Here is a 106,414-nt window from a genome sequence, read left to right on the forward strand (position 1 = left end):
ACTTCGCGATCTGTCCAAGCCCGATGTTCCGGTACTCGGGCCTTGGTTTTTTTACGGCTTCAGCCATGCTAGACCCCTTCTTTCTTCTGAATCCCGATGAACGCAGACGCTGCCGGCACGCGATTTGTGCGATCCGTCGCGCGTGCCTCTGGACGGGCGGGCTGACGGTGATCGTGGGGCGCGTGACGGGCGCGTAACAGACGCGCGAATTGCGCGACAGCGGTATTTTGTCGCGCGATTGTTATACTGTCCAATATCTATCTCCTCTATCTGAAATACGTTTGACGTATATCGCATGGAACTGCGCCACATCCGGTATTTCCTGGCCGTCGCGGAAGAGCGGAACGTCACGCGCGCCGCCGAACGCCTCGGCATCGGCCAGCCGCCGCTGAGCCAGCAGATTCACGCGCTCGAAGACGAAATCGGCGTGCGGCTTTTCCGCCGGACGGGGCACGGCGTCGTGCTCACCGAGGCTGGCGAAGCGTTCGCCACCGACGCGCGGCGCATTCTGGAAGACGCCCGCGCCGCCGTCGAGAACGCGCAAAGCGCGGGGCGCGGCGAGATGGGGCAACTGAACATCGGCTTCACGGGATCGGCTGCGTTCAATCCGGTCGTGTCGAAGCTGATCCGCGCGTACCGCCAGTCGTATCCGAACGTCGTGCTGACGCTGGCCGAAGGCAACACGGCGCAGTTGCTCGCGTGGCTCGATGCAGGCACCGTCGACGTCGCGTTCGTGCGGCTCGGCAGTCAGTCGCCCGCGGGCGTCGAGTTCAATCACATCGCCATCGAGCCGATGCGCGCCGTGCTGCCCAGCACGCACCCGCTTGCCCAGAAGAAAAAGATCGCGCTGTCCGCGCTCGCGGATGACCCGTTCGTGATGCTTCCGCGCGTCGCGAGTCCAACGCTGCATGACGTGATCGTAGGCGCATGCAGGGAGGCCGGGTTCGAGCCGATTGCGGGCCAGCAGGCGCCGCAGCTTTCGTCGGTGGTCAACTTGGTGGCGGCCGGCTTCGGCGTGTCGCTCGTGCCCGCGTCCGTCTGCCAGATTCAGGTGGAAGGCGTCGCGTACCGCGAGGTGTCGGGCAAGGTCATTTCGATCCGGCTCGCGCTGGCTTCGCGGATCGAAGCGACGCGCGCGAAGACCGCGAACTTCATCGAGACGGCGCGCGCATTCGCTTCATCCGTCGACGCGCTCTAACGCACTGCTGCGCTGCAATGGCATGCGCATTGCGGGCAACGAAGGCAGTCAAGGGCCGTCAAAGGGAGAACGCACATGACGAACGTATCCAGGACACTGGTCGCAGCCGCGATCGTGTCGCTTTCCAGCGCGGCCTTCGCCGCAGGCAGCGCCGGCCTCGGCGGCATGGGCGACGCGAAACATACCGGCGGCGTCAGCGCGGGTGAATCGACGGGCGGCAACGGCGGGACCAGCGCCGCGGCCACTGGCGCGACAGGCGGCCCCGGCGGGACCACAGGCGGCGTCGGCGGAACGGGCAATAGCGGCGGAACGGGCGGCGGCAGAACCGCCGCGACGCCGGGCAGCGGAAACGGCAACGGCAGCGGCGGCACGCCGACAGGCCGCGAGTCATCGACAGGGTCGACGAGAAACGGCGGCACGGGGCAGTAGCAAAGCAGCGCATCGCATGAAGCCGCGCGATGCGCCGCTATGCCACGATCAGTCGTAAAGCACAGCCGCGATCTTCGGATCGGTCATGTTGCTCTTGTCGTACCAGTAGAAGCCGGTATCGACCTTCTTCGGCAGCTTCTCGCCCTTGAGCGCCTTCACCGCCGAATCGACCACGCATCTGCCGATGCCGATCGGGTTCTGCGTGATCGCGCCGTACATCAGCCCCGAAGTGATGTCCTCCTTCTGCTCCTTGCCCGAGTCGTAGCCGATCAGCACGAGCTTCTTTCCCGACTCCTTGATGCCGATGGCCGCGCCTGCCGCCGAGCCCTCGTTCGCGCCGAAAATGCCCTTGATGTTCGGGTTAGCCTGAAGCATCGCCTTCGCGATTTCAGCCGATTTCAGGTGATCGCCGCCTCCGTACTGCACCGACACGATCTTGATGTTCGGGTGCTTCGACTTCATCCCGTTCAGAAAGCCGTCGCGGCGGTCGATGCCCGTGCGGCTCGTCTGGTCGTGCACGATCACGCCGACTTCGCCTGAATTGCCGATGGCGTCGGCCATCTTGTCGGCGGCGAGCGCGGCGGCGGCGAGGTTATCGGTCGTGCAGGTCGTGAGCGGAATGTCGCTATCGACGCCCGAGTCGAATGCGATCACCGGGATCTTGTTGTTCTGCGCGCGCCGGAGCAGCGGAACGGACGCCTTGCTGTCCAGTGCCGCGATGCCGATAGCCTGCGGTTTCTTCGAAAGCGCGGCCGACAGCATGTCGATCTGCTTGTCGACCATGGCTTCGGTTTCGGGGCCTTCGAACGTCACCCTGACGTTATGCTCCTTCGCCGACTGCTCCGCGCCCGACTTCACCGCTTGCCAGAACTGGTGCTGAAACCCCTTGGAAATGAGCGGGATATACGCTTCGTCCGCGTAGGCCGTGCTGGCCGCCGTGGCGATCGCGCCGAAACCGATCAGGACACCGATGATTCTTCTTTTGAACATGAAGGTTCTCCTCCTGGATAGACTGTCTCTTTGATTTGCTGTTACGTCTTCTTTGCGCGCCTGATGCTCAACGCTTCCTGCGACGCAGAATATCCCCATACACCGCGAGAATGATGATGAGTCCGGTCACGACGATCTGCCATTCCTGCGCGACCGACATGATGCGCAGACCGTTGGTCAGCACGCTCATGATGAACGCGCCGATGATGGTGCCGAGGATCGTGCCCGAGCCGCCGCTCAACGACGTGCCGCCGATCACGACGGCAGCGATGGCATCGAGTTCATAGCCTTGCCCGAGCGCAGGCTGCGCCGAGTTCAGACGCGAAGCGATCAACAGGCCCGCGATGCCGCAGATCGCGCCGCCCAGCCCGTAAATGGCGATCTTCCAGCGGTCCACATTCACGCCCGAAAGACGCACCGCTTCCTCGTTGCTGCCGAGCGCGAACGTATAGCGGCCGAGCGCCGTGCGGTTCAACGCAATGGAACTGACGATCGCCACCACGAAGAGGATCAGCACCGCATTCGGAATCGGCACGCTCGGCAGAAAGTAGCCGATGAGCGAGTCCTGCGAGATCATGTAGAAGTTCTCGGTGTCGGTGAAGTAGATCGGCTTGTCGGAGGACACCACGAGCGAAAGACCCTTCAGCAGCATCATCATGCCGAGCGTCGCGATGAAGGGCGGAATCTTCATCTTGGCCGTGAGCGTGCCGGAAATGGTGCCGCACACCGCGCCCGTCACAAGGGCCGCGATGATGCCCACCCACATCGGCATGTGCCAGTAGGTGAGGAACACGCCGCAGATCACGGCGGTAAATGTCATGAGCGTGCCCACGGACAAGTCGATGCCGCCCGTCACGATGACGAATGTCGATGCAATGGCGAGCACGCCGTTCACGGCCGTCGCCTGCAAGATGCCGAGGATGTTATCCATCTGCATGAAGGCGGGCGACGCGAAGCTGAAGAACACGAGCAGCACGATCAGGCTTGCGAATGCAAGGAGCTTTTGCAGCGCGGTCGGCGAGAACACGCGCGAGCGCAGGCCGTTGGCGGGTTTGTCGCTGGCGAGCGCGGCGGTATCGGTAGGCTGTGTCATCTTAAGTCCTTGGCGGCTCATGCCGCTTGTAGAGTCGGGCGTTGCGTCGCAAGCTGCATGATGCGTTCTTGCGTCGCTTCACTTGCGGAAAGTTCTCCCGTGATGCGCCCTTCGCACATCACGACGATGCGATCACTCATGCGCAGGACCTCGGGCAGTTCGGACGAGATCATGACGATGGCCTTGCCCTGTTCGGCGAGCGAGCGCAGCAAGCGATAGATCTCGCTCTTCGCGCCGACGTCGATGCCGCGCGTGGGCTCGTCGAAAAAGAGCACGTCGCAGTCGCGTTCGAGCCACTTCGCAATGACGATCTTCTGCTGGTTGCCGCCGGATAAGAGCCGGACCGGTTGCGTGGCGGAAGGCGTGCGAATGCCGAGCAGCTTGATGAAATGCGTGGCCGTCTTGCGGATCTTCGAGCGCCGCAGAAACACGCGAGCCGAAAGGAACTTGCCGAGATTGGACATGACGATGTTCGATTCCACGTCCATGCCCGTCGCGAGCCCGAACCGCTTGCGGTCTTCGGACAGATAGCCGATGCCGCGCGCCACCGCGTCGCTCGGCTTCTTGATGGTCGCCTTCGCGCCCTTCACGATGATCTCGCCGGAATCCACCGGGTCCGCGCCGAACACCGCGCGCGCGACTTCCGTGCGGCCCGCGCCCATGAGTCCCGCGAAGCCGAGTATTTCGCCCTTGCGCAGCGTGAAGCTCACGTCTCGCACGAGCGGCCCGGCGTTCAGATGCTTCACTTCGAGCGCGACTTCGCCTTGATGTGCGCCGCCGAGGAACGACGTCAGGTCGGTCAGCGTTCTGCCGACCATCATGCCGATGATGCTTTCGACGCTCGTATCGCGCGCGCTGACGGTGGCGACGTATTCGCCGTCGCGCAACACCGTGACGCGATCGGCGATCTGCTTGAGCTCGTCCATCTTGTGCGAGATGTAGACGATGCCGACGCCGCGCTCCTTCAACTGACGAATGATGCGGAACAGCTCGGCGATCTCGGCATCGTTGAGCGCGGACGTGGGCTCGTCCATGATGAGCACGCGCGATTCGAACGACAACGCCTTCGCGATCTCCACCATCTGCTGGCTCGCGACGGTCAGCGTGTCGACCACCGCGCGCGGATCGAGCTTCACATGCATGCGTTCGAGTATCTCGCGGGCTTGCGCATTGAGCTTGTCTTCGTCGAGCAGCAGGCCCATCAGCTTGCGCGGCTCGCGTCCGATGAAGATGTTCTGCGCCACCGTCAAATGGTTCATCAGATGCAGTTCCTGATGAATGATGCCGATGCCGAGCGCCTGCGCCTCGCGCGGACTCGTGAATTCGACGGGCTTTCCATCGACGAGCATCTCGCCCGAATCGCGGTTATAGACGCCCGCGAGAATCTTCATGAGCGTGGACTTGCCTGCGCCGTTTTCGCCCATGAGCGCGTGGACCTCGCCCGGCATGAGTTCGAACTGCACTTCATGCAGCGCGCGTACACCGGGAAAACGCTTGCTGAGATTGCTGACGGAAATGAGCGGAGTCATGGAGTCGTCGTGAATGAGCGTTCATAGTGCGACCGCGGAGCCGGCAGGCGGGTCATGGCTCGAAGAGGTCAGGTCTGTCCTTCGCCGAGCGGTGCAATTCGGCGACGACCTGATCCAGATGGTCGTGCATCGCTTTGGCGGCGGCATCGGCCTTGCCTTTCTTGAGCGCATCGAAGATGCGTTCGTGTTCGTCGAGCGTATGCACGAGGCGCTCGGGGCTCGCGAGCAACTGCCGCGCGCGGTCGAGCGCATTGCGCGACACCGCGACGATCTCTTTCACGCGCGGCAGCGCAATGGCATCGAGCAGAATCTCGTGGAACGCCAGATCGAGTGCATGAAACGCGAGGCGCGCGCCGTTCGCCATGGCTTCGCGTTGTTGCGTGAGGTTGGTTTCAAGAGCTTCGAGTATTGCGGGGTCATGCATTGCAGCGACGCCGCGCACGGTTTCCACTTCGAGCGCGCTGCGAATGAACAGATGCTGACGGATATCGCGCAGCGCGATGGGCTTCACGCGCGTGCCGCGCTGCGGCAGGACTTCGACGAGACCGGCGTGCTCTAGCCTGGCGAGCGCCGCGGATACGGGAAAACGCGAGACGCCCATGCGCTCGCAAACCGCTATCTTGTCGATCATCATTCCCGGTTCGAGCGCCAGCGTGACGATGGCTTCCCGCAATGCCTCTTCCACCGCGCCGGTCAGACTGCCGCGCTGGCCGGCGGCAATCTTGTGCAGCGCATCATACGGACTACTCACGATGACCGCATCGGATGAAGGGCTCACGGCGCGCTTGATTTCCGTTGAAGATGCTAGCATGCTAGAAAGCAGATTCGACGTTGTCAACGCGTGCAAACGCCTAAGAACGCGCAAAGCTGCCTGCATCGCCTTGCTGCGTCGAAGCTCATCAGTGTTTTCCCGCAGACCGTAGTCGATCGCACATTGCCCCGGAGGCATACCCATGACAACGATCACCAAGCTGTCCGTTCGGGACATCCGCTTTCCCACTTCGCGTTCGCTCGACGGTTCAGATGCGATGAACGCCGCGCCCGACTATTCCGCCACATACGTGACGCTCGAAACGGATTCATCGGCCGGAATCAGCGGACACGGACTCACGTTCACCATCGGACGCGGCAACGAAATCTGCGTGGCCGCCGTCGAAGCGCTGAGTCATCTCGTCGTCGGCAAGAAGCTCGAAGACATCGCGGCGAACATGGGCGCGTTCTGGCGCGAGATCACCTCCGACAGTCAGTTGCGCTGGATCGGTCCGGACAAGGGCGCGATTCACCTCGCGACGGCGGCCGTCGTGAATGCGGTATGGGACCTGTGGGCGAAGGCCGAAGGCAAGCCGGTGTGGAAGCTGCTCGTCGACATGACGCCCGAAGAACTCGTGCGTTGTCTCGACTTCCGTTATGTGACGGATGCGATCACGCCTCACGAAGCCATTGCGCTGCTGCGCCGCCACGCGAGCACGCGCGGCGAGCGCGAGAAGGAGATGCTCGCGCACGGCTACCCAGCCTACACGACATCGGCGGGATGGCTTGGCTATGACGACGAGAAGATCCGCCGCCTGGCCCGCGAAGGCGTCGCGCAAGGATGGACGCACTTCAAGCAAAAAGTGGGCGGCAATCTCGAAGAAGACGTGCGCCGCGCCCGCATTCTGCGCGAAGAAATCGGCGCTGACGCGAAGCTGATGATGGACGCGAATCAGGTATGGGAAGTCGATGAAGCCGTCGCGAACATGCGGCGTCTCGCCGAGTTCGACCCGTGGTGGATCGAGGAACCGACGAGCCCCGACGACATACTCGGGCACGCGGCCATCCGGCGCAGGCTCGGTTCCATCGGCGTGGCGACCGGCGAGCATTGCCAGAATCGCGTCATGTTCAAGCAGTTGCTGCAAGCAGAGGCGATCGACTTCTGTCAGATCGACAGTTGCCGTCTCGGTGGTCTCAACGAAGTGATCGTCGTGCTGTTGATGGCGGCGAAGTTCGGCGTGCCGGTGTGTCCGCATGCAGGCGGCGTCGGATTGTGCGAGTACGTGCAGCATATTTCGCTGTTCGACTACATCTGCGTGTCCGCATCGCTCGAAAATCGCGTGCTCGAATATGTGGACCACCTGCACGAGCATTTCATCGATCCGGTGCTGATCCGCAATGGCCGTTATATGCCGCCGCAGCGGCCGGGCTACAGCATCGAAATGCACGCGGCATCGCTCGACAAACATCACTTTCCTAACGGAGAAGCGTGGCGCGTGAAGTGACTGACGCTGGAATGAAATCTGCGCGTTCGGGTGATTCGTTTAACGAGGAACCATCACCATGAACGCTTCCACGCAGTCCTCCCGCTTCGCTTCGAAAGTCGTCATCGTGACAGGCGCGGGCTCCGGCATCGGCGAAGGCGCCGCGCGCCGCTTCGCGGCCGAGGGCGCATCTGTTGTGCTCGCCGGCCGCACGCAGGAGAAGCTCGAACGTGTTGCGCGCGATCTCGATGCCTCGCGCGCGCTCGTCCACGCGTGCGATGTATCGCGCTTCGAAGACGCGCAGCAGCTGATCGACGCCACCATCGCGCGCTTCGGGCACATCGACGTGCTCGTGAACAATGCGGGCGTCGCGCCGACGGGCCGCATCGACGAGGCATCGCTCGATGACTGGCGCGCGATCATGTCGACCGATCTCGACGGCGTCTTCTATTGCAGCCGCGCCGCCATTCGCCATCTGATTCAGGCGAAAGGCTCGATCGTGAACGTATCGTCGGTGTCGGGCCTCGGCGGCGACTGGGGCATGAGCTTCTACAACGCGGCGAAAGGCGCGGTGACGAACTTCACGCGCGCGCTCGCGATGGATCATGGCCGCGACGGCGTGCGCGTGAACGCGGTATGCCCGAGCCTGACCGCCTCGGAACTGACCGAAGACATGCTCGGCGACGAACAACTCATGGCCAAGTTCCGCGAGCGCATTCCGCTCGGCCGCGCCGCGCAACCGGACGACATCGCCGCCGTGATCGCGTTTCTCGCGAGCGACGATGCGCGCTTCGTGACGGGCGTGAATCTTCCCGTGGACGGCGGCCTGAGCGCATCCAACGGACAGCCGCCGCAGGCGTGATCCCTTCTCCTCCAACTAGAATCGCTCACTCTTTTACGCGCGGAATGTCGATTGCGCTACTGTCACGCGCACGCATTTTCGCGCCTGCATGCTCCGAAGGATTTCCCCGTTGATGGACGCTCGCTTTTTTCGTCTTGCGCGCCTGCATTCGTTCATGCCGCTTGCCGGCGTCACGCTGATGCTCGGCGTCGCCATGTCATTCACCGCGCCGTTTCTGTCGCTCTTCGGCGTGCAGGAAGCGGACATGACGCCGCTGCAACTCGGGCTCTTCATGACGCTCATTGCGGCAAGCGGCGTGCTCGCGAGCGCCTTCGCGGGCAAGTGGTCGGATAAGCACGGTCATCATCGCGTGTTGCTGATGGGCGCGCTGGCCGCGTCGGCGCTCGGCTTCGTGCTGTTGTGCGTGCTGCGCAGCTATGCGTCGCTCGTGACGGTGGGCATCGTGTTTCTCGGCGTCGGCAGCGCGGCCATGACGCTCGTGTTCTCGTTCGGGCGCGCGGCGTTGCCCGTCACCGACGACGCCGAGCGTTCCTTCGCGCTCGCCACGCTGCGCACCGTGCTCTCGATGGCGTGGGTCTTCGGTCCGTCCGTCGGCGCGCTCGTGCTGGCCGCAGCAGGCTTCCACGGCCTCTTTCTGTTCGCGGCGGCATCGTTCGCGGCGTGTGGCGCGATTGCATGGCGCATCAAGGACAAGGAGAAGCCGGTTGCGCCGCACGCGCACTATGCGGGCGATCCTGCCTCATTGCTCGAAGTCACGACGATGACCGAGCTCGACGAACCGCATGATGCGGCGAAGCAACTGCCCGCAAGCCGCGCGCAGATCTGGCGGGCGACGATTGCCTTGACGCTCATCGGTCTCGCGGCCAACGCGACGATGATCGTGCTGCCGCTCTATGTCGTGCAGGGACTGCGCGGCACGCAGATCGAGGTGTCGATCATGCTGGGGCTCGGCGCGTTCCTCGAAATTCCGATGATGCTCGCGCTCGGCGCGCGCGGCTCGAATCTCGACAAGCAACGCTGGCTCGCGGCATGTGCGGCCGTGCATATCGTGTACTTCGTGGCTGTCGCGTCCTCGCGGTCCATTCAGTTTCTCATTCCGATGCAGGCGTTCAACGCGTTCGTCGTCGCGGTGACCTCGTGCCTCGGCATGACCTACGTACAAGACCTGATGCCGCGCAATCCCGGCGCGGCAACTGCGCTCTTCTTCAACGCATCGCGCGTCGGCTCCATTCTTTCGGGCGTGCTATCGGGCGCGCTCGTCGCAGTCATCGGCTATCGCGGCACGTTTCTCGTCTGCGGGTGCCTCGCGCTCGGCGCGCTCGTGCTGTTCGCCAATCCGCCGTTCAGGCTGATTGCGCGATACGTATGGGTCCGCGTGAACCAATGGCGCATGCCGGTACGCTGAAGGCCCTGCCTTCGGTATGACGAGCCGTTCATTGCATGAGTCATACAAACGTCACTTCAATCCCGCAATAATGCGAGTCCCATCACTTCGCATGCCGGATGAAGGAGACATCGATGCTTCGAGGCCCTGCTGTTGCGCGTCATGTGACGTTGACCCTCGCGCTGTGCGCGGCATGTTCATCGGCGTGGGCGAGCGTCGATCTCATCGCCATCGGCCAATTGAGCGGCAACAGCGTGGACGGCTCGCAGCAGACCGCCGCGCCGCTGGAAAACGACGCGGCGGGCAATCTGCTCGGCGGACTCGGCTCGGGGCTCGCGTATGCGGGCTGCGATACGTTTCTCGCCGTGCCCGATCGCGGCCCGAACGCGATCTCGTATAACAAGGCGCTCGACGACACCACTTCGTACATCAATCGCTTCCAGACCTTGAGTCTGAAGCTCGAACCGTCCGGCAAGAACGGCACGCTGCCCTACACGCTCACGCCGCGTCTGCTCGATACGACCTTGCTTCATACGCGCGATGCGCTCGTCTACGGCGATGGCGCAGCCGCTGGCGTCGGCAACGGCGCGCCCGCGCTAAACGCGACGAAGCACACGCATTACTTCACCGGCCGCTCGGACAACTTCACGCCGACGCAGCCCTCCACCTATCCGCTCGATGCGCGTTTCGATCCCGAAAGCATCCGCGTATCGCGCGATGGCGCGAGCGTCTTCATCTCCGACGAGTACGGCCCATACATCTATCGCTTCAGTCGCCGCACCGGCGAGCGCACCGCGGTCGTGAGCGTGCCCGCATCGTTCGCGGTCACGACGCTTTCGCCCGTCGGCAGCGACGAGATCAGCAAGAACACGTCGGGGCGCGTCGCGAACAAGGGCATGGAGGGCCTCGCCATTTCGCCCGACGGCGAGACGCTTTTCGGCGCAATGCAAAGCCCGCTGCTGCAGGACGGCGGCACGAGCGCCGGCTATACGCGCATCGTGCGCATCGACTTGCGCACGGGCAAGACGACGCAGTTCGCCTATCCGCTCAGCAACATCGGCACGACCGCGAAGCCGAACTATCCGACGATCAGCGATATCGTCGCCATTAACGATCACGAGTTGCTGCTCGATGAACGCGACGGCAAAGGTCTGGGCGACGACTCGGCCGCGGTGTTCAAGCGCGTGTACAAGGTCGATCTCACGGGCGCGCAGGATGTGAGCCAGGCGAGCGGTGCCGCAGGACTCGCGCCGTTCGCGCTGAACAAGACGCTCTTTTTGGATGTGGTCGCGGCGCTATCCGCGCAGGGCTTCGCGGCCACCGACATTCCCGCGAAGCTGGAAAGCCTCGCGTTCGGCCCGGACGTGCGCATAAACGGCGCGCTGAAGCACACGCTTTTCATTGCGAACGACAACGACTTCATCGGCACGGTGACGGATACGCACCATCCGAACGGCATCGACAATCCGAACCGCTTCTTCGTCTTCGCGGTGGATGCATCCGATCTTCCGGCTTACGAAGCGCAGCGCCTGCCGCATCACGGCGAGGCGTTCTGCCGGATCGACCGCGAAGATCACGACGACCACCATCACGGCCACTGACGCGCCCACGACACCGAGCCTCCCATGACGACACACGATTCGCACGATAGCGGGCGCGTTGCATCGCGCCGCGGTTTCCTCAAGCTCGCCGGCGCCTCGGGCCTCGCGACAGCCGCGAACGCCCTCAGCGGCGCGGCAAACGCAGCGGCGGCCTCGCCCGACGGCACGCCCGAGCAAATCCACCTGACATGGGGCGAAGACCCCGCGCATGAAGTGGTCGTGAGCTGGGCGTCGCTCGCGCCGGCCGTCAAGCCGCGCGTTCGCCTCACCACGCACGAGGGTCATGCGAGGCTCATGCACGCAGTGCAGCGCACCTATACCGACGGTCTCAATGGCGAAATCGTCTGCACATATCACGCGCGGTTGGACGGTCTGCATCCGGACACGACGTACCGCTACGAAGTCACGGCCGACAACGACAGCAACGCGGCCCAGCCATTCTGCGCGAGCTTTCGCACAGCGCCGCGCGGGCGTTGCAAGTTCCGCTTCACGAGTTACGGCGATCTCGCGACGCCCAACACGGGATGGGTGCTGTCATCGCCGCAAAGCCGCTTCGCCGTGCAGGCCGTCGAACGCTTTGAGCCGCTCTTTCATCTGCTGAACGGCGACCTCTGTTACGCGAATCTGAACCCGACGCATCAGCCCGACGTGTGGCGCGACTTCGGCAACAACGCGCAAGTCTCGGCCGCGAATCGTCCGTGGATGCCGTGTCCCGGTAACCATGAGATCGAGTTCAATAACGGCCCGCAGGGCTTCGATTCGTACCTCACGCGCTACACCCTGCCCGACAATGGCACGCGCTTTGGCGGCCGCTGGTACAGCTTTCGGGTGAGTTCGGTGCTCTTCATCTCGCTCGATGCCGACGATGTCGTGTATCAGGACGCCGCCGCGTTCGTCGCGGGACCGTCGCCGCTGGTGCCGGCGGCGAGCACCGGCCATCCCGCGATCGAGGCGGGCACGTCGTTCTACGTGCGCGGCTATAGCGGCGGCGAACAAACGCGCTGGCTGGAGAAGACCTTGCGCGAGGCGAAGCACGATGACGACATCGACTGGATCGTCGTGCAGATGCATCAGGACGCGCTCAGTTCGTCGAAGACGGGCAACGGCTCCGACAAGGGCATTCGCGAAGCATGGCTGCCGCTGTTCGACCGATACGGCGTCGATCTCGTCCTGTGCGGCCACGATCACGACTACGAGCGCAGCCATCCCGTGCGCGGCTGCAACCATCACGCGGGCCGCGATGCCGTGACGGGCGAACGCGTCGACACGTTGCAGCCGCGCCCGGTCTCAACGACGCAGCGCGCCAACGATCCGATCGACACGACGCACGGCACCGTGCATCTGATACTCGGCGGCGGCGGCACGAGCGCGCCGCTCGACGTGTACGGCACCGATGCGGGCACGGGCAATCCGCAAGCTCAGGTCTTCACGAAGCCGAATCGCCCGGTGCCCGGCAAGACGGCGGGCACCTTCGTGCGCCCTGTCGCCGACGCGGTGGAGGACGCCATCTGGTCCGCGCAGCGCGATACCGGCACGGGCTACGGCATCGCCGTGTTCGATCACGATCCGGGCGAACGCGGCGGAAAGACGTCGATCACGATGAACTACTACCACGCGCCCGGTGCGGACAAGACGCCCACCGCCGAGTACGAACTGTTCGAAACCATCGTGCTGGAGAAGCAACGCCGCCGTTGAATATGAACCTCTCGTGACAATTTCCCAAGCGACGGGCGAGGCTCTTATCGCATTGTCCATGCGGTACGAATCTTGCCTCGTAGATGCCGTTGCATTACACCGGGAAACGATCATGAAAAAGGACGACGAGAACGCCGACAATCGCCCGGCGACCGCTGAGACGAACTTTTCGACGTTTGCGGAGCCGCTCGTCGGAGAAGCCATCGCTCAGGCGTCTGCGCTGGAAAACGAAGGCGAGGCGGAACAACTGCACAAGCTGCGCGTGGCGTTGCGACGCCTGCGCACGCTGCTGTGGGCGTACCGGCCCATTCTTCACGAAGACTTCGATACGCAGCAGCGCGCCATCTATAAGTTCCTCGCGAACGCCGCAGGCAACACGCGCGACTGGGACATCCTCATCGGTCTCGTGGAAGCCACCGGCGATCGCGAACTGCTCGACGCATTCCGCCAGAGCCGCTCCGAAGCCTCGAGAAGGAGCCTCGAAACGCTTGCTCATGCGAGTGTCAAGCAGACGCTGCGTGAAGCGATGAGCGAAGCGAATCGCGAGTTGAACACGGCCGCGCAACGCACGCCGCTGACCAAATTCGCTCGGCAGCGCGTCGTTGCAGCGCAAAAGCAACTCAAGAAGCGGATGCGCGTGGCATCGCGCAAAGGCCGCTCGGACTATGAGTCGTTTCATGAAGTCCGCAAGGCCGGAAAGAAGGTGCGCTATCTGCTGGAATTCTTCGAGCCGCTTCTGGGCAAGAAGCAGCGCAAGGGCCTGAAAAACCTGAAGCGCGTGCAAAAGCGTTTCGGTGAACTGAACGATGTCGTCGCCAGCCGCGATCTGCTGCTCGAGCACCGCGCGGCATTGCCGGACGGCGCGGCGGATCGCGCGTTGCGCGTCCTCGAAAAAGAACAGAAGCGCAGGTTCAAGGCCGCCGCCAAGCTGCTTTAGCGGACGGCTGCCCTGTGATGTGGACGAGCGGCGACCAGGTCGCCGCTGCGCTCAGTTCAACGCGACGGCAGCCGCCGCGCCGACAGGCGAGCCTTCTATAGCAACAGACCGCTTGCCGTCCGGTCCGACGGGCACGTCGCCGACGAGCGTCGTGCGATACAGCTGACGGTCGAAGTCGAGATCGAAGATATCTGTCGGCGCGAGGTGGGCCGTCGTGCGGTTGTCCCAGAACGCGATGCTGCCTGGTTCCCACTTGAAGCGGATCGTGAACTCGGGACGCGTCACATGTTCCCAAAGCAATTCGAGCAGCGCCTGACTCTCGCGCGGCGTCAGGCCGACGATGGACTTCAGAAAGCCGGGGCTCACATACAACGCCCGCTCTCCGGTTTCGGGATGCACGCGCACGAGCGGATGTTCGCTGACGAGCGTGTGTTCGTTGACCGCCTTCGCGAAGGCGTCCGTGCCGCTCGCGCCTTGCGGCGGCGCGAAGCGATGTATGCCGCGCAAACCGTCGACGAATGCGCGCAGCGTCGCGGACAACTTCTCGTAAGCGATGACGAGGTTGGTCCACTGCGTATCGCCGCCATACGGCGGAATGGTCACGCCGCGAAGAATCGATGCAAACGGCGGATTGACCGCTGCGGTCACATCCGTATGCCATCCGGTCCACGGCCGCAGCAGCGCCTGACCTTCGAAGCGCGTTGCCTTGCGAAACTTCGAGATGGAGTACAGCTCGGGATGCCCTTCCACATGACCGAATACGGGATGCCCGACCGTCAATTCGCCGAACTGCGCCGAAAACGCGACATGCTGTTCATGCGTGAGAAACTGCTCGCGGAAAAACACCACGCGCCACTTCAGCAAAGCCGCACGAATCGCCGCAACCTCTGCCGGCTGCAACGCACGCGTCAGATCGACGCCGCTAATCTCCGCGCCGATATGCGCCGACAAAGGACGCACTTCGATGTCGTGTTCGTTTGTCTGCTGTGCGATGACGGCTGCGTTCATGAGCAAAATCTCCGCTTTGAATGTTGGTCTGTTTCTGCGAGCTACCTGACGACGTTAGCTGCCTTGCGCGTCGGGATCGTCGGTGAAGAAGTAGTCGCGCCACGACTTCGGCTCGTGGCGAATGACGCCGACCTTGAACAGGAAAGCGCCGAGTGCGAGCGTGTTTTCAGGGGTCGTGGAGAAACTCACGTCCTTGTCGTTCAGGATGCGTTCGACGAATGTCGCCGACAGTTTCGATGCGTCCTGTCGGACATAGATGGCCGCAGCCTCCGGCTTGTTCGATCGAACGAGCCGCGCCGCATCGACGAGCGCCGCGCGCACGGCCGCATAGGTCCGCGGGTTATCCTTGCGCCATTTGTCGGATGTGACGGCAACGCTGCTCGTCGCCGGGCCACCCAGTATGTCCGTCGAACTGATGACCTTGTGAATCTTCGGGTCGTCGAGTTCCTGATACTGATAAGGCGCGTTCGAGAAGTGAAGGTTGATGACCGAGCTGCCTGCGAGCATGGCCGTCGTTGCATCCGCGTGCGGCATGTTCACTTCGAACCTGTCGAGACGCGCGTACTCGGCATCGCCGAACGCCTTCGCCGAAGCCATCTGCAACAATCGCCCCTGCTGGGAGACGGCGACCGACACCACCGCGATGCGGTCGTTCTCGCCGATATCCGCGATGCTGCGAATGCGCGCATCGTTCGATACGAGATACACCGGCACCGCGCTTTGCGCCGACATCGCGCGGAAATCCTGATGACCGCGCGTGCGGTCCCATATCGTCATCAGCGGACCGATGCCCAGCGTGGCGATATCGGCGGCACCCGAGAGCAAGGCTTCGTTGACCGCCGCGCCGCCGGACAGCGTGGTCCATTGCACGTCGATATGCAGTCCCGCGCGCGCGCCTTCCTTCTCGATCAGCTTCTGGTCCTTCGCCACTTTCAGGAGCAAGGAGCCGATGCCATATTGATCGACGATGCGTACCGTTCCTTCCGCGTGCGCCGCACTTACTGCAACAAACGATGCAACGAGCATAACCAGCACAAGCAGTCGATTGAATGCGGCAGATGCCCTCATACGCTGAACGTCCGAGCGAAGTGTCAGGAGCGTTCACTGTACAAGCGCGGCGCTTGCGCACAAACGAAGGAAGAATGCTACGAATATGCTTGCGCGCGATATGCCAAACGCGCGGCTCTTGTGGAAATCAATGTGGCGGCAAATCGGCGGGCGCGCTGAACGCGTCTACCGTATAGCCCATGTTGAAATAGCCCGCGCGCGCGTAAAGGGCGATCTGTTCGAGCCGCTCCGGGCCGCTTGCCTGCTCGTCGCGTTGCTTCGGTTTGCTTGCGTCCGAGCATCCGCACGCTCGCATCGCCCGCTCGTATGCGCGTTGCCGCCAGCGTTGCCGAGCCCGTCCTACGGGCACCAATAACGCTTGCCAGTATTGCGTCAGGATCTGCGACATGGCCGGCTCCGACAGTGCGTGAATGATTCCAATCTATCTCGCCGATAAGGAATCGGCAAACAAGACTTAGTGAAATGCATTGCAGGCGCTGCCTGTGGCCCTTAATGACCGAAGCCCGGACGTTGGAACACCAGTTGAAGTCGCCGCGCCTGATCCAGGTGAAGCGTGAATGCCGGCCGGACTCGCACGAGCAGTACCTTCACATCCGCGCTATGCGTGGATCGGATGAAGTCATCGACCGTATTGACGAGCCGCCCGAGAAAATCGACCTCCCGTTCGAGATAGGCTTGCGCGAATGCATATTCGTCTTCCTCGCCGAGCATGTCGGTATCGTCTCGGCTTTGACGTGCGAGCGCGTCGCTCATGCTGCTCGGCTGCGCGTTGGCGCCGAGCCTTCGCAACATGTCGTTCGTCTCCTGTGCGATCTGCGCGTTTTCATCGACGATGCGCCTGGCAAAACTGCGCAGACTGGTCGACCGTGTCCTGCGCAACGCAATCTGCGCTGCTGCGATCTCCGCATGATTCGCGGTCAGTAGAACACCGACCATCTGCGCGTCCGACAGCGACCGGCTCTGCGCACGAGCGCCGACGATGTGCGCCATGAGAAGCAGGCAGCCGCACGCGATCCTCCGTCTTCGTTCATTCACGCTCGCGCCTATCTACTGGATCGGTGTCGCGGGTCCACCTCGAAGAGCCGGCCCCATTCGTAATCGACGTGATCGGGACGCATCGGGAAAACGCCCGCGCCGGGCGTGAACGTTAGTTCCCCGAAGTAGATGTTCCCGTTGGCTTCGTAAAGATCGACTCTCACGTATTCAAACTCTTTCGCCAGCACGCCCGCTATTTCAAGCAGCGAATCGAGCGATTCCGGCGGCGGCGCAGGCGTGTCGCTACGGTGGTAGTGACCCAACCAGATGTCCTGCAACCGCCACTCGGCGTCATACGTATCGCCGCGAGGATGATCGGTGAAGCGGCCCGATATTACCGTGATGAAAATCGTCTGCTGGCCGGATGGCGAGTTGAAGACGTGAAACTTCAGGTCGGCAGGAACCTGGCCATCTTCGGCGAGCAGCAGCGCTTCGAAAAAGATGCGCGGCTCGATCATGCGGTAATGGCGTTCCCGCGCCACTCTGTAGAAGGGCGTGGACAGCCATTTTTCTGCTAACGCCGAGAGTTGCTCGAACGACACGCGGCTTTTGTCCTTCACCACCTCCACGAAGCCGCTGCCGTGATTCGCCTTCATGACGAAGGACGAAGGCAAGGCATCGAAGACTTCTTTCGTGAAAGCACCGGGTTCTGCCAGCAGAGGAATGAGATGTCGCGTGCCGATCTTGTCCGCCACATAATCGCGGACCTTCAATTTGTCGGTCAGATCGATGTAACGCGGGTCCGGATAGAGACAGCGATGCAGGATCTTTTCATTGAACGTCCTGGGATTCCACATGTTCGGGAATCGTCCGACGTTATGACGGTGCAAAAGGCTTAAGAACACCGAGTCCGGCAGCCACGCCTTGGCGCCGTCGATGAGTGTCTTGGCAAACATCCGGGAGCCCTCATGCCTCGGGGGAGGACGGTGGCACGATCTTCTGCTCGTTATGGCTCGTTCCACCGGCGACGATTTCAGCGAACGATTCTTGCAAATGACCGCCGTGACCGAATGTGCGGATTGCCACATTGCAACGCGTGAGTCGCGCGGCGAACGCATCGTCAGTGCGCCTCTCCGCGCCCCTTATTGACCGCAGCGGCGCCGGCCGGAAACAAGCTGCCGATGCGCGAATGGATGTTGTCGTTCGGCTCGGCAACGCTGCTCGGCCTCCAGCTTGCGGACGACGTCATCGCAGGATCGCCGGCCGGTGCGATGGCGCCTCCGCCTGGCGCATCCAATGCGTCGGCCTTTTCGCGTGCCGGTGTCGATACGCGCTGCACGCTTCGCACGCGCGGATGCGTCTTGTCGTTCTTCTTCGCCTGACGAGCGGAGCGCAAAGCAGGCTGCGCGTGGGTCGTCCTCTCGTTGGCATGCGCATGGGAGCGCGTCGATGCTCTTCGCGTGCTTGCCGACGTTTGCTCGGCGCGACCATGACTGCTCGTCGCCGCCTTCGTGACTGCCGGTGAGGCTCTCGTCTCCGACGTCGACGCAATTGAATGGGGCGCTTCAGGAATGACCGTGCTCTTTGTATCGCCAACATCGAGCGAAGAGGGTGACGCTTGCGTTGCAGCCAGCGTGTAGCACGCAGGCGCCGATGCAATCACGCCGCATGGTGCGGTGTCTGCCGGCGCCGGCGATTCGAACGTGGCCCGGCCGGGTACACCCGTCATCGCGACGAAGCGTTCCTGAGCGCGCGCAACTGCGTCTTCTGACGTCGAGCTTCCGGCCGCATCTCGCGTCTGAGTGCCAGCGGCCGGTGCAACCGGCGGGAGCTTGTGAACCGTCCCCACCGCACTGACGCGGCTTTCATGTCCGTCGCTGGCCCCGGGACTATGCGACGTTCGCACCCACGCGGAGATACCGATGACGATGCACATGCCGACGGCCAGCACTGCAATCGAACTCCGCTTGACAGCGAACGAGCTTGGCATCGAAAGCAACGTTGCCGATCTATCCGCGCTGCCTGACGCGGTTGCATCGTCCGTTTCATCACGGCGCATGCCGCCGACTTGCGATGAAGCGGCGCGCACCATCGAGCGTGCCGACTCGTCCATCCCGAAGAGCGAGGCCTGGGTTCGCGTCAGCACCGCTCCATGCCGGTCCGCGCCGCAATAAGGACACGATAAGTTATCCGCCGGCGATACGCTCTCGCAACGAGGACAAACGACGCAGTAAAGCGAGCGCAACTCTTCCCGCTGATTCATGGTCACATATCGGTTAGAGCGCCGTCTGCGACGCGTTGGTGCATCGGACTCGAAAACGATGTTGCAGACGACGAAACCACCGCACATCGAAATGGACCCGACCTTAGCACACCTATGCACAGTTAGGTAGAAGAGATTGCTTGGGCGATACAGCTGCCTTCGATCCTTCTTTCAGGCATTTTTTTCGGCAGACACCGGCTGCCGTTTTCCTTACACTGAGCGTCGTAGACGACAGTGCAACGACATGGCCTGAACGATGCTACAAGCCTTTCTACAGACAAACGGTGTTGTGACGCGTCGACGACCGCACATGACTTCAACGGTCCACGCGGTCTGCGCTGCTGCTAATAATTCATCCCTTTTTTGCCTAAGCTTCATGGGTGGCGTTCGTGACTCCTTAAGGGCGGCCCATTGCATTCAAGACGAATAGACATGCTCGGCGTTGTCGGCGGCAAGGCCATTAAGAAAGCGCGAGGACGCGCACAAAAAGGGAGAATGCCGTGAAGGTTGGGATCTATTGCGATTCGGGCATCAACGGCGGGCACGAGGAGATGCTCAAGCGCTTCATGGTTGCGCTCGTCGGAAACGCGCAGATCGACACCTTGTATATCCTCGCGCCGAAGCAGAACACCGCGCTGTATGGCTTCGTCGAAGACCTCGCGCGCGCTCATCCGAAAGTCCAGACAATTGGCTTGTCATATACAGCCGAATCGATACGCGGCAATCCGTTCGCGCTGCTTCGTGTGACACGCTCGACAAGCTCCGTTCTGCGCAGACTGAAACTCACGCGCCTGCTTATCGCACAGGGCACCATCGTTTCGGGCCTGGCCGGACTCTTCGCTGCACGGCTGACGCGTACGCGTTCGGTGAGCTATCTGCCGCTCGTCGGCGACGGTCCCGGCAGCGGCCGCCTGATCGACCGAATGAAATGGCTCGTGAAGCGCGGCGTTTATCGCATGCCGGACGAATTCATCACGCTCAACGAACATCTACGCGGCAAGCTGCGCGCGCTCGCGCCGAACGCCCGCACGACGATACTCGCGAACTGCGTGGACGACCGCTTCGCACGATCCACGCTCACGCAGTCGGCGGCCCGCGCCATGCTGGGCCTGCCGGACGACGGGACGACCATCATTGCGCATATCGGGCGAATCGACTTCACGCATAAGCGGCAAGACTTTCTGCTCGAAACGATAGAGCGGCACCCCGACGCCTTCGCGCGTACGATCGTGCTCATCGTCGGTGAAGGACCGGACGCGCAGCGCACGGCCGACCGGGTGCAGGCAAGCCCCATCTTGTCCGCGCACGTGCGCATGGTGGGCGCGCAGTCAGACGTGCTGCCCTATATCGCGGCGAGCGACACGCTGGTGTTGCCGTCTGCTTTCGAGGGCGTGCCGCTCGTCATGATCGAAGCCGTGCTCGCTGAGCGTCCCATCGTCGTATCGCGGGTGTCCGGACTCGATGCTTACCTTCCAGAGACGTTGCTGTTTCCTCCCGGCGATCACACGGCGTTCGTCAAACGCATCTTCGCGGCGCCCGAGGTGCCCATGGCTCCGCTCGCGGCCGAGTTCCGTCGCCGCTTCTCGCGTGAGACCTTCGAGGCACAGGCTCAACGGGCGATGACGCTACCGCTTCCATCGCGGGATACGTTCGACGCTGCGTCGCCCCCGCGCTCGGACGTGCTGGAAAAATAGCGTCCGGCCTGTTCTTTGAATCGGTCAGGTGTTTCCGGAACTCAGCGGCCATCGTATGGGCTGAGTCGTTATTCTCAGCCTTGCGTCGCTGATTCGCGCTGCGGCTGAAGAGAGTGAGTTTGGCTGGTTGGCGTCGGTGCTTCGTTTGTCGTCGTCGCTTTCCCAACGCGCGACGCGCGACGGACCGATCATCACGCACCGCATTCATGCGGGGCCGCCGCGGACGTCGGTCTCGCAGGCACTGCGCGCGCCGTTGCGGCGCGCGGCGAGGTTACGCTCCGGCGTGCAGCGGCCGGCGCGTCATTTGCAGAAGCCGGCCCCATTCATAGTCGACGCTTTCAGGAAGCATCCGCAAAACTCCCGCGCCCGGCGTGAACGTTAGTTCACCGAAGAAAATGTCATCGTTGCGCGAATACAGATCGACACGCACGTATTCGAAGTCTTTCGCGAGCGCGTTGGCCACTTCGAGCAACGCGTCGAGATTCTTGGGGCGAGGAACAGGCGTCTCGCTGCGGGCGTACGCGCCGAACGTGATGTCCTGCACGTTCCAGTCGACGTCGAAGATGTCGCCGCGCGGGGTCTCTCCGAAGCGGTCGGAGATCACCATGATGTAGATGGTCTGCTTGCCCGATTTCTCGTTGAACACGTGAAACTTCAGGTCGGCGGGCACGACGCCGTCGTCGTCCAGAAGCAGCGTTTCGAAATACACACGCGGCTTGATCGCGCGATAGTGCCGCTCCCGCGCAATCTTGTAGAAGTCCGTCTCGAGCCACTCTTGCGCAAGCGCCGCGAGTTCTTCGAACGTCGTATCCTTCTTGTTCCGCACGACCTTCACGAAGCCGCTGCCGTGGTTGGCCTTCATCACGAACTCGTTGGGCAACTGGTCGAAGACGGTCTTGGTGAATACGGCGGGTTCGGCGATCAACGGGATCAGATACTGCGGGCCGATCTTTTGAGCGATGAAGTCGCGCACAGCGAGCTTGTCGCTGAGATCCACGTAGCGCGGATCCGGGTGCAGGCAGCGGCTGAGGATCTGTTCGTTGAAGGTGAGCGGACGCTTGAGATTGGGAAATCGCCCGATTCTGCGGCGATGCACGAAGCTCAAGAAGACGTCGTCGGGCAGAAAGACTTTAGCGCTGTCAATGAGCCTTTTCGAAAGCGACATCCGGTTACCCCCTGTAAATGTCATGTAATGTTTAGGCGCGATTCGCGGCCCACGGTGGCGGGCGCCTCGGGCTTTTTCACCGGTTAGGTGTATCCCGAAATCGTCCCAAAGGCAGTGGTCCGGCCACCGTGCGGAACCGTACACAGCACCCCAGAAACGGTTGCCTGCGGATTTTGCTTGTATTAGCCGCATCATTTCGCCGCAGCATGGAGCAAGACCGATTCCTGCTGAATGTATTGAGTCGATCGGCGTCCGGGAAGGGGGGTATCCGGTGCGTCTGCCCGAAAGACGTACAGCGACTCACGCCTTACGGCGAAAGACGCGCGCTGCGTGACTGCGTCCGACGTCTTCGTCGAACCGCAGCGTTTGAATCATCGACTGGCAAATATCGGGCGGCTGCGCACATAGGAAAATAGCGCGCCACCCATTACCTTTTTTCGAAAGCGACTTAAGCGAGTTCTAGCGTATCGGTTTCGGGCGACCTGCTTGAAACGCAAATCATTCTCGACGGTCGCTTTCATTTCGGGAAAGCAAATCAGCGAGGAAACGGCGCGACACGGTGCGTCTAGCCCGCTTTCTCTTCAGACAGATCGCCGAACAAGTCAGGCGTCGCTCCGGGCACGGGTTGCCGCGCCTGCAGATTGCCGCCCCGTACTTCTTCGAGCACAGCGGGAGGAAGCCAGAGGTCTTCCATTGCGCCAATGCCGCGTTCGATCATCTGCTGCAAAAAGAATGATTGCTTGCGTCCCGTTACTTCCGCCAGTAGCCGCAACCGCTGCTCGATTGCTGGCTCGACTCGTACCGCGACCACCTTCAACTTGTTTTCGGCGGTCCTTCTCAACTTCTGCTCCTTCGTGGCAACGAACCCGTTCCTTACACGCGCCGCACAGCTGCGAACGCAGCGGTGCTTCTACCATGGCTCGCGAGGGCGTTGCAATCCTTTTTCGATGCAACTGGTTCATTGCTCGACGAAAAACCGCGCAATGCTACTAGGTGACGGCGCGCGGCAAGCGCCCGCCTGGACTGCGGTGTTAAGAAGTTCCCTGTGTACAGCGGAGCGCCTTGCGTATGGTCCGCGCCATCATGCCAGCCGCGCTGCCGGTGTACTTGCGACCGCAATGGACCGCAGGTACGGCGTCAGCAGGAAAAGCGCGCCCGCGCGAGATCCTCGTGACCGCCATGGTGATCGCCAATGCTAAAATGATTCGTGGTACGTAGTTTTGTTCTGGAATCGACCGCGGCCTTAGAACCGGTGGACGTCGAAGGGAGAAACTCGTTCGCGACGGCTCGCGTGGCGTCGTCGCGACAATGCGGAGAAGAGCGTGCTGGCTAGCGTTCGTCCGGGCGCTGTGACGACCAGACGACGATGTTATGGCCGTAGCTGCACCGCGAAGCTAATCGCTAGCCGCTGTGGAAACTTGGTCGATACCGGAGCGGCGGCGGCGGATGCCACCGCCCAGCGATTATTTAAACTGCGGGCGGTTCAACGTCCGCTTAACGCGAAGTCGCGCGCAGGAGATCTCGCGCCGTGCCCAGCATGCCGTCGGCGATGGCGGACGAGTCGATCTTATAGCTACCGTCTTTCAATGCGGCCTTGATGGATTCCACCTTGGCAGTATCGATGTCCGACGCGTGGGAAGAGAACGCCGCACTCGAAGACAGGCTGATAGCCGAGCCGTCGCTCGCGGCGGGCGCGACCTGTTGCGCGCTGCTGGCGCTCGGCTTCGTGCCGGTGCCCGCCGCGCGCTTAACGGTGATCTGGGTCGAGGAATCTGCGCTTTTGATGGTCTGAATGTTCATGGTTTCGGTTCTCGCTGGCTTTATTGCTTAACGGTGCCTGCGTTGAAACCTTTACCATCCGACGCTTCATGCGGTCGGCCGATCGCCCCGGGAATCGCCCGAAAGCCTTATCCGACAAGGCTTCCGGCAAATTGCAACAGTTTGCAACAAAGTGTAAAAGACGCCGTTCACGCGTTCATGAAGACGGCGCCGAAGACGGACGCGCTGCGGTCGGTCGGCGCGCTTGCCTGCTGGAGCGGCGCAATCTGAGCCAGCTTGTCGGCGAGCGCAGCTTCGGAGAACGGCTTCACCACATAGCCGCTCGCACCCGCGCGGATCGCCGCGATCACGTTTTCGCGCCGGGTCTCGGCGGTCACCATCAGAACCGGAACGTCGGCGTGCTCCTCGGACTTGCGAATCTCCTGGAGTAGAGTCAGCCCGTCCATGTTCGGCATGTTCCAGTCCGTGATGACGAGATCGAACCGCTGCGTCTTGAGTTTCTCGAGGGCCGACACGCCATCGACTGCTTCGTCGATCAGCGTATAGCCGATCGCCTTCAGCATCTTTCGAATCAAACTGCGCATGGTGGTCAAGTCATCGACTACCAGCAAACGCATTTCCGTTTTAACCATCTGTCAATCCTTTCTCTCTTTTCTTTCCTGCGCATCGCCCACTGCACGCAGCCATGCGCAGCGCTAGCTCACTACGCGCTCGGGCAACGCGAGGTATCGCCCGGCGGACCGCCACTCGACCGAAGGAATTCGTCCAGCTCGAAACAAGCCTTGACGACCGCCTCGATCGCCTCTTGTGCGATATCGTTTTCCATCGCCGCCAGCCGACGGCGAAGTTCATGCAGTTGCTTGACCATGTCACCCACCTCATTCCGGACAAGAAACTCGCCCTGCGATTCTCCGTGGCAAGGCGAATCTCCGTGATTCGGCGCCTCTTGACTCGCGCGCCGGTTTGTCAGCCGCATGGCGACACCTTCCGACTCAGAACGTCGACCAGTCGCCGTCAGCGGCTGCCGCGACCGCTACCGGCGGCGCGACCACGGGCTTCGTCGCATGCGTCGCCGAGGGCGTTCTCTTAGTGACGGACGCTTGCGTCGGCTTCTGTTCGTAGCCGCCGGCCGCCGGCGCGTTTAAGGACTGCGCCGTGCGGAACACAGCGACCGCTGCGGTCAGATGCTTCGCCTGATCCTCCATGGAGCCGGCCGCTGCCGCCGCTTCTTCGACGAGCGCCGCGTTTTGCTGCGTGACCTCGTCCATCTGCGAGATGGCCTGATTCACCTGTTCGATGCCGCGGCTCTGTTCGTTCGAGGCCGATGCGATCTCGCCCATGATGTCGGTGACGCGCTTGATCGCGGTGCCGACGCGCTGCATCGTGTCGCCCGCCCTCGCCACCAGCTCGGTTCCGGCCTGAACACGGCTGCCCGAGGTCTCGATCAATTCCTTGATTTCCTTCGCCGCAGCCGACGACCGCTGCGCGAGGCTGCGCACTTCGCTTGCCACGACGGCGAAGCCCCGGCCTTGCTCACCGGCTCGTGCGGCTTCGACCGCCGCGTTGAGCGCGAGGATGTTCGTCTGGAACGCGATGCCTTCGATCATGCCGATGATCTCGGCGATCCTCGCGGAGCTGTCTTCGATGCCGGTCATCGTCTCGACGACCTGGCTGACGATGGCGCTGCCTTCGTTGGCGACGGTACTCGCGTTGTCGGCGAGACCACTGGCCTGTCGCGCGTTCTCGGCGTTCTGCTTGACGGTCGCGGTCAGCTCTTCCATGCTCGCTGCGGTTTCCTCGAGAGAGGCGGCCTGCTGTTCCGTGCGCGACGACAAGTCCGTGCTGCCCGCGGCAATCTCGCCCGACGCCGTTCGAATGACATCGACGGACTCCTTGATGCCATTCGCAAGCGACGAGAGCTTCGCGAACGCGGCTCGCACCGCCACCATCAACGTCGCGAGTTCATCGCGGCCGACGACCTCGACGCGGTGCGTCAGATCGCCCTGCTCCAGTGCCTTCATTGCCGCCAGCGCGTCAGCCAGGGGCTTGGTCACGGATCGCGTGATGACCAGCATCGCGGCGATCGCCACCAGCACCGCCGCTATCGTCGATGCGAAGGACAGCGCGACCGCTCGGTCATAGGCGGCGTGCGCGTGCTTCGCCGACTCGTCGGCCAGCTCGAACTGATGCGCGACGAGCGCGTCCAGCGCCGTGAAATATTTGGCCTGCGCGGTCGCAACCGGTCCCGCGAGTTGCGCGCGGGCGTCTTCGATCTGCCCCGCCGTCAGTAGCTTGACCGCTTCCTGGCGGGCTGCGGTGTTCGCGGCGCGCGCCTCGACGAGCGCATTGAAAAGCTCGCGCCCGCGCGCCGACGTAATCATGCGGTCCACTTTTTCGAGCCGCTGCGAGGTTGCTTTGGTTGCTTCGAGCACGCCGGCTTGCATGGCGGCGACGTCCTCCGGCTTTCCGGTGATCGCGGCGCGCTGCAGCCGAAGCACGGTCTGGCTCGCGGCATCCTTCGCTCTGCTAACTTCTGCGGCCTTGACCATCCGGTCATCGGTAATGAGCGTGATCTCGCTATCGAGACCGCGCATATTGAGGAAGTTGATCGTCGCGATGAGCACGAGCAGCGCGACGACGACGCCGAAGCCGATGGTCAGCCGTGCGCCGACCTTGAAGTTGTGCAGGTTCATTTTGGATTCCGGGGACCGGTTATTCAGGACGTGTTTTCGGAAGGCGCTTGCTAACTGCTGCGTAGCGCGGCCGGTCGCCGGTTGCTGGGTTCCTGCAGGGATCGCCTGTCGGAATTGAATCGCTGGTTACTGTCGCCTTCCTTTCTCAGTATCGGCAGAAAGGATGAAAGCTTTACGTCAAGTTTGCTGCGCCCGGGCGCGCATATCGGCATGGATGACCGAACGGCTCGCTTGTCGCGACTTTGCTGGTCTTGGTGATGGGTGATCGCGGCACTTGCCTGCTTGGCTGCGTCGCTCAAGGGCTCAGTGGAAGAAGCGTTAGTCGTGCGCGTTGAAAAGGGAGATCGCGGCTGCCTTCGACAGAACCGCCTCAGCGATGCAAGCGCACAGCGGTCCGCCAACAAGCGATCAGCGGCCGAAGTGCGTCATGCGTCAAGCTGCCTGCAACGCCGCGCTTTGCGCGCGCGCGGCCTTCGCCTTCGTCTTGCCTGCGCGCGACGGCGGCTGACAGATGCCGCAGATCATGCCGTGCGTCGGTTCGTGCGCGTGCGCGACGAACTTGCCTCGGCAGCGCGTGCAGCCCGCGAGGCGCAAGATCCCGGCTTCCTTGAAGCGCACGAACGTCCAGGCGCGCGTCAGGTCCATCTGCAGTGCTTCGCCGTTGAGCGTGAAGTGCTCGGCGTACAGCGCGTACGCGCGGCTCAACAGATCGACGCGGTCGAGGTTCGTGCTGTTTTGCTCGAGAAACGCATAGACGTTGGCGAACATCGATGCGTGAATGTTCGGCCCCCACGTCAGGTACCAGTCTTCCGAGAACGGCAGCATGCCCTTGGGCGGCGAAGCGCCCTTCACTTCCCGATAAAGACGAATCAGACGATCGCGCGAGAGCTTCGGAAATTCCGATTCCAGCACCTGCATGCGCGCGCCCAGCTTGATGAGCGTGATGGCGCGCAGAACCTGTGCGGCTTCATCGGCGAGGCTCTTCGAAGTCGTGGTCGTGCTCATGGTCAGGCGGCGATGAGAGCGGCGGTGGACAGGGCCGAGACCGGCGCATCGATACTGCGGCTCGCGAGGCCACCGAGCATTTCGTCCGCGCTCATGCGGAAGAAACACAGCAGTTGCGACGACGAAGCGAGCTTGTCCGTTTGCGCCGGCGAGAGGTTCAGAAGCGTATCGGCGATTTCCGCCGACAGGCCGAGATGCGCCTGCGCAGCTTCCCGGTCGGAGGCCAACACGCGCCGCGCGAGCGTCAAGTAAGACAGGTTCAACTCGCGGATGGACGAAAGGTCTGGGCTGGCGTGTGTCATGGCTGGCGTACCGAGGTAACTGTGACCGGGTTATGCGTCTTGGGGCGCCGTGACTCACAGCGCGAAGCAATTGTCTGGCTAATCGCAGCGATCTGCAACAAAAAGTTACAGTGGCAAACGTTCGCGAAGGGCCGTTTCGCGGTTGCAAACGTTATCTGCTGAGGAATTGTCTCGCGGCCGACGCTTCGCTAATCGTATGAAATTCGATTTCTTACGAAATTTAGCCCCGAAACTTCGGTTCCTTTGCGCCGATATAGTGTTTTATTCTAATAATTGCGACTACGCAGTCATCGGCAATATTTGCGTCGTTACGGTTTTACCGCGGCTATTACACGACAGTGTTACCACCGCTTACGCTTTTCGTAACAATGTGCTTGCCGGAATGCAGCTTGTTCGGCGACCTCGCCTCGACAGCGCCCGACCGAAAACTGAGGCAAGTCGACGAGCGCACGAGACCGAAGTCGTCATCCGACCGAACGTGCCGCTCGTCGTGTGACTCGATGCTCGTACCAGTTGCTAGCAACGACGCTAGTCGCAGCGCGACCGCACTTGGCCAAAGCGCGGCTTACCGGCCGGAACGCTGCTTGCTCGGTGGTCGTGAGACCATAAGGAGACGACCATGCCGGACCAGCGGAAGCCGGGCGGGAACGATAAAGCACGCAGCGCCACGCCCCGCCGAGCGCCTTCCGCGCCACGCTACAAAGAAGACAAACGGGCTTACGCGGCCACGCATTCCCCAGAGAACTCCCAACCGGAGCGCGGCAACTAGCCGGCCGAATGAGCATCATGCGCGAGATTCGGATGAAGGCTTCGTCAGCATCGGCGGCGCTTGTCCTGCTTGCCGGGTGCGTCGCGGGCAGCATGCCTCCTCCGGGCCGGCATCTCACGGACACGGAGTGCCGCGATCTGGCCGCGCTCAGGAAGAACGCGGGTCCGACGACGATGGCACAGCACCAAGTGGAACTCGGGGCGTTGCGCAAGGCCGGCTACGACCCGTCTCCCTTCTACGACGATCCCTACTACCCCTACGATTTGCAGCAGGCTCAGCGCCTCGTCGACTATTGGTTCCAGACGGAATGCCCGCCCGTTCTGGCGCAGTGACGACGGCCGCCCGACGCGGCGTCGCAATTCCATAAGAGCACATGCCCGCGGGGATGCCAAAGCGCCGCGGCAACTGGAGAACGTATGGCGCAACAAGACAACGGCGCGGACAAGCGCCCACGCATCGCGCTCGCGCTGCAAGGCGGCGGCGCGATCGGCGCATTTCAGGCGGGCGTTCTGGAGGCATTGCACGACGCGAACATCGAGATCGACGCGTGCTGCGGATCGTCGATCGGCGCCATCAACGCCGCGATCTTCTTCGGCAACGCGCCGGAGAATCGCATCGATCGGCTGAGGCGGTTCTACCGTCGCGTGTCGGTTCCGGGCACGACGCTGCGCGACCGGATGGCGTCGTTGATCGGAGGACTGGCATTCGCGAACGACGACTTTCGCCGCATGCTGGCCGAAGCCGACCAGAGTTACGCGATCAGCGCGGGCCTGCCGGGTTTCTTCACCCGACGTCTTGCGGTCCCCTGGACGACCGGCAGCGAAGCGCCCGAACTCGCGAGCATCATGGATATGCGCCCGCTCTACCAGACGCTCGCCAGCCTCTGCGATTTCGACGCACTCAACCGCAGCGCGACGCACGTCAGTGTCATCGCAGCGAACGTCGCGACCGGCGAGCCGCATTACTTCGATAATCGCAGTGACGGTCTAGAAGCACCGATGATCGTCGCGTCGGGCTCGCTGCCCCCGTGGTTCGCAGCCGTGCAGATCGGCGACGCGTGGTACTGGGACGGCTCGCTCGTATCTGCCGCGCCGCTGCAACGTATCGTCGACACGGCGCCTGCGGATGTCGAGACGGTCATCTTCCGTGCGGACTTATGGACTCCGGAGGGCCCGGTGCCGGACAATCTGACCGACGCCGAGATCCGGCAGAAGAACATCGAGCATGGCAGTCGCGCGGCTGCCTTCCATCTGGCGTTCGACGAATCGCAGCGCCTGAGGGCCCTTCTCGCCCATGCGCTCGAATGTATTCCGGCGGCGCAACGTCAATCCGATCCGGAACTGATGAATGCAGCGGCGCTTGCGGGCGCGCGGCCGGTCCGCATCGTCCCGGTCGACTACGCGTTTTCCCAGCGCGAGTGGCACTACAAGGACGGACAGTTCACCGCAGCGGCGATCGAAACGCACTGGGCCCACGGGCGAGAGGCAGCGCAAGCGGCGCTCGCCGGTATCGATAAGCGGGATTGAAGCCGCGTCGCTACATCGACGATTCGACAAGCGCGATTTGCCGAAAGGCCAAGGCGTTCGCCCCCTCGCCGGCTGCTATGACGCCTTACGCGTGCACCCGAAACGGCGGCAGCGGCATCTCGTCGCCCTCTAGGAAAGCGGTCGCGCACCGAACGGCGAAGTTGATGGCGCCCTCTTCGTTGGCGAACATCCCTAGCTTTCCCAGCGATGTGGCGTGGCCGTCTTCTTCGAGCACTGCGACAGAGGCCACGAAGCCATTGCCGGCCTGGGTGATACGCGGCTCGAAGGCCGCGCCGCGGTGATAGATGATCATGTTCGTCTCTCTCAGGTTCGGTCCAGTCAGTCCACGGCTTGTCCTCGAAGAAGCCGTGCCGTTCACTGTCTGAACGTCTTTGTAATAAGGGCCAGCGGAAGACCGCCTTGCGGCCGCCGTCTAACCTTTGTCAAACCGTGAGAAGAATAATAAACCGTCGCCTCGATCGCACCGGTTTTAACAAACAGTAACGTATCTGCAATGAGCTCTTAAGATAGACGATTGGAAGCGGGTTCCGAATGCTGCGCGAAAAGACAAAGCCCCGACCAACGTTCGATGGCCGGGGCTTGCGCTTACGACGGTATTGCGATGGAAACAACGACTGCCTTAACAGCTTGCGCCTCGAGACTGCTCTCTCGGTACTGCGCGACTCTGAACCGCTACTGCGACATCCGCTGCATCCGGTAAGTTTGAGGTAGGCCGGTTCGCTCGGTACGTTCGTTTCGCGATTCATGGCGCTTGATTGCTCGCCATGGAAAGCAGTGTATGCGTCATCGGACAGTGAGCATCCGATGAAAAAGCGGTGAAAACGCTGTCTTCCCGGCCGAATGCTTTTTCTCTCGCTGCCGATAAAGACGGCGGTCGGCACCCGGACGTGAGCACCCTCAGTTTGCGAGAAACATAGCGGCAAGTGCGTGACCGGACGCGCCCGCGCAGTCGTCGCATTTTCGCGGCGCCGTCATAAATCTTCGTTCTAATACGGCTCGTCGCGGTCTCGCCCATCGGTGGGACCGTCGATTGCGAGGCTCTACCGCCGCGACGAAATCGGACACCGCGTGATGCCGTCCGCTTAGGGCCGGTCAACCAAGGACAATAGAAGCGATGAACATTGCAACGAAGTGCATAGTGACGACTGCCCTCGCATGGGGCCTCTCCACCGCCGCGCTCGCTCAGGGCAATGCCGGCGGCATACCCGGCGGTAACGGCGCCGGCCGCGGCGGTGTCGGCGTCGGCACGCCCAACGGCAACGGCGAAACCGGCACGCCTGCCGGTCCCACGGGAAAACACTCGACGCTTCATCTGAAGCACCGCCATCACAAGCACAAGCCGACGAATTGATCCGCTGACGCCAGCTTGCCGCTTCGCTTCCGCGGCGCTCGCGTGAACCGTTGAGGTATCGGCAACGGGCGATGGTCTCGCCCGCCGCCCACGGTTCATCGATCAGCGCGGCTGGCCGCACGCGCGCAGTTCCGCGCCGACGCGTGCCGCGCTCGACAGACCGCTATCGTTCGACATCACCACTTCCCCGCGCAGCGAACGTCGCCCAACTCGCGATGGCGACCCGCCTCCGCTCGCGCAGTTCGTGCGACCGTGCCCGCCCGCCGGGCCGACGCGTCGCTCCCTGCCGCGCGACAGTCGCCTTCCATGGCCGCGAGCCACACGTCTGCCGACCACGCACGTTCTCTGCTCCTCCGAAAGCGGAGGTGTCTCATGCGCGACATTGTGCTATTCGACCTGGACGGGACCATCGGGCTAATTCAACACCGGGTCCACCACATCAGCGGAAAACGGCGCAACTGGCCGGCTTTCTTCGCCGCATGTGGCGACGATCTGCCGAACGTGCCGGTGATCGAAACCCTGCATACGCACGCAGCCCGGCATCGCATCTGGATCGCGTCGGGCCGCAGCGACGAGGTGCGCGCCGAGACGGAAGCGTGGCTCGATCTATATGTGGGGATGCAGCACATCGACACGCTGCTGATGCGCCGCGCTGGAGACCGGCAGGCCGACGACCGGCTCAAGCGCGGATGGCTGCACAACGGCTCCATCCCGCGCGAAAGGGTCCTGTGCGTCTACGATGACCGGCAGCGAGTGGTCGATATGTGGCGATCCGAAGGCCTTGCATGCTTTCAGGTTGCGCCGGGAGACTTCTGATCACGAACAAGCGGCTGCCGACGTCCGGAAAGTTCTGCTGTGCGAAAACTTTCACTAAAGATATGCCGACAATTGCCGTATTCCGATTGTCGCTCGGCGTCGATGCCGGCCACACCGAGGATTCGCAGTGCAAACATCGCTCATTCATCTGCCATCGACGTCGAAGGACCGCCTCGCAGCGGCCGTCACCGCCGCCATCGCACTGATCGGCGCTTTCATGGTATGGCCGTACGCCAGGCAGCCCGGCCCGGTCGTCGTTCCCTTTCTGCCGATCTTCGCGACCTGGGTCACCTTGACGGAAGGTCTCACCGCCTTTTTGCTGTGGACCCAGTACCGCATCTCCGGGCGTCTTCTGTTCGCGACGCTCAGCGGTGCGTACGCGTTCGTCAGCCTGATTGCGGCCGTCCAGTTGCTCGTCTTTCCCGGCGTTTTTTCGCCGGGCGGCCTGCTGGGCGCCGGTGCGCAAACCGCCGTCTGGATCTGGGTCTTCTGGCATGGCGGCTTTCCCGCCCTCGTCACCGTGTCGCTGGCTGCGCGCTCCTGCGCGCCGAGCGTGCGCAATCGCGCGCCGGGACACGTGGCCCTCTTCGGCGCGCTCGCGCTCGCCTTCGGTTGCGCGGCGCTGGCCATCATGGGCAAAGACATCCTGCCGGTCATGGTGGCGTCGGGCGGCTCGTATTCGGGCCTGTCGAGCAGTCCCGCTGCCTTGATCGTCGAGGCCACGTGTCTCGCGGCGCTCGGCCTGCATGTTTCGACCACGCGGCTGCGCTCGTTGATGGACCTATGGCTCGCCGTCGCGTTGCTGGCGGCGCTCATCGACGTGACGCTCACGCTGTCTGCCGGCGCGCGCTACAGCGTCGGCTGGTACGCGGCCCGGGTCGCCTCGATGTTGTCGTCCAGCGCGGTTCTCGGGATGCTGATCTACGAGACGAGCGGGCTCTACCGCAAGCTGACCGATGCGCATGTGAAGCTGATCGAGAGTTCCGCGCGCGACGGGCTGACGGGCGTTTTCAACCGCGCCTATTTCGACGAGCGGTACAGCCACGAGCATGCGCTCGCCGCCTCGTCCGGCTATTCGCTTTGCGTGCTGCTGATCGACGTCGACAACTTCAAGGCGTACAACGACACCTTCGGGCACCTGGCCGGCGATGATTGCCTGAGGAACGTCGCTCACGCGCTGACCGGGACGCTGACGCGCACGGGCGGCTTCGTTGCCCGATACGGCGGCGAGGAATTCGTCGTGGTGCTCCCGGCTTGCGACGCGGCGGCGGGTCTCGCGGTCGCCGAGACGCTCCGCGCAGCCGTCGAGCAGGCAGCGTTGCCCGCGCCGAGGGCCGGCGCGGTGGTCACCATCTCGGTCGGTCACGCGTGCCGGGACGCCGCGTCGCGGCAGACGGCGAAGGCGCTGCTCGAAGCTGCCGACGCGGCGCTGTATGCGGCGAAGGCAGGCGGCAGGAACCGCGTTGCCAGCGCACGTCCCGATAAGCCGAGTGGCGGTCTCGTTCGACAGACTTCGGCGTCCTGAGCGGGACGCGCGTTCTGACGATCTATGAGGAACCGTCGCGATCCGTCGATTCATCGAACGACACGCCGGAGCCCACTCGCGCATAACCGCTCCCTGGGACTCATGCGCCGGGCATCACGCGTCGCAAGCCGCTCCCGCGCTGCGAGATCTTCCAGCGCGACGAATGCGCTTTCTGAACAGCCTGCTGCCGAATCTCGGCGCGGCATCTTCGTCGATGCTTCCCGCCCTTCGACACTGACAGTCCCTCTCCGGCGCGAAGACACGTCCTACTAACCCGCGGTGACGGCGCTCCCGATCGCGAGATTGAGTTGCGCCACATCCACCGGCTTCGTGAAGTGATAGTCGAAGCCGGCGTCGGCGGTGCGCGCGCGGTCCTGAGGCTGCCCCCATCCGGTGATCGCGATGAGCGTGACGTTCGTCGTCGACGGTCTGGACCTGATGCATTGTGCAACCTCGATCCCGCTCATGCCCGGCAAGCCGAGGTCGAGCAGGATCACTTCGGGCGTGTAGTGGCTCAGTATGTCGACCGCCTCCTCGCCGGAGTAGACGGTCCGCACTTCGTGTCCTTCGAGTTCGAGGAGCGCGGTGAGCGCGTCGGCCGCATCGACGTTGTCATCCACGACGAGAATGCGATGCTTCTCGATCTCGGCGGGAACGGCGGGCATGTCGCGCGCCGGAGCGGGCGGCGGCACCACGCGGCACTGCGCCGGAAGATGAACGGAGAAGCAGCTCCCCTGATCCTTGCCGGCGCTCGTTGCGGTGAGCCTGCCTCCGTGCAGTTCGATCAGCGATTTCGACAGCGCGAGTCCGATGCCGAGGCCGCCCTGCCGATGATGATCGCGATGCACTTGCGAGAACATCGAGAAGATGGCCGACAGCTTGTCGGGATCGATACCGATGCCGTTGTCCGCCACCGACAGCACGATCTCGGCGTCGTCTGCCTTCGCCGTCAGTTCGATGCGCCCGCCGGATGGCGTGTATTTCGCGGCGTTCGTCAACAAGTTGGCCAATACCTGCGCGATTCGCAGGCGGTCCGCCTCGATGTGCAACGGCCGCGAGGGCAGCTTGACGACAAGGTCGTGACCTTTGCCCTCCAGCATCGGCCTTGCGGTCTCCACGGCGTCCTCGACGACATCCCTCAGCGCCACGGGTTCCTTGCGAAGCGTCAGCGCGCCGCGCGTGATGCGTGACACATCGAGCAGGTCGTCCAGCAAGAGCGCCATGGCGGCCGACTGTCGGCGCAGCACCGTGATGCACCACTTGCGGCGCTCGTCGGTCAGGTGAGGCTGTTCCAGAATCTCGGCGACCTGCCGGATGGGAGCCAGCGGGTTGCGCAACTCGTGAGCAAGCGTGGCAAGAAATTCGTCCTTGCGCCGGTCCGCTTCGGAAAGGGCCTGCTCGGCGCGCACGCGCGGCGTCACGTCGCCGAACCAGGCGACCACCGAGCCGTTGAGCGAAGCCGCCACGACGTGGAACCACTGCTCGCCGTGCTCTCCGTGAACGCGTATGTCGAAGGCATCGCGGCCCTCGCCTTCCGCCAACGGCGCGAGCCGCTTCAGGAGCACGTCGGCGTCCCAACCGTGCGGACGCACGTACGTCGTGGAAGTGCCGATGACCACCGCCGTCGCCCGATTGAACAAGTGCGCGGCCGCATCGTTGAGGTAGTCCCACCGAAGTTCGGTCACGCGGCCGTTATGCACGACCGGCGTGAGGATGAAGAACGGCACGCCCGCGCTATTGAGCGCCACGTCGAACCGGTGCCGCGCATCGCGTTCGAGCTGCAACAGGCGCTCGGCCGTCTCCTGCGAAGCGGCTTCCGCCCTGCCGGCCCGTCGCGCGACCTTCGCTAACTGCTGGCCCGAGGCGACGAGAAGTGCGCCGACCACGACGAAAGCCAGCAGCACGATCTGGTCGCCGTGCGCCTCGACACCCAGTCTGCCGACAGGCTTCATCCACAATGCGCCGTACACCGTGCCGACGGCCAGAAGGATCACACCCGACCAGCCGCCGAACAGCACCGTGAGCAAAGGAAGCGACGCGCTGATGAGAAGAAACGTCAGCCGCCCGTGAGCCACCAAGGTGAGAACCTGCTGCGCCACCAGAATAACGGCGGTGGACGCGATCCCGAACAGCAGGCGCTTGCCCGGCGGATACTGCGCGATTCGAACAATCATGGTCGGCAACTCGTCTGTCTGGTTGAACCTTTCGCCTGCATTATGCATTCCTCCTATCTTTGCGTAATGCGAATCTTTTCGCTGTCGGCGAAGCCCATGCATGCGCTGAGATTCCGCAGCACAAGCAACGCTCCCGCGCGCGCGTACGCGGTTTGCTGGCGTCCGTTCATCGTGCAATCCGCTCGCAAGAGGTACACATGAAACTGCAAGGGAAAACCGCGCTTGTCACCGGAAGCGACTCGGGCATCGGTCAGGCCATCGCGACGCTCTTCGCCGAGCAAGGCGCGGACGTCGCGGTCGTCTATCACACCGACCGCGCGGGCGCCGACCAGACGGCAGCGAAGATCGCCTCCTTCGGCCGGCGTGCGGTCGTGCTGCAAGGCGACGTGGGCGATCCAGCGTGCGTCAAGCGCATCTTCGGCGAAGTGATGGCGCAGCTGGGGCGGCTCGACATTCTGGTGAACAACGCAGGCGTCGGCGCGGGCGGCGCGGAAGTGGCCGAGCTCGACGACGCCCAACTGGAAAACGTCATCCGGACCGATCTGTTCGGGCCGCTCTACTGCTGCCGCGAGTTCGTGAAGCTGCGGCGCGAGGCGGGTGGCGGCGGGCGCATCGTCACGATTTCGTCGGTCGCGCAGCATTTGCCGACGCCGGAAAGCGCGCCGTACGGCATGGCCAAGGCCGCGCTCGGCTCGCTCACGCGCAGCCTGTCGCGCGAAGTCGCCAACGACAAGATCAACGTGAACAACATCGCGCCCGGGCTCATCCAAACGCCGATGACGCAAGAGCGCCTCGACGACCCCGACGCTCGCGAAAAGTCGATGTCGGTGATTCCGTGGCATCGACCGGGGCAGCCGGAAGAGATCGCGCGTCTCGCGCTCTTTCTCGCATCCGACGACGGCGACTACGTGACCGGACAGACATGGACCATCGACGGAGGCTTGTCGATGCAATGGGGCGGCGCATGAAGAAGGAGGACGTGCTCGCGCTTTTCGAAAAGCTCAGGGACGACACCGACGCCTTCTTCGCGCACGTCGCCGATGACGTGGACTGGACGGTGATGGGCACGCATCCGCTCGCGGGCCGCTATCGCGGCAAGGAGGCGTTTCTCGAACATACGTTCGCGCGTCTCGCAAAGGCGCTGCCCGATGGCGCGAAGCTGACGGTCACGCACGCGCTCGTCGATGGCGATACGGCCGCCGTCGAACTGCATTCGGACGTGCGCGCGGCGAACGGCATGCACTTCGACAATCGCTACTGCTGGGTGTGCCGTTTCGAGGAAGGCGCAATTGTCGAGGTGCGCGCGTATCTCGACAGCGCGATGGTGGCCGAACTGCTGCGGCAGAATCCGGCCTGAGCGATGCACCCGTGAGTCTTTACGCTTCGACGGTCTCGCGTTCGTGGACCGGCGCGGCGCGCCGCACATCGCCGGACCAGCACGCCGTTTTCACGCCAATCTCCTCCGATACGAACGTGCCGCCGCCCGTCGCGCGATAGTGCGCGAGCGCCTTATAGACGAGCGCTTGTCCGAGCAGAACGATCGGCACGTTGAGCAGCACCATCACGATGTTCATCAGGTCCGAAAGCGCCCAGAGGTTCGGCAGTTCGAGCCCGGCCAGCACCGTCAATGCGCCGAACGGCACGAACACCAGCGAGCCGACCACGCGAATGCCGGTAATGAACGCGCGGCTGCGCGAGATGAAGTTCGCCGAGATCTCGGCGAACGAGATCATGCCGAGCAGCGTCGTCAAAGCGAAAAGCCCGTAGCACACGCACATGACGATCTTGATCGCGTGCGCGGCCCAGAGCGGCACGAGGGCCTGCACCGAAGCGAGATAGACCGTGATCTTCGAGGCGCGCACGGCTTCCCATGCCTGTCCGTCGACGGTTCCCGTCCACACGTGCGCCATCACGACGATGAAGCCGGTCATCGTGCAGATCACCATCGTGTCGAAGAACACGCCGAGGCTCTGCACGAAGCCTTGTTCGCACGGATGCGCGTTGTCGGCGATGGCCGCCGCCATCGTAATGGTGCCCTGCCCCGCCTCGTTGGACATGAGGCCGCGCTTCACGCCCTGCGCGAGCGCCGTGCCGATCGCGCCGCCGAAGAGCGCATGCGGCGCGAACGCGCCCACGACGACCTCGTGAAAGAAGTAAGGCACGAGCGGCAGATTGATCAGGATGATGACGAGCGACATCGCGCAAAAGAGCGCGGCCTTGATCGGCACCAGCACGTCCGTGTAAGCCGTGACGCGCCTGATGCCGCCCATGATGATGAACGCGCACGCGATGACGAGCGTCGCCGCGATGCCGTAGTACGCCGTGGATTGCCGCGCGAGATGCTCGCCTGCGACGGTATCGGCAATCGTGCCCATCGCCGTGAACACGTTGAACGTTTGCGGCGGCACGTTGAATAAGGCATAGACGATGAACACGAGCGACAAGAACGTGCCCACGATGCGCCGTCCGCCGAGCACGCGCCGACCATAAAACGGCAAGCCGCCGACGAACTCGTCGCCGTTCTTCTCCTTGAACAACTGGGCGAGCACGGATTCCATGAAGGCCGTCGCCATGCCGAAGAAGGCGGCGACCCACATCCAGAACAACGCGCCGGGACCGCCGACCGAAATGGCGCCCGTAATGCCGACGATGTTGCCCGGCCCGGCGCGCATCGCCAGTCCGAGCATGAATGAAGCCATCGCGCTCACGCCCGTTCTGGACGACTGCCTGCGCTGCATGATGCGCACGATCTTGCGCATGTTCATCGTTTGAACGAAGCGCGTGCGGATGCTGAAGTGGATGCCGACGCCGACCAGCAGCAGAATCGCGAACGGAAACTGGCCGAGCACGGGAATGCGCGAATAGGCCGCGAAGTTGGTCGGAAAATCCCAAAGAAAATCGGAAATGGGCGCGATGAACGCGAAAAACGCGTTGACGGATTGGAAAAGGTCTTCCACGCGGGCTTTCCTTCTGTTTTCTGTTGCTTCGAGCTGTTTAGGGCAGCAGATCGATTGATTGAACCGGATTCGCTGGGATCGGGCGCTGTCGCAGGCGCGCGCGCACCTGTGCCCGCCGTGGCGGGCGGCCATTATACGGTGCCGGCTGGCGGCGCTTTGGGGGCATCGTCGGACAGGACCGCGCGCGCCGTCTGCGCGGCGCGGCGATGGCGGCTGCTGGTCGCTCAACGCATCGTGCGCGTGTTCAATCAGTGCTGCGCGCCGGGGTGCGCGCCTTCGCGCGCGGTGGACGACGCTCAGGAATCCTTCGATACCGCCTGCAGGAAATCGAAGTCACAGCCCGCATCGGCCTGCAATACGTGCTCCTGATACAGCTTCTGATAGCCGCGCAGCACGCGCTTCGGCGCTTTGACATCGGCTGCGCGGCGCGCGAGTTCTGCTTCATCGACGAGCAGGTCGATACGCCGTTCACGCACGGAAAGCCGGATGCGGTCGCCGTTGCGCACGAGGCCGATCGGCCCCGCGAGCGCGGCTTCCGGCGTGACGTGCAGCACGATGGTTCCGTACGCCGTGCCGCTCATGCGCGCATCCGAAATGCGCAACATGTCCTTCACGCCCTTCTGCGCGAGCTTCTTCGGAATCGGCAGATAGCCCGCTTCGGGCATGCCCGTGCCGCTTGCGGGACCGGCGTTCTGCAGCACGAGAATGTCGTCGGCCTCCACGTCGAGCGCGGGATCGTCGATGCGCGCGGCCAGGTCTTCGAGCGAATCGAAGACCACGGCGCGGCCCTCTTTCTCGAAGAGCGACTTGTCGGCGGCGGAACGCTTGAGAATCGCGCCGCGCGGCGCAAGCGAGCCGAACAACGCGACGAGCCCGCCTTGCGGTTCGACCGGGTCCGACAGCTCGCGCACGATGCGATGATCGACCCACGCCTCGCGCTCCGCCGCGATGCGTTCGCCGAGCGTTTCGCCGGTGACGGTCATCGCGTCGAGATGCAGCTTCGGCGCGAGTTCGCGCAGCACCGCCGTCATGCCGCCGGCAGCGAAGAAGTCTTCCATGTAGTGCTCGCCGGTCGGCTTCAGATTGACGAGCACCGGCGTGTCGTCGGAGAGGACGTTCAGCCGTTCGAGCGACACCGGAATGCCGAGCCTCCCCGCGACGGCGGTCAAGTGAATGATCGCGTTGGTCGACCCGCCGATGGCCAGCAGCACGCGCAGCGCGTTTTCGACGGACTTCTCCGTGATGATCTCGCTCGGGCGCAGCGGCGCGCGAATGAGTTCGACGGCGCGCGCGCCGCTCGCTTCGGCGGCGCGAATGCGGTCGGCATGGACTGCGGGAATCGCGGCGGTGCCCGGCAGCGACATGCCGAGCGTCTCCGCGATGCACGCCATGGTGCTCGCCGTGCCCATCACGGCGCAGGTGCCGGCGGTGGTCGCGAGCCGCCCTTCGATTTCGTCGATCTCCTGCTCGCCGATTTCGCCTGCGCGGAACTTGCCCCAGAAGCGGCGGCAGTCGGTACACGCGCCGAGGCGCTCGCCCTGATGACGGCCCGTCATCATCGGTCCGACGACGAGTTGCACGGCGGGGATATCGGCGGCGGCGGCGCCCATCAGTTGCGCGGGCACGGTCTTGTCGCAGCCGCCGATCAGTACCACGGAGTCCATCGGCTGCGCGCGAAGCATTTCCTCGACGTCCATGCTCATGAGATTGCGGAACATCATCGAGGTCGGATTGAGGAAGACTTCGCCGAGCGAGATGGTCGGAAAGTCGATCGGCAGACCGCCCGCTGCGAGCACGCCGCGCTTGACTGCCTCGACGAGCTCCGGCATGCCGCGATGGCAATTGTTGAAGCCCGAGCCGCTCGATGCGATGCCGACGATCGGCTTTGTCAGCATGTTCGACGTGTAGCCCATCGAGCGGGCGAAGGAGCGGCGTAGGTAGAGGGCGAAGCCGCGGTCACCGTAGTTGGTCAGGCCTCTGGACAGGCCTTCAGTCTTTTTTTCTGGCATTTGGTTGGGTGTCTCCTGGTTTCTTTTGCTTGTCTGCTGTTGGGGCGGTTGTACTGGCATTCTATGGAACTTGTTTTCGCGTCGGTCTATTTGCGTTGCCCCTCCCCGGGGCGGGGGTCACTTTCTTTGCCGCTGCAAAGAAAGTAACCAAAGAAAGCAGCTTTTTTTCGGCCCGCAGCACTAGTTGAGTGGCCACTCCGCAGTTAGTCCGTGGCACTCCGCCAATAAACCGCCCCGGAGCACCTTCCACGCCCACTATCACCACGTCCTCCGAGCCCCTTGGCTCGATAAAACCATCGGGTATCGCGCTGTGTCGCTCGCTCGTCGCGCGACCATGCATCTGCGATTTGACGAAGAGCGGCAAGCAAGCGAATCAAGGCAGTCTTCGTGCTGCGCTCCATGAAACCAGCCGCGCCCCTCGCATCGATGTGGTAGCCTTCGCCGACATCGAACGAATGCCCGAGGTAGCCGTCCTGCGCGGCAACACTCGCGCACGAACCGCACGACCGCCCGCGCCGTCCGCCTGCCGCACGACAACCGCACGACAACCGCGCGCCCGGCTTGCTTCTTGCAGTTCCAGTAGCGGACATCGCCCATCTCGTCGATCATCAAAAGCGATCACATGCCAGACAACATTTCAACGCCACAACGGGGGCGCATTCAATCCGGGATCGAGGGAATCGACGATATTCTGGGCGGCGGGCTCACGCCGCATCGCATGTATCTCGTCGAGGGCGCACCCGGCGCAGGTAAAACCACCCTCGCCTTGCAGTTTTTACTCAAGGGCGCCGAGGTCGGCGAGCCTGGGCTCTACATCACGTTGTCCGAGACGCGCGACGAACTGGTCGCCGTCGCCGAAAGCCACGGCTGGGACACGGACCGCTTCACCATCATCGAACTATTGTCGGACGAAGGACTGGATCCGGCTTACGAGCAGACCGTGCTCCATCCCGCCGAAGTCGAACTCGGCGAGACGGTGCGCGACGTGATCGCCAAAGTCGATGAACTCAAGCCCGCCCGCCTCGTCTTCGACAGTCTCTCCGAACTGCGCATGTTGTCGCAGAACTCGCTGCGCTATCGCCGCCAGATTCTGGCGCTCAAGCGCTATTTCGCCACGCGCGCCTGCACCGTCCTGCTGCTGGACGACAACACGTCCGAGACCGGCGACTTGCAACTTCACAGCATCGCGCACGGCGTCATTAGCCTCGACAACCTGGTGCACGACTACGGCGGCGAGCGCCGGCGCATACGCATCGCGAAAATGCGCGGCATCCGTTTCCGCGAAGGCTTCCACGACATGACGCTGAAGACGGGCGGCATCGGGGTGTATCCGCGTCTCATCGCGGCCGAGCATCACGCGGAGTTTTCGTCGGAGTCGCTCAGCACGGGAACGCGTGAGCTGGATGCGCTCATGGGCGGCGGCCTCGTGCCCGGCACCAACACGTTGATCGTGGGTCCCTCCGGCGTCGGCAAGACGACGACGGTCGCCTCGTGTCTGCTCGCCGCGCTCAATCGCGGTCAGCCGTGCGTCTACTATCTTTTCGACGAGACGCTCGCCACGCTCCTGCACCGCTCGACGAGCCTCGGCATCGACCTGAGACCGCATCTCGACAGCGGCCTGCTGACGCTGCGGCAGATCGATCCCGCCGAGATTTCGCCCGGCGAATTCACGAGCGACGTGCGCAAGAGCGTCGAGCAGGACGGCGCGCGTTTCGTCGCCATCGACAGCCTGAACGCGTATCTGCAGGCCATGCCCGGCGAGCGTTATCTGCTGCTGCAGATGCACGAGCTGCTCACGTATCTGAACCAGCGCGGCGTCATCACCATGCTGGTGCTAGGCCAGCACGGGATCATCGGCGAAATACAGAGCGATATCGATATCAGCTATCTCAGCGACGTCGTGCTGCTCTTTCGCTATTTCGAACGTCAGGGCGAAGTGCTCACCGCCGTGACCGCCGTCAAGAGCCGCACCAACGGCCACGAGCGCTCGATCCGGCAGTTCCGGCTCGGCAGCAACGGCTTGAACGTGGGCGAAGCGCTGCGCGATTTCGAGGGCGTGCTGAGCGGCCTGCCGACTTACCGGGGCGATACCGCCATGCTCGCGCCTTCGCAGCGCGGGCCGGCCTCGCCACGGGAATAACGCGATGGAACGTCGCGTACTCATCGTTGCGCCCTTCGGCCGCGACGCCGAGGTCATCGTCGATGTCCTCAGGACGGAGGGCCGGGAGTGCTTCGTCTGCGCCGACTCGCGCTCGCTCGTGACTGAGCTGGACCGCGGCGCTGCCGTCGCCATCGTCACCGAAGAATCGCTGCTGGACGACGGCGCGGTGGCGCTTGCCGCATGGATCGAACAGCAGCCCGCATGGTCGGATTTCCCGATCGTGCTGCTCTCCGGGCGGATGCAGGGCAGGCGTTCCGCGAAGAGCATCGAGATGCTGGAGCGGCTCGGCAACGTGCTGGTGCTCGAACGGCCGCTGAACTCCGAGACCTTGCGCCGCGCCGTGGCATCGTCGCTGCGGGCGCGCGCCCGGCAATACGATGCGCGCAGGCACCTCGCCGAGTCCGAGCAGCATCTTATCGACCGGGTCAAGGCGCAGGAAGCGCTCGAACGGCTCAACGAATCGCTCGAAAGCCGGATCGCGGAACGCACGCACGAACTGGCGTCGGCCAACAACCGCCTGATGCGCGAGATTCACGAGCGCGCCAAGGTGCAGGCCGTGCTCGTGCAGTCGCAGAAGATGGAAGCGCTCGGGCAGTTGACCGGCGGCATCGCGCACGACTTCAACAACCTGCTGAACGTGATCATGGCCAACGCGGAACTGCTCGCGCGCATCAGCAAGGACGAGCGCGTGCTCAAGATGGCCGCGACCACCAAGCGCGCGACCGAGCGCGGCGCGAAGCTGACGGCGCAATTGCTGACGTTTTCGCGCACGAGCAATCTGGACCTGAAAGCGGTGAACGTGGCCGCGCTGCTGCACGGCATCCGCGACATCATTTCGATCTCGCTCGGCTCGACCATCGCGCTGTCCATCACGACTGCATCCGACGATCTCTGGACGCAAGCCGACGCGAACCAGCTTGAACTGGCGATACTCAATCTCGCGATCAACGCGCGCGACGCGATGCCGAACGGCGGCCGCCTGGCGATTCACGCCGAAGAACGGCCGAGCGTCGACGAGGCGCTCGCGCCCGGCCGTTATGTCGTCATCAGCGTGACCGATTCGGGCTCGGGCATCGAGCCGGGCGTGCTCTCGCGCGTATTCGATCCCTTCTTCACGACCAAGCCGGTCGGCAAGGGAACCGGCCTGGGTCTCAGTCAGGTGTACGGCATTGCGCGGCAGGCGGGCGGCGTCGCGCGCATCGAAAGCGAAGTGGGCAAGGGCACCACCGTGCAGGTCTGGCTGCCGTTAGGCGCGCAGGATCCGTCCGAAGGAGCCTTAGGCGCGGACCCGCGCGACGATACGGCCACGCCGTGCCGCATTCTCGTCATCGAGGACGACGAGGACGTGCGCACGATGATCGTCGATTGTCTCGAAGCGCTCGGCTATCACGTCACGCAGGCGCAGGACGGGCCAAGCGGCCTTGCGCGTCTCGATGCCGACAACCCGGACGTGATGATGGTCGATTACGCGATGCCGGGCATGAACGGCATACAGGTGCTCGCGAGCGCCCGCGAATCGCGCCCCGACCTGCCGGTCATCCTCGCGACCGGCTATGCGGATGTCGACGTCACGACCATCACCGACCGGCGCTTTACCGCGCTTCGCAAGCCGTTCCAGCTCGAAGACCTTGCGCGCGCGGTGCGTCTCGCGCTGAAAAGCGCCGAGAAGGCGTGACACGGCGCGGTGGTGTCGCGTCGCACCCGTTGGATCGGCAGCACGTCGTGCCAGTGCTTCGGACTACGCTTCGCCGCCTTCCGCGAGCCGCCCCGCCTCCAGCTCTCGTCGCACGCGCGCCAGTTCTTCGGCGAGCACCGCCTCGTCCGGCAGCATCATGTGATATTCGGCGGCGAGCACCTTGTTCGGCAGGCCGTCGAGCGCGTATTTCGCGACCGCCGCATTGGTCCGCGCGCACAAAATCAGGCCCACCGGCGGGTTCTCGCCCGGCAGCATCCAGTGCTCTTTCGCGTAATTGCAGTACATGTGCATCTGCCCGACATCGGCGTGATTGAGCTCGGTCAGCTTCAGGTCGATGATGACGAGACACCGCAGCCGCCGGTGAAAGAACAGCAGATCCACGCGATACCAGCTATCGCCGATGCGCAGGCGCCGCTGCCGCCCGACGAACGTGAAGTCGCCGCCCAGTTCCAGCAGAAAGTCTTCGAGCCGATGAATCAGGGCGTCCTCGAGCTGACTCTCCGAGTACTCGTCCTTCAGGTCGAGAAATTCGAGCACGTACGGGTCCTTGATGGCTTCCTCGGGCGTCACGATGTCGCGGCTCTCGGCGATGGCGCCTTTGTCCAGCATCGCCAGCTTGTCGCGCGACACCAGCGTGCGCGAATAGAACTGACTGCCGATCTGCCTGTCCAGTTGCCGCACGCTCCAGCCGCCGCGCAACGCTTCGGCTTCGTAGAAACGCCGTTCGTCGTCGGAACGGGTGCGCCGCATCAGATGGACGTAATGCGTCCATGAAAGCGGGAACCGCTCGGCCAGTTGCGCGAGCGTCGAAATCCGAATCGCCGGTTCGGATTTGCCCGCGGATGCGGACGCCGCCGATTTCCGAATCGGCGATTCGGAAATCCCGGCGCTGGCGTACGACTGGTAGAAGAGCCGCATCAGTTCCAGATTGTCGACGCCGAAGCCGCGCCCGAAGCGCTTCGTCAGATCGGCCGAGAGCCGCTGCAACAGCGCCTGTCCGTAGGCCGCGCGGCCCGCGCCGCCCTGCTCGAATTCGACGATCCGGTGGCCGATGCGCCAGTACGTCGCCGTCATCAGCGCGTTGATGCTGCGCGCCGCCGCCTGACGGCCCTGTTCGAGCAACGCCAGCACGTCGCCGAGCGTCGCGTCGTAGTCGTCGTCGTCCCCGGGCAGCATCACGTCGTTCATCGTCGTTGTTCCTTTCCCCTGCGCAATTGGCGCCTTCGAGCAAAGTGTCGCATACGCGCGTGTGTCGCCGAGCGCACATTATTGTCCGATGAATCGCCCTACGCTGTGGCCCTTCAGGCGGATCAGCGTTCGGCGGTCAATGACTCGATATTTCACCTCAAGGCAAGGCGCGATCAAGCGTCTGATGGAGCTCAAGCGGGAACTCGCGCGGATGAATCGCGCGGCGCCGGCTATCGACGGATGCCGCACGGACGGCATCGAAATAGCCGGCCTCGATCAGGTGTTGCTCGACGTGCGCGCGGGACGCGTGTGCTGGTACCGGCACTCGGCGGCGCACGAAGACCAGCTCGTTTTCATTAGCTGAACCGCGCGGCTCACGCGTTCGGTTCGTGCGGCGTCGTCACGGGCTCGTCCAGGATCGACGCGCATTTCGAGCGATGCCTGCACGCCGCCGCGAACTGCGCATCGCCTTCTATGTGCGCTGCCGCACAATCCGGCGCGATTCGTCACGTTAGTCTCGACGGCGGTCCACCGCCGTTTCATCGCGAGGCCGCTTTATCGACGGTGCTCTATACCGCCCTTCCCCCGGCCAACCGTGAGAGCCTGCATGCCTACACCGAAAGTCAGCATTCTTCTGCCGATGTACGACGTAGAAGGATGCATCGCGGAATGCGTCCGCTCCATCCTCGCGCAGACGCGCACCGACTTCGAGATCATCGCCGTAGACGATTGCAGTCCCGACCGCTCCGGCGAAGTCGCGCGTGCGCTGCTCGAAGCGCAGGACGTCATTCCGTGGAAGCTCGTGCGCAACGAAAAGAACGTCGGCATTGCCGAGACGCGGCGCATCGCGGTGAGTCACGCGAGCGGCGAGTACGTGCTGTGCGTGGACAGCGACGATTTCGTCGCGCCGAACGCCGTCGAAGTGGTGTGCCGCGAAGCCGACCAGCACGGCGCGGACGTGGTGATCTTCGCGGCGAAGTGCATCGACCCGCAGGGACGCGAGGTCTATCGCGTCAAGACCGGCGACGAGACCATCACCGGGCTTCAGGCCGTGGGCCGCATCATGGACCTGAGCCTGCAAGCGTACTGCTGGAACAAGCTCTTCAAGCGAGAGCTGTTCGCCTCGGTCGAGCATCCGGCCGGGCTCATCTACGAAGACATTCTCGTCTGCGTGCAGGCGCTTTCGCGCGCGCGCGTGGTGCGGCTGATTCCGGACGAACTGTACTTCTACGTGAAGCGCGGCAACGGGCTTTCGGTGCGCTTCAATCCGCGTATCGTGGACCTGTTCGAAATCATGGACCGCGTGGAGCGCGACACGCGCGGGCTGCCCATCGACAATGGCAGCAAGCTCTTTTTCCGGCTCAAGTACGTGTATGCGTACCGGAACATCGCGTTCGAGGCCGCGCGCCTCGCGCCCGATTACGCGACGGCCGCGCCGATCCTCGACAGCGTGGCGAGCAAGCTGCGCTTCACGCATGTCGGCAAGATCTACGCGGACAAGCGGCCCAAGTTATCCGTCGCCATGTGTCTTCTGAAGATCCATCCGCGCATCTTCTATCGCTTCGTGCGGCGCTTCAACTGACAGCACTTGTGATGCGTGCGCGGTTCGCCTCCGCGACGCCCGCACGCACGCGCCGGATCGCCGTCACGAGCGACAAGACGATCAAGACGCGCCACAGTCCCACGCCGGCCGCGCCCACTATGCCGCCTGCGCCGACCCAGAGCGCGAACGCGCCCAGCACGAAGGCGCGGTCGCTCTTGCCGAACGGTCCGTCGTAGCGCCGGCTCGCGCCCGCGAGCGGCCCGGCGAGTCCCGCGCACTCCACGATCACCGCCAAGAGCGCGAAGAGCCAGATATCGGCGGCGCAAAACGCCTGCACCGCGAGAAACGGCAGCGTGAGCGCGACGTCGGAGACCACATCGCCCAGTTCGTTCAGGTACGCGCCGAGCGCGCTCTTCTGGCCGTGCTCGCGCGCCAGCATGCCGTCGATGGCATTGAGCGCCATGCGCATGAACAACCAAAGCGGAATCAGCAGAAACAGGGAACGGCGCGGCGAGCCGAACGCCGCGATCGCGCCCACTGCAATCGACCCGCTCGCTGCGGTCAACGTCACCTGATTGGCAGTCACGCCGTGGCGAAAGAGCCAGCCGGCCAGCGGACGCAGAAGATTCTGAAAGCGCGGTTTGAGTGCGTAAAGGCTCATGCGACGTGTTGCATGTCGGAAAAGAGGCGCTACTATCGCGGCCCTTTCCGCACACGTCAAACGATAAGGACGCCGAAGCTCAACGATTGAGCAGGTTTGTCACAGCATCGCCGATATCTGGCAAATCTCGTCAAAGCGCATTGCATCCAAAGGGCCGATATGAAAGGAATAGCGGCCCGACAGTCACCATTCGCCCTCTCACCCGATGAAACTCATGCATATCTGGCAGCGCGACCTGCTGCTCGCGCTCGTGCGGCTCGTTGCGGGCGCGTATCCGGTATGGCATGGCGCCGCGCCGGGCGCCACGCAAAGGCTCTATTTCTCGAATCACACGAGCCACATCGACACGCTCGCGATCCTCGCTGCGCTGCCACGCGAACTGCGCGACGCCGTGCGGCCTGTCGCCGCGCGCGATTACTGGGCCACCGGGCGCATCAAGCGATATATCGCGGGAAAACTGCTCAACGCCGTATTGATCGACCGCCGCCGCGAGACGGAAGGCGATCCGCTCGATCCGGTGCGCGACGCGCTCGCGCACGGCCACTCGATCATCATTTTCCCCGAAGGCACGCGCGGCGCCGACGCGCTGCCGCAAGCGTTCAAGAGCGGGCTCTTTCATCTGGCGAGCGAGTTCCCGGACGTGGCGCTGACGCCCGTTTATCTGGAGAACCTGCAGCGAATCATGCCGAAGGGCGCAATCTGGCCGATCCCGCTCATCTGCAAGGTGCACGTCGGCGCGGGCGAAACACTACGCGACGGCGAAGAGAAAGCGCCGTTTCTCGCCCGGATGCGCGACGCCGTGATCGCGCTCTCTCAATCAGCACATCGAAATTAACCCATGCCGACTTCATTCTGGAATCTGGTCGCGGGCGTCGTGGGCGCGCTGACCTTCGCGACGCTGATCGGCGCGCTGCTCGGCGCGCGCGCGAAGGGCACAAGCGCGACCATCGTCAATCTGAACCAGCGCATCCGTGCATGGTGGGGCATGATCGCGGTGATGGTCGTCGCCATCGGTCTCGGCGACAAGGCCACCTTCGTCGTCTTCGCGCTGCTTTCGTATCTCGCGCTGCGCGAATTCATCACGCTCACGCCGACCACGCCGAGCGATCACACCACGCTTTTCGTCGCGTTCTTCGTCGCGGTGCCGGTGCAATACGTGCTGCTCGGCATCGACTGGTACGGCATGTATTCGATCTTCGTGCCGGTGCACCTATTCTTCGCGATGTCGCTCGTCTCCGCTTTGACGCAGGACACGCGCGAGTTCCTGAGCCGCAACGCGCGCATCAACTGGGCGCTGATGGTGTGCGTGTACGGGCTGAGTCACGCGCCCGCGCTGCTGACGCTCGATATCCCCGGTTATCGCGGGCAGAACGCGCTGCTCTTGTTCTACTTCCTGCTCGTCGTGCAGATCAGCGATGTGTTGCAGTATGTCGTCGGCAAGCTCTTCGGGCGGCGCAAGATCGCGCCGGTGCTGTCGCCTTCGAAAACCGTGGAAGGTTTCGTCGGCGGCGGATTGCTCGCGACGCTGTGCGGCGCGGCGCTGTATCGCGTGACGCCGTTCGGATTCGGCGCGGCGTTTCTCATGTCGCTTTCGATCGTGCTCGCGGGCTTCGTCGGCGGGCTCGTGCTGTCGGCGGTCAAACGCTCGCTCGGCGCGAAAGACTGGAGCGTGATGATCGCGGGGCACGGCGGCATGCTGGATCGCGTGGATTCAGTCTGCTTCGCGGCGCCGGTGTTCTTTCACCTCGTCCGATACCTCTACGTTTGACGCTTGAGCGGCGCAAAGAGAAGCGGCCCCTCGCGGGGCCGCCAAGCGTCATTGCAGGCGAAGAGCGGAGATCAGACCGCCATCACCGTCACGGACTTCGACACGAGATACGGCTCCAGCGCCTCGGGTCCGCCTTCCGAGCCGTAGCCCGAATCCTTCACGCCGCCGAACGGCATTTCCGGCCACGGCGTCGCGGGCTGGTTGATCCACAACATGCCCACTTCGAGCTGGTTCGTGAGCAAGTGCACGTTCTTGAACGAGCGCGTGAACGCGTAGCCGGCCAGGCCGTACGGCAGCCGGTTCGCCTCGGCGATGGCGTCCTCCAGCGAATCGAAGCCGCGAATGGCCGCGACCGGGCCGAACGGCTCGTTGTTGAACACGTCGGCTTCGAGCGGCACGTCGGTCAGCACGGTCGGCGCGAAGAAGTTGCCTGCCGAGCCGATGCGCTCGCCGCCCGTCGCGATTTTCGCGCCCGCCTGACGCGCGTTTTCGACGACGCTCGCCATGGCCGTGATGCGCCGCGCGTTGGCGAGCGGCCCGAGCGTCGTGCCTTCGGCGAGGCCGTCGCCGACCGAAAGGCTTTCGGCGTGCTTGACGAGCGCCTTCGCGAAGTCGTCGCGCAGGCTGTTGTGAACCAGAAAGCGCGTCGGCGAGATGCAGACCTGGCCCGCGTTGCGGAACTTGGCCGCGCCGGATGCCTTCACGGCAAGCTCGACGTCCGCGTCTTCCGCGACGATCACGGGCGCGTGGCCGCCGAGTTCCATCGTCGCGCGCTTCATGTGCTGGCCGGCGAGCGCGGCGAGTTGCTTGCCGACGGCCGTCGAGCCGGTGAACGTCACCTTGCGGATGACCGGATGCGCAATCAGGTACTTCGAGATCTCGGGCGGATCGCCGAACACGAGTCCGAGCACGCCGTTGGGCACGCCCGCGTCGGCGAACGCGCGGATGAGTTCGGCGGGCGATGCAGGCGTCTCTTCCGGCGCCTTCACGATGAACGAGCAGCCGGTCGTGAGCGCGGCCGAGAGCTTGCGCACCACCTGATTGACCGGGAAGTTCCACGGCGTGAACGCGGCGACCGGCCCGACCGGCTCCTTCACGACCGTCTGCTGCGCGTTGACGTTGCGCGGCGGCACGATCCGGCCGTAGACGCGGCGCCCTTCGTCCGCGAACCATTCGATGATATCCGCAGCCGAGTTCACTTCGATGCGCGCTTCGGCGAGCGGCTTGCCCTGCTCCATCGTCATCAGGCGCGCGATGCTGTCGGCGCGTTCACGCACGAGCGCGGCGGCCTTGCGCATCAGCGAGGCGCGTTCGAGCGCGCTCATCTTGCGCCACGTCGCGAAGCCGGCTTGCGCGGCCGCCACGGCGCGATCCAGGTCCGGAATGCCGGCGCGCGCGACGGTGCCGATCTTCTCGCCGGTGGCCGGGTTCACCACGTCGAGCGTGGCCCCGCCCTGCGCGTCGCACCATTCGCCGTTGATATAAAGACGCGTGTTCTGATACGTACCTGCAGTCATTGAGCACCTCTTGCTGGAAAGATGGTCCGCGCCGGTGCGTTTCCGGCGCGGCGTCTATTGCACGACGATTGCCGCTACGGCGCTTCGGCGCATGCGCCGCGCGGCATCGTCGTCGAAAAGGAAAAGGATACGGATTAAATCGCGGGCCTGCATGGGTCGCCCTTCACTCCGCGCGCTTGCCGAAGAAGTCGATGAGCGCGTCGGTCGCGGCTTTGTCGTTCGCAAGCCGCGCGTAGAGGCCCGCCGCGCCTTCGTAAATGCGATGCTCCGGGTACGCATCGCCGATGAACGCGGCGATCTCTTCCATCTCCGCGACCCAGCGATACGCTTTAGGCGGCATGCGCGGCACGTTACGGGCAAGCCACGCGGCAAGCTCGGGCTGGCTCTCGCGCAGTTCGTCGAAGAGCGCGTCTCCTGCGCCGTTGCGCATGGCCGCGAGCGACATGGCCGAGCCGATCGCGGCCAGCCCTTTCGTGATACCCGCGTACGACATCTTGAGCGCGGAGGCCGCGCCGAGCGGGCCGTCTAGCACGCGCACGTTCAAACCCGCGTCGCCGAGCACCGCGGCGCGCGCGGCGTGCGGTCCACACAGGTAGAACTTCGGCGCCGCCGGCAGCCCGATGATGGCGGCATCGACGAACGGCGCGCCGGTAGCATCGACCGTTCGGGCGATGGTCGCGGCAGTTTCGGGACTGATGGCGTTGCAGTCGACAAAGACGGCCTTGCGGTCCGCGTGCGTGAGCGCGGGCGCGAGACGTTCGGCGGTTTGCACGGCGACGGCCGGCGGCACGATGGAAAGGATGAAATCGCACGCGGCCAGTTCGGCGAGGCTCGCGTCCTGCATGCCTGCGTCTTTTGCACGAGCGGCGCTCGCGGCGCTGCGGCCTTCGAGCGTCGTGAGCACGCGCGCGCCGGAGGCAGACAGCGCCCGGCCGACCGCCGATCCCATGCTGCCCGCGCCGAGCAGCGCAATGGTCAAACGAGTCAAGTGCGGCTCCTTGCGGATCGGTGACGAGACCACAGGATACGCGGATGAGCGCGCGCTCGCAGCGCTCATCCGGCGACCGGACGCGTGGCTTTAAGCCTCGTCGCCCTTGATCTGCGGCAGCGCCGACGCCTCGCCCGGCGTGAGCAGCCCGACTTGCGCGTAGATGCGCAGCTTGTCGCGCGTATCGGTGATGTCGAGATTGCGCATGGTCAACTGGCCGATGCGATCGCGCGGCGAGAACGTGGACGCCACCTTTTCCATCGACAGGCGTTCCGGCTGATACGTCAGATTCGGCGACTTGGTGCTGAGAATCGAGTAGTCGTTGCCGCGGCGCAGTTCGAGCGTCACTTCGCCCGTGATCGCGCGCGCGACCCAGCGTTGCGCGGTTTCGCGCAGCATGATGGCCTGCGAATCGAACCAGCGGCCCTGGTACAGCAAGCGCCCGAGGCGGCGGCCGTTCTCGCGGTATTGCTCGATGGTGTCTTCGTTATGAATGCCGGTCACGAGCCGTTCATACGCGATGTGGAGCAGCGCGAGCCCCGGCGCTTCATAGATGCCGCGGCTCTTCGCCTCGATGATGCGGTTCTCGATCTGATCGCTCATGCCGAGGCCGTGACGCCCGCCGATGCGGTTGGCTTCCAGCAGCAACTCAACGGCGTCGGTGAACGTCTTGCCGTTGAGCGCGACCGGGCGGCCTTCCTCGAAGCGGATCGTCACTTCTTCCTTGTCGATCTTCACGTCGTCGCGCCAGAACGCGACGCCCATGATCGGATTCACGATCTTGATGCCCGATTCGAGGCTTTCGAGGTCTTTGGCTTCGTGCGTGGCGCCGAGCAGGTTCGAATCCGTCGAATACGCCTTTTCCGCCGACATCTTGTACTCGAAGCCCGACTGGCGCATGAACTCCGACATTTCCGCGCGGCCGCCGAGTTCGTCGATGAACGTCTGGTCGAGCCACGGCTTGTAGATCTTCAGGTCCGGATTCACGAGCAGGCCGTAGCGGTAGAAACGCTCGATGTCGTTGCCCTTGTACGTGCTGCCGTCGCCCCAGATGTTGACGCCGTCTTCCTTCATGGCGGCGACGAGCATGGTGCCGGTCACGGCGCGGCCAAGCGGCGTCGTGTTGAAGTAGGTGACGCCCGCCGTCGAGATATGGAACGCGCCGCATTGCAGCGCCGCGATGCCTTCCGCGACCAGTTGCGCGCGGCAGTCGATCAGGCGCGCGCCCTCCGCGCCATATTGCGTGGCGCGGCGGGGAATGGAGTCGTAGTCGTCTTCGTCGGGCTGGCCGAGGTTGGCCGTGTAGGCGTACGGCACCGCGCCCTTCAGGCGCATCCAGTGCAGCGCGGCGCTGGTGTCGAGGCCACCTGAGAACGCGATACCGACTTTTTGCCCAGTCGGAAGGCTTTCAAGAATTGTGCTCATTAGCGAAACCGTTAAGTCGACGTACGGGAAAAGGTGCAACTGGGCAGTATCAACCATGACCGGTGATATGACAAGTTTGCGCCAAAACCGCGCGTGTAGACGGTCGTTCGCCGCGAGCCGCCGCTATTGCAGGATGTCCGTCGCCTTGTGCACCGGATCGACGCCGTCGATCAGAAAGACCGCGCCGCGCGCGTGGCGGGTGCGCAGCGGCAGAATGCGCCGATACGCGTCGGAGTCGTACCAGTTTCGCGCGTGCGCGAGATCGGGAAACGCGATCACGATGAGATCGCCGTGCCACGCGCCCTCGCGCACGTCGCACGGCCCGCCGTGAATGATGAAACGCCCGCCGAACGGCGCGAGCGTGGCGTCGATTTGCTCCAGATACGCGACGATATCCGGGCACATGTCCACTTCATACAGATGCCCGACGGCGTAAGCAGTCATGTTGCGGCTCCTTCTTCCGTGTGAGGATGCCGCGATCTTGCCCGCCCCCGCGCGTCGCGTCGATTACGTGCGAGGTAATGCCGAGTCAGCCGTTGCGGAACAGGTAGCTGTAGGCATTGAGCGCGGGTACGCCGCCCAGATGCGCGTACAGCACCTTCGACCCTTCCGGGAACTCGCCGTTGCGCACCATCTGAATCATGCCGTCCATCGACTTGCCTTCGTAGACGGGATCGGTCAGCACGCCTTCCAGCCGCGCGCACAGGCGAATGGCGTCGAGCGTGCCTTCGTTCGGCAGGCCGTATTCCGGGCCGCCGAAGCGCGTGTCGAGAATCACGTCGTCGCGCGTGATGTCCTGGCCGAGATCGACGAGTTCCGCCGTGTGCTTCGCAATGCGCGCGATCTGATCGTGCGTTTGCTGCGGCTTCGCAGATGCGTCGATGCCGATCACTCGCCGCGCGCGGCCATCCGCCGCGAAGCCGACGACCATGCCCGCCTGCGTGCTCCCGGTCACCGAGCACACCACGATGTAGTCGAACTTGAAGCCCAGTTCGGCTTCCTGCTGCCGCACTTCTTCCGCGAAGCCGACGAAACCCAGCCCGCCCTTCGGATGCTCCGAGCAACCCGCCGGAATCGGGAACGGTTTGCCGCCCGCCGCGCGCACGCTGTCCATCGCGTCCTGCCAGCTTTTGCGAATGCCGATATCGAAGCCGTCGGGCACTAGGCGCACGTCCGCGCCCATCATGCGCGACATCTGGATATTGCCGACGCGGTCGTACACGGCGTCCGAGTAGTTGACCCAGTTTTCCTGCACCAGCACGCACTTCATGCCGAGATGCGCGGCGACGGCGGCGACCTGACGCGTCTGGTTCGACTGAATGCCGCCGATGGACACGAGCGTATCGCAGCCTTGTTCGAGCGCCTCGGGAATCAGATATTCGAGCTTGCGCGTCTTGTTGCCGCCGAACGCGAGACCGCTGTTGCAATCCTCGCGCTTCGCATAGAGCTCGACTTTGCCGCCGAGATGCGCGCTCAGGCGCTTGAGCGGCTGAATGGGCGTCGGCCCGAAGGTGAGCTTGTAGCGGGGAAAACGTTGCAGGTTCATGGTCGGCATCCTGTGCGATTGAGGTGGGGCTGCCGCGCGTGATCCGCGACGCCTGACAGAAATCGTAGTCAATCTGACGGATGTCGGCGTTGCGAATAAATTCGCTTTGGCCTAACGTAACCGTTTGTTGGTTTGCTTCAGCGCAGTTTCATTTCTTCCGACGGCGCATTCACGCAATGAAAAAAACCACGCTACGGCGAGAGCCGCCAGCATCGGGCATCGAGATCGATCGCGTCGATCGCGCGATCCTGCGTCAGCTTCAGCGCGATGCGTCCATATCGAATGTCGCGCTCGCCGCCAAGGTTCACCTGAGCCCGCCCGCGTGCCTGCGGCGCGTCGAACGGCTGCGCGAAGCCGGGCTGATTCGCGGCACCGTCGCGCTATTGAACCCGAAGGCGCTGGATGCGGGCATGCTCGTGCTGATCGGCGTGGTGCTGGACCGCTCGACGCCGGAGTCCTTCACCGACTTCGAAAAGGCCGCGCAAAAGGTGCCGGGCTGCATGGAGTGTCACGTCGTCACCGGCGAGTTCGATTTCTTCATGCTGATTCGCACGCGCGACAGCGACAGCTTCAACCGTCTGCACGCGGAGAAGCTGCTGTATCTGCCGGGCGTGCGGCAGATACGGACCTTCGTCGTTCTGCGGGAAATTCTTTCGACGACCGCCTTTCCCGTGTGACGCACGCATGTGTACTACCAGCGATAGTTCATGCCCGCGAACACTTGCCGCCCGTAGCCGAACGCGCACCAGCTTCCGTAGTAGCACGACGCCACATACTCTTTGTCGAAGAGATTCTGCGCATTGACATACAACTCCGCGCCCTTGAGCTGCGCTGCGGCGCGGCCGAGGTCGTAGCGCAACGTGGCATCGACCAGAAAGAAGCTCTGCACCTTGAAGTCGTTTTGCGTGCTGTACGTCGTGCCGGTGTATCGCCCGCCCGCGCCGAGCGAGAGACCCGCCAGCGGCCCGCGATTGATCGTGTAGTACGCCCACAGCGACGCCTGATTCTGCGGCACGGCCGGCAGATGCTTGCCTTGCAGGCCGCCGTTGTCCTTGGTGTAGACGGTATTCAAATACGTATAGCTCCCCGTCACGTTCAACGAATCCGTGAGACTGACCTTTGCTTCGAGTTCGACGCCGCGCGAGCGCGCTTCGCCGGTTTGCGACTGGAAGTTCGGGTTCGTGGCATCGACAGTCAGCAGGTTTTCGCGCGTCAGATCGAATAGCGCCGCCGTGAAAAGCGCGTCATAGCCCTTCGGCTGATACTTCACGCCCACTTCGTATTGATGCCCGCGCTCCGGGTCGAACGCGCGGCCGTTGATGTCCGTGCCCACTTGCGGCGTGAACGACTCCGTATAGCTCACATACGGCGCAATGCCGTTGTTGAACACGTACGTCAGACCGGCGCGGCCCGTGAACGCGCGGTCGGACTGGCTCGACGACGTGCCGAAGGTTTCGTTGCGCGTCTTGCTGTTGATCCAGTCCTCGCGCCCGCCGAGCGTGAGAATCGCGTTGCCGAAACGCGCCTGATCCTGCGCATACACGCCGTATTGCGTGCCGCTCAACACCTGCTTCGACAACTCGGGCACGGTAATGGTCTGGTTGTACACGGGCGCGTACATGTCGATGGAAGGCGCCGTGCCGAAGCCGGAGACGAAGTTCGTCGCGTAGTGCTGATAGTCGAAGCCGACGAGCAACGTGTGGTCGATCGGGCCGGTCGAGAAGTTGCCTTCGAGTTGATTGTCCAGCGCGACCGTATTCAGATTGTCCTGCGAATAGGCGGTGCCGCGATCCAGCGTGCGCAGATCGGCTTCCAGCGCGCTTGCGTAGACGCTCTTGTAGTCCTGCGCGAGGTGCATGTAGCGGCCGTTCGCGCGGAACGTCCACGCGTTGCTCAGGCGTCGGTCAAACTTGTAGCCGACGGATTCCTGCACGCGATTGAAGCTCTCGAAGCTCGGATCGCCGTCGTAGAAATTGCTCGGCAGCTTGCCGTTCGGGTTATAGAGCACGGTCCCTTGCGGCGGCACGCTGCCGTAAGAAGAACTACGCGGATCGTGCTGATAAAGGCCGAACAGCGTGAGCGATGTCTTGTTGTCCGGACGCCAGGTGAACGACGGCGCAATCGCAATGCGCTCGTTCTTCGTCATGGCGACCTGTCCGTCTTCCTTGCGCCCGATGCCGGTCACGCGAAAAAGATAGCGGTCGTCGCCGGCAATGGGCCCGGATAGATCGAACTTGCCCTGCACGTGCCCGTAGTTGCCGACTTCGACGCCCACTTCGTGCAGCGGCTCGGCAGTCGGCAGCTTGCTTTCCATGTTGAGCAGCCCGCCCGCCGCGGCTTGCCCGTACAGCACGGAGACCGGCCCTTTCAGCACTTCGACGCGATCCATCAGATACGGGTCGAGTTGCGGTGTCGAATACCAGCCGTTGCCGATGAGCTTCAGCCCGTTCCAGTATGTGTCGGCGTCGAAGCCGCGCACTTTCAGCAGATCGTAACGCGTGGCGATGGCGCCGCGCGTTTCCGGCGTCACGCCCGACACGTAGCGCACGGCGGCGTTCAGCGTCTGCGCGTTCTGCTGATCCATCTGATCGCGCGTGACGACGGAAACCGACTGAGGCGTCTCGATGATCGGCGTGCCGGACTTGAGCGCCGTCGAACTGGACTTCGCGACGTAGCCTTTCGTCGGCCCGTACGGCGCGTCCTGATCGCTTTGCGCCGTCACTTTCACTGCGGGCAGCGTGCTTTCCGCCGGTGCCGCGTCGGCGTCGACCGATTGCGCGTTGACGCACGCGCTCGCCGTGAACAAAAGCAGCGCGGCCGTTCTCAGCGGTCGCAGGGCGAACCCGCTGGTCTTGCTTGGTTTCATGTTTCCTCTCGTAGCCGTCGTGGTTTTAAATGCGAATCATTATTATTCAACGGCGGATTGTGCCCGCTGGCTTTACGTTTGTAAAGTCAGCGGCGACGTGCGTTGATGCGACTCGGAGGGAGCCAGTCAGAAGATCGCGATTAGGATGACGCCCGCGACAGCCAGGCCGCCGCCGAGCAAACGCAACGCGCTGGCCTCGCGCACTTCGAAGCCCATGAGGCCAAAGTGATCAAGCACGATCGACGTCACGACAGCGGATATGACGACGATCGTCGTGAACGTGGCCGACCCGAGCTTTCGCGTGATGATGAGCGAGCACATCAAAAAGAGCGCGTTGCAGATGCCGCCGATGTACGCCCACCACGGCACGCTGCCGAGGCGGGAGAGCGCGGGCCGCACGCCGAAGCCGAAAAACGGCACGCACACGGCAAGACACGCCGCGCCGATCAGATAGACGATCAACGCGGACACGATCGGCTCGTGCAGGCCCTTGAGCAGCGCCGAGTTGCTGCCCGATTGCAGCGGGTTCGAGACGCCCGCCAGTACCGCGAAAACCGCCATTAGCCAGTGCATGATGTCGCCTCAGACAGTGAGCCGGGCGTCGCGGAACGCGTCCCGCTCGGCGACGGCGGGAAGCTGCACCGGACGATTTTCCGCCGCCGAGCGATAGATCGCTTCCATGATCCTTTGATCCTGCAAGCCCTCTTCGCCGGGCGTCGCGGGCGTTTTGCCGGTCAGGATGCATTCGGCCATGTGGTCGATTTCCGCGCCGAACTGGTTCGCGTCTTCGAGCACGCGCTCTTCGCGCACCTCGACGTCCTCGCGTTCCGGCGAGCGATGCTGCACCGACAATCGCAGGCCCTTGTATGCGAACGCCGGATCGAGCACCACGGTCCCGCGCTGGAAATGCAGGCGTGCGACGCGCGATTCGTGCGCATCGTAAGCAGCCGAGCAGCGCGCGACGACGCCCGACGGAAAGCGCATCTGCCACGAGATGTTTTCTTCGACTTCCGCGAAGCGCGCGTCGCCCGGCGTGCTCCACGCCCAGGCCGACACTTCGATGGGTTCTTCGCCGGTCACGAATCGCGCGAAGTTCAGGCAATAGAGGCCGATGTCCGGCAACGATCCGCCGCCCGCAAGGCGCTTGTCGTGCCGCCATTGATCCGCCTCGCCCTGCACCTGACCGTTATGCGCTTCGATGATCTTCAGTTTTCCGAACGTTTTCGCTCTTGCCAACCGCGCGGCCTCGCGATTATGCGGCTCGTATTGCAAGCGGTACGCGACCATCAGCATGACGCCCGCATCTGCGCATGCGCGAATCATCTCTTCTGCTTCAGCCGATGTATTGCTCAACGGCTTCTCGCACAGCACATGCTTGCCGATGCCCGCCGCCGCGATCACCTGTTCGCGATGCAAGCCGTTGGGCGTGACGATATACACCGCCTGCACATCGTCGTTGGCACCGAGGCGCGCCCATTCGTCGTAGCCGTACACCGCTTCCGCAGGCGCACCGTATTGCCGCGCCACGCGTTCGCCCTTTGCCTTGTCGCCGGTCATCACGGCTGCGAGGCGCGCGAGCTTCGATGAAGCCAGCGCGGGCAAGATCGAATCGAGACTCAGACGGCCGAGGCCGACAATGGCGAAGCCCACCTTGCGATCGGGCGGAAGCGGCGGCGCCTCGACAGGCGAGCGCCGCTCCGAAGCGCCGACGAAGGGCGGGCGTGTCTCGGGTTTGTCCTGCCCGGTCGATGGCAAGCCTGACATGATGTGCTCCGTGAGTCGCAATGCCGTTTGGCGTTGGCATCAGCTAGAGCAACGGCTATTCCTGTCGATGATCGTCGGGTCTTCGATCGCGTCCTTCAGCAGAGCGACGAATGCGGCGACTGGCTGCGGCAGCGTGCGTCCTGCCATCGTCTGAATCTGCAGCGTGCGTTGATGCAGCTCGGGGTTCGAGATCGGCACGGCGGCGAAGCCCTCCGCGCCGAGACGGCTGCGCACCGTGACGTAGCCGGTAAGCGTTATGGCGTCCGTGAGCCGCACGAAGCTCTGCAGCGCCATGTGGTAATTGCCGACGAAGACCGGCTCGAACACGAGTCCTTCCAGACTGCACGCGATGTCGAAGAGTTGTCGAAGCGTCACGCCCTGACTATGCATCGCCAGCGGCCATGCGTGCAGGTCCGCGAGCGACACGGCTTTGCGCGATGCGAGCGGATGGTCGCGCCCCATCAGCGCATAGACCGGCGCCCGCTGCGCGTAATGCACGTGCACGTCCTGTTCGGGCGCCATGCTGAAGCACACGGCGATGTCGTGGGAGCCGTCGCGCACGCGCTGCGTCGCGATGGACGGCGCGGAGACGTCGAGTTGAAAGTGCGCGCGCGGATGCGTCGTCAGGAAATGCGCGAAGGCTTGCGGCAGAAAGTCGGGCGCCACGCCTTCGGAAGCCGCGATGCGAATGGTCGCGCGGCCGCTTGCGCTCAGTCCGCGAATCTCGTCGATCACGCGCTCGTCTTCCAGTTGACTGCGGCGCGCGTGATTGGCGAGCAGGCGGCCGGCTTCGGTCAGCACCATGCCGCGCGGGCGTCGCTCGAAAAGCGGCGTGCCCATTTGCTCCTCGATCTTCGCGATCTGCCGGCTGAGCGCGGACACCGCGACGAAGAGCCGCTCGGACGCTTTGCTGAGCGATCCGCTGCGCGCCACTTCGAGGAAATAGCGTAAAGCCGTCTGGTCCATGCGCCGTCCGTTCTAGCGTTCAAAGTCGAAGTGCGCGCTTTGCCGCAACGGCAAAGGTCGGTGAGAAATATTGTAATTGTCCAGAAATATCGGCGAGGTCAGCATGAATTCGTCGGCGGCTACGGCTGCCTTTTCAGCTTCGACGGAGACCGACGTGACCCGCGACACCGCCCTTCAGATTGCCGACCGCTACTTTCAGTCCGGCGCCTTTCTCGACGACTTGCAGCGGCGCGTCGCGTATCGCACCGAAAGTCAGGAGGCCGACAGCGCCGCGCGGCTCATGGCTTATCTCACCGAGGAACTGACGCCGACGCTCACGGCATGGGGCTTCCGCTGCCGCGTGGTCGACAATCCTGCGGCCGGCGCAGGGCCGTTTCTGGTCGCGCATCGCCACGAAGGCGACGACCTGCCGACGGTGCTGACCTACGGCCACGGCGATGTCGTGCGCGGCTACGACGCGCAGTGGCGAGAAGGCTTGTCGCCGTGGAGCGTGACGGTCGACGGCGACCGCTGGTACGGCCGCGGCACCGCCGACAACAAAGGGCAGCACAGCATCAACCTCGCCGCGTTGAAGGCCGTGCTCGACGCGCGCGGCGGCACGCTCGGCTTCAATCTGAAGCTGCTCTTCGAGACCGGCGAGGAAGTCGGCTCGCCCGGCCTTTCCGCCGTTTGCGAGCAGTTGCGCGACGAACTGGCCGCCGACGCGCTGATCGCTTCCGACGGACCGCGCCTCGCGGCCGACCGCCCGACGATGTTCCTGGGCTCGCGCGGCGTGATCAATTTCCGGCTCGACGTAAAGCTGCGCGACGGCGCGCATCACTCGGGCAACTGGGGTGGCCTGCTGCGCAATCCGGGCATCGTGCTCGCCAACGCGATCGCCACGATGGTCGACGAGAACGGCAAGATTCTGATCGAAGGCTTGCGTCCGCCGCCGATTCCGGATTCGGTGGTTCGCGCGCTCGCGGACATCACCGTCGGCGGCAATCCGGGCGAACCGGAAGTGGACACGGATTACGGCGAGCCGGGACTCACGCCCGCCGAGCGCGTGTTCGGGTGGAACAACATCGAAGTGCTGGCCTTTCGCACGGGCAACCCCGACAAGCCGGTGAACGCCATTCCCGCGACCGCGTTCGCGCATATGCAGATCCGCTTCGTGGTCGGCACGGACTGGCGCAACTTGCAGCAGATCGTGCGCGATCACCTCGATGCGCACGGCTTCCCGATGGTCGATGTCGAAGTGGAGCGCGGCATGCCCGCGACGCGCGTCGATCCGGACAATCCGTGGGTCAAGTGGGCGCTGCGCTCGCTCACGCAAACCACGGGCACGCGTCCTGTGCTGTTGCCGAATCTCGGCGGCACGCTTCCGAACGACGTCTTCGCCGATGTGCTCGGCATGCCGACGCTGTGGGTGCCGCATTCGTATCCCGGCTGTTCGCAACATGCGCCGGACGAGCATTTGCTCGGCTCCGTCGCGAGCGAAGGGCTGCGCATCATGGCGGGCCTCTTCTGGGATCTCGGCACGCGCGAAGGCGATGCCGTCAACGGCAATGCCGCCGACCATCTGCCGCGCAAGACGAACGGAGGGCTTCGCCATGAGTGATTCCGCCACGATTTCGACGTCGGGGAAAGCGCACGGCAAGGAGCGCGGCGTCGCACGACTGATCGTCGCGACATCGATCGGCAACGCGCTGGAGTTCTATGACCTCGTCGTCTACGGCTATTTCGCCGGAACCTTGTCGAAGCTCTTCTTTCCGACGCAGGATCACACCGTATCGCTCCTGCTCACGCTCGGCACGTTCGCGCTCTCGTATCTCGCGCGGCCGGTCGGCGCGCTCGTGCTCGGCTCGTACAGCGACCGCCGCGGACGCAAGGCATCGCTCACACTCTCCATCGCGATGATGACGCTCGGCACCGCCATGGTCGCGCTGATGCCGACCTACGCGACCATCGGGCTCGCCGCGCCGGTGCTGATCTTCGTCTCGCGGCTGTTGCAGGGCTTCTCCGCGGGCGGCGAGTTCGGCAGCTCGACGGCGTTTCTCGTCGAGCACGCGCCAGAGCGCAGCGGCTTCATGTCGAGCTGGCAGTTTTCAAGTCAGGGCGCGAGCACGCTGCTCGCGTCGCTCTTCGGCGCGGTGCTGACCGGCTCGCTGACGCCCGCACAGCTCGAAGGCTGGGGCTGGCGCATTCCGTTTCTATTCGGAGTACTAATCGGACCGATCGGGCTTTATATCCGGCGACGCATCGACGAAACGCCCGAGTTCGAGCATGCGGAGAAAGTGGCGTCGCCCGTGCGCGAACTGCTCGCGACGCAGAAGGAGCGCTTGCTCGTGTCGATCGGATCGCTCGTGCTGACGACGACCGCCAACTACATGCTGCTCTACATGCCGACGTATGCGGCACGGCAGCTGGGACTCGCGCCCTCCTCCGGCTTCATCGCGACCTTGACGGCCGGGTTCATCATGATGGTGCTCGTGCCGGTGGTCGGGCATCTCTCCGACAAGTACGGGCGCACGCGCATCATGCTGATTACCGGCGTGATCTTCTTCCTGACCGTCTATCCGGCGTTCATGTTTATGAACGCGCATCCGTCGCTGCCTACGCTGCTCGCTGCCGTGATTTGGGTCGCGCTCCTCAAGGCGACGTACTTCGCGCCGATTCCCGCGCTGATGTCCGAGCTTTTCCCGACCGCCACGCGCACGACCGGCATGGCGTTCGGCTACAACATCGGCACGACGGTGTTCGGCGGCTTTACGCCGCTGGCGGTGGCGTCGCTCATCGCGTTGACGCATAACAATCTCGCGCCGGGTCTGTATCTGATGATCGCGGCGGTCGTGAGTCTCTTCACGCTTGTCTGGGCGCGAAAGCGCCTGGATGTGCGTTGAACGTTCGAATCCAGCCAGGAAGTTCTCAAATGAACGAAGCATTGCAGCGTGCGATCCAGTTTTCCGTCGATCACGAATCGACTTGGGATCGGCAAGTACACGGCAACTGGGGCGTGCACGTGAACGATCCGCCGCCGTGGAATCGGCTGCTCGGGCCGGTGCATGATCGCGGGCCGGTGTCGGGCGCGCTTGCCGTCGATGGCCGCGTGATCACGACGTGGGGTGAGCCGGACCGCGCGGACCTGACGTTCAGCATCGCGAAGACGTACCTCGCGCTGCTCGCGGGCGTCGCGCATGATCGCGGATTGCTGCCGGATCCGGATGAAGCGGTGCGCTTGCGTGTGCCGGGCATCGGCTTCGACGATCCGCATAACGCGCCGATCACATGGACGCATCTGCTTCAGCAAACCAGCGAATGGCAGGGCGAGTGCTTCGGGCTTTCGGATCAGGCGGACCACTACCGCGCGGTCACGTTCGGCGAGCCGCCCGCCGGCAAGAAGGGCGAACTGCGGCCGTTGCGGACGCCCGGCACGTATTGGGAGTACAACGACGTCCGCATCAATCAGCTTTCGCTCGCGCTGCTGCATCTGTTCCGGAAGCCGCTGCCCGATGTTTTCCGTGATGCCATCGCGCGACCGCTGGCCTTAAGCGACAACTGGAACTGGGCGGGCTATGACCACGCGTGGGTCGAAATCGACGGCAAGCGCATGCAGTCCGTGCCGGGCGGCACGCATTGGGGCGGCGGGATGTCGATCAGCGCCAACGATCAATTGAAGATCGCGCAGATGCTGCTGGATGATGGCGTGCGTGATGGGAAGCGCGTGCTCTCATCCGAGTGGATTGCGCGGATGCGCACGCCCTGCCCGCTCGCGTCGTTCTATGGCTACCTTGTCTGGCTCAACACCCGGCGGAAGATGTTTCCGGGCGTGCCGGAGACGAGCTACTTCGGCATCGGCGCGGGAAGTTCGTTCATGTGGATCGAGCCCGAGTCGCGGATCGCGTTGATCGTGCGATGGCTCGACTCGGCGCACGCGGCAGAGTTCTTTGGGTTGATGTTCGAGGCTTTAACGGCGTCGAGCGGCGCGGTGCAGGTCTGAATGGGCGGCGGGCGGGCTTTCGTCATTCACTCTCTCTAATGACGGGTGCCCCCGCCGCGTTGTGTCGCTTGGTTGGCTGCCGTTTTGTTCGATGCGGCGGTGTAAGACCGTTAGTTGCGTGAGGTCAATGCGTTTGAGCCCTTAAGAACGGCGTCGGTTGTTCGTTAACAAGAGCAAGCCAACCTAACGACCGACGCATGTCCTCCACTATTCCTTTCCGCCGCTCGGCTCACGCGACGCACACGCGGCTCTCCAAAGCTCAACTGCTGCCCATCGCGCGCGGCGTCGCAGACGAACTCGCCCTTCACGCACATCTCGCGCTCGAGACGCTGCGCGCGGGCTCGCCGGATATCGCGCCGGCTCAACACATCGCCGAAGTCATGCTGCTGGCGAAGTTTCTCGCGGACGCAGGACATGGCAACTTCCCGGACGAAGCCCTTGTCGATGCCGATCAAACGATTGCGCGCACGTTCGACGGCGGCCGCGAATCCGGTTGCTGGAGTATTGCTGCGGACGGGGTCGATCGACTGGCGGCGATTGTCTCGCTTTATGATCATCAACTGAAACGCGCGACGCTCGGGGCGCTGACTGCGGCGAGCGACAGGCTCGATCGGTTCAAGGCTGGTGAGCCGTATCAGGGGTCGAGGAAGAAGCGGGCTTGAGGGTGGTGGTGTTGGGGCGCCGTTGGTCGGCCAGCGGCGGGCGCGTGGGCCGATAATGTATTGTTTGTTACGAAACGGTGGGTGCCGGTGGTAGATCGGCAAGTTTTCTCGCATGTCGCGGATGGTCCGTGCTCCTTGACCGGCAACTGTCCGCTCTGGCGTGAAACAACGTTAGATGTTTATTTTAAATACCTGATTTTTAAGTCTTTTCTCGCTCGCGCCAAGTTTGGCCTGTGTTCCACGGGCCCGTTACCCATCCGTCGTCTCTTAGAAGCAGAAACCTCCGGTAGGCCGCGATTGTCGCGTGTCGTGCGCTAATAAGGCGAGCGCGCGACGGATGCGATCTGCGGCAATGCACCCGGGAGACGGCGTAGGGTTGCTCGCCCACAGAGCGTCCGGCGCATGCGGCGCTTGCTATCGCTTGGTTCCTGATGGCGCTATGGGCAGTGCTGGGAAAGGTACCGCTCACGGTGTCACGTTGCCACACCGGTTCACGCGAACTGGCACCGCGCCGTCGCGCTGAATCGGTCCACGTGTAGTTGACACGATCAACCTCCGACGGATTGCTGACGCACTCCTCGGCGCGGGGGTTTCACGTTGGGTGACTGGGTTAATAGAGCGTTGTCTCTCGAAGCGTTGGGCGCTACGCCGAACGGTGCCGGCTGCCCCGAGGCGGGAAAGCGTTAGCGCGCCGCTCGGCTGTCGACGGCCAAGCGCGCGTTCGATGTCGCGTCGCTTCGCCAGTGATCAAGCGTCCGCGGTGGTATCGACGCATGGCAGACGCCTCGCCCCCAACGCTGGTTGAACTCGGGAGAGAGCCACTTGCTTTTCGCCGAACGGGTCGCGCTGATCGCTGGTGTCTTTCGCGCTTGTCGTAGATCAGGACCACGTCGCCGGTTCTCCGGGCCGCATCGGATAGCCCGTGAATTCAGGCTGCGATTTCGGCGGCGCCGGCGGCGACACCGGGCGGATTTGTTTTACATGGCGCGGCATGATGAACGGCATGCGCGCCGTTGACAGCGGCCTTTTCCGCACCCGCTAGGACTTGAAGAACTTCGACCGTCTAATCGCGGTACCTGGGGACGAAGTGGAATGCGACGCTGTTGAGCAGCAGTTCGACGGGTTGAAATCACGCCATTCCTGCTACGTGGGCTGCGGCTTTGATCGGTCGCTCCAAGCGACGAGCCGCCGGCTTCTTTGGCGAAGCAGATGTGCCCAGTTCAATACGCTGCGGACTCCCCGCCCAGTCCGTACATATCGGCTTGCTAGGCAAGCATGAGCGGCCGAGAGACAAACTTTAGGCGTCATTTCCACGGCGAGAAAAGTGTCCGAATTCGGACACCGTGGCTCGGTTGTTTGGCGTGATTACCGAGGCCGATTGGTCGCCGGGGGCGCAGTGCGACCGCGAGCATTGAGAGAATTCTGCGCCACTGCGGCGCTGGGAGCGCCGCATTCTCGCGCCCCCATCGCTACCGTTTTAGTAGGACGTCGACCTCTGAGGTGAGGGGAGCCTGCCATATGCACTGCGATCAATCAGGCTGTTTCCAAGTCCGGTAAAGCCGGGCTCGAAGGGCATCGCTGACTTCTGATTCAACTACTTGCGCGGCGAGAGACCGCCAATTGCGTCCGCTCGCCGTCTTCAGGATCAGCTACTCAAGGCGTCTACGCAGACGCGTATTGTTTGCTCGACCGGCCACGCAACTGGACCCGCCGAAAGGCGCCCTGACTTTGAAGCCCCGAAGGAGTTACCGCGCCGACACTTGACTGTCCGAGTGTCCGAATTCGGACAGCGCGCGACGTGTTAATTGGCCGGCAGTCAACGGATCGCGCTCCGCGCCAGAGTGTCCGAATTCGGACACCCGCGTTACCGCTCACTTGCAAGCGTAAGACAAGCGCCCAGCTTGCAATCGCTCCGCTCACTAAAAGAACACCATCGCCTCGAACAGGCGAAAAAAAGCCCGCATAGCGGGCAGTCGTTTCATTCAGATCTAATGGAGAACATCTTCCCGATATGCTCTCTAAGTTGGTTCTCCTGCTCCTCCGTCACCACCCCCGCCTTGAACTTGAACGTCAGCCCCTTGACGTCTTTCGTGATGCTCCCGGCCTGCACCTTCCCGGCAAAAATCTTCAAAATGCTGCGTCCTCCAGCGTCCGTAGGCGCACCGCCCCGGCTGATGTGCGCGCCCAAACTTGCGGCAAGTTTCGTCTGCACCAAGTCGCCCGACAATACTTGCGGCCATAGTTCCTGAAGCGCTTTCAACCCTGCCTCGCCCGACTTCTTCAATGCATTCGCCACGTCTTGCGCCGACGACGCTCCCAAAACGGAAGGCGTCAAATCGAGGTCGCGCTTCACGAAATCAGGCAACGCGTCGAAGGCCAGAAACCGATAGAGGTCGCTGCGCGAGATGCCCATTGCCTCAGCCAAGCGCGTGCGATTCGGAAATTCCGCTTCCGCTCGACGGATCGCGATAGCGATCTCATAATCCGACAGATCGTCGCGGGTGACGTTTTCCATCAACGCAAGCGCCGCCATGTCCTGATCAGAACACTCGATGACGACTGCCCGAATCGTCTCCTTATTGATGAGCTTATGTGCGCGCAGTCGACGCTCACCCGCGACAAGCTGAAACGAATCGCCGATGCGGCGAACCGTGACTGCCTGCAGCAATCCCACCTCATCAATGGAGCGCGCCAGCTCCGAAAGCTTCGCCTCATTGAACTGACGACGCGGTTGCCACGGATTCGGCACGATTGCGTCGAGTGGAATTTCCGTCTCGACGCCCTTCGACTCCAACTCCTGAATCCGAAGCTGCGCCGCTGCGAGTGCGCTCGTGATGCCCGGCATCGTCTGCGGGCCGCGCGCATTGCGATCCTTCTTCGACTCGCCTTTGAAATCGGCCGGCTTCGGAAGGTTGGCCGTCTTGGCCATGAGTTGTTCTCTAATGTTGTTACTCACGCCGCCTCCTTCCAGGATTTAACGAACATATCGTCGAGCCACTTCGCATACTGCATCATCGGCTGCCTGACACGTTGCAGCGACTTGGCCGTCGAGTGCGTGCTGACGACATCGAGCGCCGTCGAGAACGACAACGCTCCGCCGCTCATCACGGAGCTCGCCGGAATCTCGAACGGGTCGAGCCAGCGTCCGTAGGCACTCTGCGCCCACTGTCGGACGACCGGCGCCGACGAGGTCTTGCCGTAGTCGACCTTCGACAGCAGAATCGAAATGAAGTCGTACACCTTGTCTTCTTCGTACGGCAGGAAGTCTTCAGCGACATCCGAGAAAAGCCGCCAGAATGCCAACGAGCTAATGAAGTCGAGGTTCTCGGGAATCATCGGCATGACGAGCGCGTCGGCGGCCAGCAACGCATTCAGGTTCATGTACGACAGCGACGGCGACGTATCAATAAGAATGTAGTCGTACTGCGCGCGCAGCGGCTCGAGGCCTTCTCGCAAGACCGCCCAGAAACGATAGCCCTGAATCGTTTTCTGCCGTGCGGGGAGAAGGAACTCCGCTCCGTACAGAAAGGTATGGCCGGGGATAATGTCCAGACCATCCCAGTAAGTCGACTGCACGCTCGCGCCCAGTCCGCCCTCGACGTTCTGGTCATAGATATAAGGGAGCACGGTGTCGTCTCCCGAGATCTCCTTCTCGGCATACAGTCCACACAGCTCCGACGCCGACGCCTGCGGATCCAGATCGATCAGCAAGACCTTTCGGCCGAGCAGCGTCAGCGCTTGCGCGAGGCAAACCGTTGTCGTAGTCTTCGCCGAGCCGCCTTTCAACTGGGCCGTAGTGAGCACCTTGCCGCGGAACGTGCCGTCGGCATCATCGAGCCTCGTCTGATAGATATCGGACGCCATCTTCACCCAAAGACGAACCTCGGGCAGCGTGAAAGTGCGGCTGCGGCCGTTGCCGTTGAGCGTGCCGCTCGGCAAACCGCCTTCGCCCTTGGTCACGAGATACTGAATCTGCTGTCGAGTCAGATTGCACATCTCGGCGAGTTCGCTGATGGTGTAGAAGGGCGCAGTTTTGCGCGGGCGGGGCGCGAGAATCTGCTCGCGAAGATTGTCCGAAAACGGTTCGAGGTTATCCGCAAACTCCGCGACTTCCCGAAGCGACACCTTGCGGTCTTCCATTGGTAAGCTGCCTACGTTGGCCATTCTGCGCTTTCTCCCTGTATTGACGCTGAAGCGCAGAATACACGAATATGCGTAAACAGGCTTGCAAAGTGGCGAAATTTCGCAGTTTCTTATCGCCTTGGGGCCTTCGACGCGAGATTTCCGCCGCCTGCGGACGTGCGCAGACCGTGCAGTAGAGCCCTCCCACAGCTTTCCTAATCTCACACTCCAAAGCTTCCGGCACAAAAACCGCCCCGGGGGTGGTTTTTTGTGCTCCGAAAAAGCTCAATCCCTTCAGCTACTTAGCACTAAAGACTCAAGGAACTTTGATGGCTCCTACCATCGTTAGTCCAGTTTTTTTGTAAACCTTAACCGTCAAACCTACAAACAGCCCCACGGAAACCCTTAAGAATCAACAAGCTTCCCTGTGAATAGGGACGGTTTTTGTGAAGGGCGGGGCGGTTTTTGTGCTCGTGAGGTCGCAAACTGGGCGTGGACAGACGGTTTTTGTGCGCACCGGGGTGGAATTTGGGCGGCGCCCGCTTCCTAGAGGGCGGTTTTTGTGCGAACCGAGCCGATGAAACCGGGGCGGTTTTTGTGTTGACACGCTTTTCGTGCCTGTTAGAGTGCCGGGACAGTAGCCGAACAGAAGAATGGACAATCAAGATTTCACCGTCACGCCTCAGCAACTTGCGCTGGACATCTACGAAGACATGTCCGGACAAGGCGCGGCTATCTGCGAGGCGACGCGCGACATCGGTTTTCTGCGGAACAACATTTTCACGCGCGTGGGCGGTCTCGGAATCGCCGCGCGGCGCGTGCTCGACGCGGCATATTTCATCGTTGCGACGAAAGCGCCCGACGAACTGATCGACGACAAGGTCTATACCTTCACCGCCGACGTGAACTACTTCAAGTGGCTAATGCGTTACGACAGTCGCAACCACAGTCACCTGATCGCGCAGATGAGAGCGGCCGCCCGCGCGCGCGTCGAAATCATGACGGCGCCGTCCATCGAGGAACTGACGGAGAAGGACTCGTGGGGCACCATCAGCTTGCTCGGTGACTGCTATATCGAACGCAACGTTGTATGCGTGCTGCTTTCGGGGCGTGTCATCAAGTATCTCATCAGCCCTTACAAGGCCCACTGGCTGAGCTTGCGCGCCTCCACGGCCTTTTCGCTATCGCTTGCACGCGCGATCTATGACCGGCTGATCCCGTGCGAAGGTCACGGCGTGACCGAATGGTTCCCGTTCGAAGAGGTGCTCGAATGGCCGGGCAAGGTCGGCGAGTCGCGCAAGGAAGTCAAGGAGTTCAAGAAGCGGTTTCTGGAGCCGGCTATCGACCAACTCAATGAAGTCTCGGACTTCGACGTGAGCTGGGAGGCCAACGCCGACCGCGCCACGCGCGACAAGCTCAAGATCCGCTTTCGCTTCACGAAGAAGCAGGGCGCGGATGCGGCGCGGGCGGGCATCGCCGACGAGATGTATCTCCTGTTGCACAACGAATTCGCGTTCGACACGCCGGACTTCGAACGCCTCGCCAAGCGTCGCGATGTATGGACGGACGAACGTCTCGAACAGGCGATCGAATACACGCGTTTCAAGCTGAACGAAGGCAAGGTCACGGTGAGCCCGCGCGGCTACCTCTTCAAGGCGCTGGAAGGCAACTACCGTATTGGCGATGCGGATCGCAAGATGGCCGCGATCAAGGCGAGACAACTCGAAGAAGAGAAGAAAGGCCGGCGCGAGCGCGACGCCGCGCAGGCGCAACTCGAAGCAACCATTCAGGCGCAGAACGATTCCGCGAAAGCTAAGCTCAGCGAAGAAATCAGGGCGGGGCGGGAGTTCTTCGAGGCCGCGGACGCGCAGTCGCGCAAGGAACTGTGCCATTCGTTCGTCAGCCAGTTGATTCCGCAACGGCTCATCGAGAAGCAGGGCCTCTCGCGGGAATCGTTGAGCGCGGACAACATTCTGACGGTCAATCGCGTCGTCGCCGATGCGTTCTGCTCGCACGTGTACATCAAGATGAAGAAGGCGCGGTCGGGCTGACCCGCCGCACAGGCTTCATTCTCTCGGCGGTGCGGGGTCACTCAGCGGCTTCTGGCACGCCGCGAGGACAGCGCCGAGTGCAAGCATCGCCGCGGAGTAGACGAGACCGCGACTCAGTCCGCCGCTATCGGAAATGCGCCCGATCACCGTCGGACCGACGATCTGACCGACCGCGAAGACGATGGTGAAGGCATTGATGCCGCTCGCCCATTGGCTCACAGCCAGGTTGTGCCGGACGAAGGCTGTCGTCGACGCCACGGCGGATAAGAACGTCGCGCCGAACAGCAGGCCGGAAGCGAACGCGGCCACCGGATGCGCGAACAGGGCGGGAACGAGCGTCGCCACGGCGAGCAGCGCGTTGAGCAACGCGAGCGCCTGACCGCCGCGCACCCGGTCGAGCAGTCCAGACCACACACGCGCCGACGCGACCGTCGCCACGCCGAGCGCGACGTAGAAGGCACTGACGACAGTGGCAGTCATCCCCGCCGCACGCAGCAGGGCAACGATAAAGGTCATGTAGCCGATATAGCCGACGCCGAAGCAGCCGTATCCCGCAAGCGCGAGGATATAGCGCCTGTGCCGGATTGGTCGATGCGGCGCTGCCCGCGCTCCGCTTTGTGCCATCGGCTGCGCGGACGCGGAGTCGATACGCCGCGCCGCCCACACTGCGGCGATCCCACAGAGGGCGCATGCCGCCGCCAGCGCGAACCAGGCGTAGCGCCAGCCGTGCGTATCGGACGATATCGTCAGCGGGACGAGGATCGACGAAAGCGCGATGCCCCAGCCCGTGCCGCCGTAATACAGGCCGATGATGAGTCCCGAATCGCGAGGTGAAAGCGACGCGAGGCGTGCTGCCAGCACCCCGCCGCTCACGAAGACGAGCGCGCTGGCAGCCCCGGTGACCACGCGCAGCAACAGCAGCCCGTTGGTCTGTGTTACGGCGCCGCTCGATGCCATCAAGAGCGCCGTCGAGACGCAGCCTGCGACGAAGAGCGTCCGCGGCGCGCTTTGCTGCGACAACCGCCAGAACGCGAACGCGCCGAGCAGATAGCCGAGCGCGTTGGCCGTGTTCATCGCGCCGGCCTGCGCGAAATTCCATCCGAGGTCGAGCTTCATCGGAGGCAGCAGTAACGCATACGCGAAGCGCGCGAACCCGAGCGCGATCGCGCTGCCGAGCGACAAAGCGACCGCGAGCCGCCGCGCGTGCGAACGGCTTGCCGATGCGCTCGCCGGCTGCGGCTGTGCCCGAGGTTCTGCGCCGCTCTCGATAGTCTCTGGTGTTCGCACGCTCGTCGCTTCTCCGGCTCGCTCGAATCGCCTCGCTTGAATCGCTTATCGTGCGGCTTATGTTAGCGCGCCAAGCGTCAGCCGTATTCCTCGCATCGCCGGTCGAGCGTCGACTTCATGCGAAGTAGCAGTTACATCGGATGCGCGGCGACGAAGTTCTTGAACGCCGCGTACACCGGCTTTTGCGTGACGCCGTCGTTCATCAAGAGACCGTAGTTGCCTTCGCCGCCGACCGGATCGTCGTACAGTTCGTACGCCTGGATCGCCTGGAGGTTGTACCGCGACGCGATCGCGACGAACTGCGCCATCATCGCGTTCCCGACCATGTACGACGCGATCTGTGCGTCCGAGCCGTACCACGGGCGCACGCCGAACTCCGTCAGCCAGATCGGCTTGCCGTACGCCTGCAACGCGGCGAGCACGTCATGGCAGCCGGTGCCGCCGCAGGCGTGCGTGATGTCGCCTTGCTCGGAATACCAATGCCAGCCGGTGATGTCCCACGTGACCTTCGGATGGCCCGTCGTGCCGTCCGGCTGCGTGCCGTTCCAGAGCATGTCGTCGAAGCCGTAGTGCAGCCACGTATCCCCGCCGATGATGATCTTGCCGTTCGTATCGACCGACTTGATGCCGGCGATCATGCCGCGAATCAGGCCGCGCGCCTTCTGAAAGAGCGCATTGTCGAACTGTTGCGGATAGACGCCGTCCACGTTGCCGACCAGCGACATCGCGCCCAGTTCGTTCGACACCTCGTAGTACGGATATCGATACGACGTCGCCGTCTGCTGGCCGAGCGCAAAGCCCGCGGTGTACGCGTCCGACTCGCTGTTGAAGGAGCGCGGGTCGGACAGCAGCACCGGAAACACCGTGACGCCGCCTGCGGCCATCGACCTGGCGATGCCCGCCAGCTTAGTGGCCGTCGCCTGGCTGTACACCTCGTTGCGATACAGCTTCGCCCCGAGATCCTGCAATTGCGACAGCTGGCGCGCGGGACTGGAGATATCGTAAGCGCCGCCTTCGTTGTTGTGGCCATTGGCGCCATAGAAGATCGACGCAGAGGCATTGACCGGCGTCGGTGTGCTTATCGGTGTGCTTACCGGCGCGCTCGCGCTCGATCCTGTCGAGTTGTTCGAGCTAACGGGCGTCGCCGTGCTGGTCGGCGCGGTGTTGGCCGCTGCGGTAGCCGGCGTCGTAGCCGCTGATGTCCCTGTCGCTGTAGTGGCCGTCGAGCTGGAGCCTGATTGCGCGGTGGACGAAGTTTGGGACGAGACTACGGTGCCGCTTCCGGAGTACGAAGTCGACGAAGCGGCGGAAGCCGCATCGCTGCCCGGACTGCTGACGGCGTTGCCGGATGCGGCGCTTTTCGCTGCGCCCGCCGCGCCGTCGCTTCCTCCGCCGCCGCCGCCGCACGCCGTGAGAAGCGCGCTGATTACCAGTGCTACGGTGAACAGGGCGCACGGACGCGCTCGGGAAAGAGCGCGTGCATTCGAGTTGATCGTCATGATGATGTCACTTAGGAATGCTGATCGAGGTCCCGATCGGCTAAAGCGAAACGCGCGAGCCGAATGTCCAAAGGACGACGGACGGAAGAGCGGACCGTCCCGCGGCAAGCCCGATCGGCGGTGCAAATGGAAAGTGCGGCGGAATTTAAGACGCCGTCCCGCTTGGGGTTCGCATGTAACTACGGCCGGAAAGAGCGGGACTTTAGGGTGCCGTCGCGTCAAATTTGCGTGGGCTGCGCGTGCCGATTGTTCGGGGCCGCCAACGTTTGCCTCTATCGACGCGAAAACGGAAATATGTGCCGGGAAAGGGAGACCGATGCCGCCGTCGACACGCGTCGCGAACGCGTATGGACGGTGTGTCGAGCGCCATCGGCAGCCGGCTCGGGCGTCCGCCTGCCGAAGGGTCGGCGCTTATTGATGGCTCGCCGAAGCGGCCGGAGCGGGCTGGGCGGCAGCGGCGGCCGCGGCGGCCGCCGCGGCGGAGGGCGTCTTCGACGGCAATGCCGGCAATCCGGGCGGCGGGCCGCTATCGGGCAGGGTGAAGATCGGCATGGAACTCGGGCAGCGGAACGTGGTGAGCAAGTCGCTCGTGAGGGGATTGGCCACGCTGCCCGCCGTCGCGATGTCGAGCACCGCCTTGCGGCCCTCGAAGCCGAAGACCACGCGCGTGCGGCCCGGCGTCGCGGTCGGCACGACTTCGCCGAGACGCATCAGGCGCATGAGCGCCCAGGGACCGTCGGCTGCGACCGTCGATGTATCGGCCCGGATGCGCGGGCTGGCCGTCAGTTCCGCATGCACGCCGCCGCGCGGGCCGGGCCAACTGATGCGGACGGGCGCGACGGGCCTGTGCTGGTAGAGCGCGTTCTGACCGTCGATGTCGATGGATAGGCTCAGGATCGTCGGATCGAGTTCGGCGATGCGGAGGTCGGCTTTCCAGGCGAGTTGCTTCTGGCCCTGGTCACTGAAGAAGACGTCGCGGATTTCCTTCGCGTGCTGGAACGGCTCGAGGTCCGGTCCGTGCACGGGTTCGGTCGAGCCGGCGAGGGTCTTGTACCGCCACGGACGCGCAGATGTATCGACGAACGGCAGCAGATTCTTCGTGAAGAAGTCGTCGAGCACGCCGCCCTGCGCGAACACGCGCGTGAAGTCTTCCACGCTCACATCGCGCTTGCTGTCCGGAGAAAAGGGATAGTTGCCCTCAACGGTCAGACGGCACGCGTCCGTGACGACCGCCTGCATCTGCCGTGAAAGCAATTGCCCGATGCCCTGGTTGACCTCGCGCGAGCCTTGCATCGACAAGCCGAGCAGCACTTCGCGGAAAGGCGCGGGCATGGTGTTGGCGGCCATCTTTAGTTTGGATGCCGCGTCGCTCGTCGGTGGCAGGCTGTTGTTGGCGATTGCGTTGTCGGCGACCGTGAGCGAAGTGTAGTAATCGTTGAGCAGGCTCGTCACGCCGTCGAGGCCCGTCGCGCCTGCCTTGCCGTTGCCGGCCGTCTGGCCGCTCGACTGCGTGTCCGAGCTGCCCGTAACCATCTCGCGCAATGCAGCGAAGTGACTGTCGACCAGCTCGCGTTCGACCCGCTCCGCCGCGCGAATGCCGAGCGTTTTCTCGGCCTTGTCCGCGACCTTGTCGCTCGCCTTGTCGAGAAGGGAAGGGCCGTCGGCGGAGACGTTGCGCGTGAGCGTCGTCTCGTGGACGGCCGCGTTCGCGAGCCGCGCAAGCGGGGAATCGGGCGCCGCGAAACGCCGCAGCACCTGAAGATCGAACGCGAGACTCGTGCCGCTGACCGTGCGGATGTCGCCGAGAAACGCGTCCCACTGCTGCGCGTACTCGGTCAGATAGAGCCGGCGGATGGCCTCGGTGAGCGGATCGTCGGCGCCCGTGACCGCACTCGCAATCTCAGCCGTTTTTTTTTGAGCCTCACCGAGATACGAGCGGCCCATCACCCAGGCGTCGTCGTCACGCGCGGCATCGACGAATTCGTGCAGCCGCTTGTCGAACAGATTGCGGTAGCCGTCGAACGTGAAAAGCCCCGCCACGCCGCGCGAAAGCGGCGCGCCGCTCGCGCGCGTGAAGACCGTGCCCGCCTGCGGACCCACCGCTCGCAGAAGCGTGAACTCGTCGGGCGCTTCCTTCTGCATGTCGGCTTTCGCGCGGTCGTACAGGCGCTGCGTCGCATTGCTGGAGTCGAGAAAAGCGCGCGCCCGCTGAATCAGCCCGTCGTTGCGGATGAGCGGCGATTGCACCACGCGGTCGCCCGAGAACAACTGCTCGACGTGACCGATCATCGACGCTCGGCCGCCGAAGATCGACGCGCTGTCCGTCTTCGCCCAGTCGTCCAGCACCCAAGCCTTCACGTCGCCGGCCTTGAACTTCGCGGGATCGTAAAGCATGAGGTAGACGCGAAGCGCGTCGTACGCAGACTTCGAATCCTGGCTCGCGATGGACGAAGAGATGACGTCTTCGAGACGATGGACGATCTGCGGCACGAGCAGGTTGTCTTCGAGTGCCTGATACGTGAAGCGGCTCGCGTCCGCGATGCCGGGCGCAGTGTACAGGCCGTAGCGGAAGCTGGTGTCCGGCTCGGCAAGGTTCAGACCGGTCCACGTCGGCAGATACAGCGCCTCGCTCAGCGTATCGGGCACGGCCTCCGGTTTCGGCTCCTTGTAGAGCGCTGTAACACGCGCTGCGAGCGATTGCGTCTTGTGCGCGATGGCCGCCAGATAGTTGCTATTGCTGTCGAAGCTCATGTGCAGGCCGACCGCGAGCCAGACGAAGAGCATCAGCGCGAGCGCGTGACCGAGCAGGCGCAACATGCGCAGGCGGTATTCCCAGCGCAGGTTCGGGCGAACGAGGTTGGCCTCGGGCACGATCACCTTCGCGAACAGGTCCTGAAGGAAGTAGCTGTGCGTGCTCTGCGGCGCCGCTTCCTCCGGCGAAACGGCATGTCCTAGACCGGTGGCGAGGCGTTGGACGACGGTGAGCGGCTCGGCGACCACGCGCTGGGCGCTCTGCAGCGCGCTCGTGAAATACACGCCGCGCAGCGTCGCCTGAAGCTGGGTGTCGTCGTAACGTGAATCGACGAAGAGTTGCGCGAGGAAATCGACGAGCGGCGCGGCGAGCGCGCCGAACGCCTCGGGCAACACCGACAAGCGCCGGCGTCTGTCCATGTCGTACTCGTCTTCCAGCCGCGTGTTCACGCCATTGGCGAGACGCGAGGCGAGTTGCCGAAGCTCGCCGTCGCAGCGCAGGGGTAGGTCGATCTGCGATGCCTCGTTGCCGAGCGGCAGCGTGAAGCCCCACATCTGCGCGCGATGCTCTTCCGTAAGCGAACTAAAGTAGTCTGCGAAGCCGGGCAGATGGTCCGTCTGCGTGACGATGAGATAAACCGGAAAGCGGATTCCGAGCGCCGTGCGCAGGTCTTCGAGACGCCCCCGCAAAGCAGCGGCTTCCGCGGCACGGACAGCCGGGTCGGCGGCGGTCAGCACGTCGAGCTTCACGGTCAGCAGCGCGCCGTTGAGCGGCGCGCGCGGGCGATGACGTCGCAGCAAGGCAAGAAAGCCGCGCCATTCATCGCTATCAACGGTGAGACGCCACTCGGGGTCATCGCGATCGCTGTTTGCATCGGGCGCTGCCTCAGTCTTCGCCGCACTCGCCGACGCGTCGGACTTCACGGTTTGCGCGAGCTCTTTCGGCCGAAGCACCGGGCCGGACGAGGTGCCGTGGCGCGTGTAATGGCCCGCCGTGTCGATCAGCACCGCGTCGTTTGTGAGCCACCAGTCGACGTTGTCAGTGGCGGCCGAGCCGCCCGTGAAGCGCTTCGACGTCGTGCCGACCGGGAATTCCAGTCCCGCGTTCAGGAGGGCCGTTGTCTTGCCCGACCCTCTCGATCCGAGCGTGATGAACCACGGCAGTTCATAGAGGTATCGCGTGCCCTGAAACAGACGTCCGATGCCGCGCGCGCCCGTGCGCATGGTCCGCAGCCGCGCGATCGCACTATTGACGCGTGCCTCGACCACCCGCAGGCGCTCCGCTGCGGGCGGCGCATCTTTTTTCTTGCCGAACGCCAGCGCCTTTTCGAGAAATTGCTCGTCGTCGCGCATCCTGAAGAAGACCCAGGCGAGCCAGTAAACCGCGAAGCAGACGAGCACGACGGTGATCGCGATGATGCGCGCCGACTCCGGCGCGAACGGCTGCGCATTGCCGAAGCTGAGCAACGGCGTCGCGTACCAGATCAGCACGCAGAGCAGCGCGACGAACGCGGGGCTTGTCGGCGCCTCCTTGAGCCAGAGCAACACGCCGACGACCAGCAACGCGATGACGAACACCCGCATGCCCACGCCAGCCAGCGGCTTCAATCCGCCGAACGCCAGATAAGGCCCGAGAAACCAGATCACCAGTCCGACGACGACCAGCCCCAGGAAACCGAGGAACCAGCGTGACCTCAGAAACGACAGCATTTTCATTCTTTCTTTCCGGATGGCATGAGACGGCTAGGGCGTGACCGTGATGGCAACACGGCGGTTCAGCGCGCGGCCCTGCGCAGTGGCGTTGTCGCCGACAGGGTCGGCTTCGCCCTTGCCGATCGCTTCGAGGCGCGAAGCGGGAACGCCTGCCGTTTGCAGCGTCTGCATGACCTGCGTGGCGCGTTCGAGCGAGAGCGCATCGTTGGACGTGAATTGCTTGCTCTTGATCGGAATGTTGTCGGTGTAACCGGCGACGACGACCTTGCCGGGCACTTTCATCAACTCGTTGGCGATCTTGTTGAGAAGCGGCCCGATCGACGCTTTCACCGCGACGCCGCCGGGCGCGAACATCGCATCGCCCTTGAAGGTGACGGCGCTGTGACGCGCGTCTTCGTCAACGCTCACGGTGCCCGCCGCAATCTCGCTGGCGAGCAGTTCCTTCAGATGCGGCAGACGGGGCGCGGGCGGCGGCGTCATGCGGCCGATATCGACGATCTGCTTTTCGAGCGTCGTCGTCTGGTCAAGCAAGTGATACTTGAACCACCCAAAGAGTCCGAGCAGCACGACGCCCAACACCGCGAACGTGATCCACGCGGGAAAGTCGTACACCGACATGCGGCGGCCCTTCGCGTCGGAGGCGACGTGCGGCGACAGCGCCATCGGCACGATGCCGCGCTGCGTCTGGATTTCGTTGTACAGCCGCTTGCGCACGGCGTCGTGCTTGCGCGCGCCGTCCGCTTCATGGCGATAGCGGCCCATGAAGCCGAGACTGAGCACTCGATAGATGACTTCTAGCAGATCGATATGCTCCTGCGGCTCGGTCATCAGCCGGCCGATCAGGAGATAGATCTTGTCGCCTCCGTGGCGGTCTTCGTGGAACTCGGTCGCGAGACCCGTTGCGATCCAGCGCACGCCGGTTTCGCGCTTGCCCCAACGGGTTTGCATCGCGGCGTCATCGAGCGCCGTGCACAGGCAATAGCGCGCACCGATCATGTGGTCGCGCCGGATATTGGCTTGCTCGCACAGGCGCTGGAAGATGCGCACTTCCTGCTTGAGCAGCAGATGCAACTGGTCGATGCCCTGAAGATCGAGATCGTTCGGCATGTCGGCGAGCGCGCGCAGCAGCACGCGGGCGGCTTCGAGCAAAGGGTTTTTTGCCCCTTCCATAGCGCGTAGCCGGGTGACCGGCGGCTCGCCCGGCGGAATGCTGGCGAGCAGCGTGACCGTCTGTTCGTTCAATGCGGCAGCGGTGTTGCCGGCATCATACGTGCCGGTGGACGACAAGCCGTCGCGTGGCGGCAGCCCTGTCCCGTGGCTAGGGTATCCCGCTTGCGGATTCACTCTCTTCCCCTGAATTCATGATGGCCGGGCGCGGCTAGATGCTTACGCGCCCGGTTGTTGCGAACGACGCGCCTTAGCCGCGCACGCCCCACAACTCGAGCTTGAGCTGCGGGAAGTCCCCCGCGACGTGCAGCGCGATGCCGCCGTGCTGCGCGACCGTGTCCCATAGCGGTCCCGAGCGCGAGAGCTCGAAATAGACATAGCCCGCGTTGAACGGAATCTGACGCGGCGGCACCGGCAAGCCTTGTAGGTTGATGCCGGGAAGATGCGCGCGCACGAGATCGGGCAGACGCTCGGACGGGCCGACCTTCGCTTGCGTGGCGAACTGGGCGAGCAGGGCGTCGGGCGGCATCGCGGCTGAGACGGCGAGCACGATCGAGCTGAAGCTGCGAATTTCGCTCGGATCGACCACTGCATTGCGCATGCCGTAGCCCGCATCTTCGAACGGAATCGCCTGCGCGCTGCGAACCAGTACGGCGTTAAGGAGCCAATGCGTATCGTCGACCACGGGCCTGAGACAAACGTGCGGCTTGATGTGCTGATACGGCGGGTGGCTCTCGAGCGGCCGGCGCGTGCTGGTGCGCACGTAAGTGGACAGCTCGCCCGCCATGCTGATGAGCAGCGCGTACAGATCGGCGGGCGAGGTGGTCGGCACGCGGCGCATGTGCTGAAGCAGCGGCTCATAGCGGTTGAGCGTTTGCAGCAGCAGATAGTCGGACACTTCAGCGACCGAGCCCGCCTTGCCGTCGCTGCCGGTTAGCCGGCTCGCGAGCGCGTTGGCGCGCAGGCGCGTGAGTTCGTGAATCTTGTTGAGCCAGCTTTCGAGCAGCGTGCTCGCGCCATAGCCGGAGACGGGCGGCACGAGCGTGTCGTCGAGCTGGATGCTGCCATCCGCACGTATCGACATGACCTTGGTGAGCGGCAGCCCGATCCACGCGTCGGTCATTTCTTTTTCCGGCACCAGGCGAAGTCGCAAGTTCGAGAGTTGGACAGTGCGCGCGCCCTGGCCGACCGAGTTCGTATCGCGCAGGTCGGTATCGAAGACGGCGTAGCGCGCGAGCGAATCGGCGGAATCGTCGAACGTAGTTTCCTCGCCGTTGGGCACGCGAATCGGCGTCGCCAGGTGAATGACCTGTTCCAGATGCTCCGAGCGGATCGTGAGCGGAGGAGGAGGGGGCGTGCTGCCCGGCGCGTCGAACGGCGTGCCGTCCGCGAACACGCCGCTCGCCGACTTGATGATGACCTTGCCGAGCGCGAGGGCTTCGTTGTCGATGGCGAAGTGGCTGAAGCCGAAGAAAAACGGCGACAGGGGCGCGGCGCGCTTATGGGCGAACTGCTCCAGATAGCGTTCCTGCTGTTGGAAGAGTTGCGGGCGCAGGAACAGTCCTTCGCTCCAGGTGACCTTGTTGTACCAGCTCATATGAGTGAGTCCTTACCTATTTTTTCTGTTGTTCGGCTTGTTCGTCGACGATCCTGATTGCGTTTGCGTCGAGGTTGATCGTCAGCTTGAGTTTCGGCGAGAAGATGCGATACCACGCGGCGCTCGGCGCGGCGGGAAGCGGCCATACGGCACGCCACACCGAGTTCGGCAGATCCCGGTAAGCGGCGATGACGCCGAGCATCGTGGTGGCCTGTTGCGCATCGCGCTTGATCGTCTTGGTGTCGCCCGGACGCATCTGGAACTGATCGCGGCTCACGAGGTCGTCGGCGAGCGCGGTCTTGTCCTTGTCCTGCAGGGAGAAAAAGTCCGCTTCGTTGAAGGCGGAGGCGTCCTTCAGTTCGTAGATGCGTACGATAATCGGCGCGGCACGCTTCTGATCGTCGGGATTGACACCCGACGCTGCCTTCAGCGTCAGCGTCATCTTGACGGGTTCGTGCGGTGGAGCGGGGTCGCTGCTCGCGCACGCGGCGAGTCCCAGCGTGCAGATCAATGCAACGAGGACGGATTTGAACGGGCGCATCAGAGAAGAAACAGGTGAGGATTCAGGCATCGAAGGGGCCCGGCGCGCGAGACAACGCGCACCGGGCCCGGCTACGTCAGGAGGCTTTACGCTTCCTTGTTGAGCTTGATGTCGTAGCCTGCGGTTACGGCGCCGCCGCTACCGCCCTGTGCGTTCTGCACCACGTATTCCTGCTTCACCTTGGCGAATGACAGGCGCACGCCTTCGGTAATGCCGCTGTCGGTGTTGCTGCCCGAGGGCGCGACACGCGTGACGATCACGTCGTTCATCGTGATCTTCAGGTATTCCAGCGGATTGCCGCCGGCCTTGCGGACCGTCAGAACGGCCTGATCGATGTGCTTGCCCGTCAGGCAGTACTTCATCAGGTTCGGGCTTGCGCGGTCGACCAGATGCACGAAGGTCAGGTCTTCGACGGTCGCCTTCCCCGCGCCGCCGCCCGAACCCATGTGCATGTTCGACTGCTGGGAGATTTCCCAGCCCCAGCTCTTCACTTCGATCTCGTTCTTGTGAGCGGAATCTTGCGATTCGCCGTCAATTCCGTTGATCTTGATAAAGATGTCCTGTGCCATCTTGCTACTCCTTGTTATTGAAACGTACTACTGCTTTCTACGGGCTTCGGAGTCCGTATTTCTTGAATGCTTCGAGTACCGATCGCGGGCGGCTGCCAGCGGATGTCGGAGCGGGCTACACTCGCTTCATACCGCTCAGGCTGCGTCCTTCACGGACGGCAGGCGAGCGACGAGGCGCAGCGACACGGTCAGGCCTTCGAGCTGGAAGTGCGGACGCAGGAAGAACTTGGCCTGGTAGTAGCCGGGGTTGCCTTCCACTTCCTCGACGACCACTTCGGCGGCTGCCAGCGGACGGCGCGCCTTCGTCTCTTGCGACGAGTTCGCCGGGTCGGCATCGACGTAATTCATGATCCATTCGTTCAGCCAGCGCTGCATGTCCTCGCGCTCGCGGAACGTGCCGATCTTGTCGCGCACGATGCACTTGAGGTAATGCGCGAAACGCGAGCAGGCGAAGAGATACGGCAGCCGTGCGGACAGGTTCGCGTTGGCCGTCGCGTCCGGATCGTAGTATTCCGCCGGCTTTTGCAGCGATTGCGCGCCGATGAACGTCGCATGGTCCGTGTTCTTGCGATGCACGAGCGGAATGAAACCGTTCTTCGAGAGTTCCGCTTCACGGCGGTCAGAGATGGCGATTTCAGTCGGGCATTTCATGTCGACGCCGCCGTCGTCGGTCGGGAACGTGTGGCACGGCAGGTTCTCGACCGTTCCGCCCGACTCGACGCCGCGAATCAGCGAGCACCATCCATACAGCTTGAACGAGCGGTTGATGTTCACGCCCATCGCGTACGCCGCGTTGGCCCACGCATAGTTGCGGTGATCCGGGCCGTTCGTGTCTTCTTCGAAGTCGAACTCATCGACAGGATTGGTCTGCGCGCCGTACGGCAGGCGCGACAGGAAGCGCGGCATGGCGAGGCCGATATAACGCGCGTCTTCCGTGTTGCGCAGCGCGTTCCACGGTGCGTACTCCAGATTCTGCGTGAAGATCTTGGTGAGATCGCGGGGATTGGCCAGTTCCTGCCACGATTCCATCTGCAGCACTGAAGGCGATGCCCCGGAGATGAACGGCGTGTGCGCGGCCGCCGCGATTTTCGCGATGGAGCCGAGCAGGTCGACATCGGGCGGCGTGTGATCGAAGTAATAGTCCGCGACCAGGCAGCCATACGGCTCGCCGCCGAGCTGACCGTATTCCTCTTCGTAGATCTGCTTGAAAAGCGGACTCTGATCCCACGCGAGGCCCTTGTAGCGCTTCATCGTGCGACGCAGTTCTTCCTTCGACGCGTCCATGAAGCGAATCTTCATGCGCTCGTCTGTCTCAGTGTTCGAGACGAGGTGATGCAGGCCGCGCCACGCCGACTCCAGCTTCTGAAAGTCCGTGTGATGCAGGATCAGGTTGATCTGTTGCGACAGCTTGTGATCGATCTGCGCGATGATCGCTTCGATGCTCTTATATGCGTCGTCGCTGATCGTGAGCGACTGCTGCAACGCCTGTTCCGCGAGCGTGCGTACCGCGTGCTCGACCGCTTCCCGTGCCTCGTCGGTTTTGGAGCGGAATTCCTGAGCGAGCAGCAGGGAAAAATCGCTGGTCGTTTCGGTGGCCGCCACTGCGGCCTGTGCCATCTGTTTTGCCATCGTGAACCTTGTACGTGCTGTTTATTCGCTGTGCGTGTCGGGCTTGGTCGCGCCTGTCCGTTACTGCGCGGTCTGATCCGCTTCGGACTTGCGTGCGCCGGAGTCCGGCTGCGGCTTCGGTTCGGCTGCCAGCGACTTGAGAAGCGCCGGGTCGGCCAGCAGCTTGTTGATGAGCGACTCGGCGCCCGACTTGCCGTCCATGTACGTTTGCAGGTTGGCGAGTTGCGTGCGTGCGTCCAGCAGCCGGCGCAGCGGCTCGACCTTGCTCGCGACCTTCGCCGGCGAGAAGTCTTCGATGCTTTCGAACGTCATGTCGACGAGCAACTGGCCTTCGCCCGTCAGCGTGTTGGCCACCGAGAACGCGACGCGCGGCTTGATCGCCTTCATGCGCTCGTCGAAGTTGTCGATGTCGATATCGAGAAAGCGGCGGTCCGCGACGGGCGGCAGCGGTTCGACAGGCTTGCCCGACAGATCGGCGAGCACGCCCATCACGAAGGGCAGCTCGACCTTTTTCTCCGAGCCGTAAATTTCGACGTCATATTCGATCTGCACACGGGGCGCACGATTTCTCGCGATGAACTTCTGTGAGCTGTTTGAGTTTGATGCGGACATGCATGACTCCGTAAACGTGAGGAGGATCGGCAGAACTCAGCTGCTCTGACCGACGGGGAACGTGACCGAGGACGACGCGCTTTCGAAGACGATCGCGGAAGCGGGCCCGGCGCTCATGTCGGCGACGTCGACGCGAATGCTCGCGAGCGAGCGCTGCGAGGAGAAGGCGTCGAGCCAGAGCGCGGCGAGCACGGGCAGCACATGCTGCTCGATGAAGCCGATGAGCACGCGCGCACCGGTCTCCTGCACGAGGCAGTGAGCGACGATGTATTCGACGACACGCTCGCTGTATTCGAGCGTGATCTCGTGGCGCTCGGCCATGCGTCGCACGACACGGTTCAGATGCAGCCGCACGATGCTCGCGAGCGACTCCTGCGCAAGCGGCCGGTACGGCACGAGCGAGACGCGGCCGAGGAACGCAGCGGGAAAGACCTTGAGTAGCTCGGGCGCGAGCGCGGCGCAGAGCGCGCTGTGATCGGGGGCAAGCGCCGGGTCGGCGCAAAGGCTCGCCAAGAGTTCCGAGCCGGCATTGCTCGTCAGCAGGATGGTGGTATTGCGGAAGTCGATATAGCGGCCGTCCCCGTCTTCCATGTAGCCCTTGTCGAAGACCTGGAAGAACACCTCGTGCACGTCGCGATGCGCCTTTTCGATTTCATCGAGCAGCACGACGGAGTAGGGCCGGCGACGCACCGCCTCCGTCAGCACGCCGCCCTCGCCGTAACCGACGTAACCTGGCGGCGCACCCTTCAGTCCGGATACCGTGTGCGCCTCCTGATACTCGCTCATGTTGATGGTGATGAGATTCTGTTCGCCGCCGTAGAGCGCCTCGGCGAGCGCAAGCGCGGTCTCCGTCTTGCCGACGCCCGACGGCCCAGCGAGCAGGAAGACCCCGAGCGGCTTCTTCGGATCGGTGAGGCCGGCGCGCGCCGTCTGCACGCGCTGACAGATGGCCTGCAAGGCATCCCCCTGCCCGATGACCCGCGCCGCAAGCGTTTGCGGCAACGTGCGCACGGCGGCGACTTCGTCCTTCACCATGCGGCCGACGGGAATGCCGGTCCAGTCAGAGACGATCTCCGCGACGATGGCTTCGTCCACTTCCGGGAAGACGAGCGGCGACTCGCCCTGAAGCTCGCGTAGTTCGTCTTCGAGGCGGCGCAGGTCCGCGACGGACGGCGCGGCTGTCTGATCCTCGGCGCCGGCTGTGTTGCATGCGGCATCGCGCGCGGCGGCGAGCGCTTGCGCGGCGCGCAACTGGTTCTGCCAGCGCGCGTCGATGATCGATTCTTCGGCGCTGAATTGACCGATGCGCGCCTGCGCAGCCGTCAGCGCCTTGTCTGCGTCGATGCCGATGCGCGCCTCCTGTTCGAGCAAGCCGAGCTCGACCTGGGCCGCCTGCACGCGTTGGCGAATCTCCTGCAACTCGCGCGGCGCCGCATGCTGCGAGAGCGCGACGCGTGCACATGCGGTGTCGAGCAGACTGATCGCCTTGTCCGGCAACTGCCGTGACGGAATGTAGCGATGCGACAGCAGCACTGCTGCGCGGATGGCTTCATCGCGAACGATCACGCCATGATGCCGCGAAAACGCCGCCGCGAGCCCGCGCACCATGTTGATGGCGGCGTCTTCGGCCGGCTCCGGCACCTGCAACACCTGGAAGCGACGGGTGAGCGCGGGGTCCTTTTCGATGTGCCGCTTGTATTCGGACCACGTCGTCGCGCCGATCATGCGGACCGCGCCGCGCGCGAGCGCAGGCTTGAGCAGATTCGCGGCGTCGCCGGTGCCGGCCTGACCGCCTGCGCCCACGAGCGTATGGATCTCGTCGACGAACAGGATGACGGGCGCGGGCGACTTCACCGCCGCTTCCAGCACGCCTTTCAGACGCGCCTCGAACTCGCCCTTCATGCTCGCCCCCGCGAGCAGCGCGCCGACATCGAGCGTCATCAGGCGGACTTCGGCGAGCGATGGCGGAACGTCGCGGCTCGCGATGGCGAGGGCGAGCCCCTCCACCACCGCGGTTTTGCCGACGCCGGCTTCCCCGGTGAGCAGCGGATTATTCTGGCGACGGCGCAGCAAGACGTCGATCATCGTGCGAATTTCCTGCTCGCGTCCGACGACCGGATCGATTTCGCCAGCGCGGGCGCGCGCCGTCAGGTCGAGGCAATATTGATCCAGCGGCGAGCCGCCCGCCGCCCCGCGGATTGCGCCGGAGCTTTCACCCGGCACGGCGGAGGAGAAATCGCTATTGTCGTATGGCGCGTCGTCGCCTTCCGGCGAACCGCTGACCCAGGCGGTCAGTGTGTCGCCGGACACGTCGACGGGAATGCGCGCGAGCGTCGACGACACCGAAAGCAGCACGCGGCGAAGCTCCGGCGCGCCTGCGAGGGCGGCAATCAGCCACGCCCCGCGCACACGGCGGTCGCCATGTTCGAGGGTGGCGAGCACCCAGGCGCGTTCGATGGCAAGTTCGATGTAGTGCGAAAAATCGCTGATGGAGCTGGCACCCGAAGGCAACGCGTTCAGGGCCCGGGCGACGTCGCGCTCGAGCACGTCGAGTTCGATGCCTGCGTGACGAACGATGCGGTGCAGGTCGCTATCGGGAAGCTGCAGCAGCTGATGCAGCCAATGAACGAGCTCCACATACGGATTGCCGCGGAGCTTGCAGAAGGTCGTTGCTGATTCAATGCTTCGGAACAGAGTAGCTCCGAGCTTTCCAAATAAAGCCTGGCGGGAAACGGTCATTGTTTTTCTTTGATGTTCGGACGCCGTAATAAAGCCTGCGGCATCCATGCTTTCTTCTTTGTCTTTTTATGCGACCGTGCGGAATGCATGTTTGCCTCGGTATTCGCCGGTCGCGTCGAACCGCTGCGATTATCCATGCCAAGGCGCGTTCGTCAACGCTGCACGATTGTGAGAGACTTATCTTAACCGTGCGATTCTTCGATTGCTTCACGTTGCACGACAGCTTCCGTTTTCAGCTTCGACAGAAGTTTCAATGACTTATACGAAATAACGGTGTACTGAGCATATGAGTCTATTGGCGATTGCGACATTTTGAACGTTCAATGCATCGATCGTAGAAATTGGTGCTAGTCCGTTATCTCAAATTAATTCGTATGGACACCTTGGTTTGACCGTGGTCTAATCCGGCTCCGTCCCGTTCTTGGAAAGCTGCTTCGCAGTCGCATGGAAGTATTCGGATTGTGAATTGAAGATGCGATGAGACTTGCCAGACTTTTTCGCACCGCGCCGTCGAATATGCGCGACATGGAACCGCAGGGTCAGCCGGTTTCGACCGCAAGCTTGGGCATGAGGCAACCAGCAGAGCCGCATTTACACGCCGGTGAATCTCGTGCGCCGTCGCCATATGGAGAGAATCCTGTTCTCGATCTGCTAGGCGGCGCAGCCGACTCGAGTTCCGCGCGCTTCATCGTCAAAGCTGCGGACGAGACAGGAAGCAGCGCGGGCGACCGCCTGATGGGTTCGCTGTACGAGCAATATTGCCAGGCGCTGGACTCACCGATCGCATCGCTCGCCGATGCCTGGGTCGATGCGGCGAGTAGCGACGAGATGCCGCTGGGCGATCAGGAGCTTGTGTCGCACCGCTGGCGCGACGATGCCGTCGGCCCGGTTGCCGCCATCCTGGGCGACATCTCCAACCTCGAACAAGCCTTCGGCTCGATGCATCACATCGGGTCCCACCACGCCGCGGCCAGCGTGGAGGAAGTCCCCGAAGTGCTGCGTCTCTTCGCTCCGCCCGAATATCACGCGGCATCCGCACGCAGGCCAAGCCCGATTTTGCCGTCGCTTGTGCGCCGAGAACATCACACGCTCGCCATCGACAGCCCCGTGCGGCCACTCAACACCCCTCACGAACACGAACAAAAAGAGACCCTATGAGTGCAGACATGCCGAACCTGATGGATGCCAAGACCGGCTCCATCGCCACTGACGAAGCGATCGCCAGCCTTGTCGGTGTCATTCGCAAAGAACCGGCTGTCGCTGCGCATCGGTGGTCGCTTTTCCAATGCTTCTGCCTAACTGGCGAGTGGGAGAGGGCGATGCAGCAGTTGCAGGTCTACGGGCAACTCGACCGTTCGGCAGAACGCGTGGTGCAGACATTCCGCGATCTGGTTCGCGCTGAACGCTGGCGCGAGCGAGTCATGGCCGGCACGCAGCAACCGGCCTTCGTCTATGACGACGCACCAGAATGGATGCGCTCGCTGATCGCCGCACTCGGCCTCGCCGCCGAGGGCCGTTTAGATGCCGCTGACCGGGCGCGCGAGGCGGCGCTCGATGCTGCGCCGCTCGTCGCCGGCCGCGCGGCGGGGGAAACCTTCCAGTGGATCGGGGACAGTGACTCGCGCCTGGGTCCGGTCTGCGAGTTCATCGGCGCGGGCAGCTATCGCTGGATTGCGTTGTCGGATATCGAGCGCTGGCGGGTGCGTGAGCCGTCTTCGCTCATCGACCTCGTCTGGACGCCGTGCACGCTCACGCTGGTCGACGGTGCAACGCTGCACGGCTTCGTTCCCGCGCGCTATCCGTTGCCGTCCGATGGCGCTCACGCAACCCGCGAGGCGCTTTTAACCGGGCGTGAGACGGTGTGGGAAGAAATCGGGCGCACGGGCGTGATCGGGCGTGGCCGCAAGACATGGGCGACGGATGCCGGCGACTTCAGCGTGTTCGAGCTCTCGGAATGCGCATTCGGGCAGGCCGCCATGCACGGCGGAGAGCCGCTTGCAAGTGAGGGCTCCAGCCAGTGAAGAACACGCTACGCCATGGCCTCGGCGCGCCAGCAGCGGCACCGAGACGGGCCGATTCACACCTGATGCCGACGCTGCTCGACCGCCTGCGCGACGACGCGCCGCAGCGCCAGAACGAAGCGCCTGGCGAATACACCGTGACGCGGTCGCAGATGCGCGACATCATCCAGCGCGATCTCGCCTACCTGCTCAACGCCATCAGTATCGAAGATCAGATCGACCGGACCCGATATCCCGAAGCTGCCGCCTCAACGGTGAACTTCGGCGTGCCGCCGCTGGCAGGCGCTTTCGTCGCTTCTCACCGCTGGCCGGACGTCGAGGCGAAGATCAAGCGCGCGATCGAGGACTTCGAGCCACGCCTCCTGCGTGACTCCCTGTCGATCGTGCCTCTGTCCGGCGTCGACAATAACGGACGCTACAACAATCTCGCGTTCGAGATCCGCGGCATGATCCGCATGGACCCGTATCCGCTCGAGTTCATGGTTCAGAGCTCGCTGGACCTGGAGACGAGCCGTCTGCACGCCACCGCGCGCCGCGGCGGCTGATACGGCGCCGCCACATAACATAGGCATCGTATGGACCCGAGGCTGCTCGACTACTACAACCAGGAACTGGTCGCCTTGCGCGACCTGGGCGCGGAGTTCGCAAAGGCGCACCCGAAGGTCGCGCACCGGCTCGTGACGCAGCCCGATGAAGCCGTCGACCCTTACGTGGAACGGCTCGTCGAATCGTTCTGCTTCATGGCGGCGCGCATGCAGGTCAAGCTCGATGCGGAATTCCCCCGCTTTGCGGGTCGTCTGCTCGAAGTTATCTACCCTGACTACACCGCGCCGACGCCTTCGATGGCGGTCGCGCAGTTCCATCCGGACGTGCGTTCGGACGAACTGGTGGGAGGCGTCACCATCGCGCGAGGAACGGCGTTAAAAGGACGCGTCGCGCCTGGCGAAGAGACGGCTTGCCAGTTCCGCACGGGTCACGACGTGACGCTCTATCCGCTTGCGATCACGAGCGCCACGCTCGCCGGCGTGCCGCGCGATATCCGTGCGCTCGACCGCTACGTGCCTGAAAACGCGCGCGTGCGCGACGCACTGCGCTTGCGCCTGCGCCTGCGGACGACGAACGGAGCACGGATCGCCCATCTGCGCGGGCTCGATCGGCTCCCGGTTTATCTCACTGGCGATGAACAGGTAGCCTCCCACCTTTTCGAGCTTCTGCATTGCGCGAGCATTGCGACCGTCGTCGGCGCGCCCGGCGATCTCGCGGATGGAACGCGGCCTGTGTCGGTCATCACGTCGGAACCCGTCGCGCACGAAGGACTTCGCACAGACCAGGGCTTGTTGCCGCTCACCTGGTCCAAGTTTCACGGCCACAATCTTCTGCAGGAGTATTTCGCCTGCCCAAGCCGTTTCTTGTTCTTCACGTTGACCGGACTCGAAGACGCGCTGCGCCGCATCGACGGCGAGGAGGTAGAGATCGTCGTGCTGCTGAACCAGTCGAGCGATCGCCTGAACGGCCTCATCGACGCGTCGCGGTTCGCGCTCTTCTGCTCGCCCGTCATCAACCTGTTTCCTTGCCGCACCGATCGCATCGAAGTCACGCACGCGGCGGCCGAATTCCATCTCGTGCCGAGGCGGCTCGCGCCGCTCGACTACGAGGTCTTCGCCGTCGAGTCGCTCGCCGGTCACAAGGGCAATGGTGCAGCCGGACAGGAATTCCGCCCGCTCTATCAAACGCGCAATAGCGACGAAGGCAACTACGGCCGCTACTTCTCGCTGCGTCGCGAGAGCCGCGTGATGTCCGAAGCGGCCCGCCGCAACGGCATGCGCACGCCGTATGTCGGCAGCGAGGTCTATGTGTCGCTCGTGGATCAGCACAACCCGCCGTACGACGAAGACATCCGCTATCTGTCCGTCGACGCGTGGCTGACCAACCGCGACCTGCCGAGCTTTGTTCCGCGCGACGGCACGAACGATCTCTTCGGTGATCTCGATGCACCCGTCGCCAGTATCGGGCTCGTTCGCGCGCCCAGTGCGCCGCGCGCACCATTCGCGGAGCGAGAGAACGCGTGGCGCCTGATCCGGCATTTGAATTTCAATTACCTACCGCTTGAAGAAATCGATCATCGGCCAGGCGGACAGGGCCTGCGCGACATGCTGAGGCTCTTCGTTGCCGCAGACGACAAGATCCACCAGCGTCAGGTCGAAAGCCTGGTGGGTGTCAGGACGACACCGGTCTCGTGCAAGCTGCCGGGAAAAGGGCCGCTCGTGTTCGGGCGAGGCATCGAATGCCAGCTGACCGTCGACGAGGCCGGTTTCTCCGGCGTCAGCCCGTATCTTTTCGGCGTGATACTCGAGCACTATCTGATGCGGCACGTGTCCATCAATACGTTCACGCAGACGGAGCTTCATTCCATGCAACGCGGCCGTTTGATGCGCTGGCCGGTTCGCATGGGTGCGCGTGGAGGCGCCTGATGGAGCGAGCCCCCGTTACCTCAACGTTGCTTGACACGGCGTTCTCTCATCGAACGCTGGAACGGCTGCAGACTGAGCCGTGGCGATATGGCTTCCTCTCTTTGATGCGCCGCATTGGCGCCGCTCGGAACGTCGAGGCCGTCGGCGCGGCGCGTCGGCCGCAGGCGGAGCCGTTTCGTCTGGGGCAGAAGCCCAGCCTGACGTTCGCCCCGCGAGAGGTTGCGAGCGTCGGTGAACGCGACGGACGCCTCTTCGTGCGGCTGTTTGGACTCGGCATGCTGGGACCGAACGGACCACTGCCCATCCACGTAACCGAGATCGCGCGCGAGCGCGAAGAGAGCAGGCGCGACCGCACGCTCGTCGATTTCCTCGATGTCTTTCATCACCGCTACTTCACGCTTCTGTACCAGACATGGGCGTCCGCGCAGTCGACGGCGGGGCTCGACAGGCCAGGACCGGGCAGCGAACGGTTTTCGTTCTACATTGGATGCCTGAGCGGGCAGGACCCGCGCGAGATCGCAACGCGCGCGCTTTCACCGCATGCGCAACTGTCGGCATCGGCGCACAGGGTGCGCGAATCGCGCGATCCCGACGGCCTGCGCATGGCGCTCGAACGCTACTTCGGCGTGCCGGTTGCGATCGACGAATATGTGTTCCACTGGATCGAAATGGCGGCGAGCGAGCGCAGCCGTCTTGGCGCGCCGGGTGCACCGTCCACCATGGGCGAAGGCGCGATACTCGGCGAGCGCGTGCCGGACCGGCAGTACCGTTTCCGAGTCGTCATCGGGCCGCTCGGCATCGACGCGTATCTGCGCTTCACGCCTCGCGGCGCTGACCTGCCGAGACTGGTCGACTGGGTGCGCACGTTCCTCGGCCACGAATTCGACTGGGAACTTGAACTGCGCATTCGGGCGAAGAGCGCTCCGCCTGCCGTCATGGGCGGCCCTCAGCAGTTGGGGTGGTCCGGATGGCTCGGACAATCTCCAGACGACCAGCCGATCACCGGCATGCGCTTCGAGCCCGAACGCTACATGACAGAGCTCGCATCGTGATATGCGAGCCAACAAGAACAACGCAGGAAGCGAGAAGATGAGCAACTCGAACAAGGAAGCCGCCAAAAGGGCCGCCGGCGGCAAGACCGTGCCGGCGACGTCGCACGACTGGATGAGCCCGATCGATCCCGCTGAGCCGTGCGGCGCGGATCTCGAGTACGACCCGGAGTTCGTCGTCCTGTCGTCCCAGGTCGCGGTCCGGCCGGAAGCGCAGTACGGGGATTTCGTCGGCGTTCCCGAACCCATCAACTGGAGCGACGTTGACCGCGATTGCCGGCGCCTCATGATGCGCAGCAAGGATATGCGCCTCGCCGTACTGTTCATGCGCTGCCGCACACGCCTCGCCGGCGCGCAGGGACTCGCGGAAGGACTGGGCTTGTTGGCCGAGTGGCTCGATGCGTTTCCTGAGTCCATCCATCCACGGCAGGGCGCGGACGACGATGAGGACGCCGCCCTCGAAATCCGCATGAACGCATTGCAAGCCCTGACCGATACCGACGGCCTGCTCTCCGATGTGCGGGAGATAGCGCTGACGCGTTCGAGCGCCGTGCGGCTGCAGATGCGCGATGTAGAACGCGCGTTCGCGCATCCGCGCCCGAGCGATGCGCTCGCGCCGGAGTCCGTCACGCGACAGATCGAAGACCTTCGCGTACAACAGCCCGGCATGCTCGCCGGCTTCGACGCGGCGGCACACAGCCTCAAGCGTATCGAAGCGTGGTGCCGCGAACATCTGGACGCGTATCTGCCGGATTTGTCGCCGCTCGCACGCCTGGTCGATCGGGTCGTCACGACGGGCGCGCGAGTCGCTACGATCGCCGTGGAAGAAGCGGCGCCCGAACCGGCCGCAGCCGCTGGCGCTGCTCCCGCTACGGACGCCGCGAGCGAAGAGGGCGCCGCAACTGCGGCTGTCGTCCCGGAACCCGTCCGGACGACGCGCACTGCTACGCCGGACCGGTACGCTGCGCTCGAACTTATTCGCGAAGCGCGGCAGTGGTTCGAGCGGCACGAGCCCAGCAGTCCCATCCCGGTTTTACTGCGTCGCGCGGAGTTGTTCGTCGGGAAGCGGTATGCCGAAGTTGTGAAGGCAATCAGCCCCGACATGCTCGAGCAGTGGGAAAGCGAGAACGGGCAATGATGTCACTCGCAGGTTCACTCGCTCGGTGATCGACGGGCCGCCCGGCGCGGTGTCGCAGTGTCGCGCGGCTTGACGCTGTTCATAAACGGTGCAATGCCATCGGCCCGGAAGTACGAAGATTGCGAGCGGCGGTGATTCACGCATGATTTCTGGGCGATGCCGCTCGCCTTTGCGCCAATTGGTTGATTTCGCGGTCGGTGTCGAGTGCGAGGATCCAAAGAGCGAAAACCGCTGCGTCCGTTCCGGCCTTTTGCACATTTCCCGTGGCAGCGGTGATTTGGGACCGTTGGCATGATGGTTGTTTGCTGTCGTTGCGCGCGCACCGGCGTCGACGGCCCGCGCGTGCCTGACACCGAGCCCGCAGGAACACGAGCATGGCGCTTGCTCACCGATCTGTTATCGACGCCCAAGGAGCCACCATGTCCGATCCCACCGAACCGCAAAACCCCACCCCCGACCAAACCGAAATCGCGAGCGGCACGCCGCCCGCGCGCACGCCGGAGACGTTGCCCGACAACACCGATCTCCAGCCGGACCAGAACCCCGTGCGCGGCACGCCCGACATTTCGAAGCCCGGTGCGGATGGCTGATCCTTCACGCGCTCGCGCGTTTCCGGGCCGCCGATGATCGGCACTCCCGCGTTTTCGCACCCTCGTTCTCCGGCCTGGCATCCGCGATGCTAAAGGCAAGCAGCACGTTCCCAGGAGAATAGCGATGAACAAGACGACAGCGCGGGATTCCACATCCCTCATGAGCCGGGCGATCGCGTGGCCCGTCCGCACTTTCAAGCGCTTCAGCGCCGACCGCTCCGCGCCGATGGCGGCGAGCATCGCGTTCTACTCGGCCTTCTCGCTCGCGCCGACGCTCGTCATGGTAATCGCCGTGGCCGGGCTCGTCTTCGGCGAGGAAGCCGCGCGCGGGCAGATCTTCCATCAGGTGAGCGGCATGCTCGGCAAGGACGCCGCCGCAAGCGTGCAGACCATCGTCGAGCACGCGCACCGCAGCGGCGGAGGCGGCATCGCGGCAGTCATCTCGTTCGTGCTGCTGGCCGTGGGCGCATCCGCGACCTTTTCGTCGCTCAATACGGCGCTTTCCGTCGTATGGCCCGCCGAGGACAAAGAGAAGTCGGGCGTCGCCACGCTCGTCAAGGTGCGGCTGATTTCCTTCGGCCTCGTGATGGGCGTCGCGTTTCTGTTGATCATCTCGCTCGTGCTGGATACGGCGGTGCAGGCGGCCGGCAAATGGGTGTTCGGGGAATCGCCGCTCGTCGTCATCGGCGATATCGCGCAGTTCCTTCTCGGCCTCGTGATTCTGTCCTGCGCGTTCGCCGCGTTGATGAAATACCTCCCCGACGGCCACGTCGCCTGGCGCGATGCTTTCGTGGGCGGCACGATTGCCGCCGTGCTGTTTTCGGTGGGCAAGAAGCTCTTCGCGCTGTATCTGACGCACGCGGGCACGGCCAACGCATTCGGCGCGGCGGGATCGCTTGCCGTGTTGATGATGTGGCTGTACTTCGCCGCCGCCGTGCTGCTGCTCGGCGCGGAAGCCGCGGCCGCGCGAGCGGAAGCGCGCGAGGGCAAGCCGGCGAAGGAGTCGAGTGCAGCCGATCAGCCGGGCGCGCCCGCGATGCCTGCGCCGGGGACAGGCGCGTCGAATCACGGATCTCGCGATGGCGTTCAAGGCGCGCCGCACGCGCCGGTGCTCGCGAGCGCGGCGCACGCGCAGCCGGTCGCGCCCGCGCCGCTGCCGCCTGTTCCGTCTGTTACGCCGTCGGCGTCGGGCAGCACGCGCACGTCGCCGTGGGCGAATGCCGTGGCGAAGGGCGTCGATACGGTGAAGGCCAATCCGATCCGGCTTGCCATCGCGGCCGCGGGCGCGAGTCTCTTTGTATTCACGAAAGGATCCAGCCGGACGCAGGGGCGGCATCATCGGTCGGTGAAGGTGTAGGCGGTGGGAGGGGCGGCCACGGCCGTCCCGAAACGGCGTTCTCGCGCGAAAATGTGCAACGACGGTTCCTGCCTGGCGGTTGCTCAAGCCGGTAGCCGCCGCATGCGGGCTGGAAGAATCGCCCGTTAGTCGACCGCGCCGCCCCGTTTATAACGGCTCAAATAGCACTAGCGGCATCGCTGTCAATGTCGCCACGATTGATGCTTACCGCGAATAGAGCCGCCGGTTGACCGCTATCAGCGTCGATGCATTTTCCAACGGAGCCGGCACATCGTGACATGCGGCCGGTCGCCGAGTGTGTCGGTGACGTCGGCCGGAAGGTGACCTCATGGCGGTTTCGTCGCGGATCAAGACTTAGTACCTGTGGGGTCTATCCGCTGCCGCGTGGGCAAATCACGAAAACTGCGCGCCGCGACGGGAACGCGGTCGGATCCCACAGCGGCGCAGCTGCCCGGGAAATGCTGCGCCTCAGATAACGCCTCCGCGATGACATGCGGCAGAGAGGAATCCTTAGCTCACTGCTGATGCTGCCAAAGTCAATAAAAGACAAGGCATCAGCGCGCGATCGACGTACGCCGATTCATTTAAGAGAATTCGCATATCAGTATTGGGGTCCGACTGGTAATTTGGGCGGCCATTATTTGTGGCGAGCTTGCAATGCCGGTCATCCGTCGGGAACCTGCGCTTCTTTCAGGCGTACGTAAAAAAAGCCAGCCGAATCGCATGCCATCTCGCTCGCCTTTGCTAGGGTGAGTGGCATGGATCCGCGCCTTCTCGACACTTACCTCCGCGAACTACGCTTCATGGAATCGCTGGCGGAGGAGTTCGCCAGCGATCATCCCAAGATAGCCGCGCGCCTCGGCATGGTCGCTGGAAGCATTGCCGACCCTTACGTCAATCGCCTACTCGGAACGTCTGCGTTCGTGAATGCGCGCATGCAGATGCGCTTCGACGACGAGTTTGCGCCGATCACGCAGGCGCTCTTGTCGTCGGTCTATCCCAACTACCTGTCGCCCACGCCTTCCATCGCCGTTGCCCGCCTGTACCCGGGCGGCAAGGCCGCAGGCTTCATGTCCGGGCACACGATTCCACGCGGCGTGGAACTCCCGTCCCTGCGCCTGCCGGTGGGCGAGAAGACAGCCTGCACGTTCCGCACGACGCAAGATGTGTCGCTCTATCCAATTGATCTGGTCGAAGGCAGGCTCACACATGTTCCGCCTGACATCCGGGGGCAGGACCGCTATGTGCCGCCGCATCGGCGGGTGCGTGGCGCATTGCGCCTTCGCCTGCGCACGCTCGAGGGCGTGCCGTGCTGTTCGCTGCAGGGACTTGACCGATTGCAGATTCATCTTGCGGGCGATGAACGCGTCGCGTCTCACCTGCACGAATTGATTCACACCGGGGCGGTAGTCTCGGTCGTCGGTGAGCCGGGACGTTTTGGCGAGGTCGGCTATGTGCCGCATGTGGTTGCGTCGACTCCCGTTACTCAGGATGGGCTTACGGCCGATGAGACGGTGTTGCCGCTCGCGGGGCCAAGCATGCTCGGGCATAACCTCGTTCACGAGTACTTCTCCTGCCCAAGCCGGTTCTACTTCTTTACGCTGACAGGATTGCAGGCGGGGCTTGCGCGCATTAAGGGCAGTGAGGCGGAGATCGTCGTACTGCTGGACCGCGCCACGAGCGCGCTGGCCGAACGCGTGAATGCGTCGATGTTCGCTCTGTTTTGCGCGCCCGTCGTCAATCTCTTCAAGACGCGTACGGCGGCCGTGCGCACGGAAGACGTCGGACGCGTGCTCCATCTCACGCCGTTTGACAAGCCGACACTCGATCACGAAGTGCATTCCGTCGACATGGCCATCGGTCAGGTCAGCCAGGAAGAAGGGTCCGAGGAACTGCCGTTCTATCCGCTGCATGCCGCCTTGTTACACGATGAAGAAGGCCCCGGACGATACTTCACAGTGCGCCGCGAGCAGCGCTTGTCCAAAGCCAAGGGGCGCTCGTACGGCACGCGCGCGCCGTACGTCAGCACCGAGTCTTACCTGTCGCTGGTGGGGCGGGATGGACTGCCCTACGCGCCGGCCGAAGATGAAAAGCGGATCAATTATTTGTCCTTCGACGTGTGGCTCACCAACCGCGACCTGCCGGGTCTTCTCGACTGCAACGGCGTAAGCGATTTGAAGCTGCCCGGTTCAGCGCCACTCGCAAGCGTGGGGCTCGTGCGTGCGCCGAGCCGCTCGAGGCCGCCGCTCGGCATCGGAATGAAAGCGTGGCAATTGATCGCGCAACTCGCGATCGAACATGCTGTCTTCGATGACCGCTACCGCGAGCCGAATCCCGGCGAGGGCTTGCGAAGCTTGTTGCGCCTCTATCTGTCGGCCGATATGCCTGCGTTGCGGCGGCAGGTGGATAGCCTGTCGTCCGCGACGCTTACGCCGGTCAATTGCGTCGTGCCTCATGCGGTTCCCCCGATGGTGCGCGCGCTCGAATGTGCCGTGACTTTCGACGAAGATGGCTTCGAAGGCACGAGTCCTTATGCGCTAGGGCTTGTCTTAGAACAGTACCTCGCACGCCACGCTTCGGGGCACTCATACACCAAGACTTTGCTGCTTTCTAAACAACGTGGACGTATCGCCGAGTGGTGGCCTCGGCCGGGTACTCGCAGCATCGCCTAATTTGCAGTTCACCATGCAAATCGAATCCCGCACGGCACAAGCCGTGACTTAATCAAAAGAACCAGGGAGATGTATCCGATGTTCAACCCGCTGCAAAGCCGCACGCTGAGAATCGAGTGCGACGCGCTGCCCACCTGGGGCGGCAACGAGATCCTCACCCCTCAGCGGGTGCGGGGCGTCGAAGCGCTCGGCGAGCTCTTCAAATATGAGGTGGATTTCGCGTCCGTCGATAGTCCGACGTTCCGCATCTGGGACGCACGCAAGCTGCTCAAACCGGACGATTTGATTGGTAAAACGATCGCCATCCAAGTTGAATTCGAGGGCAAGGGAACGTTCATTCCCGGGCTGCCCGGCGATCTCGGCGCGGGCAACGTCGGCGCGGGCGTGCGCACGATCAACGGCATCATCACCGAAGTGCAGCAGACGGGCAGCGACGATCGGCGCGTCTATTACCGGTTCACGGTAAGACCGTGGCTGTGGCTCGCCACACAAAATCGAGATAGCCGGGTGTTCCAGGACATGAGCGTCTTGGACGTAACCGAGAGCGTTCTGAAGAGCGGAAACTACAAGTTCCCGTGGAAGACGCGCCTGGCGGCGGTCGCGCTGAATAACAACGTCTTTCCGAAGCGCGACTTTATCCGACAGTTCTGGCAGAGCGACTACGAATTTCTGCAGCAGCTCTGGACCGAGTGGGGCATTTACTACCACTTCGACGGCATGACGCTCGTGCTGTGCGATTCGCCCGGCTCGCACAAGAAGCACGGGAACGCGTACGACACGGTACTGTATCACGCGCCCGAGGATAAACGTATTGACGAAGAGCACATCCACAGCCTCAAGGTGCTGCGTCAGATCACGCCCGGCGACGTCACGGTCAACGACTACGACTACACGTTGTCGAACGGTTCATTCGATCGCAACCAGCAACGTTACAGCGAATCATCGTTCGACAACATCGCGCAGTATCACTGGGGCGATTACACGCAGCCGCTCGCGGGTGCGATGGGGCTGGACGGTCAGCCGAACGATCATCGCAACGAGGCCGATTATCTTGCGCGCGTGCGCGTGGAGGCACTGCGCGGCGAGGGTTTCCGCCTTCACGCCACGGCGAACGCGCGCGGCATCATGACGGGCAGAAGGCTCAAGATCGAGGGGCATCCCGAGACCAAGCTCAATGCGAACTACCTGGTGGTGTCGACTTCGATCGACATCCGCAATCCCGATGAGCTCACGGCCACGCCCGGCAGCGAGGCGCAGTACCACTGCGTGACCGAGATGGTACTGCAGCCGGCCACGATCTTCTTCAAGCTAGTGCCGACGCAAAAGCCGCGTGCCCATCCGGAGACGGCGGTCGTCGTGGGACCGGAGAAGCAACCGCTGTGGCTCGACGGCTACGCGCGCGTGCGGGTGCAGTTCAAGTGGGACCGGCTCGGCCAGATGGATCAGAACTCGAGTTGCTGGGTGCGCGTGTCGTTGCCGTGGCACGGCGGGCCGCATAGCTTCGTGTCGGTGCCGCGCATCGGGGATGAGGTGACCATCGGCTATCACGAGGGCGATCCGGACAAGCCGTTCGTGATGTCGAGCAAGGTGAATCAGTTCAATCCGCCGCCGTTTAAGCTGCCGAAGAACATGGCGCTTACGGGGCTGGTGAGTCATGCGTTGCAGGGACAGGGGCACAACTATGTCGTGACCGATGACACGCCCGGCCAGCAGCAGGTGCAGGTGGCGAGTGATCAGGCCAACTCGCGGCTCGTGCTGGGTTACAACACGCGAATCGTGTATCAGGCTGGGCGGCAGCAGGCGCGGGGGCTCGGTTGGGAGTTGGCCACCGATGCGTGGGGCGTGCTGCGGGCGAATCAAGGCATGCTGATCACGACTGAGACGCGCGATGGCGCCAACTCGCCCGCGAAGGACATGGGCGAGACGGTGCAGCGGCTCACTGAAGCGCGTGACACGCACGAGAGTCTGGTCGGGATGGCGCGGCAAAATCAGGCGCAAGACGCCGGCGCGGACCAGAGCGAGGTGACGGCGGCCTTGAAGGCGCAGAACGCGACGGTAAAGGGCAATGCGAAGGGCGACGACAATGATTTCCCGGAGCTGGCCGATGCCCATCTGACGCTCGCCAGCCCGAGTGGCATACAAGCGACCACGTCGGGCACGACTCACCTCGCAAGCGGTGAACATCTGGCGTTGACTACGGGCGGACATATCGGCGTTGCGGCCAGCAAATCGTTTTTTGCGACGGTTAAGGAGAAGTTCCGGATATTCGTCTACCACGCTGGCATACGACTGGTGGCAGGAGCAGGTTCAATTGACATCCGTGCACTGAGCGATGCAGTCAACGTCATCGCCAAACTGAAGATTCATCACAGCGCGCAGCGTATCGAGATCTGGGCGGAGCAAGAGCTCTCGCTGCGCGGTGGCAAGAGCTATATCACGCTCAACAATGGCGGTATCGACAACGGTACACCAGGGCAGTGGCAGTCCTATGCTGCCACCCATCAGATGCCGGGGCCAAAGAGCGCTCCGGACGAAGTTCCCGCTGCACAGCTCAAGGTCTGCGAAATGAGCATGGCGAAAGCTGCCGATCAACATGCGGCGATCGTGCCGCTTTCCTGAGGTTGACATGGCGAAACAGACACTTCAGGAAGCGTGGAGCACACGCACTCATTTGCTAGCCGACCGGCTGCTCATACAGGATTGGTCAGAAGATCTCCCATGGCACGCCGTGGCGCCTGAATCACTTGAGAAAGAGGCGCATCTACTGCCCGTTGTGCTTGGCCTAGAAGACCTCGACGAGGTTCAGCAAGCGCACGTTCAGGCGATGCTCGAGATGCGGAACCCGCAGACCGTGGCCCCGGCTCTGCTCGTGCGGAGCGATCGCAGCGCCGAAGCCCTCGCACGCGCATTGTCCCACCATGTAACCGTCACGTTATCGGACGAGTCGCGGGTGCTTCTGCGATTCGCGGATCCGGTGGTGTTTGCGCACTTGCTCTGGATCTTGCCGCTCGAGGGACTTTCATCGTTATGCGAAGCCACGTTGGAGTGGTCGATTCCGTTTCAAGGTGAATGGCACGAAATCCAATTTACTGACCGGCCCCAGCCGCGATGGGAACCGCTCGATGAGCCACGTTCGGTCGCGCTTTACAACGTCGCGCTGACTAACAGAGTCCTTGCAAAGCTTCCGCCAATCCATGCGCTCGCAGAGTTTTGGCGCGAGGCGCAGAGGGCCAACAAAAGGCTATGTACCGCGCAGGACCGGTTCGGACTTACCGATGGTTCGGACTGTGTGGCCTTCGCTGCGCACAGCATGGCGTTCGGCGACGGCATCGCTTCGCACAAGACGCTTGCGTCTTGGCTAAGCGACGCCCGCGATAAGCCGGGTCTATACGCGAAAGAAACAGATGCCCTGTCAAGAAGGGACTGGGACGGTATCCAGAAGAGCGTTCAAAGTATCTAAAAGTTGGAAAGAAATAACGTGGCTAACTCGAACAATAATTCCGGCTCTTTTGAGCAGACTAACGCAAGTATTCAGAAGACCGATCCGGTACCTTCCTTCAACGGCGCAAAGTCGACGGCGTCAGATCGTCTCTCGCAGGCGCGCCGGACGGCATCAGGTACCTGTGAATTCTGTGAGAAGCACGGACTGGCGATACTGCCGGTTCGTCCGGGCGTGATGCATGTCAATTCGGGCGCGCCGGTACTCCCGGAAAGCTTCCGGTCCACCGTACGGGAAGGTGCAGAGCTGCCATTCGCCGGCCCGACGCAATACACGGTTAGAACCGTTCGTAGCGGATATATCTACGTCTACGACGAGCGCGGTTGGTGGGAATGGTACTGGGTGACAGAACACGGCTACCTGATGAAGCTGCCGAAGCCCGGCTCGCCGATGAATTCCGCCTTCACGGTCGGTAGGGAGCCGTGCGACCGGACCGGGCATAAGGAAATTGGATCGTGCATCACCGTTAGCGATCCGAACAAGGCCAAACGGATTTGGATAGCGTTTTCTGGCGCGGAGTGGACTCCCCGTGTACTGCAATTACATCAGGACGAGGCCTACCGCAAACGCCATATGCGCGAATTCGACGTAAAGGCATGGATGACATCGCATAAGGCTGCACATGCAAAGACGATCGATGCAGTCAGTTCAGTCGTGGCGGAATACGCGCCGAAGACGAAGGTGGACGCCTTTGCCTTCTCGCCCTACGAATTCCGGTCGCGTGCGTCAACGGTTGACGCTCTATTGGAAGCAGCCAAGTCCTGTGGTCCCGCGCCTGGAGCCGTCCTGATGCTCAATGATCCAGTGGGGGTTGTGACTGAGATAGCCGCTCGTCTGGCAGAGCTGCGCCATCAGTTCATGTCGCAAGGTGATCGGGACCGGAAGCTCAATGCTTCCACCGCGATTCTGAACGCTCAGGAGCTCAAGGGGAGGGCGGCGCAGGACGACGTCATCGGAATCAGCGACCAATTGAATCTAGAGAGTCACTGGCAGACAGACGGTGTTGGCCGGACGATATATGTCCAGTCTGCGCCGAAGTTGCGCGACCCGACCGAATCTGAAATGCTCGACGCGGCAAAGAATTCATGGACCAAGTACCTCGGTGACTACGATGAGAAGGCGCGTGCCGCATGGCACAAGCAATTCCTCGTCGACTTTGACGATTATTCCAAACGGACCCTGAATCCTCTCGCAACAGCGCATTCCGTTTGGTTGAAAAGCGAGCAGTTGGCTAATCATTTCGATGCGACGCATGACGAGACGTCGGCTGAGCATGGGCTCGTCTATGCTCGCCAACTTGTAGCCTGCGTGCAAGACACGCAGTTGTACCAACCTTGCCTGGATTTGCACTATAAGTGGGCGAAAGGGAGCTACAGTGAACCCAACAATCTCTTGCTGCGCGGCCTGGTATTGAATCTCAAGGCGCAGCGCGAGTTGATTGCCAAGCAACTCGGCCCTGACGTGACTTGGACGACGGTGGGCTGGGACAACCTGTGCGGCTTCTTCAACGGTCTCGCAGACAATGCGCTGAAGCATAACAGCGAAGTCTTGCCGCAACTCGTGCTCGCCTTTGGCGGAGCCATTACCAAGCTGTTGCGGACAGCGGTTGGCGATGCTCGTGTGCCTCATGGCCTGGTCGCTTTGGGAACGGTCACTCAACGGCCGGTCGTTCCGGTCCAATTGACCGGTACGTTCAAGGCCATGCGGGCGTCGGTAATGCGCCAGTTGCTCAAGGCGCCCGGGGTCAAGAAACTCAGTGAGAATGCACTGCAACAGCAAGTCACCCTTGCGTTGCGCCGGCTGGCCATTCAAGGCCAGCCGATGAATAAGTCCGTGTCGGTTTCAATGCTGGTCATGATCGATCAGGAGACGCTCCATAGCATGCCGAAAGGACTGAGCAAGGCGAAACAGGCTCAATGGGTCGCGAGTTCGCTCCACACGGTGGAGGAAGTCGAGGCATTAAATATCGCCGCGCGGCAGCAACTGATGGCGGACATTCCCGCAGTGGCGGGGGCCGCGAAGGCCGGAACGGCAATAGCGAGGGCCGTGCCGATCGTGGGCAATATCGTTGCGGCTTATGTGCAGATTGCGGCGATTAAGGCTACTGAGGAGGCGCTGGGGACCGCGGCAGGGTTGGCAAAGCTAGAGGTTGATGCACGGTTGATGGGTGGCGCGTCTCTGTTGATGTCGACGCTTTCCGACTCCCTTGATCGCTTGCTGAAGGCGTTGGGAGTTTCAGAATTGCAACAGGGACGTGGTGTTGTTCTGAGGTTCTTCGCGCGCTGGGCACCTGTCGGGGCGAAAGTGCTCGGCGTCGCAGGGGCGGTGATCGGGGCGCTGTGTGATATCGGCGCGATGATTCGAACGATGTTGCAAGGTAACGCTGCATTGGGAGCAGCATACGGCGCTTCCGCATTAGGCGGAGGATTGATCGCGATAGCCCTCATCACCGGTGGGCTGCCGCTCCTACTGACCGGCGCACTCATCTACTTGATTGCACAGATAGCTATCACGAAGCTGGGAGATGACAAGCTAGATACCTGGTTGAAGCGCTGCATCTGGGGAAACGATGCAGCGGTTCGGTACACGGATATGAAACAGGAAATGAGTGAATGGCCACTATTTCCGGGAGCTTAAGATGAACTACAAAGACCTCTCGCAGAACAACTACGCTGTGAACCGAAGATTGACGGACGAGGAGCGGCAGAACCAGCTATTGCAGAAAGAACGCATGACCGTTACACCGTTCTATAACGCATCGACGATCAGTTTCAATTCCACTTTTATGGAGTTGGTTGATCGCTGGTTCATCTATCGCGGTTACGTGACATTCTGCGGAGTATTTTTTCTTGCTTTCCCAATATTAGGAATTGTTTATCCTTTGTTCATTCCTGATTGGAAGATCGAGGTGACCAGAGAGTACTTTCTGGCGGCGGGCCTAGCCGTCATCTTCGTTTCGCCGATATGGGGCCTGTCGATCTGGATGGTGCTCAAGGAGTCTTTCCGCTGGACGCATTTCCCCATCCGGTTCAACTACCGCAATCGCATGGTGTACGTCTTCTGCCTGGACGGCGTGATTCGTTCGGCCAAGTGGGACGACCTCTTCTTTACGATTAGTCGGTGCAAGAGGTCCTTCACGCCCGGGTCAGGGCCGCAAATATGGGACATCCGTGGTCACGCGCTGAAGGCGGATCGACAAACCGTGGAATGGACTTTCGCCTTGCCTTGCGACAGTGAAGATCCCCGCCAATTGAAGAACTGCTGGGAGTTCGTACGCCGTTACATGGAAGAGGGTCCAAAGGCGGTCTATGGTGATGTGTTCTGGTGCCATGACATCGCAACTCGCCGCGAAACGTATCGTGAGGGGCTCTTCGCACTGAATTTATACCTCAACGGGTTGCCGCGCCTCATCAAATACATCTCCGCACCGGTGGTTTGGCTCATTTCGATCGGCCGGCTATTCGCGATGAGGACCAGCAAAATTCCGCAATGGCCGGCTGAGATCGAAGCGCAGTGCAGGATCGATCCTTCTGATCCCTATCAGCGCACGGCTGCGCA

Annotated in this window: 87 protein-coding genes; 43 read left to right on the forward strand and 44 right to left on the reverse strand. The window is 63.2% G+C overall.

Annotation, left to right across the window (positions count from 1 at the left end; genetic code table 11):
• The 3 genes from NCR35_RS25050 to NCR35_RS25060 all read left to right on the forward strand — a co-directional run.
• Positions 1–197 (forward strand): hypothetical protein (locus NCR35_RS25050; RefSeq protein WP_250536617.1); only part of this gene is annotated, 197 nt, incomplete at its 5' end.
• Positions 198–295: 98 nt separating this feature from the next.
• Positions 296–1,198, forward strand: coding sequence for a LysR family transcriptional regulator (locus NCR35_RS25055; RefSeq protein WP_206469874.1), 903 nt, complete (start codon positions 296–298; stop codon positions 1,196–1,198).
• Between the two features lie 75 nt (positions 1,199–1,273).
• The gene (locus tag NCR35_RS25060; protein ID WP_250536618.1) at positions 1,274–1,627 is read left to right on the forward strand and encodes a hypothetical protein; all 354 of its coding nucleotides are present in this window, start codon (positions 1,274–1,276) and stop codon (positions 1,625–1,627) included.
• A 48-nt stretch (positions 1,628–1,675) separates the two neighbouring features.
• Here the strand turns inward: NCR35_RS25060 and NCR35_RS25065 are convergent, their stop codons facing one another.
• From NCR35_RS25065 to NCR35_RS25080, 4 genes are all read right to left on the reverse strand, one after another.
• The gene (locus NCR35_RS25065) at positions 1,676–2,617 is read right to left on the reverse strand and encodes an ABC transporter substrate-binding protein (protein ID WP_250536619.1); all 942 of its coding nucleotides are present in this window, start codon (positions 2,615–2,617) and stop codon (positions 1,676–1,678) included.
• Between the two features lie 67 nt (positions 2,618–2,684).
• Positions 2,685–3,710: an ABC transporter permease gene (locus NCR35_RS25070; protein WP_244851413.1), complete on the reverse strand. Its 1,026-nt coding sequence runs from the start codon at positions 3,708–3,710 to the stop codon at positions 2,685–2,687.
• Positions 3,711–3,727: 17 nt separating this feature from the next.
• A complete protein-coding gene (locus tag NCR35_RS25075; protein ID WP_250536621.1) occupies positions 3,728–5,239 on the reverse strand; it encodes a sugar ABC transporter ATP-binding protein in 1,512 nt (503 codons plus the stop codon).
• A gap of 52 nt (positions 5,240–5,291) precedes the next feature.
• Positions 5,292–6,050, reverse strand: a complete 759-nt coding sequence (locus tag NCR35_RS25080) for a GntR family transcriptional regulator (protein ID WP_250536622.1) — start codon at positions 6,048–6,050, stop codon at positions 5,292–5,294.
• 142 nt (positions 6,051–6,192) lie between these two features.
• Here NCR35_RS25080 and NCR35_RS25085 point away from each other — a divergent pair, with 142 nt between their 5' ends.
• The 6 genes from NCR35_RS25085 to NCR35_RS25110 all read left to right on the forward strand — a co-directional run bounded on the left by NCR35_RS25085 (position 6,193) and on the right by NCR35_RS25110 (position 13,952).
• Positions 6,193–7,494, forward strand: coding sequence for an L-fuconate dehydratase (locus NCR35_RS25085; protein WP_250536623.1), 1,302 nt, complete (start codon positions 6,193–6,195; stop codon positions 7,492–7,494).
• 58 nt (positions 7,495–7,552) lie between these two features.
• Positions 7,553–8,335, forward strand: coding sequence for a meso-2,3-butanediol dehydrogenase (gene budC / locus NCR35_RS25090; RefSeq protein WP_250536624.1), 783 nt, complete (start codon positions 7,553–7,555; stop codon positions 8,333–8,335).
• 112 nt (positions 8,336–8,447) lie between these two features.
• Positions 8,448–9,740 (forward strand): sugar efflux transporter, encoded by a 1,293-nt coding sequence (locus NCR35_RS25095; RefSeq protein ID WP_250536626.1) that lies wholly within the window; start codon positions 8,448–8,450, stop codon positions 9,738–9,740.
• Positions 9,741–9,853: 113 nt separating this feature from the next.
• Positions 9,854–11,320, forward strand: coding sequence for an esterase-like activity of phytase family protein (locus tag NCR35_RS25100; protein ID WP_250536628.1), 1,467 nt, complete (start codon positions 9,854–9,856; stop codon positions 11,318–11,320).
• Between the two features lie 24 nt (positions 11,321–11,344).
• On the forward strand, positions 11,345–13,015 hold the full coding sequence (locus NCR35_RS25105; RefSeq protein WP_250536629.1) for a purple acid phosphatase family protein: 1,671 nt from the start codon (positions 11,345–11,347) through the stop codon (positions 13,013–13,015).
• 112 nt (positions 13,016–13,127) lie between these two features.
• Positions 13,128–13,952, forward strand: a complete 825-nt coding sequence (locus NCR35_RS25110; RefSeq protein ID WP_244851399.1) for a CHAD domain-containing protein — start codon at positions 13,128–13,130, stop codon at positions 13,950–13,952.
• A gap of 51 nt (positions 13,953–14,003) precedes the next feature.
• Here the strand turns inward: NCR35_RS25110 and NCR35_RS25115 are convergent, their stop codons facing one another.
• The 5 genes from NCR35_RS25115 to NCR35_RS25135 all read right to left on the reverse strand — a co-directional run bounded on the left by NCR35_RS25115 (position 14,004) and on the right by NCR35_RS25135 (position 17,959).
• Positions 14,004–14,960 (reverse strand): TauD/TfdA dioxygenase family protein, encoded by a 957-nt coding sequence (locus tag NCR35_RS25115; RefSeq protein ID WP_250536630.1) that lies wholly within the window; start codon positions 14,958–14,960, stop codon positions 14,004–14,006.
• Positions 14,961–15,014: 54 nt separating this feature from the next.
• On the reverse strand, positions 15,015–16,028 hold the full coding sequence (locus NCR35_RS25120; protein ID WP_250536631.1) for an ABC transporter substrate-binding protein: 1,014 nt from the start codon (positions 16,026–16,028) through the stop codon (positions 15,015–15,017).
• A gap of 127 nt (positions 16,029–16,155) precedes the next feature.
• A complete protein-coding gene (locus tag NCR35_RS25125; RefSeq protein ID WP_250536633.1) occupies positions 16,156–16,416 on the reverse strand; it encodes a hypothetical protein in 261 nt (86 codons plus the stop codon).
• 101 nt (positions 16,417–16,517) lie between these two features.
• A complete protein-coding gene (locus NCR35_RS25130) occupies positions 16,518–17,063 on the reverse strand; it encodes a DUF4142 domain-containing protein (RefSeq protein WP_250536634.1) in 546 nt (181 codons plus the stop codon).
• A gap of 8 nt (positions 17,064–17,071) precedes the next feature.
• On the reverse strand, positions 17,072–17,959 hold the full coding sequence (locus NCR35_RS25135) for an ATP-grasp fold amidoligase family protein (protein ID WP_250536703.1): 888 nt from the start codon (positions 17,957–17,959) through the stop codon (positions 17,072–17,074).
• Between the two features lie 1,807 nt (positions 17,960–19,766).
• On the opposite strand from NCR35_RS25135, the gene NCR35_RS25140 reads away from it, so the two are divergent.
• Positions 19,767–20,960, forward strand: a complete 1,194-nt coding sequence (locus NCR35_RS25140; protein ID WP_250536635.1) for a glycosyltransferase — start codon at positions 19,767–19,769, stop codon at positions 20,958–20,960.
• A gap of 271 nt (positions 20,961–21,231) precedes the next feature.
• On the opposite strand, the gene NCR35_RS25145 is transcribed toward NCR35_RS25140, so the two are convergent.
• Positions 21,232–22,056 carry an ATP-grasp fold amidoligase family protein gene (locus NCR35_RS25145; protein WP_250536704.1) on the reverse strand — a complete coding sequence of 275 codons (825 nt, stop codon included), beginning with the start codon at positions 22,054–22,056 and terminating at the stop codon, positions 21,232–21,234.
• A gap of 634 nt (positions 22,057–22,690) precedes the next feature.
• Complete coding sequence (locus tag NCR35_RS25150; protein ID WP_250536636.1) at positions 22,691–22,966, reverse strand: YlcI/YnfO family protein; 276 nt, start codon at positions 22,964–22,966, stop codon at positions 22,691–22,693.
• A gap of 227 nt (positions 22,967–23,193) precedes the next feature.
• Between NCR35_RS25150 and NCR35_RS25155 the strand changes: the two genes are divergently transcribed.
• On the forward strand, positions 23,194–23,343 hold the full coding sequence (locus tag NCR35_RS25155; RefSeq protein WP_250536637.1) for a hypothetical protein: 150 nt from the start codon (positions 23,194–23,196) through the stop codon (positions 23,341–23,343).
• Positions 23,344–23,619: 276 nt separating this feature from the next.
• On the opposite strand, the gene flgM is transcribed toward NCR35_RS25155, so the two are convergent.
• The 6 genes from flgM to NCR35_RS25190 form a co-directional block, all read right to left on the reverse strand.
• On the reverse strand, positions 23,620–23,925 hold the full coding sequence (gene flgM, locus NCR35_RS25160; RefSeq protein ID WP_250536639.1) for a flagellar biosynthesis anti-sigma factor FlgM: 306 nt from the start codon (positions 23,923–23,925) through the stop codon (positions 23,620–23,622).
• A gap of 167 nt (positions 23,926–24,092) precedes the next feature.
• A complete protein-coding gene (locus NCR35_RS25165) occupies positions 24,093–24,536 on the reverse strand; it encodes a response regulator (protein ID WP_250536640.1) in 444 nt (147 codons plus the stop codon).
• Positions 24,537–24,607: 71 nt separating this feature from the next.
• Complete coding sequence (locus NCR35_RS25170; protein WP_250536641.1) at positions 24,608–24,772, reverse strand: hypothetical protein; 165 nt, start codon at positions 24,770–24,772, stop codon at positions 24,608–24,610.
• Between the two features lie 124 nt (positions 24,773–24,896).
• Positions 24,897–26,597 carry a methyl-accepting chemotaxis protein gene (locus tag NCR35_RS29945; protein ID WP_284503296.1) on the reverse strand — a complete coding sequence of 567 codons (1,701 nt, stop codon included), beginning with the start codon at positions 26,595–26,597 and terminating at the stop codon, positions 24,897–24,899.
• Between the two features lie 432 nt (positions 26,598–27,029).
• On the reverse strand, positions 27,030–27,602 hold the full coding sequence (gene flhC / locus NCR35_RS25185; RefSeq protein WP_250536642.1) for a flagellar transcriptional regulator FlhC: 573 nt from the start codon (positions 27,600–27,602) through the stop codon (positions 27,030–27,032).
• A 2-nt stretch (positions 27,603–27,604) separates the two neighbouring features.
• A complete protein-coding gene (locus tag NCR35_RS25190) occupies positions 27,605–27,904 on the reverse strand; it encodes a flagellar transcriptional regulator FlhD (RefSeq protein WP_250536644.1) in 300 nt (99 codons plus the stop codon).
• Between the two features lie 801 nt (positions 27,905–28,705).
• Here NCR35_RS25190 and NCR35_RS25195 point away from each other — a divergent pair.
• Positions 28,706–29,005, forward strand: coding sequence for a DUF4148 domain-containing protein (locus NCR35_RS25195; protein ID WP_250536646.1), 300 nt, complete (start codon positions 28,706–28,708; stop codon positions 29,003–29,005).
• Positions 29,006–29,089: 84 nt separating this feature from the next.
• On the forward strand, positions 29,090–30,199 hold the full coding sequence (locus NCR35_RS25200; RefSeq protein WP_250536648.1) for a patatin-like phospholipase family protein: 1,110 nt from the start codon (positions 29,090–29,092) through the stop codon (positions 30,197–30,199).
• Positions 30,200–30,284: 85 nt separating this feature from the next.
• Here the strand turns inward: NCR35_RS25200 and NCR35_RS25205 are convergent, their stop codons facing one another.
• Positions 30,285–30,512 (reverse strand): hypothetical protein, encoded by a 228-nt coding sequence (locus NCR35_RS25205; protein WP_244851376.1) that lies wholly within the window; start codon positions 30,510–30,512, stop codon positions 30,285–30,287.
• Between the two features lie 846 nt (positions 30,513–31,358).
• Between NCR35_RS25205 and NCR35_RS25210 the strand changes: the two genes are divergently transcribed.
• The 3 genes from NCR35_RS25210 (at position 31,359) to NCR35_RS25220 (ending at position 33,912) form a co-directional block, all read left to right on the forward strand.
• Positions 31,359–31,571, forward strand: coding sequence for a hypothetical protein (locus NCR35_RS25210; protein ID WP_250536650.1), 213 nt, complete (start codon positions 31,359–31,361; stop codon positions 31,569–31,571).
• Positions 31,572–31,943: 372 nt separating this feature from the next.
• Positions 31,944–32,387: a phosphatase domain-containing protein gene (locus NCR35_RS25215; protein ID WP_250536651.1), complete on the forward strand. Its 444-nt coding sequence runs from the start codon at positions 31,944–31,946 to the stop codon at positions 32,385–32,387.
• Between the two features lie 127 nt (positions 32,388–32,514).
• Complete coding sequence (locus NCR35_RS25220) at positions 32,515–33,912, forward strand: sensor domain-containing diguanylate cyclase (protein WP_250536653.1); 1,398 nt, start codon at positions 32,515–32,517, stop codon at positions 33,910–33,912.
• 269 nt (positions 33,913–34,181) lie between these two features.
• Here the strand turns inward: NCR35_RS25220 and NCR35_RS25225 are convergent, their stop codons facing one another.
• Positions 34,182–36,086 carry a hybrid sensor histidine kinase/response regulator gene (locus NCR35_RS25225; protein WP_250536655.1) on the reverse strand — a complete coding sequence of 635 codons (1,905 nt, stop codon included), beginning with the start codon at positions 36,084–36,086 and terminating at the stop codon, positions 34,182–34,184.
• Between the two features lie 197 nt (positions 36,087–36,283).
• On the opposite strand from NCR35_RS25225, the gene NCR35_RS25230 reads away from it, so the two are divergent.
• Both NCR35_RS25230 and NCR35_RS25235 read left to right on the forward strand, forming a co-directional pair.
• Complete coding sequence (locus NCR35_RS25230) at positions 36,284–37,054, forward strand: SDR family NAD(P)-dependent oxidoreductase (protein WP_250536657.1); 771 nt, start codon at positions 36,284–36,286, stop codon at positions 37,052–37,054.
• A complete protein-coding gene (locus NCR35_RS25235; protein ID WP_250536659.1) occupies positions 37,051–37,443 on the forward strand; it encodes a nuclear transport factor 2 family protein in 393 nt (130 codons plus the stop codon). Before NCR35_RS25230 ends, NCR35_RS25235 begins: the two co-directional genes overlap by 4 nt.
• A gap of 19 nt (positions 37,444–37,462) precedes the next feature.
• On the opposite strand, the gene NCR35_RS25240 is transcribed toward NCR35_RS25235, so the two are convergent.
• Complete coding sequence (locus tag NCR35_RS25240; RefSeq protein ID WP_250536660.1) at positions 37,463–39,043, reverse strand: alanine/glycine:cation symporter family protein; 1,581 nt, start codon at positions 39,041–39,043, stop codon at positions 37,463–37,465.
• Between the two features lie 296 nt (positions 39,044–39,339).
• Complete coding sequence (locus tag NCR35_RS25245; protein WP_250536661.1) at positions 39,340–41,052, reverse strand: IlvD/Edd family dehydratase; 1,713 nt, start codon at positions 41,050–41,052, stop codon at positions 39,340–39,342.
• Positions 41,053–41,674: 622 nt separating this feature from the next.
• Between NCR35_RS25245 and NCR35_RS25250 the strand changes: the two genes are divergently transcribed.
• Together NCR35_RS25250 and NCR35_RS25255 are read left to right on the forward strand one after the other, a co-directional pair.
• Complete coding sequence (locus NCR35_RS25250; RefSeq protein ID WP_250536662.1) at positions 41,675–43,192, forward strand: ATPase domain-containing protein; 1,518 nt, start codon at positions 41,675–41,677, stop codon at positions 43,190–43,192.
• Between the two features lie 4 nt (positions 43,193–43,196).
• Positions 43,197–44,888 carry a response regulator gene (locus NCR35_RS25255; RefSeq protein WP_250536663.1) on the forward strand — a complete coding sequence of 564 codons (1,692 nt, stop codon included), beginning with the start codon at positions 43,197–43,199 and terminating at the stop codon, positions 44,886–44,888.
• Positions 44,889–44,951: 63 nt separating this feature from the next.
• On the opposite strand, the gene NCR35_RS25260 is transcribed toward NCR35_RS25255, so the two are convergent.
• On the reverse strand, positions 44,952–46,097 hold the full coding sequence (locus NCR35_RS25260; protein ID WP_250536665.1) for a PDDEXK nuclease domain-containing protein: 1,146 nt from the start codon (positions 46,095–46,097) through the stop codon (positions 44,952–44,954).
• Between the two features lie 139 nt (positions 46,098–46,236).
• Between NCR35_RS25260 and NCR35_RS25265 the strand changes: the two genes are divergently transcribed.
• On the forward strand, positions 46,237–46,461 hold the full coding sequence (locus tag NCR35_RS25265; RefSeq protein WP_175943806.1) for a hypothetical protein: 225 nt from the start codon (positions 46,237–46,239) through the stop codon (positions 46,459–46,461).
• A 243-nt stretch (positions 46,462–46,704) separates the two neighbouring features.
• On the forward strand, positions 46,705–47,679 hold the full coding sequence (locus tag NCR35_RS25270) for a glycosyltransferase family 2 protein (RefSeq protein WP_250536666.1): 975 nt from the start codon (positions 46,705–46,707) through the stop codon (positions 47,677–47,679).
• Here the strand turns inward: NCR35_RS25270 and NCR35_RS25275 are convergent.
• A complete protein-coding gene (locus NCR35_RS25275; protein WP_250536667.1) occupies positions 47,672–48,301 on the reverse strand; it encodes a CDP-alcohol phosphatidyltransferase family protein in 630 nt (209 codons plus the stop codon). The genes NCR35_RS25270 and NCR35_RS25275 overlap by 8 nt on opposite strands.
• A 205-nt stretch (positions 48,302–48,506) precedes the next feature.
• On the opposite strand from NCR35_RS25275, the gene NCR35_RS25280 reads away from it, so the two are divergent.
• Together NCR35_RS25280 and NCR35_RS25285 are read left to right on the forward strand one after the other, a co-directional pair.
• Positions 48,507–49,136 (forward strand): lysophospholipid acyltransferase family protein, encoded by a 630-nt coding sequence (locus NCR35_RS25280; protein ID WP_250536668.1) that lies wholly within the window; start codon positions 48,507–48,509, stop codon positions 49,134–49,136.
• 3 nt (positions 49,137–49,139) lie between these two features.
• Positions 49,140–50,069, forward strand: coding sequence for a phosphatidate cytidylyltransferase (locus NCR35_RS25285; RefSeq protein ID WP_250536669.1), 930 nt, complete (start codon positions 49,140–49,142; stop codon positions 50,067–50,069).
• A 71-nt stretch (positions 50,070–50,140) separates the two neighbouring features.
• On the opposite strand, the gene NCR35_RS25290 is transcribed toward NCR35_RS25285, so the two are convergent.
• The 5 genes from NCR35_RS25290 to NCR35_RS25310 form a co-directional block, all read right to left on the reverse strand.
• Positions 50,141–51,586: an NAD-dependent succinate-semialdehyde dehydrogenase gene (locus tag NCR35_RS25290; RefSeq protein WP_175943797.1), complete on the reverse strand. Its 1,446-nt coding sequence runs from the start codon at positions 51,584–51,586 to the stop codon at positions 50,141–50,143.
• Positions 51,587–51,749: 163 nt separating this feature from the next.
• A complete protein-coding gene (locus tag NCR35_RS25295; protein WP_250536670.1) occupies positions 51,750–52,574 on the reverse strand; it encodes an NAD(P)-dependent oxidoreductase in 825 nt (274 codons plus the stop codon).
• A 90-nt stretch (positions 52,575–52,664) separates the two neighbouring features.
• On the reverse strand, positions 52,665–53,999 hold the full coding sequence (gene argG / locus NCR35_RS25300) for an argininosuccinate synthase (protein ID WP_175943794.1): 1,335 nt from the start codon (positions 53,997–53,999) through the stop codon (positions 52,665–52,667).
• Positions 54,000–54,122: 123 nt separating this feature from the next.
• A complete protein-coding gene (locus tag NCR35_RS25305) occupies positions 54,123–54,443 on the reverse strand; it encodes a DUF1330 domain-containing protein (protein WP_250536671.1) in 321 nt (106 codons plus the stop codon).
• Positions 54,444–54,528: 85 nt separating this feature from the next.
• Positions 54,529–55,545 (reverse strand): 1-aminocyclopropane-1-carboxylate deaminase, encoded by a 1,017-nt coding sequence (locus NCR35_RS25310; RefSeq protein ID WP_250536672.1) that lies wholly within the window; start codon positions 55,543–55,545, stop codon positions 54,529–54,531.
• A gap of 176 nt (positions 55,546–55,721) precedes the next feature.
• Between NCR35_RS25310 and NCR35_RS25315 the strand changes: the two genes are divergently transcribed.
• A complete protein-coding gene (locus NCR35_RS25315; RefSeq protein ID WP_250536673.1) occupies positions 55,722–56,222 on the forward strand; it encodes an Lrp/AsnC family transcriptional regulator in 501 nt (166 codons plus the stop codon).
• Between the two features lie 14 nt (positions 56,223–56,236).
• Here the strand turns inward: NCR35_RS25315 and NCR35_RS25320 are convergent, their stop codons facing one another.
• The 4 genes from NCR35_RS25320 to NCR35_RS25335 all read right to left on the reverse strand — a co-directional run bounded on the left by NCR35_RS25320 (position 56,237) and on the right by NCR35_RS25335 (position 61,141).
• Positions 56,237–58,411: a TonB-dependent siderophore receptor gene (locus NCR35_RS25320; RefSeq protein ID WP_250536674.1), complete on the reverse strand. Its 2,175-nt coding sequence runs from the start codon at positions 58,409–58,411 to the stop codon at positions 56,237–56,239.
• 126 nt (positions 58,412–58,537) lie between these two features.
• Positions 58,538–58,984, reverse strand: a complete 447-nt coding sequence (locus NCR35_RS25325; protein ID WP_250536675.1) for a DMT family transporter — start codon at positions 58,982–58,984, stop codon at positions 58,538–58,540.
• A gap of 9 nt (positions 58,985–58,993) precedes the next feature.
• Positions 58,994–60,175, reverse strand: coding sequence for a Gfo/Idh/MocA family protein (locus tag NCR35_RS25330; RefSeq protein WP_250536676.1), 1,182 nt, complete (start codon positions 60,173–60,175; stop codon positions 58,994–58,996).
• Between the two features lie 39 nt (positions 60,176–60,214).
• Positions 60,215–61,141 carry a LysR family transcriptional regulator gene (locus NCR35_RS25335; RefSeq protein WP_250536677.1) on the reverse strand — a complete coding sequence of 309 codons (927 nt, stop codon included), beginning with the start codon at positions 61,139–61,141 and terminating at the stop codon, positions 60,215–60,217.
• 154 nt (positions 61,142–61,295) lie between these two features.
• On the opposite strand from NCR35_RS25335, the gene NCR35_RS25340 reads away from it, so the two are divergent.
• The 4 genes from NCR35_RS25340 to NCR35_RS25355 all read left to right on the forward strand — a co-directional run bounded on the left by NCR35_RS25340 (position 61,296) and on the right by NCR35_RS25355 (position 65,782).
• Positions 61,296–62,741: a M20 family metallopeptidase gene (locus NCR35_RS25340; protein WP_250536678.1), complete on the forward strand. Its 1,446-nt coding sequence runs from the start codon at positions 61,296–61,298 to the stop codon at positions 62,739–62,741.
• Positions 62,734–64,023, forward strand: coding sequence for an MFS transporter (locus NCR35_RS25345; protein ID WP_250536679.1), 1,290 nt, complete (start codon positions 62,734–62,736; stop codon positions 64,021–64,023). The genes NCR35_RS25340 and NCR35_RS25345 overlap by 8 nt, the downstream gene beginning before the upstream one ends.
• Positions 64,024–64,052: 29 nt before the next feature.
• Positions 64,053–65,120 (forward strand): serine hydrolase domain-containing protein, encoded by a 1,068-nt coding sequence (locus NCR35_RS25350; RefSeq protein ID WP_250536680.1) that lies wholly within the window; start codon positions 64,053–64,055, stop codon positions 65,118–65,120.
• A 197-nt stretch (positions 65,121–65,317) separates the two neighbouring features.
• A complete protein-coding gene (locus tag NCR35_RS25355; RefSeq protein WP_250536681.1) occupies positions 65,318–65,782 on the forward strand; it encodes a hypothetical protein in 465 nt (154 codons plus the stop codon).
• Positions 65,783–67,760: 1,978 nt separating this feature from the next.
• On the opposite strand, the gene NCR35_RS25360 is transcribed toward NCR35_RS25355, so the two are convergent.
• Entirely contained in the window at positions 67,761–68,738 is a 978-nt protein-coding gene (locus NCR35_RS25360; RefSeq protein WP_250536682.1) for a ParB/RepB/Spo0J family partition protein, read from the reverse strand.
• Positions 68,735–69,946, reverse strand: coding sequence for a ParA family protein (locus NCR35_RS25365; RefSeq protein WP_244851785.1), 1,212 nt, complete (start codon positions 69,944–69,946; stop codon positions 68,735–68,737). The genes NCR35_RS25360 and NCR35_RS25365 overlap by 4 nt, the downstream gene beginning before the upstream one ends.
• Before the next feature lie 611 nt (positions 69,947–70,557).
• Between NCR35_RS25365 and NCR35_RS25370 the strand changes: the two genes are divergently transcribed.
• Positions 70,558–71,955 carry a RepB family plasmid replication initiator protein gene (locus NCR35_RS25370; RefSeq protein WP_250536683.1) on the forward strand — a complete coding sequence of 466 codons (1,398 nt, stop codon included), beginning with the start codon at positions 70,558–70,560 and terminating at the stop codon, positions 71,953–71,955.
• A gap of 15 nt (positions 71,956–71,970) precedes the next feature.
• On the opposite strand, the gene NCR35_RS25375 is transcribed toward NCR35_RS25370, so the two are convergent.
• From NCR35_RS25375 to tssH, 10 genes are all read right to left on the reverse strand, one after another.
• Positions 71,971–73,242 (reverse strand): YbfB/YjiJ family MFS transporter, encoded by a 1,272-nt coding sequence (locus NCR35_RS25375; RefSeq protein WP_502801723.1) that lies wholly within the window; start codon positions 73,240–73,242, stop codon positions 71,971–71,973.
• Positions 73,243–73,373: 131 nt separating this feature from the next.
• The gene (locus NCR35_RS30045; RefSeq protein ID WP_350029229.1) at positions 73,374–74,741 is read right to left on the reverse strand and encodes a hypothetical protein; all 1,368 of its coding nucleotides are present in this window, start codon (positions 74,739–74,741) and stop codon (positions 73,374–73,376) included.
• A gap of 411 nt (positions 74,742–75,152) precedes the next feature.
• On the reverse strand, positions 75,153–79,208 hold the full coding sequence (tssM, locus tag NCR35_RS25385) for a type VI secretion system membrane subunit TssM (RefSeq protein ID WP_250536684.1): 4,056 nt from the start codon (positions 79,206–79,208) through the stop codon (positions 75,153–75,155).
• A 27-nt stretch (positions 79,209–79,235) separates the two neighbouring features.
• Positions 79,236–80,549, reverse strand: a complete 1,314-nt coding sequence (gene tssL / locus NCR35_RS25390; RefSeq protein ID WP_350029230.1) for a type VI secretion system protein TssL, long form — start codon at positions 80,547–80,549, stop codon at positions 79,236–79,238.
• 73 nt (positions 80,550–80,622) lie between these two features.
• On the reverse strand, positions 80,623–81,969 hold the full coding sequence (gene tssK / locus NCR35_RS25395) for a type VI secretion system baseplate subunit TssK (RefSeq protein WP_250536685.1): 1,347 nt from the start codon (positions 81,967–81,969) through the stop codon (positions 80,623–80,625).
• A 16-nt stretch (positions 81,970–81,985) separates the two neighbouring features.
• Positions 81,986–82,510, reverse strand: coding sequence for a type VI secretion system lipoprotein TssJ (tssJ, locus tag NCR35_RS25400; RefSeq protein WP_250536708.1), 525 nt, complete (start codon positions 82,508–82,510; stop codon positions 81,986–81,988).
• Positions 82,511–82,596: 86 nt separating this feature from the next.
• The gene (locus NCR35_RS25405) at positions 82,597–83,079 is read right to left on the reverse strand and encodes an Hcp family type VI secretion system effector (protein WP_250536686.1); all 483 of its coding nucleotides are present in this window, start codon (positions 83,077–83,079) and stop codon (positions 82,597–82,599) included.
• A gap of 135 nt (positions 83,080–83,214) precedes the next feature.
• Entirely contained in the window at positions 83,215–84,708 is a 1,494-nt protein-coding gene (tssC, locus tag NCR35_RS25410) for a type VI secretion system contractile sheath large subunit (RefSeq protein WP_250536687.1), read from the reverse strand.
• 60 nt (positions 84,709–84,768) lie between these two features.
• Positions 84,769–85,320: a type VI secretion system contractile sheath small subunit gene (gene tssB, locus NCR35_RS25415; RefSeq protein WP_250536688.1), complete on the reverse strand. Its 552-nt coding sequence runs from the start codon at positions 85,318–85,320 to the stop codon at positions 84,769–84,771.
• Between the two features lie 36 nt (positions 85,321–85,356).
• Entirely contained in the window at positions 85,357–88,059 is a 2,703-nt protein-coding gene (gene tssH / locus NCR35_RS25420; protein ID WP_250536689.1) for a type VI secretion system ATPase TssH, read from the reverse strand.
• A 477-nt stretch (positions 88,060–88,536) separates the two neighbouring features.
• Here tssH and NCR35_RS25425 point away from each other — a divergent pair, with 477 nt between their 5' ends.
• From NCR35_RS25425 to NCR35_RS25485, 13 genes are all read left to right on the forward strand, one after another.
• The gene (locus NCR35_RS25425) at positions 88,537–89,217 is read left to right on the forward strand and encodes a TagK domain-containing protein (RefSeq protein WP_250536690.1); all 681 of its coding nucleotides are present in this window, start codon (positions 88,537–88,539) and stop codon (positions 89,215–89,217) included.
• On the forward strand, positions 89,214–90,080 hold the full coding sequence (locus NCR35_RS25430; RefSeq protein WP_250536691.1) for a type VI secretion system accessory protein TagJ: 867 nt from the start codon (positions 89,214–89,216) through the stop codon (positions 90,078–90,080). The genes NCR35_RS25425 and NCR35_RS25430 overlap by 4 nt, the downstream gene beginning before the upstream one ends.
• The gene (gene tssE, locus NCR35_RS25435) at positions 90,077–90,625 is read left to right on the forward strand and encodes a type VI secretion system baseplate subunit TssE (RefSeq protein WP_250536692.1); all 549 of its coding nucleotides are present in this window, start codon (positions 90,077–90,079) and stop codon (positions 90,623–90,625) included. Before NCR35_RS25430 ends, tssE begins: the two co-directional genes overlap by 4 nt.
• 30 nt (positions 90,626–90,655) lie before the next feature.
• On the forward strand, positions 90,656–92,551 hold the full coding sequence (gene tssF, locus NCR35_RS25440) for a type VI secretion system baseplate subunit TssF (protein WP_250536693.1): 1,896 nt from the start codon (positions 90,656–90,658) through the stop codon (positions 92,549–92,551).
• Complete coding sequence (tssG, locus tag NCR35_RS25445) at positions 92,551–93,603, forward strand: type VI secretion system baseplate subunit TssG (RefSeq protein WP_250536694.1); 1,053 nt, start codon at positions 92,551–92,553, stop codon at positions 93,601–93,603. The genes tssF (NCR35_RS25440) and tssG overlap by 1 nt, the downstream gene beginning before the upstream one ends.
• A gap of 37 nt (positions 93,604–93,640) precedes the next feature.
• Positions 93,641–94,738 carry a type VI secretion system protein TssA gene (gene tssA, locus NCR35_RS25450; RefSeq protein ID WP_250536695.1) on the forward strand — a complete coding sequence of 366 codons (1,098 nt, stop codon included), beginning with the start codon at positions 93,641–93,643 and terminating at the stop codon, positions 94,736–94,738.
• Between the two features lie 419 nt (positions 94,739–95,157).
• Positions 95,158–95,328: a hypothetical protein gene (locus NCR35_RS25455; protein WP_250536696.1), complete on the forward strand. Its 171-nt coding sequence runs from the start codon at positions 95,158–95,160 to the stop codon at positions 95,326–95,328.
• Positions 95,329–95,452: 124 nt separating this feature from the next.
• Positions 95,453–96,685 carry a YihY/virulence factor BrkB family protein gene (locus tag NCR35_RS25460; RefSeq protein WP_250536697.1) on the forward strand — a complete coding sequence of 411 codons (1,233 nt, stop codon included), beginning with the start codon at positions 95,453–95,455 and terminating at the stop codon, positions 96,683–96,685.
• 758 nt (positions 96,686–97,443) lie between these two features.
• Positions 97,444–99,357: a type VI secretion system baseplate subunit TssF gene (gene tssF, locus NCR35_RS25465; protein WP_250536698.1), complete on the forward strand. Its 1,914-nt coding sequence runs from the start codon at positions 97,444–97,446 to the stop codon at positions 99,355–99,357.
• A gap of 78 nt (positions 99,358–99,435) precedes the next feature.
• Positions 99,436–101,976: a type VI secretion system Vgr family protein gene (locus tag NCR35_RS25470; RefSeq protein WP_250536699.1), complete on the forward strand. Its 2,541-nt coding sequence runs from the start codon at positions 99,436–99,438 to the stop codon at positions 101,974–101,976.
• A 7-nt stretch (positions 101,977–101,983) separates the two neighbouring features.
• Positions 101,984–102,817: a DUF4123 domain-containing protein gene (locus NCR35_RS25475; protein WP_250536700.1), complete on the forward strand. Its 834-nt coding sequence runs from the start codon at positions 101,984–101,986 to the stop codon at positions 102,815–102,817.
• A gap of 18 nt (positions 102,818–102,835) precedes the next feature.
• Complete coding sequence (locus NCR35_RS25480) at positions 102,836–105,493, forward strand: T6SS effector BTH_I2691 family protein (RefSeq protein WP_250536701.1); 2,658 nt, start codon at positions 102,836–102,838, stop codon at positions 105,491–105,493.
• 1 nt (position 105,494) lies between these two features.
• The coding region (locus NCR35_RS25485) for a DUF6708 domain-containing protein (RefSeq protein ID WP_250536702.1) at positions 105,495–106,414 on the forward strand (920 nt) is incomplete at its 3' end.

The sequence above is a fragment of the Caballeronia sp. AZ10_KS36 genome (assembly GCF_023631105.1).
Classification (GTDB): domain Bacteria; phylum Pseudomonadota; class Gammaproteobacteria; order Burkholderiales; family Burkholderiaceae; genus Caballeronia.

Excerpts from the sequence above, each read along its gene's own strand:
- NCR35_RS25055 (WP_206469874.1), top strand. The coding sequence starts at position 296 with ATGGAACTGCGCCACATCCGGTATTTCCTGGCCGTCGCGGAAGAGCGG.
- NCR35_RS25060 (WP_250536618.1), top strand. The coding sequence starts at position 1,274 with ATGACGAACGTATCCAGGACACTGGTCGCAGCCGCGATCGTGTCGCTT.
- NCR35_RS25065 (WP_250536619.1), bottom strand. The coding sequence starts at position 2,617 with ATGTTCAAAAGAAGAATCATCGGTGTCCTGATCGGTTTCGGCGCGATC.
- NCR35_RS25070 (WP_244851413.1), bottom strand. The coding sequence starts at position 3,710 with ATGACACAGCCTACCGATACCGCCGCGCTCGCCAGCGACAAACCCGCC.
- NCR35_RS25075 (WP_250536621.1), bottom strand. The coding sequence starts at position 5,239 with ATGACTCCGCTCATTTCCGTCAGCAATCTCAGCAAGCGTTTTCCCGGT.
- NCR35_RS25080 (WP_250536622.1), bottom strand. The coding sequence starts at position 6,050 with ATGCTAGCATCTTCAACGGAAATCAAGCGCGCCGTGAGCCCTTCATCC.
- NCR35_RS25085 (WP_250536623.1), top strand. The coding sequence starts at position 6,193 with ATGACAACGATCACCAAGCTGTCCGTTCGGGACATCCGCTTTCCCACT.
- budC (WP_250536624.1), top strand. The coding sequence starts at position 7,553 with ATGAACGCTTCCACGCAGTCCTCCCGCTTCGCTTCGAAAGTCGTCATC.
- NCR35_RS25095 (WP_250536626.1), top strand. The coding sequence starts at position 8,448 with ATGGACGCTCGCTTTTTTCGTCTTGCGCGCCTGCATTCGTTCATGCCG.
- NCR35_RS25100 (WP_250536628.1), top strand. The coding sequence starts at position 9,854 with ATGCTTCGAGGCCCTGCTGTTGCGCGTCATGTGACGTTGACCCTCGCG.
- NCR35_RS25105 (WP_250536629.1), top strand. The coding sequence starts at position 11,345 with ATGACGACACACGATTCGCACGATAGCGGGCGCGTTGCATCGCGCCGC.
- NCR35_RS25110 (WP_244851399.1), top strand. The coding sequence starts at position 13,128 with ATGAAAAAGGACGACGAGAACGCCGACAATCGCCCGGCGACCGCTGAG.
- NCR35_RS25115 (WP_250536630.1), bottom strand. The coding sequence starts at position 14,960 with ATGAACGCAGCCGTCATCGCACAGCAGACAAACGAACACGACATCGAA.
- NCR35_RS25120 (WP_250536631.1), bottom strand. The coding sequence starts at position 16,028 with ATGAGGGCATCTGCCGCATTCAATCGACTGCTTGTGCTGGTTATGCTC.
- NCR35_RS25125 (WP_250536633.1), bottom strand. The coding sequence starts at position 16,416 with ATGTCGCAGATCCTGACGCAATACTGGCAAGCGTTATTGGTGCCCGTA.
- NCR35_RS25135 (WP_250536703.1), bottom strand. The coding sequence starts at position 17,959 with ATGTTTGCCAAGACACTCATCGACGGCGCCAAGGCGTGGCTGCCGGAC.
- NCR35_RS25155 (WP_250536637.1), top strand. The coding sequence starts at position 23,194 with ATGGTCCGCGCCATCATGCCAGCCGCGCTGCCGGTGTACTTGCGACCG.
- flgM (WP_250536639.1), bottom strand. The coding sequence starts at position 23,925 with ATGAACATTCAGACCATCAAAAGCGCAGATTCCTCGACCCAGATCACC.
- NCR35_RS25165 (WP_250536640.1), bottom strand. The coding sequence starts at position 24,536 with ATGGTTAAAACGGAAATGCGTTTGCTGGTAGTCGATGACTTGACCACC.
- NCR35_RS25170 (WP_250536641.1), bottom strand. The coding sequence starts at position 24,772 with ATGGTCAAGCAACTGCATGAACTTCGCCGTCGGCTGGCGGCGATGGAA.
- NCR35_RS29945 (WP_284503296.1), bottom strand. The coding sequence starts at position 26,597 with ATGAACCTGCACAACTTCAAGGTCGGCGCACGGCTGACCATCGGCTTC.
- flhC (WP_250536642.1), bottom strand. The coding sequence starts at position 27,602 with ATGAGCACGACCACGACTTCGAAGAGCCTCGCCGATGAAGCCGCACAG.
- NCR35_RS25190 (WP_250536644.1), bottom strand. The coding sequence starts at position 27,904 with ATGACACACGCCAGCCCAGACCTTTCGTCCATCCGCGAGTTGAACCTG.
- NCR35_RS25195 (WP_250536646.1), top strand. The coding sequence starts at position 28,706 with ATGAAGGCTTCGTCAGCATCGGCGGCGCTTGTCCTGCTTGCCGGGTGC.
- NCR35_RS25200 (WP_250536648.1), top strand. The coding sequence starts at position 29,090 with ATGGCGCAACAAGACAACGGCGCGGACAAGCGCCCACGCATCGCGCTC.
- NCR35_RS25205 (WP_244851376.1), bottom strand. The coding sequence starts at position 30,512 with ATGATCATCTATCACCGCGGCGCGGCCTTCGAGCCGCGTATCACCCAG.
- NCR35_RS25215 (WP_250536651.1), top strand. The coding sequence starts at position 31,944 with ATGCGCGACATTGTGCTATTCGACCTGGACGGGACCATCGGGCTAATT.
- NCR35_RS25225 (WP_250536655.1), bottom strand. The coding sequence starts at position 36,086 with ATGATTGTTCGAATCGCGCAGTATCCGCCGGGCAAGCGCCTGCTGTTC.
- NCR35_RS25230 (WP_250536657.1), top strand. The coding sequence starts at position 36,284 with ATGAAACTGCAAGGGAAAACCGCGCTTGTCACCGGAAGCGACTCGGGC.
- NCR35_RS25235 (WP_250536659.1), top strand. The coding sequence starts at position 37,051 with ATGAAGAAGGAGGACGTGCTCGCGCTTTTCGAAAAGCTCAGGGACGAC.
- NCR35_RS25245 (WP_250536661.1), bottom strand. The coding sequence starts at position 41,052 with ATGCCAGAAAAAAAGACTGAAGGCCTGTCCAGAGGCCTGACCAACTAC.
- NCR35_RS25250 (WP_250536662.1), top strand. The coding sequence starts at position 41,675 with ATGCCAGACAACATTTCAACGCCACAACGGGGGCGCATTCAATCCGGG.
- NCR35_RS25255 (WP_250536663.1), top strand. The coding sequence starts at position 43,197 with ATGGAACGTCGCGTACTCATCGTTGCGCCCTTCGGCCGCGACGCCGAG.
- NCR35_RS25260 (WP_250536665.1), bottom strand. The coding sequence starts at position 46,097 with ATGAACGACGTGATGCTGCCCGGGGACGACGACGACTACGACGCGACG.
- NCR35_RS25265 (WP_175943806.1), top strand. The coding sequence starts at position 46,237 with ATGACTCGATATTTCACCTCAAGGCAAGGCGCGATCAAGCGTCTGATG.
- NCR35_RS25270 (WP_250536666.1), top strand. The coding sequence starts at position 46,705 with ATGCCTACACCGAAAGTCAGCATTCTTCTGCCGATGTACGACGTAGAA.
- NCR35_RS25275 (WP_250536667.1), bottom strand. The coding sequence starts at position 48,301 with ATGAGCCTTTACGCACTCAAACCGCGCTTTCAGAATCTTCTGCGTCCG.
- NCR35_RS25280 (WP_250536668.1), top strand. The coding sequence starts at position 48,507 with ATGAAACTCATGCATATCTGGCAGCGCGACCTGCTGCTCGCGCTCGTG.
- NCR35_RS25285 (WP_250536669.1), top strand. The coding sequence starts at position 49,140 with ATGCCGACTTCATTCTGGAATCTGGTCGCGGGCGTCGTGGGCGCGCTG.
- NCR35_RS25290 (WP_175943797.1), bottom strand. The coding sequence starts at position 51,586 with ATGACTGCAGGTACGTATCAGAACACGCGTCTTTATATCAACGGCGAA.
- argG (WP_175943794.1), bottom strand. The coding sequence starts at position 53,999 with ATGAGCACAATTCTTGAAAGCCTTCCGACTGGGCAAAAAGTCGGTATC.
- NCR35_RS25305 (WP_250536671.1), bottom strand. The coding sequence starts at position 54,443 with ATGACTGCTTACGCCGTCGGGCATCTGTATGAAGTGGACATGTGCCCG.
- NCR35_RS25310 (WP_250536672.1), bottom strand. The coding sequence starts at position 55,545 with ATGAACCTGCAACGTTTTCCCCGCTACAAGCTCACCTTCGGGCCGACG.
- NCR35_RS25315 (WP_250536673.1), top strand. The coding sequence starts at position 55,722 with ATGAAAAAAACCACGCTACGGCGAGAGCCGCCAGCATCGGGCATCGAG.
- NCR35_RS25320 (WP_250536674.1), bottom strand. The coding sequence starts at position 58,411 with ATGAAACCAAGCAAGACCAGCGGGTTCGCCCTGCGACCGCTGAGAACG.
- NCR35_RS25325 (WP_250536675.1), bottom strand. The coding sequence starts at position 58,984 with ATGCACTGGCTAATGGCGGTTTTCGCGGTACTGGCGGGCGTCTCGAAC.
- NCR35_RS25330 (WP_250536676.1), bottom strand. The coding sequence starts at position 60,175 with ATGTCAGGCTTGCCATCGACCGGGCAGGACAAACCCGAGACACGCCCG.
- NCR35_RS25335 (WP_250536677.1), bottom strand. The coding sequence starts at position 61,141 with ATGGACCAGACGGCTTTACGCTATTTCCTCGAAGTGGCGCGCAGCGGA.
- NCR35_RS25345 (WP_250536679.1), top strand. The coding sequence starts at position 62,734 with ATGAGTGATTCCGCCACGATTTCGACGTCGGGGAAAGCGCACGGCAAG.
- NCR35_RS25350 (WP_250536680.1), top strand. The coding sequence starts at position 64,053 with ATGAACGAAGCATTGCAGCGTGCGATCCAGTTTTCCGTCGATCACGAA.
- NCR35_RS25355 (WP_250536681.1), top strand. The coding sequence starts at position 65,318 with ATGTCCTCCACTATTCCTTTCCGCCGCTCGGCTCACGCGACGCACACG.
- NCR35_RS25365 (WP_244851785.1), bottom strand. The coding sequence starts at position 69,946 with ATGGCCAACGTAGGCAGCTTACCAATGGAAGACCGCAAGGTGTCGCTT.
- NCR35_RS25370 (WP_250536683.1), top strand. The coding sequence starts at position 70,558 with ATGGACAATCAAGATTTCACCGTCACGCCTCAGCAACTTGCGCTGGAC.
- NCR35_RS30045 (WP_350029229.1), bottom strand. The coding sequence starts at position 74,741 with ATGACGATCAACTCGAATGCACGCGCTCTTTCCCGAGCGCGTCCGTGC.
- tssM (WP_250536684.1), bottom strand. The coding sequence starts at position 79,208 with ATGAAAATGCTGTCGTTTCTGAGGTCACGCTGGTTCCTCGGTTTCCTG.
- tssK (WP_250536685.1), bottom strand. The coding sequence starts at position 81,969 with ATGAGCTGGTACAACAAGGTCACCTGGAGCGAAGGACTGTTCCTGCGC.
- tssJ (WP_250536708.1), bottom strand. The coding sequence starts at position 82,510 with ATGCGCCCGTTCAAATCCGTCCTCGTTGCATTGATCTGCACGCTGGGA.
- NCR35_RS25405 (WP_250536686.1), bottom strand. The coding sequence starts at position 83,079 with ATGGCACAGGACATCTTTATCAAGATCAACGGAATTGACGGCGAATCG.
- tssC (WP_250536687.1), bottom strand. The coding sequence starts at position 84,708 with ATGGCAAAACAGATGGCACAGGCCGCAGTGGCGGCCACCGAAACGACC.
- tssB (WP_250536688.1), bottom strand. The coding sequence starts at position 85,320 with ATGTCCGCATCAAACTCAAACAGCTCACAGAAGTTCATCGCGAGAAAT.
- tssH (WP_250536689.1), bottom strand. The coding sequence starts at position 88,059 with ATGACCGTTTCCCGCCAGGCTTTATTTGGAAAGCTCGGAGCTACTCTG.
- NCR35_RS25425 (WP_250536690.1), top strand. The coding sequence starts at position 88,537 with ATGAGACTTGCCAGACTTTTTCGCACCGCGCCGTCGAATATGCGCGAC.
- NCR35_RS25430 (WP_250536691.1), top strand. The coding sequence starts at position 89,214 with ATGAGTGCAGACATGCCGAACCTGATGGATGCCAAGACCGGCTCCATC.
- tssF (WP_250536693.1), top strand. The coding sequence starts at position 90,656 with ATGGACCCGAGGCTGCTCGACTACTACAACCAGGAACTGGTCGCCTTG.
- tssG (WP_250536694.1), top strand. The coding sequence starts at position 92,551 with ATGGAGCGAGCCCCCGTTACCTCAACGTTGCTTGACACGGCGTTCTCT.
- tssA (WP_250536695.1), top strand. The coding sequence starts at position 93,641 with ATGAGCAACTCGAACAAGGAAGCCGCCAAAAGGGCCGCCGGCGGCAAG.
- NCR35_RS25455 (WP_250536696.1), top strand. The coding sequence starts at position 95,158 with ATGTCCGATCCCACCGAACCGCAAAACCCCACCCCCGACCAAACCGAA.
- NCR35_RS25460 (WP_250536697.1), top strand. The coding sequence starts at position 95,453 with ATGAACAAGACGACAGCGCGGGATTCCACATCCCTCATGAGCCGGGCG.
- tssF (WP_250536698.1), top strand. The coding sequence starts at position 97,444 with ATGGATCCGCGCCTTCTCGACACTTACCTCCGCGAACTACGCTTCATG.
- NCR35_RS25470 (WP_250536699.1), top strand. The coding sequence starts at position 99,436 with ATGTTCAACCCGCTGCAAAGCCGCACGCTGAGAATCGAGTGCGACGCG.
- NCR35_RS25475 (WP_250536700.1), top strand. The coding sequence starts at position 101,984 with ATGGCGAAACAGACACTTCAGGAAGCGTGGAGCACACGCACTCATTTG.